106 protein-coding genes (1 of these 106 running past the window's edge) are annotated in these 115,343 nt (G+C 44.5%); 74 read left to right on the top strand and 32 right to left on the bottom strand.

Features of this window, described 5'->3' with window-relative positions:
- Together carB and ZX61_RS01015 are read left to right on the top strand one after the other, a co-directional pair.
- On the top strand, positions 1-834 hold the 3' end of the coding sequence (gene carB, locus ZX61_RS01020; protein ID WP_049842872.1) for a carbamoyl-phosphate synthase large subunit. The gene continues 2,397 nt to the left of window position 1, outside the view; only the last 834 of its 3,231 coding nucleotides appear in the window; its start codon lies beyond the left edge, outside the window; its stop codon occupies positions 832-834.
- A gap of 177 nt (positions 835-1,011) precedes the next feature.
- Positions 1,012-1,794: a TSUP family transporter gene (locus ZX61_RS01015; protein ID WP_049842871.1), complete on the top strand. Its 783-nt coding sequence runs from the start codon at positions 1,012-1,014 to the stop codon at positions 1,792-1,794.
- Positions 1,795-1,802: 8 nt separating this feature from the next.
- Here the strand turns inward: ZX61_RS01015 and ZX61_RS01010 are convergent, their stop codons facing one another.
- The 5 genes from ZX61_RS01010 to ZX61_RS00990 all read right to left on the bottom strand — a co-directional run bounded on the left by ZX61_RS01010 (position 1,803) and on the right by ZX61_RS00990 (position 10,301).
- Positions 1,803-2,669 (bottom strand): LysR family transcriptional regulator, encoded by an 867-nt coding sequence (locus ZX61_RS01010; protein ID WP_049842870.1) that lies wholly within the window; start codon positions 2,667-2,669, stop codon positions 1,803-1,805.
- Positions 2,670-2,765: 96 nt separating this feature from the next.
- Positions 2,766-6,164, bottom strand: coding sequence for a carboxylic acid reductase (car, locus tag ZX61_RS01005; RefSeq protein ID WP_049842869.1), 3,399 nt, complete (start codon positions 6,162-6,164; stop codon positions 2,766-2,768).
- A gap of 78 nt (positions 6,165-6,242) precedes the next feature.
- Positions 6,243-7,724 (bottom strand): MFS transporter, encoded by a 1,482-nt coding sequence (locus tag ZX61_RS01000; RefSeq protein WP_049842868.1) that lies wholly within the window; start codon positions 7,722-7,724, stop codon positions 6,243-6,245.
- 28 nt (positions 7,725-7,752) lie between these two features.
- Entirely contained in the window at positions 7,753-9,681 is a 1,929-nt protein-coding gene (locus ZX61_RS00995) for an anthranilate synthase family protein (protein ID WP_049842867.1), read from the bottom strand.
- A complete protein-coding gene (locus ZX61_RS00990; protein ID WP_049842866.1) occupies positions 9,681-10,301 on the bottom strand; it encodes an isochorismatase family protein in 621 nt (206 codons plus the stop codon). Before ZX61_RS00990 ends, ZX61_RS00995 begins: the two co-directional genes overlap by 1 nt.
- Before the next feature lie 379 nt (positions 10,302-10,680).
- On the opposite strand from ZX61_RS00990, the gene ZX61_RS00985 reads away from it, so the two are divergent.
- The gene (locus tag ZX61_RS00985; RefSeq protein WP_049842865.1) at positions 10,681-11,748 is read left to right on the top strand and encodes a 3-deoxy-7-phosphoheptulonate synthase; all 1,068 of its coding nucleotides are present in this window, start codon (positions 10,681-10,683) and stop codon (positions 11,746-11,748) included.
- Positions 11,749-11,812: 64 nt separating this feature from the next.
- On the opposite strand, the gene ZX61_RS23505 is transcribed toward ZX61_RS00985, so the two are convergent.
- Both ZX61_RS23505 and grcA read right to left on the bottom strand, forming a co-directional pair.
- Positions 11,813-12,814: a TetR family transcriptional regulator gene (locus ZX61_RS23505; protein WP_074181743.1), complete on the bottom strand. Its 1,002-nt coding sequence runs from the start codon at positions 12,812-12,814 to the stop codon at positions 11,813-11,815.
- A gap of 592 nt (positions 12,815-13,406) precedes the next feature.
- Positions 13,407-13,784, bottom strand: a complete 378-nt coding sequence (gene grcA / locus ZX61_RS00975; protein WP_049842864.1) for an autonomous glycyl radical cofactor GrcA — start codon at positions 13,782-13,784, stop codon at positions 13,407-13,409.
- Between the two features lie 323 nt (positions 13,785-14,107).
- Here grcA and nfo point away from each other — a divergent pair, with 323 nt between their 5' ends.
- From nfo to ZX61_RS00960, 3 genes are all read left to right on the top strand, one after another.
- Positions 14,108-15,001 (top strand): deoxyribonuclease IV, encoded by an 894-nt coding sequence (gene nfo, locus ZX61_RS00970; protein ID WP_200904203.1) that lies wholly within the window; start codon positions 14,108-14,110, stop codon positions 14,999-15,001.
- 245 nt (positions 15,002-15,246) lie between these two features.
- A complete protein-coding gene (ung, locus tag ZX61_RS00965; protein ID WP_049842863.1) occupies positions 15,247-15,933 on the top strand; it encodes a uracil-DNA glycosylase in 687 nt (228 codons plus the stop codon).
- Positions 15,934-16,033: 100 nt separating this feature from the next.
- Positions 16,034-16,585: a hemerythrin domain-containing protein gene (locus tag ZX61_RS00960; protein ID WP_049842862.1), complete on the top strand. Its 552-nt coding sequence runs from the start codon at positions 16,034-16,036 to the stop codon at positions 16,583-16,585.
- Between the two features lie 43 nt (positions 16,586-16,628).
- On the opposite strand, the gene ZX61_RS00955 is transcribed toward ZX61_RS00960, so the two are convergent.
- Entirely contained in the window at positions 16,629-16,811 is a 183-nt protein-coding gene (locus ZX61_RS00955; protein WP_049842861.1) for a DUF3545 family protein, read from the bottom strand.
- A gap of 706 nt (positions 16,812-17,517) precedes the next feature.
- On the opposite strand from ZX61_RS00955, the gene ZX61_RS00950 reads away from it, so the two are divergent.
- From ZX61_RS00950 to deoD, 10 genes are all read left to right on the top strand, one after another.
- Complete coding sequence (locus tag ZX61_RS00950) at positions 17,518-18,948, top strand: alanine/glycine:cation symporter family protein (protein ID WP_049842860.1); 1,431 nt, start codon at positions 17,518-17,520, stop codon at positions 18,946-18,948.
- A 243-nt stretch (positions 18,949-19,191) separates the two neighbouring features.
- On the top strand, positions 19,192-19,965 hold the full coding sequence (gene yaaA / locus ZX61_RS00945; protein ID WP_049842859.1) for a peroxide stress protein YaaA: 774 nt from the start codon (positions 19,192-19,194) through the stop codon (positions 19,963-19,965).
- A 31-nt stretch (positions 19,966-19,996) separates the two neighbouring features.
- Positions 19,997-20,143: a DUF5363 family protein gene (locus ZX61_RS24205; protein ID WP_160316780.1), complete on the top strand. Its 147-nt coding sequence runs from the start codon at positions 19,997-19,999 to the stop codon at positions 20,141-20,143.
- Positions 20,143-20,916: a TatD family hydrolase gene (locus ZX61_RS00940; protein ID WP_049842858.1), complete on the top strand. Its 774-nt coding sequence runs from the start codon at positions 20,143-20,145 to the stop codon at positions 20,914-20,916. The genes ZX61_RS24205 and ZX61_RS00940 overlap by 1 nt, the downstream gene beginning before the upstream one ends.
- Before the next feature lie 204 nt (positions 20,917-21,120).
- Complete coding sequence (locus ZX61_RS00935) at positions 21,121-22,383, top strand: NupC/NupG family nucleoside CNT transporter (RefSeq protein WP_049842857.1); 1,263 nt, start codon at positions 21,121-21,123, stop codon at positions 22,381-22,383.
- A gap of 425 nt (positions 22,384-22,808) precedes the next feature.
- Complete coding sequence (locus tag ZX61_RS00930; RefSeq protein WP_004744928.1) at positions 22,809-22,979, top strand: XapX domain-containing protein; 171 nt, start codon at positions 22,809-22,811, stop codon at positions 22,977-22,979.
- A gap of 265 nt (positions 22,980-23,244) precedes the next feature.
- Entirely contained in the window at positions 23,245-24,021 is a 777-nt protein-coding gene (gene deoC / locus ZX61_RS00925) for a deoxyribose-phosphate aldolase (RefSeq protein WP_049842856.1), read from the top strand.
- 114 nt (positions 24,022-24,135) lie between these two features.
- A complete protein-coding gene (deoA, locus tag ZX61_RS00920; RefSeq protein WP_049842855.1) occupies positions 24,136-25,464 on the top strand; it encodes a thymidine phosphorylase in 1,329 nt (442 codons plus the stop codon).
- A 188-nt stretch (positions 25,465-25,652) separates the two neighbouring features.
- Positions 25,653-26,873: a phosphopentomutase gene (locus ZX61_RS00915; RefSeq protein ID WP_049842854.1), complete on the top strand. Its 1,221-nt coding sequence runs from the start codon at positions 25,653-25,655 to the stop codon at positions 26,871-26,873.
- A gap of 88 nt (positions 26,874-26,961) precedes the next feature.
- Positions 26,962-27,681, top strand: coding sequence for a purine-nucleoside phosphorylase (deoD, locus tag ZX61_RS00910; protein WP_049842853.1), 720 nt, complete (start codon positions 26,962-26,964; stop codon positions 27,679-27,681).
- Between the two features lie 195 nt (positions 27,682-27,876).
- Here the strand turns inward: deoD and ZX61_RS00905 are convergent, their stop codons facing one another.
- The gene (locus ZX61_RS00905; RefSeq protein ID WP_049842852.1) at positions 27,877-28,482 is read right to left on the bottom strand and encodes a YtjB family periplasmic protein; all 606 of its coding nucleotides are present in this window, start codon (positions 28,480-28,482) and stop codon (positions 27,877-27,879) included.
- 104 nt (positions 28,483-28,586) lie between these two features.
- Here ZX61_RS00905 and serB point away from each other — a divergent pair, with 104 nt between their 5' ends.
- Positions 28,587-29,567, top strand: a complete 981-nt coding sequence (serB, locus tag ZX61_RS00900; protein ID WP_049842851.1) for a phosphoserine phosphatase — start codon at positions 28,587-28,589, stop codon at positions 29,565-29,567.
- A 32-nt stretch (positions 29,568-29,599) separates the two neighbouring features.
- Here serB and ZX61_RS00895 read toward each other — a convergent pair whose 3' ends face one another.
- A complete protein-coding gene (locus tag ZX61_RS00895) occupies positions 29,600-31,945 on the bottom strand; it encodes a PilZ domain-containing protein (protein ID WP_049842850.1) in 2,346 nt (781 codons plus the stop codon).
- Positions 31,946-32,098: 153 nt separating this feature from the next.
- On the opposite strand from ZX61_RS00895, the gene radA reads away from it, so the two are divergent.
- On the top strand, positions 32,099-33,478 hold the full coding sequence (gene radA / locus ZX61_RS00890; RefSeq protein ID WP_049842849.1) for a DNA repair protein RadA: 1,380 nt from the start codon (positions 32,099-32,101) through the stop codon (positions 33,476-33,478).
- A gap of 275 nt (positions 33,479-33,753) precedes the next feature.
- Here radA and csdA read toward each other — a convergent pair whose 3' ends face one another.
- From csdA to ZX61_RS00870, 4 genes are all read right to left on the bottom strand, one after another.
- Entirely contained in the window at positions 33,754-34,965 is a 1,212-nt protein-coding gene (gene csdA, locus ZX61_RS00885; RefSeq protein ID WP_049842848.1) for a cysteine desulfurase CsdA, read from the bottom strand.
- On the bottom strand, positions 34,965-35,564 hold the full coding sequence (locus ZX61_RS00880; RefSeq protein ID WP_049842847.1) for a DJ-1 family glyoxalase III: 600 nt from the start codon (positions 35,562-35,564) through the stop codon (positions 34,965-34,967). The genes csdA and ZX61_RS00880 overlap by 1 nt, the downstream gene beginning before the upstream one ends.
- On the bottom strand, positions 35,561-36,451 hold the full coding sequence (gene panE, locus ZX61_RS00875) for a 2-dehydropantoate 2-reductase (RefSeq protein WP_049842935.1): 891 nt from the start codon (positions 36,449-36,451) through the stop codon (positions 35,561-35,563). The genes ZX61_RS00880 and panE overlap by 4 nt, the downstream gene beginning before the upstream one ends.
- A gap of 113 nt (positions 36,452-36,564) precedes the next feature.
- The gene (locus ZX61_RS00870; RefSeq protein ID WP_049842846.1) at positions 36,565-37,386 is read right to left on the bottom strand and encodes a nucleoside-specific channel-forming Tsx family protein; all 822 of its coding nucleotides are present in this window, start codon (positions 37,384-37,386) and stop codon (positions 36,565-36,567) included.
- Between the two features lie 343 nt (positions 37,387-37,729).
- Here ZX61_RS00870 and ZX61_RS00865 point away from each other — a divergent pair, with 343 nt between their 5' ends.
- The 3 genes from ZX61_RS00865 to ZX61_RS00855 are packed head-to-tail and all read left to right on the top strand — an operon-like array spanning position 37,730 to position 39,611.
- Positions 37,730-38,311 (top strand): LON peptidase substrate-binding domain-containing protein, encoded by a 582-nt coding sequence (locus tag ZX61_RS00865; protein ID WP_049842845.1) that lies wholly within the window; start codon positions 37,730-37,732, stop codon positions 38,309-38,311.
- 57 nt (positions 38,312-38,368) lie between these two features.
- Positions 38,369-38,947: a sigma-70 family RNA polymerase sigma factor gene (locus ZX61_RS00860; protein WP_049842844.1), complete on the top strand. Its 579-nt coding sequence runs from the start codon at positions 38,369-38,371 to the stop codon at positions 38,945-38,947.
- A gap of 1 nt (position 38,948) precedes the next feature.
- Positions 38,949-39,611 (top strand): ChrR family anti-sigma-E factor, encoded by a 663-nt coding sequence (locus tag ZX61_RS00855; protein ID WP_049842843.1) that lies wholly within the window; start codon positions 38,949-38,951, stop codon positions 39,609-39,611.
- A gap of 52 nt (positions 39,612-39,663) precedes the next feature.
- On the opposite strand, the gene ZX61_RS00850 is transcribed toward ZX61_RS00855, so the two are convergent.
- The 4 genes from ZX61_RS00850 to ZX61_RS00835 all read right to left on the bottom strand — a co-directional run bounded on the left by ZX61_RS00850 (position 39,664) and on the right by ZX61_RS00835 (position 43,435).
- Positions 39,664-41,055, bottom strand: coding sequence for an AmpG family muropeptide MFS transporter (locus tag ZX61_RS00850; RefSeq protein ID WP_049842842.1), 1,392 nt, complete (start codon positions 41,053-41,055; stop codon positions 39,664-39,666).
- A gap of 72 nt (positions 41,056-41,127) precedes the next feature.
- A complete protein-coding gene (locus tag ZX61_RS00845; protein WP_049842841.1) occupies positions 41,128-41,673 on the bottom strand; it encodes a peptidylprolyl isomerase in 546 nt (181 codons plus the stop codon).
- Positions 41,673-42,242: a YajG family lipoprotein gene (locus tag ZX61_RS00840; RefSeq protein ID WP_049842840.1), complete on the bottom strand. Its 570-nt coding sequence runs from the start codon at positions 42,240-42,242 to the stop codon at positions 41,673-41,675. Before ZX61_RS00840 ends, ZX61_RS00845 begins: the two co-directional genes overlap by 1 nt.
- A 62-nt stretch (positions 42,243-42,304) precedes the next feature.
- Positions 42,305-43,435 carry a methyltransferase gene (locus ZX61_RS00835; RefSeq protein ID WP_049842839.1) on the bottom strand — a complete coding sequence of 377 codons (1,131 nt, stop codon included), beginning with the start codon at positions 43,433-43,435 and terminating at the stop codon, positions 42,305-42,307.
- Positions 43,436-43,573: 138 nt separating this feature from the next.
- Between ZX61_RS00835 and bolA the strand changes: the two genes are divergently transcribed.
- From bolA to nqrM, 9 genes are all read left to right on the top strand, one after another.
- Positions 43,574-43,882: a transcriptional regulator BolA gene (gene bolA, locus ZX61_RS00830; RefSeq protein ID WP_049842838.1), complete on the top strand. Its 309-nt coding sequence runs from the start codon at positions 43,574-43,576 to the stop codon at positions 43,880-43,882.
- Positions 43,883-44,315: 433 nt separating this feature from the next.
- The gene (locus ZX61_RS00825) at positions 44,316-45,656 is read left to right on the top strand and encodes a Na(+)-translocating NADH-quinone reductase subunit A (RefSeq protein ID WP_049842837.1); all 1,341 of its coding nucleotides are present in this window, start codon (positions 44,316-44,318) and stop codon (positions 45,654-45,656) included.
- A 5-nt stretch (positions 45,657-45,661) separates the two neighbouring features.
- Positions 45,662-46,906, top strand: a complete 1,245-nt coding sequence (locus tag ZX61_RS00820) for an NADH:ubiquinone reductase (Na(+)-transporting) subunit B (RefSeq protein WP_049842836.1) — start codon at positions 45,662-45,664, stop codon at positions 46,904-46,906.
- Positions 46,896-47,666 (top strand): Na(+)-translocating NADH-quinone reductase subunit C, encoded by a 771-nt coding sequence (locus tag ZX61_RS00815; RefSeq protein WP_049842835.1) that lies wholly within the window; start codon positions 46,896-46,898, stop codon positions 47,664-47,666. The genes ZX61_RS00820 and ZX61_RS00815 overlap by 11 nt, the downstream gene beginning before the upstream one ends.
- Positions 47,666-48,298 carry an NADH:ubiquinone reductase (Na(+)-transporting) subunit D gene (locus ZX61_RS00810; protein WP_049842834.1) on the top strand — a complete coding sequence of 211 codons (633 nt, stop codon included), beginning with the start codon at positions 47,666-47,668 and terminating at the stop codon, positions 48,296-48,298. The genes ZX61_RS00815 and ZX61_RS00810 overlap by 1 nt, the downstream gene beginning before the upstream one ends.
- 7 nt (positions 48,299-48,305) lie before the next feature.
- A complete protein-coding gene (nqrE, locus tag ZX61_RS00805) occupies positions 48,306-48,902 on the top strand; it encodes an NADH:ubiquinone reductase (Na(+)-transporting) subunit E (protein WP_004744903.1) in 597 nt (198 codons plus the stop codon).
- A gap of 33 nt (positions 48,903-48,935) precedes the next feature.
- Positions 48,936-50,162 (top strand): NADH:ubiquinone reductase (Na(+)-transporting) subunit F, encoded by a 1,227-nt coding sequence (nqrF, locus tag ZX61_RS00800; protein WP_049842833.1) that lies wholly within the window; start codon positions 48,936-48,938, stop codon positions 50,160-50,162.
- A 245-nt stretch (positions 50,163-50,407) separates the two neighbouring features.
- Positions 50,408-51,412, top strand: a complete 1,005-nt coding sequence (locus ZX61_RS00795) for an FAD:protein FMN transferase (protein WP_049842832.1) — start codon at positions 50,408-50,410, stop codon at positions 51,410-51,412.
- Between the two features lie 21 nt (positions 51,413-51,433).
- Complete coding sequence (gene nqrM, locus ZX61_RS00790) at positions 51,434-51,667, top strand: (Na+)-NQR maturation NqrM (protein ID WP_049842831.1); 234 nt, start codon at positions 51,434-51,436, stop codon at positions 51,665-51,667.
- 69 nt (positions 51,668-51,736) lie between these two features.
- Here the strand turns inward: nqrM and ZX61_RS00785 are convergent, their stop codons facing one another.
- Positions 51,737-52,951 carry a GGDEF domain-containing response regulator gene (locus ZX61_RS00785; protein WP_049842830.1) on the bottom strand — a complete coding sequence of 405 codons (1,215 nt, stop codon included), beginning with the start codon at positions 52,949-52,951 and terminating at the stop codon, positions 51,737-51,739.
- A 153-nt stretch (positions 52,952-53,104) separates the two neighbouring features.
- Here ZX61_RS00785 and dinB point away from each other — a divergent pair, with 153 nt between their 5' ends.
- Entirely contained in the window at positions 53,105-54,169 is a 1,065-nt protein-coding gene (gene dinB, locus ZX61_RS00780; RefSeq protein WP_049842934.1) for a DNA polymerase IV, read from the top strand.
- On the opposite strand, the gene ZX61_RS00775 is transcribed toward dinB, so the two are convergent.
- Entirely contained in the window at positions 54,166-56,103 is a 1,938-nt protein-coding gene (locus ZX61_RS00775; RefSeq protein ID WP_049842829.1) for a RecQ family ATP-dependent DNA helicase, read from the bottom strand. The genes dinB and ZX61_RS00775 overlap by 4 nt on opposite strands.
- Positions 56,104-56,182: 79 nt before the next feature.
- On the opposite strand from ZX61_RS00775, the gene ZX61_RS00770 reads away from it, so the two are divergent.
- The 3 genes from ZX61_RS00770 to ZX61_RS00760 all read left to right on the top strand — a co-directional run bounded on the left by ZX61_RS00770 (position 56,183) and on the right by ZX61_RS00760 (position 59,074).
- Positions 56,183-56,659 (top strand): GreA/GreB family elongation factor, encoded by a 477-nt coding sequence (locus tag ZX61_RS00770; protein WP_049842828.1) that lies wholly within the window; start codon positions 56,183-56,185, stop codon positions 56,657-56,659.
- A 55-nt stretch (positions 56,660-56,714) separates the two neighbouring features.
- On the top strand, positions 56,715-57,458 hold the full coding sequence (locus ZX61_RS00765) for a YggN family protein (protein WP_049842933.1): 744 nt from the start codon (positions 56,715-56,717) through the stop codon (positions 57,456-57,458).
- A 251-nt stretch (positions 57,459-57,709) separates the two neighbouring features.
- Complete coding sequence (locus ZX61_RS00760; RefSeq protein ID WP_049842827.1) at positions 57,710-59,074, top strand: sodium-dependent transporter; 1,365 nt, start codon at positions 57,710-57,712, stop codon at positions 59,072-59,074.
- Positions 59,075-59,131: 57 nt separating this feature from the next.
- On the opposite strand, the gene ZX61_RS00755 is transcribed toward ZX61_RS00760, so the two are convergent.
- The 4 genes from ZX61_RS00755 to ZX61_RS00740 all read right to left on the bottom strand — a co-directional run bounded on the left by ZX61_RS00755 (position 59,132) and on the right by ZX61_RS00740 (position 63,544).
- Positions 59,132-60,223 carry a succinylglutamate desuccinylase/aspartoacylase family protein gene (locus tag ZX61_RS00755; RefSeq protein ID WP_049842826.1) on the bottom strand — a complete coding sequence of 364 codons (1,092 nt, stop codon included), beginning with the start codon at positions 60,221-60,223 and terminating at the stop codon, positions 59,132-59,134.
- Positions 60,183-61,088: a 30S ribosomal protein S6--L-glutamate ligase gene (gene rimK, locus ZX61_RS00750; protein WP_049842825.1), complete on the bottom strand. Its 906-nt coding sequence runs from the start codon at positions 61,086-61,088 to the stop codon at positions 60,183-60,185. The genes ZX61_RS00755 and rimK overlap by 41 nt, the downstream gene beginning before the upstream one ends.
- A complete protein-coding gene (locus ZX61_RS00745; RefSeq protein ID WP_049842824.1) occupies positions 61,088-61,528 on the bottom strand; it encodes an ATP-dependent zinc protease family protein in 441 nt (146 codons plus the stop codon). Before ZX61_RS00745 ends, rimK begins: the two co-directional genes overlap by 1 nt.
- Positions 61,529-62,071: 543 nt before the next feature.
- Positions 62,072-63,544, bottom strand: a complete 1,473-nt coding sequence (locus tag ZX61_RS00740) for an aminoacyl-histidine dipeptidase (protein WP_049842823.1) — start codon at positions 63,542-63,544, stop codon at positions 62,072-62,074.
- 1,029 nt (positions 63,545-64,573) lie between these two features.
- Here ZX61_RS00740 and ZX61_RS00735 point away from each other — a divergent pair.
- The 14 genes from ZX61_RS00735 (at position 64,574) to pgpA (ending at position 77,168) form a co-directional block, all read left to right on the top strand.
- Positions 64,574-65,863, top strand: coding sequence for an NCS2 family permease (locus ZX61_RS00735; protein WP_049842822.1), 1,290 nt, complete (start codon positions 64,574-64,576; stop codon positions 65,861-65,863).
- Between the two features lie 235 nt (positions 65,864-66,098).
- Positions 66,099-66,563 (top strand): oxytetracycline resistance phosphoribosyltransferase domain-containing protein Tet(34), encoded by a 465-nt coding sequence (gene tet(34), locus ZX61_RS00730; protein ID WP_049842821.1) that lies wholly within the window; start codon positions 66,099-66,101, stop codon positions 66,561-66,563.
- A 100-nt stretch (positions 66,564-66,663) separates the two neighbouring features.
- Positions 66,664-67,911, top strand: a complete 1,248-nt coding sequence (gene frsA / locus ZX61_RS00725) for an esterase FrsA (RefSeq protein ID WP_049842820.1) — start codon at positions 66,664-66,666, stop codon at positions 67,909-67,911.
- Positions 67,912-68,014: 103 nt separating this feature from the next.
- A complete protein-coding gene (crl, locus tag ZX61_RS00720; protein ID WP_049842819.1) occupies positions 68,015-68,404 on the top strand; it encodes a sigma factor-binding protein Crl in 390 nt (129 codons plus the stop codon).
- A 165-nt stretch (positions 68,405-68,569) separates the two neighbouring features.
- Positions 68,570-69,703, top strand: a complete 1,134-nt coding sequence (gene proB / locus ZX61_RS00715) for a glutamate 5-kinase (protein ID WP_049842818.1) — start codon at positions 68,570-68,572, stop codon at positions 69,701-69,703.
- A gap of 11 nt (positions 69,704-69,714) precedes the next feature.
- Positions 69,715-70,965: a glutamate-5-semialdehyde dehydrogenase gene (locus tag ZX61_RS00710; protein WP_049842817.1), complete on the top strand. Its 1,251-nt coding sequence runs from the start codon at positions 69,715-69,717 to the stop codon at positions 70,963-70,965.
- A 104-nt stretch (positions 70,966-71,069) separates the two neighbouring features.
- The gene (gene nrdR / locus ZX61_RS00705) at positions 71,070-71,519 is read left to right on the top strand and encodes a transcriptional regulator NrdR (RefSeq protein ID WP_049842816.1); all 450 of its coding nucleotides are present in this window, start codon (positions 71,070-71,072) and stop codon (positions 71,517-71,519) included.
- Between the two features lie 12 nt (positions 71,520-71,531).
- The gene (gene ribD / locus ZX61_RS00700; protein WP_049842815.1) at positions 71,532-72,638 is read left to right on the top strand and encodes a bifunctional diaminohydroxyphosphoribosylaminopyrimidine deaminase/5-amino-6-(5-phosphoribosylamino)uracil reductase RibD; all 1,107 of its coding nucleotides are present in this window, start codon (positions 71,532-71,534) and stop codon (positions 72,636-72,638) included.
- A gap of 2 nt (positions 72,639-72,640) precedes the next feature.
- Complete coding sequence (locus tag ZX61_RS00695) at positions 72,641-73,294, top strand: riboflavin synthase (protein ID WP_049842814.1); 654 nt, start codon at positions 72,641-72,643, stop codon at positions 73,292-73,294.
- A 59-nt stretch (positions 73,295-73,353) separates the two neighbouring features.
- On the top strand, positions 73,354-74,463 hold the full coding sequence (gene ribBA, locus ZX61_RS00690) for a bifunctional 3,4-dihydroxy-2-butanone-4-phosphate synthase/GTP cyclohydrolase II (RefSeq protein WP_049842813.1): 1,110 nt from the start codon (positions 73,354-73,356) through the stop codon (positions 74,461-74,463).
- Positions 74,464-74,671: 208 nt separating this feature from the next.
- Entirely contained in the window at positions 74,672-75,142 is a 471-nt protein-coding gene (gene ribH / locus ZX61_RS00685) for a 6,7-dimethyl-8-ribityllumazine synthase (RefSeq protein ID WP_004415274.1), read from the top strand.
- Entirely contained in the window at positions 75,142-75,609 is a 468-nt protein-coding gene (gene nusB, locus ZX61_RS00680) for a transcription antitermination factor NusB (protein ID WP_049842812.1), read from the top strand. Before ribH ends, nusB begins: the two co-directional genes overlap by 1 nt.
- A 74-nt stretch (positions 75,610-75,683) precedes the next feature.
- Entirely contained in the window at positions 75,684-76,649 is a 966-nt protein-coding gene (gene thiL / locus ZX61_RS00675) for a thiamine-phosphate kinase (protein WP_049842811.1), read from the top strand.
- 12 nt (positions 76,650-76,661) lie between these two features.
- Entirely contained in the window at positions 76,662-77,168 is a 507-nt protein-coding gene (pgpA, locus tag ZX61_RS00670) for a phosphatidylglycerophosphatase A (protein ID WP_049842810.1), read from the top strand.
- 200 nt (positions 77,169-77,368) lie between these two features.
- On the opposite strand, the gene ZX61_RS00665 is transcribed toward pgpA, so the two are convergent.
- The 3 genes from ZX61_RS00665 to map form a co-directional block, all read right to left on the bottom strand.
- Positions 77,369-77,752: a DUF3461 family protein gene (locus ZX61_RS00665; RefSeq protein WP_049842809.1), complete on the bottom strand. Its 384-nt coding sequence runs from the start codon at positions 77,750-77,752 to the stop codon at positions 77,369-77,371.
- A gap of 140 nt (positions 77,753-77,892) precedes the next feature.
- Positions 77,893-80,514, bottom strand: a complete 2,622-nt coding sequence (gene glnD / locus ZX61_RS00660; protein ID WP_049842808.1) for a bifunctional uridylyltransferase/uridylyl-removing protein GlnD — start codon at positions 80,512-80,514, stop codon at positions 77,893-77,895.
- 104 nt (positions 80,515-80,618) lie between these two features.
- On the bottom strand, positions 80,619-81,497 hold the full coding sequence (gene map / locus ZX61_RS00655; protein ID WP_049842807.1) for a type I methionyl aminopeptidase: 879 nt from the start codon (positions 81,495-81,497) through the stop codon (positions 80,619-80,621).
- A 354-nt stretch (positions 81,498-81,851) separates the two neighbouring features.
- On the opposite strand from map, the gene rpsB reads away from it, so the two are divergent.
- From rpsB to ZX61_RS00550, 21 genes are all read left to right on the top strand, one after another.
- Entirely contained in the window at positions 81,852-82,580 is a 729-nt protein-coding gene (gene rpsB / locus ZX61_RS00650; protein ID WP_049842806.1) for a 30S ribosomal protein S2, read from the top strand.
- Between the two features lie 131 nt (positions 82,581-82,711).
- Complete coding sequence (tsf, locus tag ZX61_RS00645; protein ID WP_049842805.1) at positions 82,712-83,554, top strand: translation elongation factor Ts; 843 nt, start codon at positions 82,712-82,714, stop codon at positions 83,552-83,554.
- 150 nt (positions 83,555-83,704) lie between these two features.
- Positions 83,705-84,436 carry a UMP kinase gene (pyrH, locus tag ZX61_RS00640; protein ID WP_038139540.1) on the top strand — a complete coding sequence of 244 codons (732 nt, stop codon included), beginning with the start codon at positions 83,705-83,707 and terminating at the stop codon, positions 84,434-84,436.
- A gap of 101 nt (positions 84,437-84,537) precedes the next feature.
- The gene (frr, locus tag ZX61_RS00635; protein WP_049842804.1) at positions 84,538-85,095 is read left to right on the top strand and encodes a ribosome recycling factor; all 558 of its coding nucleotides are present in this window, start codon (positions 84,538-84,540) and stop codon (positions 85,093-85,095) included.
- 96 nt (positions 85,096-85,191) lie between these two features.
- Positions 85,192-85,947: a polyprenyl diphosphate synthase gene (locus ZX61_RS00630; protein WP_049842803.1), complete on the top strand. Its 756-nt coding sequence runs from the start codon at positions 85,192-85,194 to the stop codon at positions 85,945-85,947.
- A gap of 11 nt (positions 85,948-85,958) precedes the next feature.
- Complete coding sequence (locus tag ZX61_RS00625; RefSeq protein ID WP_049842802.1) at positions 85,959-86,801, top strand: phosphatidate cytidylyltransferase; 843 nt, start codon at positions 85,959-85,961, stop codon at positions 86,799-86,801.
- Positions 86,802-86,842: 41 nt separating this feature from the next.
- Complete coding sequence (gene ispC, locus ZX61_RS00620; protein WP_049842801.1) at positions 86,843-88,051, top strand: 1-deoxy-D-xylulose-5-phosphate reductoisomerase; 1,209 nt, start codon at positions 86,843-86,845, stop codon at positions 88,049-88,051.
- A complete protein-coding gene (gene rseP, locus ZX61_RS00615) occupies positions 88,048-89,406 on the top strand; it encodes a sigma E protease regulator RseP (protein WP_049842800.1) in 1,359 nt (452 codons plus the stop codon). Before ispC ends, rseP begins: the two co-directional genes overlap by 4 nt.
- A 37-nt stretch (positions 89,407-89,443) precedes the next feature.
- Positions 89,444-91,855 (top strand): outer membrane protein assembly factor BamA, encoded by a 2,412-nt coding sequence (bamA, locus tag ZX61_RS00610; RefSeq protein WP_049842799.1) that lies wholly within the window; start codon positions 89,444-89,446, stop codon positions 91,853-91,855.
- 16 nt (positions 91,856-91,871) lie between these two features.
- Positions 91,872-92,381, top strand: coding sequence for an OmpH family outer membrane protein (locus ZX61_RS00605; protein ID WP_049842798.1), 510 nt, complete (start codon positions 91,872-91,874; stop codon positions 92,379-92,381).
- A 6-nt stretch (positions 92,382-92,387) separates the two neighbouring features.
- Positions 92,388-93,419, top strand: a complete 1,032-nt coding sequence (gene lpxD, locus ZX61_RS00600) for a UDP-3-O-(3-hydroxymyristoyl)glucosamine N-acyltransferase (RefSeq protein ID WP_049842797.1) — start codon at positions 92,388-92,390, stop codon at positions 93,417-93,419.
- Positions 93,420-93,515: 96 nt separating this feature from the next.
- Positions 93,516-93,968 carry a 3-hydroxyacyl-ACP dehydratase FabZ gene (gene fabZ / locus ZX61_RS00595; protein ID WP_139152290.1) on the top strand — a complete coding sequence of 151 codons (453 nt, stop codon included), beginning with the start codon at positions 93,516-93,518 and terminating at the stop codon, positions 93,966-93,968.
- 1 nt (position 93,969) lies between these two features.
- Complete coding sequence (gene lpxA / locus ZX61_RS00590; RefSeq protein WP_049842795.1) at positions 93,970-94,758, top strand: acyl-ACP--UDP-N-acetylglucosamine O-acyltransferase; 789 nt, start codon at positions 93,970-93,972, stop codon at positions 94,756-94,758.
- 91 nt (positions 94,759-94,849) lie between these two features.
- Complete coding sequence (gene lpxB, locus ZX61_RS00585) at positions 94,850-95,992, top strand: lipid-A-disaccharide synthase (RefSeq protein WP_049842794.1); 1,143 nt, start codon at positions 94,850-94,852, stop codon at positions 95,990-95,992.
- 4 nt (positions 95,993-95,996) lie between these two features.
- Positions 95,997-96,614 (top strand): ribonuclease HII, encoded by a 618-nt coding sequence (gene rnhB / locus ZX61_RS00580; protein ID WP_049842793.1) that lies wholly within the window; start codon positions 95,997-95,999, stop codon positions 96,612-96,614.
- A gap of 90 nt (positions 96,615-96,704) precedes the next feature.
- The gene (gene dnaE, locus ZX61_RS00575) at positions 96,705-100,184 is read left to right on the top strand and encodes a DNA polymerase III subunit alpha (protein WP_049842792.1); all 3,480 of its coding nucleotides are present in this window, start codon (positions 96,705-96,707) and stop codon (positions 100,182-100,184) included.
- A gap of 38 nt (positions 100,185-100,222) precedes the next feature.
- Positions 100,223-101,182 carry an acetyl-CoA carboxylase carboxyl transferase subunit alpha gene (accA, locus tag ZX61_RS00570; protein ID WP_049842791.1) on the top strand — a complete coding sequence of 320 codons (960 nt, stop codon included), beginning with the start codon at positions 100,223-100,225 and terminating at the stop codon, positions 101,180-101,182.
- Between the two features lie 93 nt (positions 101,183-101,275).
- Positions 101,276-102,595, top strand: a complete 1,320-nt coding sequence (tilS, locus tag ZX61_RS00565) for a tRNA lysidine(34) synthetase TilS (protein WP_049842790.1) — start codon at positions 101,276-101,278, stop codon at positions 102,593-102,595.
- A gap of 50 nt (positions 102,596-102,645) precedes the next feature.
- Entirely contained in the window at positions 102,646-102,960 is a 315-nt protein-coding gene (locus ZX61_RS00560; protein WP_049842789.1) for a c-type cytochrome, read from the top strand.
- 100 nt (positions 102,961-103,060) lie between these two features.
- Positions 103,061-103,399, top strand: a complete 339-nt coding sequence (gene glnB, locus ZX61_RS00555) for a nitrogen regulatory protein P-II (RefSeq protein ID WP_004744805.1) — start codon at positions 103,061-103,063, stop codon at positions 103,397-103,399.
- Between the two features lie 53 nt (positions 103,400-103,452).
- Positions 103,453-104,310, top strand: a complete 858-nt coding sequence (locus ZX61_RS00550; RefSeq protein WP_049842788.1) for an endonuclease/exonuclease/phosphatase family protein — start codon at positions 103,453-103,455, stop codon at positions 104,308-104,310.
- Here the strand turns inward: ZX61_RS00550 and ZX61_RS00545 are convergent.
- The 3 genes from ZX61_RS00545 to gloB all read right to left on the bottom strand — a co-directional run bounded on the left by ZX61_RS00545 (position 104,307) and on the right by gloB (position 107,381).
- A complete protein-coding gene (locus ZX61_RS00545; RefSeq protein ID WP_049842787.1) occupies positions 104,307-104,993 on the bottom strand; it encodes a YIP1 family protein in 687 nt (228 codons plus the stop codon). The two genes, ZX61_RS00550 and ZX61_RS00545, sit on opposite strands and share 4 nt — an antisense overlap.
- Positions 104,990-106,552, bottom strand: a complete 1,563-nt coding sequence (locus ZX61_RS00540; RefSeq protein WP_049842786.1) for a lytic transglycosylase — start codon at positions 106,550-106,552, stop codon at positions 104,990-104,992. The genes ZX61_RS00545 and ZX61_RS00540 overlap by 4 nt, the downstream gene beginning before the upstream one ends.
- Positions 106,553-106,622: 70 nt before the next feature.
- Entirely contained in the window at positions 106,623-107,381 is a 759-nt protein-coding gene (gene gloB, locus ZX61_RS00535) for a hydroxyacylglutathione hydrolase (RefSeq protein ID WP_049842785.1), read from the bottom strand.
- 52 nt (positions 107,382-107,433) lie between these two features.
- Between gloB and ZX61_RS00530 the strand changes: the two genes are divergently transcribed.
- On the top strand, positions 107,434-108,177 hold the full coding sequence (locus ZX61_RS00530; RefSeq protein ID WP_049842932.1) for a class I SAM-dependent methyltransferase: 744 nt from the start codon (positions 107,434-107,436) through the stop codon (positions 108,175-108,177).
- On the opposite strand, the gene rnhA is transcribed toward ZX61_RS00530, so the two are convergent.
- The gene (gene rnhA / locus ZX61_RS00525; RefSeq protein ID WP_049842784.1) at positions 108,174-108,638 is read right to left on the bottom strand and encodes a ribonuclease HI; all 465 of its coding nucleotides are present in this window, start codon (positions 108,636-108,638) and stop codon (positions 108,174-108,176) included. The two genes, ZX61_RS00530 and rnhA, sit on opposite strands and share 4 nt — an antisense overlap.
- 56 nt (positions 108,639-108,694) lie before the next feature.
- On the opposite strand from rnhA, the gene dnaQ reads away from it, so the two are divergent.
- Positions 108,695-109,429, top strand: coding sequence for a DNA polymerase III subunit epsilon (dnaQ, locus tag ZX61_RS00520; RefSeq protein WP_049842783.1), 735 nt, complete (start codon positions 108,695-108,697; stop codon positions 109,427-109,429).
- An 8-nt stretch (positions 109,430-109,437) separates the two neighbouring features.
- Positions 109,438-110,688 carry a TIGR03503 family protein gene (locus tag ZX61_RS00515; RefSeq protein WP_049842782.1) on the top strand — a complete coding sequence of 417 codons (1,251 nt, stop codon included), beginning with the start codon at positions 109,438-109,440 and terminating at the stop codon, positions 110,686-110,688.
- 78 nt (positions 110,689-110,766) lie between these two features.
- Here ZX61_RS00515 and fadE read toward each other — a convergent pair whose 3' ends face one another.
- Entirely contained in the window at positions 110,767-113,220 is a 2,454-nt protein-coding gene (gene fadE, locus ZX61_RS00510) for an acyl-CoA dehydrogenase FadE (RefSeq protein ID WP_049842781.1), read from the bottom strand.
- A 307-nt stretch (positions 113,221-113,527) separates the two neighbouring features.
- Here fadE and lpcA point away from each other — a divergent pair, with 307 nt between their 5' ends.
- Both lpcA and ZX61_RS00500 read left to right on the top strand, forming a co-directional pair.
- Complete coding sequence (gene lpcA, locus ZX61_RS00505; RefSeq protein ID WP_049842780.1) at positions 113,528-114,106, top strand: D-sedoheptulose 7-phosphate isomerase; 579 nt, start codon at positions 113,528-113,530, stop codon at positions 114,104-114,106.
- A gap of 72 nt (positions 114,107-114,178) precedes the next feature.
- On the top strand, positions 114,179-115,024 hold the full coding sequence (locus ZX61_RS00500) for a class II glutamine amidotransferase (protein WP_049842779.1): 846 nt from the start codon (positions 114,179-114,181) through the stop codon (positions 115,022-115,024).
- The last annotated feature ends 319 nt before the right edge of the window (positions 115,025-115,343 follow it).

Here is a 115,343-nt window from a genome sequence, read left to right as displayed (position 1 = left end):
CTAAGCCAAGAAATCCAAGACGTAATGCGTGAGCAAGTTGAAAAGCTAGCGTTCGAGTTGGGTGTTCGTGGTCTGATGAACACGCAGTTTGCCGTTAAGAACAACAAAGTATACCTAATCGAGGTGAACCCTCGTGCAGCACGTACTGTACCGTTCGTATCGAAAGCAACAGGCGCACCAATCGCTAAGATTGCGGCACGTGTTATGGCGGGTCAATCCCTAGAAGCTCAGGGCTTCACTAAAGAAATCATCCCACCATACTACTCTGTAAAAGAAGTGGTACTACCGTTCAACAAGTTCCCAGGTGTTGACCCACTGTTAGGCCCAGAAATGCGCTCAACAGGAGAGGTAATGGGTGTAGGTGCAACATTCGCAGAAGCGTACTCTAAAGCTGAACTAGGCTGTGGAGCGGTTTACCCTGAAGGTGGTCGTGCACTGCTATCTGTACGTGAAGGTGATAAGCAGCGTGTTGTTGACCTAGCGTCTAAGCTGACTAAGCTTGGCTACCAGCTAGATGCCACTCACGGTACAGCAGTTATCTTAGGTGAAGCGGGTATCAACCCACGTCTAGTTAACAAGGTACACGAAGGTCGTCCGCACATTCTTGACCGCATCAAGAACAATGAGTACACCTACATCGTGAACACGGCTGCTGGCCGTCAAGCGATTGAAGACTCTAAAGTACTTCGTCGTGGCGCATTGGCTGAGAAGGTGAACTATACAACGACGTTGAACGCTGCATTTGCAGTATGTATGGCACATACGGCTGACGCGAAAACGTCGGTAACTTCAGTTCAAGAGCTACACGCAAAGGTGAAAGCGAACGAAGCGTAATAAAAATCAGTAAGCTCAACTTAGAGCTTATATGACAACATCATTGCCCACTCATTTGAGTGGGCTTTTGTTTTATTGATGAATAGTTGGAATGAATTAAAGTCTAATCTTTCTCTAAGGGAATTGTTAACTTAGTGGTATTTTGACAGACATAAGTAGATAACCGATTGATTGAGAATGGAACTGACACTCGAAATACTGACGATACTTTTCTTCGTGGCGACCGCAGCGGGTTTCATTGATGCCATGGCTGGGGGAGGGGGGCTACTTACTCTGCCCGCTCTACTCGCGGCTGGTGTCCCTCCGACTCAGGCGCTCGCTACAAACAAGCTTCAGAGTTCATTTGGCAGCTTTTCTGCCAGTTGGTATTTCGTGCGCAATGGTATTGTCAGCATTAAAGAGATGCGCCTTGCGATCGTTTGTACTTTTATTGGCTCGGCGGTGGGTGCAGAAGCCGTCCAGTACATAGATGCCGGGGTACTTACGAGCCTAATTCCGATTTGTTTGGTTGCGATCTCGCTCTATTTCCTAATGATGCCTAAAGCGAAACAGCATAAAGGTGAGGCAAAGCTATCTGAAGCCATGTTTGCTTTCTCAGTTGGTGGAGGTGTCGGCTTTTATGATGGCTTCTTTGGCCCGGGCACAGGATCGATATTCACAGTTTGCTTTGTTGCATTAGGTCACTTCTCGCTGGTGGATGCGACAGCGCGTACTAAGGTGCTTAACTTCACCTCCAATATTGCAGCGCTGCTGTTCTTTATTTTTGCCGGATTGCCGATCTGGGAGTTAGGGCTTGTGATGGCCGTCGGAGGATTTATTGGGGCACGGCTCGGCGCTAAAGTGGTGGTGAGCAAAGGACAACAGTGGATTCGCCCATTGGTGATTACGATGTCGATACTGATGGCAGCAAAGTTATTGTGGCAAGAGCATTCACAATGGTTACTCTCTTTTATTGCCTAGCGTTTTAGTTAGTGAGTATTAAGTGATGTATTTGCTGACTTAGCTACCGAAGCAACCACTTTATCAACTAGGGCTTTGATTCGTTGATTCTTATACGAAGAAGCGCGCAGGCACACATGCAGTGGGCGATAGAGTGGCTGTAACTGCTCAAAGTGATGGCAATGCTGTTGCTCGATCTTTAGCGTTTGGATGACTGATAAGGGCACCAAAGCAGGAGCAATCCCAGAAAGGGCAAGCTGGGCTGCCGCGGCATAAGAGTCCATCTCCATAACCGGTGTCATAGCAAGATTTTTGAGGATCTTTAGCTGGTACGTATTGGCAGTGTTGGCAAGATCATTGGTAATGATCGTCGTTGGCAGTTGCTTAAGAGGGCGATCGGCGACAATAAAAAACGGCTCGTCGATTAGATGAAATGTTTTTAGCCCATGCTGCGGGGGAAGTAAACCCGCGCAAATACCTAGATGCGCTTTGCCAGACTGAACATGCTCAACGATTCGTGGTGTATGATTAGTGGTGATGCGAATGTAAGGATCTGATCTAAAGTGCTGACCAAGGATATCTGCAAGGTAACTCGCCACTAAAGTTTCAGAGCAGTCAAGGGTTATTGTGCTCTGCTCCTCCATCGATTGTTGCTCATAGATACGGCCTCTTAGCTCATTAAAGGTGGGGCCAATACTCTCGATAAGATTGAGCGCATCTTGTGTGAGCTGAACATTCCTTCCATCTGGAACAATCAGCTTTTTACCCAGTTTCTTCTCAAGGTTGGCAATGCGTTTGCTGACCGCTGATTGGCTGATATAGAGTTGGCTACCAGTACGGCTCATGGTTTTGGCCTTACTGAGCGCTAACAGTGTTTCTATACCTTCTAACAGCATGTCAACGTATCCCTAAGAGTCGAACAGGTGTGATACTGTACCCAATAAAAAAGCGGCGCTCAATGAGCGCCGACTGAAGCTAAATACTACTTGTGATTAGATACTTACTTTTTTCAATCTAGTGAGATCATTAAAGTACTTATTAATCAAATTTTTATCTATTCTTGGAATACCATTTCCAAAATCAGCAATTTTGGTTTTAGCTACCTTTGATTCAAAGTGTTTTGAAGGAATAGGCGAGCCAGAAACGGCAGCTAACGGTGAGTGGTAGCTATGAATAAGTGGCCACAAAGATTCAGCCTTACGCTCTTCTCCTAGTTGTTGGTGAGCCTCTTTAAACAATTGATACCAAGCGGAATATTGCTCAATTCTGTGGAATCTTACTCCTATCTCTTCTAGCCAATCGACAAATGTATCTAACGAGATACCATCATGGTGAGGGTTGACTAGATTGTAGGTGTGGAATTCAGACTCGTTTTCTGAGCCCAGTCTAATGATCGCACTAGCAGTAAAGTCGACTGGTAAGCCATCATAGTGAGGAAGTACTCCTTGATTGGCATAGAAGCTCTTAGGTGCTATCCCAGTTTCAATTAAACTAATTAGCAGTCGGGTAAACATGTCCGGTAAGTTTAGTTGATTGTCGTATTTGCTGTGAGCGAGAATCATGCTAGAGCGAAATATTGTCACTGGTAAACCGTAATGCTGGTGTGCTTCACGCAGTAACACCTCGCATGCCCACTTACTCGTTGCGTAACCACTCGCATAGCTATCACTTATGACTCGTACTGGTTCGATGATTCGAATGTCTTGATACTCATCAATTGGTTCTCGCTCCCCTCGATCTGCGACAGCAATACTGGATAGAAAAGAGAAGTGTTTGATCTTATTTTCAAGAGCTAGAGCTATTAGTTGAGCGGTTCCAACTACATTCGCGTCAAAGCAATCTCGGTATGGCAGTACGTGATTTACCAAGGCACCAGCATGGATAATGGTATCCACTTCAGTAGTAAGGTAGTGCCATTGCGTGGATTCTAAACCAAATTTGGGTTGTGATAAGTCTCCATTAATAACCTCAAGTCGCTGTGAAATGAGTTTATCTAGTCTTATGCTTATTTTTTCGTCGAGGTAAGAAAAGGCATCACGAATACGGCTAATGGCTTGCTGTTTGTCTCGGGCTCGAACTAAGCATATGACTTTCCCATCAGATTGCTCAGCTTTCTCAAGCAAATCTAATAGTAGGAATCGCCCTAAATAACCGCTTGAACCAGTCAATAGAACCACTTGTGGTTTTTCTGAACTAGGTAGGTTGTGGGCTTTTTTTAGGATACTTTCATCAATAAACTTATCTATTTTTAATTGTTCGGCATAGACATCAGTTGCTCCTATTTCGTGAATATCTTCAAAGCTGGGTGCGTTGCCGTTTTGATTGTTGTCGGCGATAAATTCAATTATGTATTTCAGGTCATAGGCTGGACTTATAACAATATCGACAGGTACGCGAACTTGGAACAGCTCCTCTAGCATGGTCGCAAATGAAACTGCAGATAAGGAGTCGCCACCGAGGTCACGAAAATTATCACTTGTCAGAACCTCATGGCTATCGTTACCGATGAGGCTGGTGGCTGCTCTTAAGACGATTTCTTCTACCGTCAAATGTGCACTGTTTTGATGTAACTCACTAACTAGGCTGGATTCTTGCTGCTCCAAGCTTTCGTATAGTTTTTCTAGCTTATCTTCATATTTTAATCTGAGTTTAGGGAACAGTGCTTTGCCGTGATCTGAAAGTAGTCCATTACCATGCGTAAAGGCTTGAGGTTCAATGATGAAGTCCCTAGGAATCTCATAACCATTCAGTGTATAAGCTTTGGCCAGAGAGCGGAAAGACTCTGAAATAAGTCGCTTTAGCGTATTTAGTTCGTTTTCGTATTTGTTAAGCAGCTCTTCTTTAGGCACAACCACTGCGAGCAAGCTGGATCTCTGGCTATTACCATAAACAAAAATTTGGCGTACTAGTGGGCTTGAAGTGTAGATAGCTTCTAGGCTTGCAGTTGTGACAAACTCACCTTGTGATAATTTTATAACGTTACTGCGGCGATCAATATAACGTATTTTTCCGTTCTGATGATCCGCAAATATATCACCAGTTTTATAGTATCCATCAAGTGTAAACAGCTCTTTATCGAGCTCTGGATGATTAAAATATCCAGGTATGATCGACTGAGTTTTAATTAATAGCTCACCTCTGGGATAGGGAGAATCTTGCGTTGAGTACCCCAATTCCGGTACATCGACTAACTTATAGTTTTCTACCGGAGGAGACAATAATTGACCAGAGACTGCAATAGCTCCAGCTTCCGTAGAGCCGTATATTATGTTGAGCTCCAGATCAAACAGTGATTCCATAAAAGATTTCATTTGCTCTGACAATGGAGCCGAACCACAACTGATCCAGTTTACCTGCCCGCCAAAAACTTCTGTCCGAAATTCGTGTTTGAGTGCTTGTTCTATTTCTTTCGATACTAGGCTTTCAGTTTGGCGTCGTCTGTTCAGCTCTGAAACGAACTTTTGGTAGATCATTTCGCAAACACGTGGCACTAGTGACAGCTCAGTTGGTCGTGCAAGTACTATGTCTTCGAAGAAACTTGATAAATTACTTTCAGAGGCGAAGAAGCAGTTTCCGCCACGAACAAATGTGTTCTTTAAGGAAGAATGCCCGGCAACGTGGCTCATTGGCATATAGTGAAAAGTCGAAGTCGGTTGGTCGGAAAAAAGGCTTGCCCAAGTTCCTCCCCACATTCCTGCCGCCAGCTTCTTGGTGTACATTGCCCCTTTTGGAGTCCCTGTACTACCCGAAGTATAAATAAGCATAGATAGTTCATCATCTTGCTCTTCAAAATCCGGTATTGATTCTCTGAGGGAGTGACCGTCGTCAATTAACAGTTCTAAGCTTGTTAATTCGATATCTGTTTGTTGTTTTGACAGAGTTTTAAGTGCATCTTGGTAGCTATTCTGGTGTGTTTTGTCTTTGTGGTCATGATCAAGAATAACGACTCTTTTTATGCACGAACAGTGTGCTAGAAGGCTGAGAGCAGTGCTAAGGTAGTTGTGGCTAACAGCTAGAGTATTGGAGTGCGTCTCTTTAATGATATGAGATAACTGCTCTTCGTTGGAGCTAGTTTGTAAGTGAACTGAAACCGCACCTAAACGAATACATGCTAAGTCAAAGACCGCATACTGGCCGCTTGTAAAGGATAAAAATGCCACTTTAGTTTGATTAAAAACTGGAGCTTTAGAGCAAAAGAAAAGTGCTTTGGCCGTGTTTTCAGCATTTTGCCATACTTGCTGATAACTCATATGAGAGTACTCGTTATCTAGCGATGGTTGAGGAGCTGTTTGGTTTGAGCTTGGTAGAGGCTTGCGTCTTCTACGTTCTGAAATAGCTGGACGGTGAGCATATTTTTCCATTACAGAGCGTACAATTTGGAGCAATTGCATCGTGGTGTTTCTCCGAATAGTGTATAGAGCCTGAACGAAGATAAGTTCGTTCAGGCATAGAGGTAGATGTTGAAAAGGTTATTCTGGGAGTGTTCTAGGAACCCAAATAATGGCAAGAATACCCACGATAAGCGTCATGATCCCGGCAGCACCTAGTGCTAGATGCATCCCTTCCATATAGGCATTTTGAGCATGTGCAATGGTGTCAATTGAGATCCCTTCCACATCTAAAGTTTCGTTTAAAGTCCCTGCTTCACCCGGTCCTGAAATACGAAAGGTCAGTGCTGCCAATGAGCCCAACAATGTAATTCCAAGCGCATTTCCAATTTCATTACTTGTTTCTGCAATCGCTGCGGCTGCTCCCGCTCGCTCTGGTGGCGCGGCAGAAACTGCAATATCAGCAACCAAACTAAAAGATAAGCCATAGCCAACTCCAGCGATTATGGTTGAAGCGATAAACAGCAATACCCCATTATCGGTTGTTGTAAACAACAGAATAAATGAGCCGATACTTATCAAAAAGTGGGTGAGAACTAAGCCATATTTTCTTCCGGTTCGCTCAACAATTTTGTTGGTGATAACACATGTGACAGTTAAGACCACAGCCCCCGGAATGGTGACCAAAGCGGCAGTTAGAACAGGCAACCCTAGAACTGACTGAAGGTAAATTCCAGCAAGATAGCCCGTTGCTGACCAAACAACGAGCGAAAGTAGGCCTGTCAGGATCGCTACGGTGAAAACACGATCTTTGAATAGCGAAAGGTCAAGTAATGGGTCATCAAGTACTCGTTGACGGCGAATAAACCAAAGCATCGCGAACACGCCAATGGCACCTGTTAACATCTGCTCGGTTGAAAAACCTTCAGCCGCTGCGGTTTTAATTGAATAAGTAAATAACAGCATGCCGACAAAAGAGAGCACGAGGCTTAGTAGATCAATTTTACCAACACCTTCATCTCTAACTTCTTTTAGTAGAATTGGAGCAAAAATCAGAAACAGTACAACTATGGGTATATTGATAAGAAAAACCACTCCCCAAGCAAACTTACCAAGTAAAAGCCCTCCAATTAAAGGTCCAACTGCAAAACCGCCTGCAAATGTTGCTGCGAATATACCTATGGCTTGAGCTCTTTGTTTTGGGTTAGGAAAGAGTTCACTCACGATAGCTAAACCGGAAGGGAGTAAAGTCGCTCCACCAAGCCCCATTAACGCTCTAAATCCAATTAGCATTTCTGGTGAGGTAGAGTATGAAGCACCGACAGAACCTAAGCCGAAAATAAGTGCCCCAATCATCATCAGTTTTAAACGGCCAAAGCGGTCACCAATGTTACCGAATGCCACGAGTAAGGAACCAACTATGAATCCGTAAATATCGAGTATCCAAAGGGCTTGGTCTGCTGTCGGCATCAGTGCCGTAGTAATCTTGGGCATGGCCAAATAAAGGACTGAGCCGTCCATGGCGACGAGACCGACAGGGCCTAAAACCATAAGCAAGCCTAACCAAGCTTTTTGGGTTGCACTATCGGAAGCACTTGAGTGCTTTACTGCTATATCATCCATTTGATATTAATCTCCGGTTTTAATTAAACTAAGCTACTGCGTTGTGAGTGATTATTGTGTTGTTATCGCCTAAAAGACGTTTTAGGCTACCTTGCCAAATCTCCATACCTCGTTGAGTCAGAAGAGATTCAGGGTGGAATTGAAATGATGCGAAGTGTTCGCCACGAAGCGCATGAACCTCTAGGGAGTCAAAGTCGTAGCTAAAGCGAATGCCTTTGCAAAAATATCTATTGCTGTGATCTTCTGGCACGTAGGCAGAAAAAGAGTTGTAGAAACCGACGTTTTCAGCAGAGCCAAATAGGTCAATCTGTTTCTGGACGCCCTGATTCGGCTGCTCTTTTCTTTTAACTTGAAAGCCCAAATTCATCGATAAGATTTGATGACTTAGGCATACGGCAATGAAAGGCTTTTGATGCTCAAGGAGATGGTTTAATGTTCTATTGAGCGCGGTGACTCTCAAGTCGGTAAAATCCGCGGGATTTCCTGGGCCGGGACCGAGAACAGTCAAATCATAATCATCAGTATCGTATTTATCTTCACAACTCTTGACGGTAACTTGGCAGTTCAATGCGCGAAACTGATGAGCGATCATATCAGTAAATGTGTCTTCAGCATCTAAGATAAGCACTCGGTACTGGGACGTGTTTGGATGTGAACTCTGTCTTCTCTCGGCATGAGTGAGCCAAAATGGTGAAATTAGAGTATTTCTAGCCGTTAACTTCTCTTGAAGTGTGGTGTGTTCAAAAAAGGAGTGAAAGTCCTCTGTATGTCTACCTTTGGTTTGCTTCTTAATTGCAGAGAGGAAACCTTGAGCTTTAGCTCGACTTTCTTCTGACTCTTCTTTGGGGTTAGAGTGGCGAACCAGTGTACTACCAACAGCAATTTTTAACTCGCCTTGAAGGCTAATGTCTGCACTGCGAATAAGGATGGCAGAGTCCATGGTCGCAAGGCCGGATGCGTCGTTTCCTACCAATGCAATGATGCCGCTATAGTATCCGCGCCCTTCCGGCTCATATTTGCGAATCACTCTACACGCGTTTTCTAATGGACTTCCTGTGATTGTGGGGGCAAATAAGGTTTGTTTGAGAACCTCTGATGGTGAGAGATGGCATTGCCCATGTATTAAATATTCTGTATGGGCGACCTTAGACATTGACTTTATTAAGGGCCCAAGAACAGTGCCTCCGTGTTCACAGATACTAGACATCATTTTCAGTTCTTCATCGACAACCATGAAGAGTTCGTCTTTCTCTTTGCCGTTATCTAAGAACTGCTCAAAGCTATGCCTATCAGGGCCCAAACTCGGGTAGCGATAGGTTCCGCTAATCGGATTCATTGCAGCAGATTGGTTGTTCAAAGTGACGTGTCTTTCTGGCGTTGCCCCAATAAGGTAGCGCTCACCAGTAAAAACAATATATGTCCAGTAAGACCCAGATTCATTTTCGATGAGCTTACGGTACAAAGACAGTGCCAAGTTCCGGTCGAAGTTGTTAATTTGACACTGGAAATGCCTCTTCAACACAAAGTTTGCACCTGCGCCCATGCCAATTTCGTCTTCAATGATCCGAGTGACGATGTTTTGATATTCATGATCTTCTATATCGAAATGCTCATTTACCAGAGCAATGTCGAGATCCGGTGCCAATGACAAAAAAGTGCTAGACGTCATCGTATGATGATTTTGAATAGAAAGAGAGAGTAACGGCGTCTTATCATCAACATACTCAAACCCTTTTTCTCTTATTTGACGATAAGGAACGAGCACCAGCTGGGAATAAAGAACAGAGCTGTTAATGGTTTGATCGATATCGGAAAGAACCTCAAGTTCTGATATTTTTCCGGTTATGATGTCAATATGACCATCTTTACTATTTTCAGACCGTTGTATGATTGCAAATGGTTGAGAGCTTTCCTTTAATATTCGATTAAAAGCATGAGTTGAAGCGCATACTTCCATTACACAAACTCCTCTGTTGTTGTGAGCACTGCACAATTGCGTGCCGCGTAGTCGAGAGCGAGCAGGTGATTTTCACGGGAAAAATCAGCAATAGCGTCTGCGACGACAAAGGTCTCAAAATCATTGGAAAATGAATCAACAGCGGTCATTAACACACCAACATGAGCGTAAACGCCACAAATAACTAGCTGGTCACGCCCGGCTTCTTGCATCATGTGGGAGAGGTTCGTTTTTTGAAATGCACTGTATCTCCATTTCACAACTTGCCAATCATGCTCGCGAATAGAAAGCGGTTCGACGATCGATGTATGAGAGGCGTCACGAGACATTCCTTCTCCCCAGTAATCCTTAAGTAATCCTCTTTGTTTACTAGTCATCGAGCCTGGTTGTGCGGAATAACACACAGGAACTGATTGGTCATGACAGTAGCTCACGAGTTTATAGACTCTATCTATCAACAGAGATTGAATTTCTTCAGAAAACGGTTCAACAAAGTATTTCTGCATGTCGTGGACCAATAGCACAGCGCGCTCTGGATCAAACTGCCAATCTACTTGATTGCTTGGAAGTTCATTTTTATTGGGTATTGAATACGGTGAAATTTTTGGAATACCAGTCATTACTTTCCCTTATAAATACTAAAAACCCACAAAGTGTCAGTCCATGACACTTTTCTTTGGATGCCATACTTATGTTAGTGACACTTTTTTTCAAGAAGTATTTACCTAGCTTATTGCTGATGTGTGAAACTTGTCACATATCAATAACTTTAACTTTATACATATTTATTAGTACCTTGGAGATAAAAAACACACTAAACCCACTAAATACATGTCTCCCATCTCTTATTAATACTTTTGATGAAATAGTAAATGTATAGGACTATGCGACACTTCACTATTGACAGGAAAAAAAACAGCAATCATTATTTGGCCTCTCATATTCCAGGGAACTGATTTGTGAAATTAATTATTTCTAAAATAAAGGAGGAGTTATTTAATGCGTGGTTTGGCTGAACGGATTAACTATGAAAACTATCAAAATTTACCTATTTTGGAAGAGATGATAGATGAACTACCTATCTCAGAAAAAATACAGGAATTTATTTCAAAAAAGAGACAGGAAATAGAAAGTATAATATCCGGTGAAGATGAAAGGTTATTAGTTATTGTAGGCCCTTGTTCTATTCATAATACATCTGATGCCTTCGAGTATGCAAAGAAACTGGCGTCAATATCAGATAAGTATAGTGAAGACTTGCTAATAGTAATGCGGACATATTTTGAGAAGCCCAGAACCAGAGTTGGTTGGAAAGGGTTGCTTATTGAGCCTGATTTAACCGATGGGATTAATGTCCGCAAGGGTATATATGAAGCGAGAAGTTTCTTAGAGAAAGTCCTAAATCTTGGGCTTCCGACCGCCACGGAATTTCTTGATAGTGGCTTATTTCCGTATATTTCTGATTTGATTTGTTGGGGTGCAATTGGCGCTAGAACTACAGAATCACAACCTCACAGGCAGATGGCCTCTGGGCTTCCTTGTCCAATAGGATTTAAAAATGGTACCGATGGAAATATTGACATTGCAATAGATGCAATTGTTTCATCGTTAGAGCCTCACGTATTATATACCTCTTGTGGAAAGGGGAACCCCATTGCAATAACGACATCAGGAAACAAGTTTGGGCATATAATTCTTCGAGGTGGCAAAGAGCCAAACTATACAGAGAAGCACGTGAAAAATGCGACTAAAAAACTAAAGGATAACAACTTGAACTCTAGGGTTATTATTGATTGCAGTCATGGTAATAGTGGGAAAGTTGCAAAGAATCAAACTATAGTTGCCAATAATGTTGCTTGGCAAATTTCCAACGGAGAGGATAATGTTTCAGGTGTGATGATTGAGAGCTTTTTGGTTTCTGGTAAACAGTGTATAAATTCAAATGAGCTGATAAAAGGGCAATCAGTAACAGATGATTGTTTATGTTTGGATGATACGTTGCAGATAATCGACGTCTTAGCTAATGCGATAAAAAATAAACGCTACAATTTACTTTCAGTTGCTTAGTCATTAATTTAAATCGATTAAGGAGAGTTTATTTCTCCTTAATCAAAACTCAATGACTATGAATTCACAATTCGTTGTTTTCCAAAAATAGAAAAACATCATTGAGCACTTCGTAATAAGACATATTATTTTGACTCTCTGATTTCCATAGATCATAGGAAGTACTGTATGCAAACTCGATACTTGCAGCTAGAACTCTGGGTCTAATATCCTTGAGCATCGATACTTCCATTCTAGCGGCAATGAGATCGCTAAGAGCTTGGTTATAGCTTTCCGAACGGGAAAGTTTTCGAGCACATACCATAGGATGCTTACGTATCAAATTTCTTATCGTGGCGAATCGCTTTGGATCAATACCATAGCTACCCTCTTCACAACCTTTGGTTACTTCTACTGCAGCTTTGCGAATCGCTGTATAAATTGATTCACTCATAGGTCGAGAGGCCAAAGCAACTAAAATCTCTTTCTGTTCTACTTCGTAGTAGTCAAGTACAAGATCTTCCTTACAAGAGAAATACCTAAAAAAAGTTCGACTTGAAATATCTACAATGTCTGTAATGTCTTCTATTCGAGTTTCGTCAAAGCCTTTACTCACAAAAAGTTGGTAAGAAGCCTCTAAAAGAGCATTCCTCACCATTTGCTTTTTTCTTTCTCTGCGATTGACTTCTTTCGGAGCAATAGGAGGCTCTTTATCTGCGAGATGCATGCTATCTTGGAAGAACTGTCTCGTCATCGACTCATCAATACGATTTGTTATTAGAAAATCAATTAAAACACCATTTTTATCAATGGCTTCATAAAGAAATACTTTTTTTCCCTTAACCTTTATCTCTTTATGTTCCATTCGCCAAGGAGAAGTTTTAAGTGGGGAAGCATCAAAAAAACTACCTTCAAATTTAGGGCAGAATTCCGAAATCCAGCGTTGTACTGTGGCGTGATCTACATTGATACCGCGTCGATTTAGCAATTCTTCTATTTCTCGATAGCTCAATTCATTATACACGTGCCATCGAAGCGCCATGATAATGGTTGCAGGTGGAAATTGCTTATTTGCAAAAGAAATCATTCAATACCTCAATTAAAATTGTTTCTGCATCTCACGTCACAGCGCAAATGTTGTTACTCCGCTAAAAGTGCCAACTATCAGCCTCATTGAATACCGAAAAATTTCAACATGCATATTGCTTAGGCTTGCTTATGTGTATTGTGGGTGGAGTTTCTGTTAGTACAAATTTTCCGTTACCAAACTTTCATTTTTGATCGTTAACGTTGTCGGTTGCTCAGTTTTTTAGGCGAACAATTCGTGCTTCTAGCGGGCAATATTGTTTTTCGTAACAAGATTTTATCATAAGATTTCGGCTATCTGTATCAATCAGGCTAGCTTCAAATGAACCACTATACAGTCCTGAAGTCGATGAACACGCTCTGGCATACTCATGAGTGCGAAGTTATTGAGATCTCGAGTCAAGACATTACTCTCCCTAAACTGGATTCTTACTTAGGAGAAAACTGGGTGAGGCTCCCGTTTGAGTTTTAACTCTGTAGCGACTTTTATGAGTGGGGAGTTGAGAAAAACAAGTTCTGTAGGATTTCTTAGTTCAATAGATAGCAAAAAGGCGCTTGATGTACAGCGCCTTTATATTTAACTCTTGGATAGATTACAGGCTTTCGGTGAAAGTACGTGCGATTACGTCGCGTTGCTGCTCTTGAGTTAGAGAGTTGAAACGAACAGCGTAGCCAGAAACGCGGATAGTTAGTTGAGGGTACTTTTCTGGATTAGCGACTGCGTCTTCTAAAGTTTCACGCTTTAGAACGTTAACGTTTAGGTGCTGACCGCCTTCAATGCGTGGTGCTGTCTCGATAGCAACTTCACGGCTTTCGTATTCGCCTAATTCGTTGATTGCAACAACTTGATCTGCTTCGAAGCCAGAGTTCGCTGCTACACAACGCGCTTCGTTCTTCTCGCTGTCTAAAAGCCAGATTGAGTTCAGTAGATCGTCGTTAGCTGCTTTTGTAATTTGAATACCTTGGATCATCACTATCTCCTAGTCCACTTTAGTGGTTTATTGGTGTTAATTTTCGAATTTTATTGAGCTACGTATTATATAGCGAATATCCCTTATGATAATATTGATTTAAGTCAAAAAACAACCAAAAACATTTCTTTTATAAAGGTTATTTTGTTGTTCTAAATCAATAAAATCTTTGAAAACAATATGTTTACAATATATTTGATAATTTAAAAAATATTTAATAACCGATTTTGTTGTAAATTTACTACAAAATGGGTTTTGAAATTGAACTGGATCAACTAAGTGACTGTAAGTAGGTTCATAGTCTGAAAGTGTAAAGTGATTAAATGACAATGCGTAAAAATCAGTTTGGTAATAAGTATATTGGAGCCCATGTTTCTGCTGCTGGTGGTGTCGATCAAGCGCCGCTAAGAGCGAGAGAAATTGGCGCGAATGCGTTTGCGCTATTTACTAAGAATCAACGCCAATGGGTGGCAAAACCGATAGAAGAGAAAACCATCCGAGCGTTTCGGGCAAATTGCCAAATGTTAGGCTTCAGTAGTGAGCAGATACTTCCCCACGATTCCTATTTAATAAACCTTGGCGCTCCAGAAGAAGAGAAACTAGCTAAATCTCGCGCGGCTTTTATAGATGAAATGGAAAGGTGCAATCAGTTGGGGTTAACACTGCTCAATTTTCATCCTGGGAGTCATTTAAAGAAGATATCTGAGAAAGAGTGTTTAGCGCGAATAGCGGAGTCAATCAATCTTGCTCATCAAACAGTGCCCAATGTTATTGCGGTGATTGAGAACACGGCAGGGCAAGGAACAAATTTGGGTTGGCGATTTGAACATCTAGCGGAGATTATCGAGCAGGTAGAGGATAAGTCTCGCGTTGGTGTTTGTATTGATACTTGCCATACCTTTGCCGCAGGCTATGACTTGAGCAGTTTTGACGCCTGTCAGGCGACATTTGCTGAGTTCGATCGCGTTGTCGGTATGCTTTATTTAAGGGCAATGCACATTAACGATTCAAAGGTTGCCTTAGGTGCCAAGGTCGATAGGCACCAGGCACTAGGTAAAGGAGAGATTGGCTGGAGCTGTTTTGAGTACATCGCAAAAGATCCTCGTTTTGACTCTATCCCATTGATCTTAGAAACTATTGAGCCTGAAACTTGGCCCGATGAGATCAACCAGTTACGTAATTTTCATGCACAAGCTCTGGTTGAAATTGTTGGCTAGACAAAGGTGGCATTATTTTTTCATAGCAATAGATGAGTTTACTAATATGAGGGTGCTACTATGCCTTTTTCACGTTGCTATACCACTATCCGTCCTGCGCGCTTACCTGCTCCTAACCGTCATATTACAGGGCAGGGACACTATCGAACACCGCAGAAAAATAACGCCCATCATGACTAAATTCTTTGTTCCTTTTGCTATATTTGCGACAATTTGATTTTCCTATATAGAAGAAGGAACAGATTATGAGTCAGTCAATGACTTGGCATGATGTTATTGGTGCGGAAAAACGGCAGGAATACTTTCAGCAGACGTTGGCATTTGTTGAAGGGGAAAGAGCGTCTGGTAAAGTCGTGTTCCCGCCAGCAAAAGATGTCTTCAATGCGTTTCGAGTCACTGAGTTTGGTGATGTCAAAGTCGTGATAATTGGTCAGGATCCGTATCATGGCCCGAATCAGGCTCACGGACTGTGTTTTTCTGTTTTACCTGGAGTAAAGACGCCCCCTTCTTTGGTTAATATGTACAAGGAACTGGCTCAAGACATTGAAGGCTTTGAAATCCCTCAACATGGTTACCTGCAGAGTTGGGCAGAGCAAGGGGTCTTATTGTTGAACACGGTATTGACGGTTGAGCAAGGTAAGGCACACTCCCACTCAAAAACTGGCTGGGAGACTTTTACAGATAAAGTTATCGAGGCACTTAACCAACATCAGTCAGGTGTGGTCTTTTTACTTTGGGGGGCTCATGCACAGAAAAAAGGGCGCTTTATTGATCGCAGTAAACACTTTGTATTGGCTGGGCCTCACCCTTCACCGCTATCTGCTCATCGTGGTTTTTTCGGTTGTCGTCATTTCTCACAGACCAACGATATTTTACAGCAACAAGGAAAAGACAAGATAGAGTGGCGATTGCCTTTAGAGGTAGATGCATAGCTTTGTTTACAGAGCATTTGCCCAAATTTCGAACAATGTCAAAGCGTAATATGGTCTTCTCTTATACACTTAAAGAATGTAGGTGTTAAGGAGAAACGCTATGATGATTGAAAGGATCAGGCGCGAGCACGGTTATATGGTGCGCTTATTGGCGCTATTGAGACACAAGTTGGCCTTGCTCAAAAGTGAACGCCAGGTTAACTACGCTGTGTTGAGGGAACTGGTGGACTATCTCGCTAATCATTCAGAGAAAGTGCATCACCCTAAAGAGGATATTCTTTACCACTATTACCTTGAGCATTATGGCCACCATTACGAAATCGACAACCTTGAACTTGAACACCAAACTTTATCAGAAAAGACGCATGAATTCTTAAATGTGGTTGATATGGTGTTGCAAGATGCGGTGATTCCGCAAGATATGTTTATTGAGCAGTTAGAATCTTTCTTAGATGCTCAGAAGCGACATCTCGAGATCGAAGAGAAAAATGTATTTCCTTATCTAATTGAGAAATTTACTGTAAAGGATTGGCAAGCAGTCGAAGAGCAATGGAGCGTCTGTGAAGACGACCCAGTATTTGGTGAGACGATCGCAGAACAATATGCTCAGCTAGCAGAGCGAGTCCATCAAACTGAGCATGAATGTATCTAACGAAAACAAAAAAGAGGCGAACAATCGCCTCTTTTTCTAATTTTTAATATTCAAGTTTATCTAGATCATCAAAGCCGATATCCATATCCATCAACTCTTTTTGCAGACGCTGACGATCCTTTATCGCCTCAATTTCGCGCCATTTACGCTTCACGGGTTTTGAACGAGCCGCGCGCCCTTTGGGAAAATCCTGTTCCAATAGTTCTTCAAAGTTTAAGCCTTCCATAAGCTACCTCGTTATGATTTTTATCCCTCTAGATGGGGCAAGTTTTTAATACCATATTCAAAACGAAGGTAACTTTGATTCGTTTCTCATTTGTTACGTTTCAATGAAGTTTTTACGCATATTGTGCGTGTAAGTCACAAAAAAAATTGCCCTGTTGACGATTTTTTGCACGGTTGAGTTGGTGAGAACGATTAAATTGCATTGGTGAGAATGTTAATTGGCTGTGTAAATAATAGCCTTTCGTATAGATAGCTCACTATATGATTATTGATGACTATCTGTTGTGTTGATTATATGGGGTGTTGTTTTGTAACTGCTGTTTGATGCCTTATTTAGCAAGGAAAACTGCTTATCTGGAAGCTCTTATGAAATTATGTTTCTGAAAATGTCGCATGTTGCAAATTCTCGTATTGGTTGTTTGTTGTGTGTTGGTTATATGTTCTGGTTTGTGTTAATTGGTGGTGACCATATAGTGAAAAATAACAACAATATAAACTTGGTTTCATATTGATTTTTGTCACTCTTCGCTGCATTATCCGCCCGTCAAAAAATACGCTGACACGTAAAATGGAAGCACGAAGCGAGTTTTACAGGTCTAGACTGCATAAAACAACAAAACCAATACTAAGCAATCTTGACACTTAGTTGGGCAGTTAGATGGATGGCTTGGAAGCAGAGGTCAGCGAAAACTCAATATGAGGATGTTATGACAGACTTAATCAATTTAATGAATGACCTTTTGTGGGGTTCTATTCTTGTTTACCTTCTGGTCGGTGTGGGAATTTATTTTACAGTCCGTTTGGGCTTTATCCAATTTCGTCACTTTGGCCATATGTTCTCTGTTCTTAAGAACAGCCGTAAAGCAGACAAAGCCGGTATCTCTTCTTTCCAAGCTCTTTGTACAAGCTTAGCTGCACGTGTCGGTACGGGTAACATGGCAGGTGTTGCTGTTGCACTTACCGCGGGTGGTCCTGGCGCTATTTTCTGGATGTGGTTAATTGCTATGTTAGGTATGGCAACATCATTCGCTGAAAGCACCCTAGCGCAGTTATACAAAACCAAAGATGATGACGGCAACTATCGTGGTGGTCCAGCGTACTACATGGAGAAAGGTCTTGGAATGCGTTGGATGGGGGTTCTGTTCTCAGTATTCCTGATCATTGCCTTTGGCCTAGTATTTAACGCCGTACAAGCGAACTCTATTGCTAATGCAATGAACAACGCATTTGGCTGGGAAGATACCTATGTTGGTATCGTGGTCGTTGCACTCTCTTCTATTGTTATTTACGGCGGTATTAAGCGTATCGCTAAAGTGGCTGAGCTGATCGTCCCGATTATGGCACTGGCTTACCTGCTGCTTGCTATGTATGTCATGCTGACCAATCTAGAGAAGCTACCAGCAGTTCTGACGCTTATCTTTAAGAGTGCATTTGGCTTGCAAGAAGCGGCCGCTGGTGGTCTTGGCTACGCAATCGCACAGGCGATGATCAACGGTATTAAGCGCGGTCTGTTCTCAAACGAAGCAGGTATGGGTTCAGCACCGAACGCAGCGGCTTCTGCAACGCCATATCCTCCACACCCGGCATCACAAGGTTACGTGCAGATGTTAGGTGTCTTTATGGATACTATCGTTATCTGTTCAGCAACCGTTGCTATCATCCTAATGTCGGGTGAATATGTACCACACGGTGAAGTAACAGGTATCGAGCTAACGCAAACGGCTTTGAGTTCTCAAGTCGGTGAGTGGGGCGGTATCTTTGTTGCTGTGGCGATTTTCTTCTTTGCCTTTACCTCAATCATTGCAAACTACTCTTACGCCGAAACCAACCTAATCTTCTTAGAGCACAACCACAAAGCGGGTCTTGGTATCTTCCGTATCATCGTTTTGGGTATGGTGATGTTTGGTGCAGTGGCTTCTCTACCAGTCGTATGGGCTCTGGCAGACGTTTCTATGGGTCTAATGGCGATAGTTAACTTGGTGGCGATTATTCTCCTATCAGGCATCGTTATTAAGCTAGCGAAAGACTACAACCGTCAGCTAGACGAAGGTAAAGTGCCGACGTTTGATTCAAACGACTTCCCAGAGCTGAAGTCTCAGCTTGAGGATGGTATCTGGGATCAGAGCAAAAAAGATTAATATAACCGTCATACTTGAAGCCGTAGCGTCGTTGGCTGCATAAATCCCCCGGAGCGCCGGCCGCCCTAATCACATAGGAACACTATGCTCATAGGGCTGAATTGATTTGCCGCCTAGCTACAGCTCCAATTATTTAGGTTATAACTTTTACCTATTAAAACGATTCAAAAAGCCATGCAGACATTGCATGGCTTTTTTTGTAACCTATATCTAACAACATAATTAAACAGATAGAGTTAAGTCATGCTAATCGTCGTTTCACCTGCGAAAACCTTAGATTATGAATCGCCACTGGCAACAGAGAAATATACTCAACCCGATTTAATTGAGTACTCTAAGCAGCTTATTGATGTTTGCCGTAAACTGACACCGGCTGATGTTGCGAGCTTAATGAAGGTTAGCGATAAAATCGCCGATCTCAATGTAGGCCGTTTTCAAGAGTGGAGCGAGACATTTACCTCAGATAACTCACGCCAAGCTATCTTAGCTTTTAAGGGCGATGTCTACACAGGGTTAGATGCGCAGTCATTATCTGAGCAAGATTTTGATTACGCGCAAAGCCATCTACGCATGCTGTCGGGTTTGTACGGTTTACTTAAGCCACTCGATTTAATGCAGCCTTACCGTCTTGAGATGGGTACTAAGCTTGCTAACGACAAAGGCAGCAACCTTTATCATTTTTGGGGCAATGTGATCACTGATAAGCTTAACGAGGCGATTGCCGATCAAGGTGATAATGTATTGGTTAACCTTGCGTCGAATGAGTACTTTAAAGCGGTTAAGCCCAAAAATCTCGAGGCCCAAGTGATTACACCTGTATTTAAAGACTGCAAAAATGGTCAATATAAGGTGATCAGCTTTTATGCCAAGAAAGCCCGCGGCATGATGGCGCGCTACATTATTGAAAATCGCATTTCAAGCGTCGCTGAACTGACTAAGTTTGATACTGCGGGATATTACTTTGTTGAAGATGAGTCGACGCCAACAGAACTCGTCTTTAAACGTGAAGAGCAGTAATGAACGAGTCATAGGTTGTAAGGAGTAGAGGATGCTCAACTGGTTTAAGCTCTGGCTAGCGAAATATGACGCCTGGTGTCACTCAATGGGCTTAACACCAGAGAACAAACGCAGTTGTGTACCCTATCGCAGTGATCCTACTTCTCCACCGAATAGCCACAATAAGGCGCACAAGTAATGCGCCTTTTTGATACCCATTGCCATTTGGATTTTGATGCATTCAAGCCAAATCTAGCCGCGCAGATTAAATTGGCCAATCAAGTCGGCGTTGAGCGGTTTGTTATTCCTTCTATAGGGCCGTCAAACTGGAACAGGCTTGAACAGCTTGCTGCTCAATATTCATCGATATATTACGCTGTAGGCATACACCCGTATTTCCTCGATACAGATAGCCATATCTATCAAGAGCAGCTTGATGAGTTACTGAGCCAAAATAATGAGAAGTGCGTTGCTGTTGGAGAGTGTGGGCTCGATGCAATGGTAAAAGTTGACAGTCAGATTCAAGAGCGCGTATTCATTCAACAACTTGAGCTTGCGCAATCACATCAGCTTCCAATTATCCTTCATGCTCGGAAAACTCACAATCGCCTACTACAATTGCTTAAACAGTATGGTTTCTCGCAAGGAGGTGTATTACATGGATTCTCTGGTAGCTACCAGCAAGCGATGCAGTTTGTCGAATTGGGTTTTTATATCGGAGTAGGTGGAGTGATCACTTACCCAAGAGCGAAGAAAACGCGGCAAGCAGTGTGTCAGTTACCGCTTGAATGTATTCTCTTGGAGACGGATTCGCCTGATATGCCCCTTTATGGGTATCAAGGCAATTCAAATCATCCACAGATGTTAGCTCAGATTTTATCTTGCCTCGCATTGTTGAAAGGGATACCAGAGCAAACGATTGCTGAAAGTGTTTGGAAAAATAGCCATTCAGTATTCGGTCTTTGTGAATAATTTCTAATTAAATTGTTCTTTTAATGATTACAGACGTGGTGAATGGTGACCGGCTTCACGTTACTGAGTGAATGCATGATGAATCTTATTAGAAACTGTGAGGACGGCATTACTTTATCAATGGACGGATGAGTATAATTGCCTCCGCTTTTGAGCTCCATTTTGTAACACGCCAATAAATAACATATAAGGAAGTCATAAACTATGAGCCTGTTTATGAGCCTAGTCGGTATGGCAGTATTGCTAGGAATTGCATTACTACTGTCTGATAACCGCAAAGCTATCAATCTAAGAACTGTGGGTGGCGCATTTGCTATCCAATTCATCATCGGTGGTTTCGTTCTATACGTACCATGGGGTCGCGACCTACTAGCTGGTTTCTCAGCTGGTGTACAGAACGTTATCGACTACGGTAAAGACGGTACTGGTTTCCTATTTGGCAGCCTAGTTAACTTCTCAGTTGACGGTATCGGATTCATCTTCGCGTTCCAAGTACTTCCAACGCTAATCTTTTTCTCTGCACTTATCTCTGTACTTTACTACATTGGTGTAATGCAGTGGGTTATCAAGATTCTTGGTGGTGGTCTACAAAAGGCACTAGGTACTTCACGTGCCGAGTCAATGTCTGCAGCAGCCAACATCTTCGTTGGTCAAACTGAAGCACCGCTAGTGGTTCGTCCGTTTGTACCAAAAATGACTCAGTCTGAGCTATTTGCAGTAATGTGTGGTGGTCTAGCGTCTGTTGCTGGTGGTGTACTAGCAGGTTACGCATCTATGGGTGTACCTCTAGAGTACCTTGTAGCAGCATCATTCATGGCAGCACCTGGTGGCCTACTGTTCGCTAAAATCATCAAGCCTGAAACTGATACACCAGATGAGAATCTTGGTGATGATATCGACGGTGGTGACGACAAGCCTGCTAACGTTATCGATGCAGCGGCTGGTGGTGCTTCAGTTGGTCTACAACTAGCTCTAAACGTTGGTGCAATGCTACTGGCGTTCATCGGTCTAATCGCGCTAATCAATGGTCTCCTAGGTGGTGTTGGTGGTTGGTTCGGTATGCCTGAGCTAACTCTAGAAATTCTACTTGGTTACCTATTCTCGCCTCTAGCATTCCTAATCGGTGTGCCATGGGAAGAAGCGACAGTAGCTGGTTCGTTTATCGGTCAGAAACTGGTTGTTAACGAGTTCGTAGCTTACCTAAACTTTGTACCTTACGTTGGTGACGGCGCTCAAGTTGTTGCAGCAACAGGTCAAGTAATGTCTGAGAAGACTCAAGCAATCATCGCATTCGCTCTATGTGGCTTCGCAAACCTATCTTCAATTGCGATTCTACTAGGTGGTCTAGGTGGTCTAGCTCCAAACCGTCGTCACGACATCGCTCGTATGGGTGTGAAAGCGGTTTGTGCAGGTACACTGTCTAACCTAATGGCGGCGACAATCGCTGGCTTCTTCCTATCTTTCTAATTGAATAAGCGAAAGATTATATAGACGCCGTTTTATTAAGCCCCGTAGTTGCATAGCTTGCTATGTACTACGGGGCTTTTTCGTTTTTTTCAGCATAGTAAGTGCGATAGCTGCGTTAACTGCGGTTTTCACCCTAGTCACTTAGCGAGCTAAGCTCCCAGGGATTCAAATCCTCGTTGCCTTGCTCTCACACTGACTATTTTGAAAAAACTTCAGCATAAGACAACGAGAGCTTTCGTTGGATTGTGCGAAGGTCTGGAATGAGTTCGGACAACAAGATTCATAACGTTTGAGCAACTGATTAGATTGAGCAATCGTTAAGCAGAATCTTTTTTGAGATACAAACCGTTTGCGCTCTATGAGCTACTACAGTTCCGCGATAAATATCTATAATGTAGGTATCTATAGAAAGTAGGGTAAAACTTATGAATGAAGTTTTCCTCGCAACCTTAGCCGGTTTTGTCGTTGGAGTCCTGTTTTCCGCTATCAAGTTGCCGATACCAGCCCCGCCTGTTTTAGCAGGTGTAATGGGCATTGTTGGTGTTTATCTTGGTGGCGTAACTTATCAATGGATTATTGAGAAGTTTTTCAGCTAGCGATAATTAATACAAGGAGTATGATTGGCGCTGGCAGCAACGACACCGTTGCTTGGGCGTTTGCCCATATACGTTAGACACCGCAATCGTAGATTGTTGTGCCATAGACCAAACTGGTACTGTGCGGTGACAAGGATAGCAATTGGCATATTAAAACTCGCTGTATATGCCGAGTCTTCAGGGAACCAAGTCCGTTCATAAATGACTGCAGCTCTAAAAATGTTTTTAGGGCAGTAACTTTTTTGAATATTGATCGGAGATAGAAATGAGCGATTTAAAAGCAGCAGCACTACGTGCACTAAAACTTATGGACCTAACTACGCTGAATGATGATGACACTGATGCGAAAGTTATTTCACTTTGTCATGACGCAAAATCAGCAGTAGGTAACACAGCTGCAATCTGTATTTACCCTCGCTTTATTCCTATTGCTAAGAAGACACTTCGTGAGCAAGGTACACCAGAGGTTCGCATTGCGACCGTAACTAACTTCCCACACGGTAACGATGATATTGACATTGCTGTTGCTGAAACTAAAGCGGCAGTAGCTTACGGTGCAGATGAAGTAGACGTCGTATTCCCATACCGTGCTCTTATGGCAGGTAACGAAGAAGTGGGCTTCGAGCTAGTTAAGCAATGTAAAGAAGCTTGTGGTGATATTCTTCTGAAAGTGATCATCGAAACGGGTGAGCTAAAACGAGAAGCACTAATCAAGAAAGCATCTGAAATCTGTATCAAAGCTGGCGCAGACTTTATTAAAACTTCAACGGGTAAAGTGCCAGTAAACGCAACACCTGAATACGCTCGCATGATGCTAGAAGTGATTCGTGATATGGGTGTTGCACAAACAGTTGGTTTCAAACCTGCTGGTGGCGTTCGTACTGCTGAAGATGCAGCGGACTACCTCGCAATGGCTGATGAAATCCTAGGCGATAACTGGGTTGATGCTCGTCACTACCGTTTCGGTGCGTCAAGCCTGCTAACAAACCTACTAAATACATTAGAAGTGACAGACGAGACTGCTGATCCAGCAGCTTACTAATTCTCTCGTTCGAGAGTAGATAAAAACAAAGTCTGTTTGGTGGAGTAGCGAACCGCTGCTCCACATTACCTCTTTACCTTATAACCATTGCTTGCTAAAGCATGGGAGGATCTAATGTACTTACCTCAAGAAATCATTCGTAAAAAACGCGATGGCGAAGTGCTTACCGCGGAAGAAATTAACTTCTTTATCCAAGGCGTAGCGAAAAACACCGTATCTGAAGGTCAGATAGCGGCGTTTGCTATGGCTATCTTCTTTAATGAAATGACAATGCCTGAGCGCATCGCACTAACGTGTGCAATGCGTGATTCTGGTATGGTCATCGATTGGAGCCACAAAGAGTTTGGCGGCCCAATTGTCGATAAACACTCAACGGGTGGTGTTGGCGACGTAACTTCTCTAATGCTTGGCCCAATGGTGGCAGCATGTGGTGGTTTTGTACCTATGATCTCTGGTCGTGGCCTAGGTCATACCGGTGGCACGCTAGATAAGCTTGAGTCGATCCCAGGCTACAACATTACGCCAACCAATGATGTGTTTGGTGATGTCACGAAAGATGCGGGAGTGGCTATCATTGGTCAAACGGGCGATCTCGCTCCGGCCGATAAGCGTGTGTACGCGACGCGTGATATTACCGCGACGGTTGATAACATCTCGCTGATCACAGCTTCAATTCTTTCTAAGAAACTAGCGGCAGGTCTTGAATCTCTTGTGATGGACGTGAAAGTAGGCTCAGGTGCATTTATGCCAACTTACGAAGCGTCTGAAGAGCTAGCAAAATCTATTGTTGCCGTAGCAAATGGTGCAGGCACTAAGACAACGGCTATCCTAACCGACATGAATCAAGTATTGGCGTCTTCTGCGGGTAACGTGGTCGAGGTTCGAGAAGCCGTTCAGTTCTTAACGGGTGAATACCGCAACCCTCGTCTTCTCGAAGTGACTATGGCGTCATGTGCAGAAATGCTAGTGCTGGCTAAACTTGCTGACAACACCGAAGACGCCCGTTCTAAGCTGATGGCAGTGCTCGACAACGGTAAAGCCGCAGAGTGTTTCGGCAAGATGGTTGCTGGTCTTGGTGGTCCTGCTGATTTTGTTGAAAACTACGATAACTACCTAGAAAAAGCGGACATCATCAAGCCAGTATATGCTGATGAAAACGGCACTGTATCAGCCATGGATACTCGCGCGATTGGCATGGCCGTTGTTTCTATGGGCGGTGGTCGCCGCGTCGCGACAGATGTTATTGACTATGCCGTGGGTTTTGACAGCTTCATCCGCTTAGGTGAAGAGGCGTCAAGTGACAAGCCTCTAGCGGTTATCCACGCTCGCAATGAAGAGCAGTGGCAAGAAGCAGCGCATGCACTGAAAGCCGCAATCACGATTGGTGGTGAGTACACACCAACGCCAGAGGTTTATCGTCAGATTCGCGCTGAAGATCTTTAAACTCTTCATATTTGAACTTGCAGCGGCGTTAACTGCGCTCGCTCACCCCAGTCACATAGACAAGCTATGCTCAGGGGATTCGCTTGCTTGTTGCCTTGCTGCAAGTCCAACTATCTTGAGTTGAATTACTATTATTATTAGATTGGTCGATTGAGCTGTTGCTCTCGGCCAGTTAAAGGAAGAGAGCAATGAAAAGAGCATTTATTTTAGTCTTAGACTCATTTGGTATCGGTGCATCGGCTGATGCGAAAGACTTTGGCGATGTTGGTTCAGATACTATGGGTCATATTGCTGAGCAGTGTGATAAAGGTTTGGCGAATAACGCCGATCGTAGCGGCGCTTTAAAGCTGCCTAATTTATCCAAGCTTGGTCTGGCGATGGCGCACAAAGAGTCGACAGGTAGTTTTGCGCCGGGTCTTGAGGCTGATACAGAAATCATCGGCGCATACGGCTATGCTGCAGAACTCTCTTCTGGTAAAGATACTCCATCAGGTCACTGGGAGATTGCAGGTGTACCTGTACTGTTTGATTGGGGCTACTTCACCGACAAAGAGAATAGTTTCCCTAAAGAGCTAACTGACCGCATTCTTGAGCGTGCAGGTCTTGACGGTTTCCTAGGTAACTGTCACGCATCGGGTACTCAAGTTCTTGATGACTTGGGTGAAGAGCATATGAAGACTGGTCAGCCAATCTTCTACACTTCTGCTGACTCTGTATTCCAAATTGCTTGTCACGAAGAGACGTTTGGTCTTGATCGTCTACTTGAACTTTGTCAGATCGCGCGTGAAGAACTTGAAGATTACAACATTGGTCGCGTTATTGCTCGTCCGTTTGTTGGTCCAGGTAAAGGTCAATTTGAGCGTACGGGTAACCGTCGTGACCTATCGGTAGAGCCACCTTCTGCGACTATTTTGCAAAAATTAGTGGATGAAAAGGGCGGTGAAGTTCACTCGATCGGTAAGATCTCTGATATTTACGCAGGCTGCGGTATCACTAAGAAGACCAAAGCAACAGGTATTCCTGCTCTATTTGAAGCAACAAAAGAGGCGATCAAAGAGGCGGGTGACAACACTATCGTATTCACCAACTTTGTTGACTTCGATTCTGCTTATGGTCACCGCCGTGACGTTGCGGGCTATGCAGCGGCGCTAGAGTACTTTGATGGCCGTATCCACGAAGTGATGGAGATGATGGAAGAGGACGATGTGCTGATTCTAACTGCTGATCATGGCTGTGATCCTACTTGGCCAGGTACTGACCACACTCGTGAGCATATTCCTGTGATTGTTTACGGTCAGAAAGTGCCAGCAGGCTCATTGGGCCTTCGTGAATCCTTTGCTGATATCGGCCAAACTTTGGCTAGCTATTTTGGTACATCACCAATGGATTACGGTAAAAACTTCTTGTAATCAAAATCGACTAAATTAGATAGAGGGCTTAGCCCTCTATTATTTTGTTTGCTTAAACTAACGCAGTTTAATAAAAGGAAATTGAATCATGGCAACTCCACATATCAACGCAGAAATGGGTGCATTTTCAGACGTAGTATTAATGCCAGGTGACCCGCTACGTGCCAAATACATTGCAGAAACCTTCCTAGAAGATGTTGTTCAGGTATGTGATGTACGCAATATGTACGGTTACACAGGCACTTACAAAGGCCGCAAAATTTCGGTGATGGGGCATGGTATGGGAATTCCGTCATGCTCAATTTATGCGACAGAACTCATTAAAGATTTCGGTGTTAAGAAAATCATTCGTGTCGGTAGCTGCGGTGCAGTAAGTGAAGATATTAAAGTGCGTGATGTAGTGATTGGCATGGGTGCGTGTACGGACTCTAAGGTAAACCGTATTCGCTTCAAAGGTCATGACTTCGCCGCTATCGCAGACTACAGAATGGTACGCGCAGCGGAAGATGCAGCAAAAGCGCGCGGCATTGAAGTGAAAGTCGGCAACATGTTCTCTGCAGAACTGTTCTATACCCCAGACCCGGAAATGTTTGAGGTGATGGATAAGTACGGTATTGTCGGTGTTGAAATGGAAGCAGCAGGCATTTACGGCGTATGTGCTGAGTATGGTGCAAAAGCACTAACAATCTGTACTGTTTCTGACCACATTAAGACTGGCGAGCAAACCACCTCAGATGAGCGTCAAACAACGTTTAACGATATGATGATCATTGCTCTAGACTCTGTTCTTCTTGGTGACGCAGAGTAGGGGGCGGACTACGTCCTTGAGATCGCTCCGCTGCGAGATCGGGCTTCGCCCTTCGAGATGTGGCCGCGGTAAGTGAGTCGAAAACTGCAGGCAGTGATACTTTTTTTAGGATCTAATTGTCTGGATATAAAAGTAAAGGGTTGACACAATGTGCCAACCCTTCAATATTTCTCGCTTCTCGCTTCTCGCTTCTCGCTACATATCCTTCAACAACAGATTCTCACCTTTTTGCTTGTTAGGCTTACGGCGAATAATCAGGGTGAGCAGCAGTCCCGCAACAAAACTGAGCCCAACCATAGTGTACATGTATCGGTCACTTTTCCGATAGTAGTGATCGGAAAAGGCGGTAAGCTTACCCGTCTCAAACGTAATGCGCACAAAGCCAATTATTGAACCATCGTGAAGAACGGGTTCCACCAATTGTTGTTTACCAATGCGTGCTGTCTGTAGCGGGGTATCTAGACCAAGCATCTCGCGTACCGATTTGGCTTCTTGGCTTGCCGCGAGTTTTATCCCTTCTGAGTCGTAAATGGTTGCGTCAACAACTAGGGCGTCTTGAGCGAGTTGATTGGACAATTTGAGCAGTCGCTCTTGATCTTGATTGATGATCATGTCACTGGCAGAAAGTGATGCCTGCGAGATCAGAATATTGGTCAGTGTTTCTAATTGGTTAGCTTGAATCTGCTCGTTACCCTTCGTAATTTTGACACTGTTAATCGCAATGGTTGCCACCATAGCAATCAAAGAGATTGTCGCGAGTACTTTTATCGCGGTACGAAAAGAAAACAGAGATGAGTCCATTTTTCACCCAAATAGAACTTAATTATATTTTAGAGCATATTGAGACTTGCGCATCCAAATTGCAATAGGTTAACGTGTTGAGAGACTTTTTAGGAATAGTAGACATGGACACGTTAAAGACCCTCTCTATACGTAAATACATACCTCTTATCAATCGCCTACCAGAATCTCGACTTGCTACCCAGTTCGATAAAGCAAATGCAGGTTGGGTCGTATTTGGTGAGATTCTTTGCCCGAGCCAGTTCGAAGATATCGACTTTTTTGTTGGGTACTATAATGCGGTGGTTGATGTTTGGAAGGTAGGCAAATACGAAGTTGCCTTGATGGCCGGAGAGCTGACGAAACAACACGAAGAGATCTTGCAAGCCTTAGAGTTGGATTATTCTACGCTTGTTGATATGCCGGATCTTTCAAAGCCGGGTTTGATCGTGTTAGATATGGATTCGACTGCGATTCAAATCGAGTGTATCGATGAGATTGCCAAATTAGCAGGTGTCGGTGAAGAGGTTTCAGAGGTGACCGAACGCGCGATGCAAGGTGAGTTGGATTTTGAGCAAAGCTTGCGCCAGCGTGTGGGTAAGCTTGCTGGCGCCAAAGAATCCATTTTAAGTGAGGTCCGTGCCGAGCTGCCACTGATGCCTGATTTACCTGAGCTGATTGGCACGCTAAAACATTTTGGTTGGAAAACAGCTATAGCATCGGGTGGTTTTACCTACTTCTCGGATCACCTTAAACAGCTTCTTGATCTCGACCATGCACAGTCTAACCAACTTGAAATCGTTAAAGGCAAGCTGACGGGTAAAGTTCTCGGTGAAGTTGTTTCGGCACAAACTAAGGCTGATATCCTCGATAAACTTGCAGATCAGTATGAAATTGAACCTCACAACACCATTGCTGTGGGAGATGGTGCCAATGACTTGGTGATGATGGATGCGGCGGGTTTAGGTATTGCTTATCACGCCAAACCCAAAGTTGAGCAGCAAGCAAAGAGTGCCGTGCGCTACGTAGGGCTCGGTGGGATTATTTGTATTTTATCTGCGCTATTAGTTAAACAGAAGCGGGTGAGTTTTAAGCCTCAGCCATAGAGTGTCAAAGCGAGGTTGGTACCTCGCTTTCTTTATTGGGTTAAGCCTAAACGGATCAAAACTTCTTCGGTGATGTCAGTCAGTTCACCGTACCCAACGATATTATTAATGTCCTTCTCCAAATTACGTGCGTGATGCATGCTGATCTGCGTCAGTTCATCGAGATCTTTGCGCACTAAAGCCGTGATCGGATCAAACACTGGAGCACCACAAATTCGGATCGCGTAAAACTCTCCCATTGCCTGGGCATTTTTAACAAACATCATTCGCTCTTTTAGGCTATCAAAATCGCTACTTAGCTTAGACTCGACGGATTGAATTCGGGTACCAAATTTGACCGTGGTTAAGTACAGCTCATGATATTGAGGTTGCGCCCCTTCAATCCGCTTCATTGGTTGAGCGAGTAGGGTGTTAGTTCGGCCTTTGTAAATTGGTCCGAGAGAGAAGTTTTTCTCATCGCCCAATTTAGCCAGAATGGTTAGGTATGGTTTGAGCGGATAGTTGATGCCGATCGCTTTCGGGCGCAAACTACCTCCTCTCTTTTCGATAAACAGTGGAGAACTGACCATTTTATCGAGCAGAATATCATGCAGCCCTTCAAGTAGCTCATTACTTGGCAGGAGTTCTTTTTTAGCGTTCAGCTTGTCTTGATTGTGTTCGATTAAAGTACCAAAGAAAGCGATAGTTCGCATGATATGACTATCTTCAATAATCGCCAGTTGTAATTGCTTTCCTCCTGGGCTAACTCTGATCACTCGGTAAGGGACGTCGTCTAGTGGTAACTTTTTGTCATAGAGCTGCAATTCTTTAAAGTTGATAGAGCACGTTTCGCCCGCTTTTAATTTGCATGGCGCTGTTAACGCAACACTAACGCCATGTTTAGAAATATCTACGCTGATACCTTCGTATGCCGTAGTATCAGGCTCAGAGAGCCGTATTGGTGACTTAAATTGGTACCTTGGTTCTTTGCGGCGAGATTTCGCATCAAAATAGATACATACAGGATTATTGTCTGGGTTTCGCACATGCCTAAATTGATTAAGTTCACTGCTCGCTAATCGAGGTTTTTCAGCCAGTAGATAGTCTTGGCGGCTGGTGTCATCGGCAATTTCTTGCAAGATTCCACAATGAGTCAGTGAAGAGGTTTCAAGCCCGAGTTCGTTGGTATGTTCTGAAAGTTCTAGCCTTTCCTCTGCCGATAGTTCAAATACCGATAGCCTAAACACTTTCCAGCTCTCTTTTTTGGCACCAATATGCCAAAAAAGTTGACGCAACTCGCGTGTGGCTTCAGGCATCATCATTGAGAAGAATAGTGTTTTATCCTGATGCTCATGGGTAAAAGAGTAGATGACATTGCTGCTCCCTTTCATACCTTCGGTCGTGAGTAGTGACATGCGTTGGTTATTGAATAGATTACTCAAACTCTGTTGGTTGCGCTCGTCGTGCCAGTATTGCCAGATCTTCTGATTATTCTCTGTCATTAAGGCGAGCTTTAACTCGTTACCATTAAAAAATACCGGCAAGTTGCAGGTGTGCTTAAGATAGGTATGTTCAAAACCTCGTGACCGGGCACGAATGATTTTGTCTTGATTATCGTGGCGAGTCTTCTGCCCCTCGCTTTTTAGCATGTATTCAATTACCACTTCAATAATATTGGTGGTATCGAGTTTTAAAAGTCGAAGGTACTTTACTGCATCGTTTTCGTAAGATTCATCAATGCCGACAATACGGTAAGGAATGATAGAATCAATGCCTTCGATTTCGAGTGCTTTGCTTAACTCAATCAGGCGAACATTAATCACTTCCCCGAGTTTGTAGTTAAACGCAGACGGAACTTTGAATTTAGCGCCGGACGGAGATAGGTCAACGGTAACAGCGTGGACAATTTGCCCACTCAATAGCTCGATCTCTATCTGGGAAGAGACTTTCAGACGATTTTCTCTACGTTTCAGGTCATAGCCCATCACTACGGCTTCGACATCGATGCCGTTAATTTCGCTGGTGATCTCTGTGCCTAGCGGTTTACCGCGTTTTTGCATAACTCGGAAGTTATTGTGAGTATTACAGAGGGCTTCCCAAACCCCTTCGGTGTAGCCACCAAATTTGCGAGTGTTCTTGTGATAAGCATTAAAAGCAACATCATCAAGCCAGTGTTTAAGGCCATCGAGTTCGTATTCTCGGCACTCTCCTTTAACACGCCCACGGAGATCGATTGGTTTGGTACAGGGAGCCATCACACGATTAAGTTCCATCTTAACCAAGATTTTGACAGACGGTGGGTCTCCCTCAGTCATTTGACCAAGAAGAAACTCGAAATCGTCAGAGTTGTACGCAGGAATCAAACGTTCCGCAAGAGAGAGTATTTCTGGCTGCTGCATATTTTTTTGTTAGAGTATCCCTTACTCAAAATATCGACCTTGATATAAAGATCTTTAGTGATATGTTACAGCGAATCAAGTAGAGATGGTGAGATACGCAAGCGTGGATGCTGTTTGCGTCACAAATACAATATTTAAGATACCTGAGGTTACATGGCAAAAGCGAAGAGAGCATACGTTTGTAATGATTGCGGAGCGGACTTCCCCCGCTGGCAAGGGCAGTGTAATGCGTGTGGAGCGTGGAATACGATCAGTGAGATACGTTTAGCGGCATCTCCTACTGTGGCGCGTAATGAGCGTCTTTCAGGGTATGCCGGTTCAGGCATAGAGGCACAGGTACAGACTTTATCTGAAATCGATCTACAAGAAGTACCGCGCTTCACCAGTGGCTTTAAAGAGTTCGACCGAGTGCTTGGTGGTGGTGTTGTCCCCGGTGCTGCAATCCTTATCGGTGGTAATCCCGGAGCGGGCAAATCAACCCTGCTGCTGCAAACCATGTGCTACTTAGCTTCACAGATGCCGACACTCTATGTTACAGGTGAGGAATCATTGCAACAGGTCGCGATGCGTGCCTCTCGTCTAGGTTTGCCTAAAGACAATCTTAAAATGTTGTCAGAAACCAATGTTGATCGTATTTGCCAAATTGCTGAGAAAGAGCAGCCGAAAATTATGGTTATTGACTCGATACAGGTTATGCATGTATCGGATGTACAGTCATCACCCGGTAGTATTGCGCAAGTAAGAGAAGCCGCGACAGCACTTACTCGTTACGCTAAGCAAAACAATGTGTCGGTGTTTATTGTTGGTCATGTAACCAAAGACGGCACTTTAGCGGGGCCTAAAGTGCTTGAACACATTATCGATTGCTCGGTTTTACTCGACGGTGGCGCGGATAGTCGCTTTAGAACGCTACGTAGTCATAAGAACCGTTTTGGTGCGGTCAATGAGCTTGGTGTATTCGCCATGACAGGGCAGGGGCTGAAAGAGGTAAGTAACCCTTCTGCCATATTTCTATCTCGTGGTGAAGAAGAAACATCGGGTAGTTCAGTGATGGTTGTGTGGGAAGGGACGCGTCCGTTACTGGTAGAGATTCAAGCCTTAGTCGATTACTCACAATTAGCTAACCCGCGTCGAGTCGCGGTTGGTCTAGAGCAAAACCGATTGTCGTTACTTCTTGCCGTATTACACAAACATGGCGGTCTGCAAATGGCCGATCAAGACGTATTTGTTAATGTCGTCGGTGGGGTAAAAGTAACAGAAACCAGTGCTGACCTAGCCTTGGTCATGGCGTTGCTTTCTAGTTTTAGAGACCGTCCGCTACCGAAAGACGTGGTGGTATTTGGTGAAGTGGGCCTAGCTGGAGAGATTCGCCCTGTACCTAGTGGACAAGAGCGCTTAAATGAGGCATTTAAACATGGTTTTAAGAAAGCAATCGTCCCGGCTGCTAATATGCCTAAAGGCGGTATCCCAGGTATGCAGATCCACGGTGTGAAAAAGCTCTCTGAAGCGATTGAAGCGTTTGATGAGCTGTAGGGAAGAGGGAACGGACTTCGTCCTATGGATCGCTTTGCTAATGGAATGGGTGTTGCCCTATGGAACACTTCGTTTCGAGCGAACTGGATCGGGCTTCGCCCTGATAAAAAGAAGAAGCCTCTTTTCGGTCATTCCATAGAACGACAAAGGAGCGAGTAGGGAATCTCATCAAGTGTTCGAGTTGCTTTAAGAGATCCCCAACTCGGTCGTTCCTCCCTCTTGAGGATGACCGTTATTAAATCATAACCATTTGAAATTTAAGTGATTTTACAGTTCTATAGCATATCCACCGCTTTCTCAACCGCAGCGACTAATCTATCAACGTCTTGCATGGTGCTATAAACCGCAAAAGAGGCGCGGATAGTGCCTTTCACGCCTAACGCATCCATTAGCGGGTGGGCACAGTGGTTGCCCGCTCTGACAGCGATACCTTGCTGATCTAATAGGGTGGCGACATCTTGATGGTGTACGCCGTCAATCACGAAAGAGATAACCGATGCACCATGCTGAAAGCCTAAGATTTGCACATCTTCAATTTGGCTCAGTTTTTGGTGAGCTCGTTCGACAAGCTGGTGGATATGTTGCCCAACTTGAACCTGATCCAATGATGAATACCAATTGATCGCGGTAGCCAAAGCGATTGCTCCAGCTACATTTGGGGTTCCCGCTTCAAATTTACCAGGTACGCCAGTGAAAGTTGTACCACTGAAAGAGACTTTTTCAACCATCTTCCCGCCACCATGCCAAGGCGGCATGGACTCTAGTAAGCTAAGTTTACCGTAGAGCACGCCAATCCCCGCAGGAGCAAAGAGTTTGTGCCCTGAGAAGACATAGAAATCCGCGCCAAGCGTTTGCACATCGACTCTCTCATGTACGACTCCTTGAGCGCCGTCGACAACCACAATGGCATCGTGCTGGTGGGCAAGCTCTATGACTTGCTCGATAGGCTGTCTTGTTCCAGTTACGTTAGTGATATGAGCGAGTGCGACTATCTTAGTATTCTGATTTAGTAATGTTTCGAACTCAGCTAAATCAAATAGACACTGGTTTGTCATCGGGATTTTGATGACTTTGGCTCCGGTTTGCTCAGCGACAATTTGCCAAGGGACAATATTCGCATGATGCTCCATTTCACTGACCAGTATCTCATCACCGGGCTGAAGTAGTGAGCGGGCATAGGTTTGAGCGATTAGGTTCAATGCTTCTGTAGCCCCGCGAGTCCAAATGATCTCTTTACTTGAGGCTGCACCAATAAAGTTTGCGACCGTCTCACGTGCGTTTTCAAATTCACTGGTCGCCTTAGCCGTTAAGCTATGGCTACCTCGATGGACATTGGCGTTTTGTTGACTGTAGTAGTCTGAGATGGCAGTGATAACGCATTGTGGTTTCTGGCTAGTCGCGGCGCTATCAAGATAAACCAATCGTTGCTCATTCACTTGTTGGTTTAGAGCTGGGAATTGAGTTGCGATACTATTGGCATTGAACATTATTCGTCACCCAATTTATGGTATTGCAGAGTGGGGATAGTCACCATAGGCTCTGCCACTGTCCAAGCGTGAGCTTTGCCGGATAAGTTAATGATGATTTCCATCGCGAACTCAAGTGCGGTACCAGGCCCTTGACTAGTGAGTAGATTGTGGTTGATATCGTATGTCACTCGTTTTACACGCCAATTTTTCTTTGCAATATGGCTTTCAAAGCTTGGGTGACAGGTCATAAGGGCGTCTGAGTAAAGATCATGATGTGCTAATACCAAGGCCGGAGCTGCGCAGATCGCTGCGACTAGCTTGCCTTCATACATCTGCTGTCTAACAATTTCGACCAGAACAGTGCTATCACGAAAAACTTCAGCGCCACCTATGCCGCCGGGTAAAATCACTGCGTCAAACTCGTCGTCAGCAATGCCTACCAGTTTGCAATCGGCGGTTAGGGTTACACCTCGCGAAGCTTTGCAGGTTAGATTACCATCAAAGTCAGCACTGGCTACAACGACTTCATAGCCCGCACGTACCATCATATCAATAATAGTTATGGCTTCCATTTCTTCACTGCCAGGAGCAATTGGGATGAGTACTTTTTTAGTCATTGTAAATTCCAATTTTGTTCGATTTGTTTGATAGCTTGATACAGTTCGCGATTTTTGGGTGTTGAGATACCATGAGCTGCGGCACGTTCAAGTAAATATCCAGTAATAAAGTCTATCTCGCTTTGGCGATGATGAAAAATATCCTGTTGCATGGAAGAGTGGTTAGCTGAGGTAGCCTCAATAACATGGTTCACGGTTTGAGACAGCTTATCGCGTGATAGTGGCACCTGTTCAGCGGAAAGTACGTTGTGAATTTCATCGAGTAGAACTCTGATTTCTTGCTGATATTCGTTCGAGGCGAGTTTACCGTTAGTTACTTGATGAATCGCAGTCAGGGGGTTTATTGCACAGTTGATCGCGAGTTTAGTCCACAGGGCATGTTGAATATGTTCATTCCAATTAACTGGGGGCAGGGCGTGTGAAAACACCTCTTGGAGAAATGCACATTGCTTACCTTTTGAGTTGTAACCACCTAGCTGTGTTTGCCCGCTGCCAGTATGCAGGACTTGCTGCTTAGTTGGTTTATACGCGCCATGCGTTGTAGTGGCTAATACTAGTGGGTTTGCGGGTAATAACCGTTCGACTGAGTTTGAGGATCCCATACCATTGTGCATCAATACAATGATGGCATCAGGGTTGATATGAGTACTCAGTGGGCTAAGTGCTTGCTCAACTTGCCATGCTTTGACCGTCACCAAAATCAGATCCGCTTGTTTAACGCGACTGATATTACCATTGGTAAAACTATGCGCAGTTTGCTGATCAAGTTGCAGCGTTAGGGTTTGATCTGGCGATTTAGACCAGACAGAAATACTATGACCTGCTGCTTTAAATTTGGCTGCCCATAAGGAGCCCATTGCCCCAGGGCCTAAGATAATAATATTCACCGAAATCACGCAAGTAGATTACTTTGCACCAAGGATAATGGTGGCGAATTGGAAAGCAAATAAAAAATGGCACCGGAAGGTGCCATTTTTATAATTCATTAAATAGAATTCGCTTAGAACTTGTAAGTGACAGCTACGTAGTGAGCTACACCTGATGAGTCGACAGTTTGAGTCCAAGGCAGTGCTTCGCCATCTTTGAAACCGTAAACATCTTTGTATAGTTTTAAGCCGTAACCTACTGCGAAACGATCAGAGTGCCAGTAGATACCGTTAAACATTGCTCCACCGTTTGAGGCATTTGTATTGAACTTGTTGCCCGCTTTGTCATCCATACCGAATTGATAATCGATGTAACCTTGGTAAGAGATAAATGAGCCATTCTCGAAGAAATGGAAAGGCTTGAACCAGTTAGTCGAGATCTGGAAACCGTTCCAGTCTTTGTTGTTGCCGTAGTAAGAACCATATAGGTTTAGGCCAACTTTTCCTAACCAAGGCACCATTACGTCAGAACCGATACCAATCTTTTGATTGTTAACACCAGCATTGCCACCCCACTCCATAAGCGTTGCGACATACAGTTCTTGAACTGGACCAAATGATAGGTCTTTACCTGTTAGCGCGTCTAGAGACATACGTGGTGCGAACTTCATAAAGATCTTCTCTGCACCAGCTTTATCACTGCTTGGATCTGAAGTTAGGTTAAATACGTCAACGTAACCGTAAAGATCGAAGATTCCTGAGCGGCCACCAAATTCCATTTCTAGATAGTCGTGGCTAGACTCTTTGCCTGCGCCTTTCTCATTGAATGCGCCCATTAGGTTGAACTGCATCCATTTGTAATCGTTCTTGTGAATGTCACCGTCTGAGTAGTCGGCAGCCATTGCTGGTGCAGACATCGCTGCAACAACACCTAGAGCTAAAAGTGATTTACGCATATTGGGAACTCTCTATGTTTGTTAATTCAAATATTCAGTAGATATTTACTTAGTTGCACGATCTTAGTTGTGCTTTATGGGGAGAATAATATCGACAAAAATCTCAAAAGCCATGTGCAACGTGTGTAAAAAAACATAAAACAGGTGATCTGGTTCTCATTCGTAAACTAAATTTTCAAATGTAACGGAACTTTCATTGCGTTGCACAAAAAGTGATGCAGGTATCGTTTACGCAAACGTTCCCCTTTATTTTTATGCTTGTCATGTATTCAACATATTTGGTGAATGATCGGGTTGGCGTGTTGTAACGTAACTGTTAATAAATATATTTGGAGTTATATTTATGTCCGAGATTATGCTTTTTCCTTTGAGCTCTTTTGTGTTGCCAGAAGGTAAAATGCGCCTAAGAATTTTTGAGCCAAGGTATAAGAGGCTTATCTCACAAGCTCTAAAGTCAGATGGCACGTTTGGCGTGTGCCTGTTTGATAAAGCAGGAGCGGCAACCTGCAGTGAGCTGTCTAAAATTGGCACTCTGGTGAAGGTGGTTGATTTTGAACAACTCGATGATGGCCTGTTAGGGATCTCTGTTACCGGTTTAACCAAGTTTGAGATAAAGCATCTTAGAGTCGAGTTTGACGGTCTGCGCTATGCGCGAGTGAAGTGGCTACCGAATTGGGAAGTAACTAATGTTGATTCTGAGGCGGAACCATTGTGTCACTATCTAAATCGCGTCTATCAACAGTTTCCCGATATCGGCAATTTATATGAACAGAAATTTTTTGATGACGCGAGCTGGGTAAGCCAGCGCTGGTTAGAGATTATCCCCCTCACCAACCAGCAGTTTGATCACTTGGTGGCGCAAGTGGATTGTAGCGACGCGCTCAATTTTCTGAAAAAAACACTGGGTAATGAACTTACGCAGTGATCGAGTAGTGCTTTTTGTCGTATACCTATTACAAAGGGCGTTATTAAGGATATCGAAATGGTCGACATGGATACCCAAGCTTTTAATAAAAATGACTGGGCATCGTGCATGGAAAAGGTTCAACAGCAAGACAAGCAGGCATTTGCGCTTGTTTTCTCTCACTTTTCCCCACGTTTAAAGCAATTCGCTTATCGCTATATGGGGAATGAGCAGATTGCACTAGAGATCGTTCAAGAAGCGATGGCGACAGTTTGGCAGAAAAGCAGTCTTTTCGACGGAGATAAAAGCTCCCTATCGACGTGGATATATACGATAGTCCGAAACCTGTGCTTTGACACTCTCAGAAAGCAGAAGGGGAGAGATATACACCTTCATTCTGAAGACCTTTGGCCCAATGATTATTGCCCGCCGGATATGGTTGAGCATTACTCTCCGGAAACAGAGCGACTCAAGCAGCAAATTATTAAATATCTCGATATCTTGCCTGAGGCACAAAAAAAGGTAGTTAAGGCAGTTTATCTCGAAGAGCTACCGCATCAGCAGGTTGCAGAAATGTTCGATATACCATTGGGCACCGTCAAGTCGCGGCTTCGATTAGCCGTAGAGAAACTTCGTATTTCTATAGAGGCAGAATAGTATGAGTTACCACCCACAAACATCTATGTTACAAGCGTATGTACAGGGTATGCTTGATGATGTGAGTGCTTTTACCATTGCCACTCATATTGAAAGTTGTCCTAAGTGTCGACAGATGGTTCAGCATTTTGAAGCTCAGTGCGGTGAAGAATTGTTTAACGAGAGCATCGATTCGACTCAGGGTTTAGACTCCATGTTTGAACAGATCGTTAGCTTAGAGCAAAACTGCGAACCTTTGCGACCCCCTCGCTTACCGACCTTTATTGAAGTCAATGGAAAAAACTTTAGGTTACCCCTTTCCTTATCTCGCTTTAGAGATCGAATAAGTGAGTGGAAAAATTATGGCGGTAAGGTCTATAGCGCTTCGATTGATATATCAGAGCAAGCTCGAGTCAACCTGATGTACATCGCCGAAGATGTAACAATACCCCAGCACACTCATAAGGGGCTAGAGTCTACATTAGTATTGCACGGGGGGTTCAGTGATGAAGAGGGACATTATCAAGTAGGTGACTACTTACTTAAAGATGGCTCGGTAAAACATAGTCCTTTCACCCGTCAAGGAGAAGATTGTTTATGCTTAACCGTACTGACTGAGCCTATGCTATTTACCCAAGGTGTGGCGAGAGTCTTTAATTTGTTCGGGAAAGGTATGTACCCTTAACAAATTGGAATAGAGGTGGTAAAAAGGCTTGGTAAACCCAAGCCTTTTTTGTTTATGTATTTTCTGCGTTTTGCTGCTGCATTTCTTGTTTATCGCGCTCTCTTGCTCTGTCTAGCATATCGGTGAAATAGTGCCTTAGCGAATAGAGCATGATCAAGCTTGGGATGACCATTACAGCGGTCAGGATAAAGAAGGTTGACCAATCATTGAGGTAGTCGACTAACTCACCCGAGAAAGAAGCTAGGGTTGTTCGACCAAAGTTTCCGAGCGATGCTAGCAAGGCATACTGAGTTGCCGAGAAGGCTTGACCTGTGACCACTGTTAAGAATGAAACAAAGGCTACAGTAGAGAAAGCAGAGGTAAAGTTATCAACCACTAGGGTGGCTAAGAATAACTTCTCATTTGGCCCCACGTTAGCAATCCAAGAAAACATCAGGTTACTCGAGGCCATTGCGATACCGCCAATCATAAGACCGCGTACGATACCAAACTTAACATTGACCATACTACCGATCAAAGTGAATAGAATTGTTAAGCCCCAGCCAATCAACTTAGAGTAGTAGCCGATCTGCTCATTGCTAAAACCAATCTCTTTATAGAAGGTAATTGACATTCTGCCAAGGAACGCTTCACCAATCTTAAATAGGAAGACGAAGAGTAATAACGTCAGTGCAACGCGAAAGCCATTACGTTTGAAAAAGTCTAAGAATGGCTCAACAACGGTTACTGTTAACCAAGCAACAGCTCGATTGCCGACCACCTTATTATGACGCTGTTCAGCTTGCGCTTGTAATGAATCTCGCTGAGTCTTTGGCTCGCCGACCAGTAGGGTGAATACCATCAGAAGACCAACAATTGCAGCCATACCATAGTAAACCCCGTTCCAACCAATCGCATCAGCATTAATAAAGGCTAGATAGCCTGGAACTGAATAGCCTGTCCACCAACCAATCACTGCCATAGCGGAAGCTTGCGGCAGCTTTGATGGTTCTGACTTAGGGAAAGTGTCAATTCGATAAGCATCAATGGCGATATCTTGTGTTGCCGAAGAGATGGCAATACCGAGAGCAAGCATGGATGTCAGCATTAGGTTCTGTGAGGGGTCGACACCTGCAATAAACAGAGTACAAACCAGAACCACAGACTGACATAAGAACACCCAACTTCGGCGCTGCCCCAGCATAGCGTGTAGTAGCGGGATTCGTACCCTATCGACTAGAGGAGCCCACAAAAAGTTGATTGCATAGACAGCAAAGACACTACCAAAGTAGCCAATTGCGGCGCGAGTCAGACCAGCATCTTTGAGCCAACCCGACATATTTGAACCGATCAATACCCAGGGAAAACCACTTGAACAGCCAAGCATGAACACCCACATCAGGCGTTTATCCATGTAGCTTTGAATAGTTTCTCGCCAAGACATGGAAGGAGAGTCAAAAGACATACACTATTCCTTGTTTGAGTTTCCGGTGTGCAAGAAGAAAGGCCCTAACCGAAGTGGTTAGAGCCTAGAAAGTTATTTTAGAAGAGTTGCTTTTGTGATTATGATTGGTTCAACAGGAACATCGCGGTAACGTCCTACTGAGTGGGTTGGCTTTTTACCCATTTTTTTAATTACGTCAAAGCCTTGGGTTACTTTGCCAAATACAGCATAACCCGGTGGACGCTGGTCGTAGTCGAGGAAATTGTTGTCGACAAAGTTGATGAAGAACTGACGTGTTGCCGAGTTCGGGTTGTTGGTACGTGCCATGGCAATGGTCGCGGTACTATTCTTCAACCCATTAGACGCTTCGTTCTTAATTGGAGAATAGGTGGCCAGCGGTTTCATATCTTTATCAAATCCACCACCTTGCGCCATAAAGTTAGGAATCACGCGATGAAACTGAGACCCAACATAACTGCCATCGTCGACATACTTTAAAAAGTTTGCCACGGTGATTGGTGCTTTATCTTGGTTTAGCTCAACAGTGAAAGAACCAAGATTGGTTTCGAACTCTACCTTGGGACCTGCAAATGCTAGACTGCTAACTAACGCAAGTGAGGCAATTGCTAATTTCCACATTAGAATCGCTCCTGCATGTAGTTTTGAAGTTCACGGTCGTTAGAAACTTCTTGAAGTACAAGGTTGATAACATCATTGAGCACTTCTTCGATCTCTTCGTTTGATGCGCTAAGTACTCCAGTACGTTTTGCTGTACCCGTGTAAGTCTTAACAAGTTTGCCCTGCGGCGTTTCTGCCGTGATTTCAAGTACCACTTTTCCGTCCATCTGGTTTTCCATCACAGTATGCTTAACGGACACTAGCGCTTCTTGAACTTCTATTTCAATTGAGTTTTCGCTATTGACAGTACTACGGAAACCTTGCGACTTAAACTGATCCAATAGAGCGTTTTCAATCGAGATACGAACGTTTTGCTTGGAGTGAATCGGTTCAATGTTTGAACGTCCACTGTCTACTAAAGCAACATACTGAGCTGAACGCATGTCTTTACTGGTTAGAGTAAAACTTGCATCTTGAACAATATCGCTGTTGCTCAATACCGCCTTAGGCATGAAGTTGATTTGCTCTTGCTGCGGCGCCGAACACGCAGTGAGTAATGCCATTGACGCGGCTAGAACCAGTTTTCTCATTGTAATTTCCTTTCTTGTTAACTCTGCGAGCCTACTGAAACGTATAGACAGATAATAGTGGACTATTTAGTCGCTTGTAAAATAACAAATTTCTTATTGGAAGCGACAACTTTTACGTTCGACTTGCCAAACAGTCTAGTTAGCTTTCCATCGTAGCCGAGGTGACGGTTGCCGATAACTAATAATTGTCCACCGACACTAAGAATTTGCTTTGCATCACAGAACATCTGCCATGCAATGTGATCCGTAATCGCTTGTTGCTGATGAAAAGGGGGATTACACATCACTAAATCGACATTTTTCGCGGGCATTCCATCAAGGCAATTGTTGGCGATGCAGTCTAACTCTCTCTCTTTTCCTAAGTTTGAGATAAGGTTTTGTTGCGCGGATTCCACCGCCATAAAGCTCTCGTCGACACAAGTGAGTTTTATCTGAGGATTTAGTTGGCCCATTTTTACCGATAACACGCCATTACCGCAGCCTAAATCGAGTACGTGTTTTAGTTGTGGATTTTGTGGTAAGTGCTCAAGCATAAAACGAGCGCCGAGATCTAAGCTCTCTCCAGAATAAACATTAGGCAGATTGTTAAGCTCAATCTGTTCGTCATCAACAGACCAACGAGTGTCAGGAGAGACTTTGATTGGTGTTTGACTGTTGGCATTGCTGAAGACAAGGCGATGTTTTTTCCAAGCCAGCGATGTTTTGGTTTCGCCAAGGTATTTTTCGAACAGCTTGAGTGTCGAAGTGTGAATTTCTTTGGCTTTGTTGACAGCAATCACAGGGACTGAGCAATCTAGCGTATCGCGCAGCTGACTGAGCAGCCAGGCTAAGTGGCGATTACTTTTAGGTAACTGAAACAGTACTAGATCTATGTTACTCGGAATCTGATCCATCGTGGTCAAGTAAGTGATCGTCGGGCAGTCATTTGCCTTAAGATTGACGTGTGCACCTTGATGAGAGATAAACGAGTCACTCATCAAAGTGATTTTATGTCGTTTGCTAAACCAACAGCTTAGAGCACCAAAGTTATCGTTAATAATCAGAATGTTCTGATCATTTGGTAACTCTAGTTCTTCAACATGATTTATCAGGTATTCGTCTCCAGCATCCCATGCTTGAAGAGTTTCGTTGTTTCTTTTCGGGTAGCGGAATAAAGAGAGGGTGCGCTGATGCAAAGTAAGCTCAGTTTTCATATTTGGAATGCAAGCAAGTCAGTAATGGTCAAATTGTCGCAAAAGCTGAAGGTTGAGGAAACTAAAACCTTTAGCTTTATGCTAGAGGCGATTATTATCTAACCTTATAAAGTTGTTAATATCTGATGGTAAAAACCGATGATACAAGAAGTTATTGAAAATAAACTGACTGAAGCCTTCAGCCCTGACTATCTCAATGTCGTCAATGAGAGTTACATGCATAATGTTCCACCAGGCTCAGAAAGCCACTTTAAAGTGGTCATTGTCAGCGAGGAATTTGAAGGGGCGCGTTTGATTGCGCGACACCGCCAAGTAAATCAAGTGCTTGCACAAGAGCTTGCTCACCAAATCCACGCATTATCGATGCATACCTATACGGCTGGTGAATGGAAAGAGCAGAATCAGCTCGCACCCGATAGCCCTATGTGTCTCGGCGGCTCAAAATAAGCCACAAAAAGGGGTAGCGTTTGCTACCCTTTTTATTGGTAGCGATAGTTTTGATGTTAACAAGGTAGAAACAAATAAATGCAATGGTTGGTTTTAAAACAGAATGTTTCATGATGTGAATGAATTAGAAAAATAGGAAATAGCGCTCAGATTTGTGTTTGTGCGGTGGCTCAAAGTTATGACTATTCCATAGCCTTTAAACCCTATTCGCTCGAAATATCTCTGTTAATCATAGCATTCATCATGGCATCAACTTCAAAAAAGATGATAGACTACCGCACCTGATAAATCTCGCTGAATTCTTGTAGCGAGATTTTTAATAGGATGTTGCGATTTTGGTGTTTAAAACTTCACCAAAACCGGACACTAGTGTCGTGTCTAAAAGTTACGCAAACAAAGAATCTTTTTCCCGATAAAAGTAGTGCAAGTGCGTATGATTACAATAAAGAAGGGTTTGGACCTTCCTGTAGCAGGAACTCCTACCCAGGTGATTAATGATGGTAAGACCATCAAAAAAGTCGCCTTGCTTGGCGAAGAGTACGTCGGCATGCGTCCTACTATGCATGTCCGCGTAGGCGATGAAGTAAAGAAAGCTCAAGTTCTTTTTGAAGATAAGAAGAACTCAGGTGTGAAATTTACTTCACCAGCAGCTGGTAAAGTGATCGAGATTAACCGTGGCGCTAAGCGTGTACTTCAATCAGTTGTGATTGAAGTTGCAGGTGAAGAGCAGGTGACGTTCGATAAGTTTGAAGCTGATCAACTAGCAAGTATTGACCGTGAAGCGGTGAAAACTCAACTGGTTGAATCAGGTCTTTGGACCGCTTTACGTACTCGTCCGTTTAGCAAGGTTCCAGCAATCGAATCTTCTACTAAGGCTATTTTCGTTACTGCTATGGATACCAATCCATTGGCGGCTCAGCCTGAGTTGATCATCAATGAGCAACAAGAAGCGTTCGTTGCAGGTTTAGATCTGCTTTCAACTCTGACTGATGGCAAGGTTTACGTATGTAAATCTGGTACAAGTCTTCCTCGTTCTTCTCAATCAAATGTTGAAGAGCATGTATTTGATGGCCCTCACCCAGCAGGTCTTGCTGGCACCCACATGCATTTTCTATACCCAATAAATGCAGAAAATGTGGCGTGGAGTATCAACTACCAAGACGTTATCGCCTTCGGTAAGTTGTTCCTAACTGGTGAACTTTACACTGATCGTATTATTTCTCTGGCAGGCCCAGTAGTGAATAACCCTCGTCTAGTACGTACATCTCTAGGTGCATGCCTTGATGACGTAACGGATAGCGAGCTAATGCCAGGTGAAGTTCGTGTGATTTCTGGTTCAGTACTAACTGGTACTCATGCAATTGGACCTCACGCATACCTTGGTCGTTACCACGTACAGGTTTCTGTATTACGTGAAGGCCGTGAAAAAGAACTGTTTGGCTGGGCTATGCCTGGTAAAAACAAGTTCTCTGTGACTCGCTCATTCCTTGGTCATATCTTTAAAGGTCAGTTGTTCAATATGACAACCACCACTAACGGTAGTGATCGTTCAATGGTTCCAATCGGCAACTACGAACGTGTTATGCCATTAGATATGGAACCGACTCTGCTACTTCGTGATCTATGTGCAGGCGATACTGACAGTGCAGCAGCACTGGGTGCGCTAGAACTAGACGAAGAAGATGTAGCATTGTGTACCTTTGTGTGTCCTGGTAAGTACGAGTACGGTGAACTCCTTCGTGAATGCCTAGATACCATCGAGAAGGAAGGGTAATTTTCATGGCTCTTAAAAAGTTTATTGAAGACATCGAGCATCATTTTGAGCCAGGTGGTAAGCATGAGAAGTGGTTTGCTTTATATGAAGCAGCAGCAACACTTTTCTACACGCCAGGCTTAGTAACGAAGAAAAGCTCGCACGTTCGTGATAGCGTTGACTTAAAACGTATCATGATCATGGTTTGGTTCGCGGTATTCCCTGCAATGTTCTGGGGTATGTACAATGCGGGTGGCCAAGCTATATCAGCACTTAACCATATGTATGTAGGTGATCAGCTAGCAGCGGTTGTTGCTGGTAACTGGCACTACTGGCTAACAGAAATGCTTGGGGGCACTTTAGCCGCCGATGCCGGCGTTGGCAGTAAGATAATCCTAGGTGCAACTTACTTCCTACCAATCTATGCAACGGTCTTCATCGTTGGTGGTTTCTGGGAAGTGCTGTTCTGTATGGTGCGTAAGCACGAAGTTAACGAAGGTTTCTTTGTTACTTCTATCCTATTTGCACTTATTGTTCCACCAACACTTCCTTTATGGCAAGCGGCGCTAGGTATTACCTTCGGTGTTGTGGTTGCTAAAGAGATCTTTGGTGGTACTGGTCGTAACTTCCTTAACCCAGCACTTGCTGGCCGTGCTTTCCTATTCTTCGCTTACCCTGCGCAAATCTCAGGTGACGTAGTTTGGACAGCTGCTGACGGCTTCTCTGGTGCAACGGCGCTTAGCCAATGGGCACAAGGTGGCAACGGTGCACTAGTCAATACAGTGACAGGCGCTCCAATCACTTGGATGGATGCTTTCATCGGTAACATTCCTGGTTCGATTGGTGAAGTATCTACATTGGCACTAATGATCGGTGCTGCAATGATCGTTTACATGAGAATTGCTTCATGGCGCATTATTGCAGGTGTGATGATCGGTATGATTGCAACAGCAACGCTGTTTAATGTCATCGGTTCGGATACTAACCCAATGTTCAACATGCCATGGCACTGGCACCTAGTTCTAGGTGGCTTTGCATTCGGTATGTTCTTTATGGCGACAGACCCTGTATCTGCTTCATTTACTAACAAAGGTAAATGGTGGTACGGCGCGCTAATCGGTGTGATGTGTGTACTTATTCGTGTGGTAAACCCAGCATATCCAGAAGGTATGATGCTGGCGATTCTGTTCGCGAACCTGTTTGCACCTCTATTCGACCATTTAGTTATCGAGAAGAACATCAAGCGGAGACAAGCACGCTATGGCAAGTAATAACGACAGCATTAAAAAAACGCTGGGTGTTGTTATCGGGTTGAGCCTTGTTTGTTCAATCATCGTATCAACAGCAGCTGTAGGTTTACGCGACAAACAAAAAGCGAACGCTGTACTAGATAAGCAGACCAAAATCGTTGAAGTTGCAGGCATCGATGCGGCAGGCAAGAAAGTACCAGAGCTATTCGCTCAGTACATTGAGCCTCGTCTAGTCGACTTTGACACTGGCGCTTTTGTCGACGGCGACGCTGCGACTTATGACCAACGCAAAGCTGCAAAAGATCCAGCAGAGTCAATCAAGCTAACGGCTGATCAAGACAAAGCGAAGATTATTCGTCGTGCAAACACGGGTGTGGTTTACCTAGTTAAAGACGGTGACTCAGTATCTAAGATCATTTTGCCTGTTCACGGCACTGGTCTATGGTCAATGATGTACGCTTTTGTTGCAGTAGAAACTGACGGTAACACTGTATCTGCTCTCACTTACTACGAACAGGGTGAGACTCCTGGACTTGGTGGTGAAATTGAGAACCCATCTTGGCGTGCTCAGTTTGAAGGCAAGAAACTGTTTGATGAAAACCACAAACCAGCAATCAAGATTGTCAAAGGTGGTGCTCCAGCAGGTTCTGAACACGGTGTTGATGGCCTATCAGGTGCGACACTAACAGGTAACGGTGTTCAAGGTACATTTGATTTCTGGTTAGGCGACATGGGCTTTGGTCCATTCCTAGCAAAAGTTCGTGACGGAGGTCTGAACTAATGTCTAGCGCACAAAACGTTAAGAAGAGCTTGTTAGCACCCGTATTGGATAACAACCCAATCGCGCTTCAGGTTCTTGGTGTTTGTTCTGCATTGGCAGTAACAACCAAACTAGAAACGGCTTTTGTAATGACACTAGCGGTTATCTTCGTAACTGCATTGTCTAACTTCTTCGTTTCAATCATCCGTAACCACATTCCTAACAGTGTGCGTATCATCGTTCAAATGGCGATCATCGCATCTTTAGTAATCGTGGTAGACCAAGTGCTAAAAGCTTACCTATACGATATCTCAAAGCAGCTATCGGTATTCGTAGGTCTAATCATCACCAACTGTATCGTTATGGGTCGTGCTGAAGCATTCGCAATGAAGTCAGAGCCACTTCCATCGCTAATCGATGGTATTGGTAACGGTCTTGGTTACGGTTTCGTTCTTATCACTGTTGGTTTCTTCCGTGAGTTATTTGGCTCTGGCAAATTGTTTGGTATGGAAGTTCTACCTCTAGTGAGCAATGGTGGTTGGTACCAGCCTAACGGTCTGATGCTTCTAGCACCATCTGCATTCTTCCTAATCGGTTTCCTTATCTGGGCAATCCGTATTCTGAAACCAGAGCAAGTAGAAGCGAAGGAGTAAGGACGTCATGGAACATTACATTAGCTTGCTAGTTAAATCGATTTTCATCGAAAACTTAGCACTATCGTTCTTCTTAGGTATGTGTACATTCCTTGCTGTATCTAAGAAAGTTAAGACCTCTTTCGGTCTTGGCGTTGCCGTTGTTTTCGTACTGACTGTTGCAGTACCTGTGAACAACCTACTTTACAACCTAGTTTTAAAAGAGAATGCATTACTTGAAGGTGTGGATCTAAGCTTCCTAAACTTCATTACCTTTATCGGTGTAATCGCGGCTCTAGTACAGATTCTAGAAATGATATTAGATCGCTTCTTCCCACCTCTGTACAACGCACTAGGCATCTTCCTACCGCTGATCACAGTAAACTGTGCGATCTTCGGTGGTGTATCTTTCATGGTACAACGTGACTACAACTTTGCAGAGTCAGTAGTATACGGCTTCGGCTCAGGTGTGGGTTGGATGCTAGCTATCGTTGCTCTTGCAGGTATTCGTGAGAAGATGAAGTACTCTGATGTACCTCCAGGTCTACGCGGTCTTGGTATCACGTTCATCACAGTTGGTCTAATGGCGTTAGGCTTTATGTCTTTCTCTGGTGTTCAACTGTAAGTCGGGTAAACGGCAGCAATTAAAGGAATAGTCATGAATACTATTATTTTTGGTGTAGTGATGTTTACCCTGATTATTTTGGCGCTAGTTTTAGTGATTCTGTTCGCTAAATCTAAACTAGTACCATCAGGTGACATTACAATCTCTGTGAATAACGACCCATCATTGGCGATCGTTACACAACCAGGCAGTAAGCTTCTGGGTGCTCTAGCTGGTGCTGGTGTATTCGTATCTTCTGCTTGTGGTGGCGGTGGCTCATGTGGCCAGTGTCGCGTAAAAGTTAAATCAGGTGGTGGTGACATTCTGCCAACCGAGCTTGACCATATTACTAAAGGTGAAGCGCGTGAAGGTGAGCGTCTAGCGTGTCAGGTTGCAATGAAAACTGACATGGACATCGAACTTCCTGAAGAGATCTTCGGCGTTAAGAAGTGGGAATGTTCAGTTATCTCTAACGATAACAAAGCAACATTCATCAAAGAGCTTAAACTACAAATTCCAGATGGCGAATCAGTACCTTTCCGTGCTGGTGGTTACATCCAGATTGAAGCTCCTGCTCACCACGTGAAATACGCTGATTTCGATGTACCACAAGAGTACCGCGAAGATTGGGACAAGTTTAACCTATTCCGCTACGAGTCTAAGGTAAACGAAGAAACAATCCGCGCTTACTCAATGGCTAACTATCCAGAAGAAGAAGGTATTATTATGCTAAACGTGCGTATCGCTACGCCGCCGCCTAATAATCCTGAAGTACCGCCAGGTATTATGTCTTCGTTCATCTGGTCTCTTAAAGAGGGCGACAAATGTACTATCTCTGGTCCATTTGGTGAGTTCTTCGCGAAAGACACAGACAACGAGATGGTCTTCGTTGGTGGTGGTGCTGGTATGGCTCCGATGCGCTCGCACATCTTCGATCAGCTTAAGCGTCTTAACTCTACTCGTAAGATGTCTTTCTGGTACGGTGCACGCTCTAAGCGTGAAATGTTCTACGTAGAAGATTTCGACGGCCTACAAGCTGAAAACGAGAACTTCGTGTGGCACTGTGCACTGTCTGACCCTATGCCAGAAGATAACTGGAATGGTTACACAGGCTTCATCCACAACGTACTGTACGAAAATTACCTGAAGGATCACGAAGCTCCTGAAGATTGTGAGTACTACATGTGTGGTCCACCGATGATGAACGCAGCTGTTATCGGCATGCTTAAAGATCTAGGTGTAGAAGACGAGAACATTCTACTGGATGACTTCGGCGGCTAAATTTCAGCGTATTTGAAGCTGTAGCGTTGTTGGTTTCATAAACCCAACCTAATCACATAGACGATCTATGCTCATAGGCTTGGGTTTATTTACCGCCTAGCTACAACTCCAACTAATTGAAATTACGTATATAAGATGGCTGACTGCTATAAGTCAGCCATTATTTTTTAAAGAGTGGTAATAGTCGATGCGTTCTATATAAAACGTATGTGCTATTCCCGTTTCGAATTTAAGGAGTCTAACAAGTGAAAAAATGGCTTGTTGCATTTGCTTCTCTACTCGTTTTAGCTGGCTGTGAAAAGCCCGCGGAGCAGGTTCATCTAAGTGGCCCAACAATGGGCACAACTTACAACATTAAATACATCTCAGCGGAGGGTATCCCTTCACCAGAGGTGCTTCAGCAAGAAGTCGATCGACTGCTTGAAGAGGTCAATGACCAGATGTCGACCTACCGTAAGGACTCTGAGTTAAGTCGCTTTAACCAGCTTCAGTCATCAGAATCATTCGCCGTATCTCCACAAACGGTTACCGTTGTGAAAGAAGCGATTCGTTTAAACGGTCTTACTCATGGTGCATTAGATGTGACGGTGGGTCCATTGGTTAACCTTTGGGGCTTTGGCCCAGAAGCTCGACCTGAAGTTGTCCCTACCGATGAAGAGCTCGCAGCGCGTAAAGCGATGACGGGTATTGAACACCTTTCTGTTGAAGGTAATACACTTAAAAAAGATATTCCTAACTTGTACGTTGATCTATCCACGATCGCAAAAGGCTGGGGTGTGGATGTCGTTGCAGACTACATTCAATCTCAAGGTGTTGAGAACTTCATGGTTGAAGTCGGTGGTGAAATGCGCCTGAAAGGTCTCAACCGTGAAGGGGTTAAATGGCGTATCGCGATTGAAAAACCGTCTACGGATGAGCGTGCTATCCAAGAGATTATTGAACCTGGAGATATGGCAGTAGCGACGTCAGGCGATTACCGTATCTATTTTGAGCGTGATGGCGTACGATACTCGCACATCATCAACCCTCAAACAGGCAAACCGATTCGCCACAAGGTGGTATCAGTGACGGTACTGGATAAATCATCTATGACTGCAGATGGGTTGGCTACGGGCTTGATGGTTCTTGGTGAAGAGCTAGGTATGCAGGTTGCTAACGACAATAACATTCCTGCGTTTATGATTGTGAAAACCCAAGATGGCTTTAAAGAGTTAGCTTCTGAAGCTTACAAGCCGTTTATGAATCAATAATATAATTATGAGCATGTCATTATGAGTACATTTATAATTACCTTTGGTGTGTTTATGGCTGTGATTGCCGCTATGTCAATCGGCTATATCATCCAGAAAAAAGTAGTAAAAGGTAGCTGTGGCGGTCTAGGTGCAGTGGGCATCGACAAAGTCTGCAATTGTCCTGAACCTTGTGATGCGCGTAAGAAGCGCGAAGCACGTGAGGCTATTCGTGCTGAGAAACTTGCCGCTTGGGAGAAAGATCGTATCGCTTAACGCTACGTCTTAATCGGAGTAAAGCACCGACATTATGTCGGTGTTTTTGTATTCAAAGAGTGAAGCACATTAACTGTAAATAGTGCGGTTTCTGCCAGCCTCTTTAGCTGTATAGAGTCGATCGTCAGCGATTTTAATTTGCTCATCTAAACTTGCATTGCTGTTACAAACTCCAACACTTACCGTTACTTGAATGGTATTTGAATTGTGTTTGATCATCGTTTTCTCGATTCTCACTCGGACATTTTCGATGCGAGTAATAAAATCATCAAATGGGATGTTAGACTGAATACAGAATTCTTCACCGCCAAATCTCGCGACGACTTCATCTGGAAAGTAGATCTTCAAAATGTTGGCGATTACTTTTAACGCTGCATCACCGCCATCATGACCATAAGTGTCATTGACTGCTTTGAAATGGTCGATATCAATCATAGCGATGCTGCGATTAGTACAAGAAGCACAGGCTTGGCCGAACAAAAATCGACGATTCCAAAGCCCGGTTAGAGCGTCTTGATTGGCGAGTTTATACAGCTCTTCTGTCGCTTCTTTCATATTTAGCAATTGATGGACTCGACAGTAGAACTCTTCTTGGTTGAAAGGCTTAGTTAAAAAATCATTGGCTCCTGCCTTAAGAAACTGAGCCGTTAAGGTTTTAGAGTCACTGCCAGATAGGCCAATGATACCCAGAGCATTCTTGTCATACGTCTGGCGTATCTCTTGAATCATTGTAATGCCATCTTTTTCAGGCATATCATGATCGGTAATGACAAAAGTAATCGATGGATCTTGGTTTAGTTTCTCAATTGCAATTTGACCATTTTCTGCTTGAGTTGTTTTTATATATTGATGCTCCAATAGTTGGGTGACATGTCTGCGAACGGTGGCCGAGTCATCAACGACAAGGGCGTGATGTTTATCGTTGTTTAGTAGTCGTTTAGCGAGAGGAATAAGATAAGCGACCGAGGCCATACTATTTTTAAGCAGATAATCTACAACGCCTTTGGCGAGAAAACGCTCTCTTACATCTTCATTAAAGGTCGCCGTAAGGACGATGGCTTTTTGTTTATGTTCAAGAACGAAATCGATGACTTCTCCATTCTGAGCATCAGGCAAGGTATAGTCTAAAACGGCAAATCGAAACTCGCGGTGTTGCTCTAGGATGTGCTTTGCTTCAGCTAGGGTCTCGGCACTATAAACCTGACAACCGATAGCTGTTAACTGCTGCGTCAGGTAGTTTTGGTACGCACGGCTATCTTCTACAACCAGTACTTTATTGTTCAAAGTCCTGCCTCTTAATCGTCGCTATAGCTTTAATAATAAACCTATCTTTCGAGCTTGCGCGGATAATTTAGCGACAATTTTCTCTATGAGAACTTCATTATATAAATTAAACTGTATCTATATACAGTTATTTGTAGGTTTTTATCGGTGGTGATGAGCGAAAAAGTGAGAAAAATCATCCATGTCGATATGGACTGCTTTTATGCAGCGGTCGAAATGAGGGATAACCCATCCTATCGTGGGCGACCACTTGCCGTAGGTGGGCATGAAAAACAACGTGGTGTGCTTAGTACTTGCAACTATGAGGCAAGGAAGTTTGGTATTCGTAGCGCGATGCCGACGGCGCGAGCGTTGCAGCTATGCCCTCAGTTATTAGTGGTTCCTGGTCGAATGCAAGTTTATAAACAAGTCTCCAAGCAAATTCGCGACATTTTCTCTCGCTATACTTCACTCATTGAGCCTTTGTCTTGGGATGAAGCATATTTAGATGTGACAAACAGTACCCAGTGTCAGGGGTCGGCGACTTTGATTGCTGAAGCGATCAGAAGAGATATTTACAATGAGCTCTCACTGACGGCATCGGCTGGAATTGCTCCGGTTAAGTTTTTGGCTAAGGTTGCTTCTGATATGAACAAACCTAATGGCCAATATGTGATCCCACCAGATAAGGTCCAACAGGTTGTCGATAAACTGCCCTTAGAAAAAATACCGGGAGTAGGGAGAGTCAGTCTAGAGAAATTGCACCAGTCTGGTTTTTTTACCTGTGAGGATATTAAGAACAGTAATTACCGCGAGCTGTTGCTGAAGTTCGGTCGTTTAGGAGCTTCTTTATGGAATAAGAGCCATGGAGTGGATAATCGTGAGGTGGTGATTGAACGAGAGCGAAAATCAGTCGGTGTAGAGAGAACCTTTAGCCAAAACATTTCTTCTTTTCAGGAGTGTTGGCAAGTAATAGAAGAAAAGCTCTTTCCTGAACTGGAAAAACGATTGCAAAAGGTCTCTCCTGATAAGGCAATCATCAAGCAAGGAATCAAACTCAAATTCGCTGATTTCCAGTTAACCACGATTGAACATATTCACCCGTACCTTGAACTGGAATATTTTAAGCAGTTATTGAGTGATATTTTGAAGCGCCAACAGGGCAGAGAGATCCGGCTGTTGGGGTTAAATGTTATGCTTAAACCGGAAGAACAGGCGAAACAACTCAGCTTCTTTTAATTGCCTAAATGATCAATTTGCTCTAGTACTTGGGCAAATGGGGTCGACTCTAGCTGTGCAAATCCAGATAAAGAACGCGCTTTGATCTTAGTAAATTTAGGTGTAGCGATGCCGCACAAGAATTTAGCTTGCAGATGTAGTGAGAGGTTTTCTCCTGCTTTATGATTGAGTTCATTTAACCAGTTAGAAAGTTGCTCGTTGTTGTGCAGCTCTACGTTTGGTTGAGGAAGAATCGCTTTATCGCCACGGCAAACACTACAGTGACCACATCGAGATGGTGCGTTATAGTCAGCGAAATAGCGTGCTAGTTCAGAACTTAAGCATTGCTCTGACTGAAAGTAACTAAGCAGGTTGTGAATCCGTTTCACATCGCTATTTTCTTTTTCTTTAAACAATGACCACAAGCTTTGAGATAACTCCGCAATGTTCTGCGTCGGTGTAATCACTTTATACACCTCTGTCATGAGTTTGCTTTCAAGCTCAATCCAGCCTTTTTCATTAAAATAATCGAGAGCAGCAACGGCTCTTTGACGTTCACCTTGGAAATGATTCCACAATGAGTCGAAATCGACCTGACACCACACTTTGGCTTGGCTTGAGCAATCAAACAGAGCGGATACAAATTGCTGACGAGCTGGATCAAACTGATTGATGATAAATTGCTTGTCTTTGATAAATTTGAATCGATAATCGGCAAAGTAACTGAACTTGGCTTGTATAACACCAGCCATCTCCATATAAACCAACAGCGTTTTTAATGGCAGTTGACGAATATTGGTTTCCGCAGACAATCTTGAAAGTACCACTTCCCACTGTGGACTATTGTTTAGTGCTTGTTCGAGTACAGAGTGAATATCGCCTAATTCAGGAGTATCGCCATAGACAAAGTTTTCTAACGTGCTGAGGCCGTTTTGATTGGCGAGCAAAATACACTGAGACTGCTTGCCATCTCGACCAGCTCGACCAATTTCTTGAGCATAGTTCTCGATAGATTTTGGCAGGTCAAAGTGGACGACACGGCGAATATCTGATTTATCGACGCCCATGCCGAATGCAATGGTAGCGACAATGCAGTCAATTTCTCCATGCATAAACTGATCTTGGATGGATTCACGAATATTAGGCTTCATACCTGCATGGTAAGCTTGCGCATTGATCCCCCCTTTGCGCAGAACTTTAGCCACAGACTCGGCTGTTTGTTGGAGAGTCACATAGACAACTGTGGGAGCTGTCGGAGTGGGACGAAGAAGGTCTAGTAATCCGTCGGCTTTGTTGTCTTCTTCACACGGAATAACGCTTATATCTAGGTTGGAACGATAGAAACCTGTGACAACAAGGTCTTCGCTAGCGATGGAAAACTTCTCACTCATGTCTTTGATAACGGCTTGAGTGGCTGTCGCTGTGAGTAGTAGAGCTTGCGGGATATTGAACTCTTTAAGATATTGAGGAAGTTTTAAGTAATCGGGGCGAAAGTTGTGCCCCCATTCTGAGATACAGTGTGCCTCATCAACAACCAGTAGAGACATAGGAACTTGCGATATGAATTGGCGGAAACGTTCGTTTTTTAATCTTTCTACTGAGATCATCAGTATTTTGACTTCACCACACCGGACTCGCTCCATTACTTGCTGAGTTTCTTCGCGAGTTTGGCTTGAATCTATCGAAGCGGCAGCGATGTTTTTGCTGTGTAAAAAAGCGAGCTGATCTTTCATCAACGCGAGAAGAGGAGAGACCACCAAAGTCAGGTGTGGCAAAAGGATTGCGGGTAGCTGATAGCACAAAGACTTACCTGACCCGGTTGGAAAAATAGCGGCGCAAGAACGACCTTCAAGAATCGTTTCAATTGCTTGTTGCTGACCTAACCTTAGGTGATTAAATCCAAAAGTTTGCCCAAGTGTTTGTTCCACTATGGGTTGATGAGTGGACGTGTTCATAAGGCCATTCCCGCTATTCTCTTCTGCTGTAGTCACGGGTATTCTAAAGGTAATTACAACAAAGGAATATGATATTAGTATGAATAAACTGGAGCTGTGGCAATTAATTCTCTCCCAATTGCAGAGTAAATTAGACATTGCAGTCAGTTCTGCGCAAAGGGCGATCGAGTCTGCGACCGATGAAGAGACGGTTCCTGAACACAAGTATGACACGTTGGCGCTCGAAGCTTCGTATTTGGCACATGGGCAAGCGATACGCGTTCAAGAGTGTGAGCAAGAAATTCAGATCATGAACAATTTAGTGTTGCCGCATGAGCCACAAGTCGTTGGACTGGGTTGCTTAGTTTCATTGCTCGACCTTGATGACCATCGCCATTGGTTCTTTTTATCGCCGTGTGCTGGTGGACTAAAGGTGGCAGCTAAAGAGCATGTTGTCGTGCTGGTTACGTTTGAATCCCCACTTGGTCAGGCTTTAAAGTCTAAGTGTGTCAGTGATGAAGTCAGCTATAAGATTGGTGAAATCGAACATAGCTACGAGATAGAAACCATTAGCTGACAAACTAAAAAACAACTTTGCTATGCTAACAGTCAATGAATTGAGTGGGATGACAATGAAAAAGGTATTATTTGTTTTACCTCTGTTGCTTTCAAGCCACGTTTACGCGGCACAATGTAAAGTGGATTTAAAGAATGAGATTCATCTCAATGGTGAACGCTTGGAAATTTTACAAAACAGTGGTGAGAGAGCAGTTTTCGACGCTGGTAACAACTTATTGATTCATGGTGAGAAAATTGAGCTTGATGGTGACCAGCAACAAGCAATTGCGCAATATCGTGAAAGCTTGAATGATTATTTGCCGCGTGCAAAAAAGATTGCTCAGGATGGTTTAGCCCTTGCTAATGACATTATCGATGATGTGGCGGTAAGTTTTAATGCGCCAGAAGCGTTCGATAGCGTTAAACAATCAATGACGCAATTCTATGCTGATATTGAAGCGCGCTACTACAACAATGGCGATCTTGTGCTGCCAGCAAATAGCTTTGGTTCACTGAGTGAAACATGGGCTGAAGATTTCGAAAAAGCGAAAGCACTGTTCAACGAAGAGTTTATTACTAGCGCATTCAATGCGATGTCTGAAAAGATGAAAGCTGAGGGCGGCTTAAACTTAACTGAAATGGCGAACTCAATGAGTGAGCTAAAAGAGCGTATTGCGGAGCGATTAAAGCAACACGCGGTTGAGGTTGAGCAGCAGAGTGAAGAATTCTGTGATTCTCTTGAACAAATGGCGGAACAAGAGCAGCAACTGCATAAGAAAATCCCTCAGCTCAAGGATTATCAGATTTTCACTATCTAGGTAATGATTGCTCAAGGAATTCGATCATAGAAAAGAGCGGCTATGTCGCTCTCTATGAAGCGAAACAAAGTGATAGAAATTAAACTAAGATTAGTCTCTATTCAGTGAAACTGATCTGTAATCCTGAATTTTCAAGTTAAACAGGCTGCTAATTAATCCTTTTCATTCCTCTATAAACCATTTTTATTGTCAATAATGGTGTTTTGCATTAATGTACTAGCTAACTAGTTCATTGGTGCGATTTAAGTGGTATGGCACAAGTAGACAATTCTCAATCTCGCGAACACTTTGGTTCTCGTCTCGGGTTTATTCTTGCCGCAGCAGGCGCTGCGGTTGGCTTAGGCAATATATGGGGTTTCCCTACTCAAGCGGCAAGCAACGGTGGCGGTGCCTTCCTGCTTGTTTATTTGGTGATGATCCTAGTGGTCGCTTTTCCTATGTTGGTCGTTGAAATGGCGATAGGTCGTCATGGTCAGGCTAACCCTGTTGATAGTATGCGATCTTTAACGACTAATCCGGCAGGAAAAAGAGTCGGTGCCGCCGTTGGTTGGATTGGCTTGACTGTGCCAAGTGCCGTGCTTGCTTTCTACAGTATCGTCGGCGGTTGGTTGATTTGCTTTTTGCTTGGTGCCATTACCGATGTTTTAGGTATGGAAGCCGCGACTGCTTGGTTTAAAGGCTTTAGTGTTGAGCGCAATCTGTTCGGTACGATTACTTTTTACATTCTCACTGTGCTCATTGTTCAAGGTGGCGTTAAACAGGGGATTGAAAAGTGGTCTACTCGATTGATGCCAGCGCTATTTGTCTTGTTTGCTCTGCTATTCATCTACATCATGACGCAAAATGGTGCGATGGAAGGCTTGAAGCACTACTTGATTCCAGATTTTGAAAAAGTGATGGATCGTAAACTGATCTTAGCGGCGATGGGGCAGGGCTTCTTCTCGCTAACTATCGGTGGTTGTTCGATGCTGATCTATGGTTCTTATCTAAGCAAAAAAGAGAATCTGCCTAAGATGGCAATGAACGTCACCTTAGTGGATACCGCAGTCGCCTTTATTGCAGGCCTTGTTGTTATGCCTGCTATGTTTGTCGCGATGCAAAAAGGGGTACAAATTTACGCTGAGGATGGCTCACTGCTTAGCTCAGATACCCTAGTGTTTACTGTATTACCACTAATGTTCGATAGCTTAGGCTTGCTCGGCCAGTTGTTTGCGATTGTATTCTTTTTACTACTAACCATTGCCGCACTAACATCATCTATCTCTATGCTGGAGTGTCCGGTTGCTTTAGTGAGTGAGCGCTTTAATACCAAGAGAATACCAACAAGCTGGGTGCTAGGTGGTTTGATTGCACTGTTCAGTGTGGTGATTGTCTACAACTTTGCGGCCATGTTTGGTTTGGTGGCGATGGTAGCAACCCAATATCTTCAGCCAGCAGCAGCACTGTTGTTCTGCCTATTTGGCGGTTGGGTATGGAATCGTCACTCTAAGATTAAAGAGCTAGAGCAAGGCTGTCCCGAATTTACTCAAGGCTGGTTTGGCAAACTGTGGCCTGCCTACGTGAAGTTCGTATGTCCTATCTTAGTCGCCACAGTGATTTGGGCCTCTTTTGGATAAACGAATAAATAAGATAGCCCGCAAAAATGCGGGCTATTTTTTTACTCAATACCCAGACTAAGACGGAGAGTTGATCTGACCTGTGGTTAAGGGCTCCAAATCAGCATCGATCACTTCTTCGATAAACTCTTCAACCACCTGCTCAACTTCTTGATCGTCTTGTTCAAAGTAAGCCAAATGGAAGATGGCGTCACCTTCGTTAACCAAAGGTAAAGTTTGCTGACCGATAACAATCCCGCCTTTGCGAGCGGTGAGTTCTATCTCACTGTGGCCTAACGGCGCACTGATGTAAGCCAGCACCTGACCTTTTTCTACTTTTTCGCCTAACGTCACCACAGTTCGAAGAATGCCGTCACTTTCCGCGCGCAACCAGCTGGTGGACTTAGCGATCATCGGTGTTGGCAACTTTTTGCGACTTGAACGCAGCATACCAATTGCCTGCATGACACGCTGAACCCCGATGAAGCCCGCACTGATACAAATAGGCTCAAACCTTAGCGCTTCTCCCGCTTCATAGGTTAAAACCGGAATGCCCAAGCGTTCAGCCTCGCTACGCAGAGAGCCGTCTCGTAGTGGAGCATCAACGATCACTGGCGTAGCGAACGCCTGAGCAATACGAAGTGTTTCTGGATTACTTAAATCTGCGCGAATCTGTGGCAGGTTGGTGCGGTGAATTGCACCTGTGTGTAAATCCAAAATGTAGTCACAGCGCTTAGCGACCTGAGAGAAAAAGGTGTTTGCCATGCGTGAAGCAAGCGATCCTTTTTCACTACCTGGGAAGCAGCGGTTCAAGTCTCGTCTATCTGGCAGATAACGCGATTTATGAATAAAGCCGAATACGTTAACAATGGATACAGCAATGAAGGTGCCTTTGAGCTTGTTAGCATCAAGAGTGTTGATTAACTGTCTAACAATCTCAACGCCGTTAAGCTCATCACCATGAATTGCTGCGTTGACCATAAGAACGGGCCCAGCTTGTTTTCCGTTTATGATCTCGACCGGGATCGATAAGGGTGAATGGGTGTAAAGCTTTGCCGCTTCTAACTCAATCACCATACGCTCTCCCGGCGGGATAGACTCGCCGAGAAATTCGAATGCGCTATTCTTTTTAGCCTTTGCCACGAGTTTTAGTCCTTTTGCTTGCCGCATTTTTCTCAATAAATTCGACAATCATTCCAGCAATGTCTTTACCAGTTGCGGCCTCAATACCTTCAAGACCTGGAGATGAGTTTACTTCCATGACTAATGGACCGCGTTCTGATCTTAGTAGATCAACCCCGGCCACATTTAGACCCATTATTTTCGCAGCCGCGACCGCAGTGCGTCGCTCTTCTGGAGTAATCTTAATTAACGATGCGCTGCCACCACGGTGGAGGTTAGAGCGAAACTCGCCTTCTGCACCTTGACGCTTCATCGCAGCGATCACTTTATCGCCAATCACAAAGCAACGAATATCAGCACCTCCCGCTTCTTTAATGTATTCCTGAACCATGATATTGGCTTTCAGGCCCATAAAGGCTTCAACAACACTTTCTGCGGCCTTACGAGTTTCAGCCAGTACAACGCCGATACCTTGGGTCCCTTCTAGTAACTTAATAACAACTGGCGCACCGCCAACCATTTCAAGCAGGTCTTTCACGTCATCAGGTTTACTGGCAAAGCCAGTGATTGGCATGCCGATACCCTTGCGAGATAGCAGTTGCATGGAGCGTAACTTATCGCGAGAGCGAGTGATGGCTACCGACTCGTTAACTGGGTAAACGCCCATCATTTCAAATTGACGCAGTACCGCTGTGCCATAGAAAGTGACAGAAGCGCCAATGCGAGGAATGATGGCATCGAAACCAGACAGTTCTTCACCTTTAAAGTGAATTTCAGGTTTGTCTGAGTTGATGTTCATGTAGCAACGAAGTGCATCGATGACTTTTACCTCATGACCACGGTTTTTTGCCGCTTCAATCAAACGCTTGGTTGAGTACAAGCTAGCGTTACGAGATAAAATACCAATTTTCATTATTTGCTTTCCTCGAAAGGGACTAAAAACGATTCAACAGGGTCGACAACGATGCGGTTGTGCATGGCTGTACGGCCTAACAACATACGAAAAGTCATGTTTTCGCGATTAGTTAAGGTAATTTCAATTGGCCAAGTTTCGCCACCGATGCTCAAACTAGAGCTGATCACATAACGCGATTCTTCATGGCCACCTGAGTCGCGAACAATACGCTCATCAATGACTTCAGACTCACACATAATTTCTATGTCCGTATTATGCTGAATTGGGTGGATCCAGAAGCGAACCCATTGAGCTTCGTCCTTGTTAAAGCTCTCTACTTTGAATGCGTGTAAACACGAGGTCTTGGCTCCGGTATCGATTTTTGCATTAATTTTATCAATACCAAGGCTCGGTAGGCTGAGGGTCTCTCGCCAACCAACAAGTAGTTTTTCTTTCATCGCAGTAATAATAAGTTTGGGTCTGTTGGTCTTTCGCGGTTAAATTTTGTTCGAGATAAAATCGTTTTAGGCGCGGCAAGGGGTGTGTAGCTTAGTCATTCTAAGTAAATACCCCTTAACAAAGCATAAAACGATTTTAGCCGAACCCTTCGGGCAGCGTTTGTGGTTCATTTCTACTGCGTTATCGGCTTTTCATGTAGGCTAGCTACACTTCAAAGCCTCTGCCTTGTATAAATTTTCCACAAACAGCTGCAAAAATCAGCTCGAAAGATCAACAGACCCTAGAGAGTAATTAAGATGCTCGATTGAAGTGAGCATCCCCAACTTAACACGGTCGTTTTATGCCGAGTGTAGTGCCTGAAGAGGGCAGAGAATTTACCCTTAGGTGCTTCAACGAGGGCGACTCTAGCAACCATGATTCCCACTGACTAACGAAAAGAAATCACCGTGACGACAAAAAATATTTATGGATAGGAATTAGGGGGCAATAAAAAAAGCCAGCTAATGTAAGCTGGCTTTTAGGATTAGATTTAGTAATGAGAATTACGCTTTTTCAGGAATCGCTTCTAATAGGGCAACCATTTGATCCCAGAATAGGGCAACCGTATCAATCTTCACTTTCTCATCTGGTGAGTGTGGGAATTTGATGGTTGGGCCAAATGACACCATATCCATGTTTGGATAAGGTTCTTTGAACAGGCCACACTCAAGACCAGCGTGAATAACCATGATGTTTGGCTTGTGACCGTAGATGCCTTCGTACATGTCACGGAAGATAGCCATGATCTCTGAGTCTGCGTCTGGTTTCCAACCTGGGTAAGCACCTGAGAACTCAATTTGAGCGCCAGCCAGTTCAGCGACAGAAGTCAGCATGCCTTCTACTTGTTGACGGCCAGAATCAATCAGAGAGCGAACTAAGCACAAGACTTGGATTTGGTTTACTTCAGTAGTCACGACACCAACGTTTAGAGACGTTTCAACCACGCCTTCAATTTCATCACTCATGCGAATCACGCCGTTGGGGCAAGCATTTAATGCCGCGATAAAACGTTGCTGGTCTGCAACAGCTAAAACTTGTGAGTCTTTGTCGATCGTTTGATTGAACGAAACGATGTCTGTTTCCACTTTACCTAGCTCAGTACGAAGTAGGTTAGTGTAGAACTCGAATAACTCTGCCAGTTTAGCTTCATTTTCCGCTGGTACTGCTACGGTCACGAACGCTTCACGAGGAATCGCGTTGCGCAGACTACCACCTCGGAACTCGACAAGGCGAAGATCTAGCTCTTGCGCGTGACCTGCTAGGAATCGAGCAAGCAGTTTGTTGGCATTGCCGCGACCAGTATGAATGTCACAGCCTGAGTGACCACCTTTTAGACCTTTTAGGATCAGTTGACGAGTAGTAAAGCCTGCTGGAAGCGCTTCGCGTTTGATATCGAAAGTCATTTCACCATCAATACCACCGGCACAGCCCATGTAGACCTCGCCTTCTTGCTCTGAGTCGGTATTAAGAAGGATATCGCCTTCTAACCAACCCGCTTCAAGGCCGAATGCACCCGTCATGCCTGCTTCTTCGTCTACTGTTAGAAGCACTTCAATAGGACCGTGCTTGATTTCTGTTGAAGCCAGTACCGCAAGACAAGAGGCCATACCCATGCCATTGTCGGCACCTAGTGTGGTTCCCTTCGCTGTTACCCATTCACCATCAATGTATGGCTGAATTGGATCTTTTGTGAAGTCATGATCTGTGTCTTCATTCTTTTGTGGCACCATATCAATGTGTGCTTGTAGAACGACACCTTTCTTATTTTCCATGCCCGGCGTAGCTGGCTTTTTAATGAAAACGTTGCCAGTAGGATCACGGCGAACGTCTAAGCCTTGCTCTTTAGCCCAATCAACGATGTATTGTGCTAGGGCTTCTTCTTGTTTTGAAGGGTGAGGAATAGAACAGATCTTATCGAAAAACTGCCAAAGTGGAGCAGGTGATAAGCTGCTGATTTCAGAATGGAATTCAGACACGGATGACTCCTTAAAAAGAATAATGCCAGATTATGTGTTTGGTTTCTGCTATTAATCTGGCACAAAAACCTAAATCTGACCTATTGGGTAGAGGAGCACAGAATAGCACTCCCTGATTAAAGGGTGTAGTAAAAGCGGAAAGCAAATGTTTCGGTGCAATCACAAATTGTAGATTTCGTTTGACAATGCTTGTGCAACAAGATTTCTCGCTTTGTATTAAACTCAAACAATAAACTGATATATTTGTAATTTAATTACAAGATTGAATTGATCTAAGTCAGTTTATAAATTATTTGTGACTTTCGTCACTTTAAAGCTTGTAATTTAATTTCTTTAAGGTATATTTGTAACCAACTTCCAAAGCGAAGAGAAAATGCTCAAAGGATGAGTCCGATTTGTCGCCTCCAAGGAACCGAGAAATCAATATTTGTAATCCGTTTTAATTGATTTAGAAGGTGATAGTTATGAAAGGTTTACCAAGTGCAGCATTCTGGCTAAACAACTCTGTTTACACAGGCAGCTTTACTTACCCAACAAGCTTTGGTTACTAACCTCAAGCTTGTGATTCTCGAACAGTATGTTCACCCCTATTATTGGAATTTTTTTACAGCTCTGTATAGCTGACATGATTCAACCGCCACTCAAATTGAGTGGCGTTTTTTTATCTAAGCAAAGGTGCGCTCACAATTTGCCCACAAACTCTGTGGTTTCCCACCGCTAACTCATATCTCTCTGTTTTATTCGCATAAACACATATCGCATCCCGCATAAATATCCTAAATATCGTTGAAAGTTTATAACATGGTATAAAAAAGCACCTTTTTGAAATTTAAGGAATAAATCATTTTACTTTATGAAACATAAAGTTTTTTTACTTATCATCCACCATTATTGGTGTTTGAAAGAGGCTATGATTACCAGAAATATTGATTAGAGTCGTAATTCTATCTGGAATTTACTATTTGATGACTTTATAATTCGAGCCAATCGATTACGCAACCGTTTACTTTTACCCTTTAGGATTCGATCATGTTCGAAAAACTGTTCAAACTCAGTGAGAACGGCACAAACGTCAAAACTGAGGTCATTGCAGGTATTACTACCTTTTTGACGATGGCTTACATCATCTTTGTTAACCCTGCGATGCTTGCCGACGCCGGTATGGATAAAGGCGCTGTATTTGTTGCCACCTGTCTTGCAGCAGCAATCGGCTGTTTTATTATGGGTTTTGTTGCCAACTACCCAATTGCACTGGCACCAGGTATGGGACTTAACGCCTTCTTTACCTATGGGGTTGTCCTAGGTATGGGGCATTCTTGGCAGGTGGCTTTGGGTGCTGTATTTGTCTCGGGTATCATTTTTATGGCTTTGAGTATTTTCAAGGTACGTGAATGGATAATCAACTCGATTCCTATGTCACTGCGAACGGGGATCTCTGCCGGTATTGGCCTTTTCCTTGCGTTCATTGGCCTACAAAACTCAGGTATTGTTGTTGATAACCCTGCAACCTTAGTCGGCCTTGGCCACATTACCGGTTTGCAGCCAGCACTAGCGGCGCTAGGCTTCTTCCTAACTATCGGTTTGGTTTACCGCGGTGTACGCGGCGCAGTGATGATAGCGATTCTGATTATTACAGCGCTCGGTTTGATTCTAGGTGATGTTCAGTGGGGCGGTATTATGTCAACGCCACCAAGTGTTGCGCCAACCTTTATGCAAATGAATATTGTCGATGTATTTGAAGTGGGTATGATCTCGGTTGTGTTTGCTTTCTTGTTTGTCGATTTATTCGATACTGCGGGGACGTTAGTCGGTGTGGCGACAAAAGCTAATCTTATTAAAGAAGATGGCAAGCTTCCGCGCTTAAGCAAAGCGCTACTTGCTGATTCAACCGCAACGTCTGTAGGCGCCATGATTGGTACATCTAGCACGACTTCTTACGTCGAGTCGACGGCAGGTGTTGCAGCTGGTGGGCGTACTGGCCTGACTGCCGTTGTAGTTGGTGTTCTTTTTCTGTTGGCGCTATTTTTCTCGCCATTAGCCGGCATGATTCCAGCGTACGCTACTGCGGGCGCACTTTTCTACGTGGCAATTCTAATGATGTCTGGTTTAGTCAGTGTAGACTGGCGTGACCTGACAGAAGCGGCACCTGTTGTAGTCACCTGTCTACTAATGCCTCTGACATACTCAATCGCAGAAGGTATCGCACTTGGCTTTATCTCTTACGCGGCAATCAAGTTACTGAGTGGCCGCGGTCGTGAAGTGTCGATCAGTGTATGGGTGCTGTCAGCAGTCTTCATCATGAAGTATCTAGTCGCCTAATTGACAGCTAGCGGTTTCGTTCGCTAACTGTTGTCAGTTCGCTATTTTCGCCATAACAGTACATCTGTTATGGCGATTATTTTTGTTATTGGGATAAATTCCCCATTGGTATTGTATAGCGCCTGCGTTAAAATAAACGTTTGCGTAGCTTTTCCCCAGACTTGCCTGTTGCAATCGTCCAAGTTTCATTGACGTGTTGAGGGGATGCAGATTTTAAAACTATTAGGTTATTACAATGAGTAAAAAATTCATTATCACTTGGGACCAAATGCACACACTTTGTCGTGAATTGGCGGAAAAACAGATGCCAGCAGAGCAATGGAAAGGCATTTGGGCGGTAAGCCGTGGCGGTCTTGTCCCTGGAGCGATCTTGGCTCGTGAGCTGGGTATTCGTCATGTTGATACCATTTGTATTTCTAGCTACGACCACGACCACCAACGTGATATGACGGTTGTAAAAGCACCAGAAGGTGACGGTGAAGGCTTCCTAATTGTTGAAGACCTAGTAGATAGTGGTGACACCGCGCGCCAACTGCGTGAAATGTACCCGAAAGCAAAATTGATTGCTGTATGTGCGAAGCCTGCTGGTGTTGAGCTGCTTGATGATTATGTTGTCGATATTGCTCAAGATACTTGGATTGAACAGCCATGGGATATGTCAATTCAGTACATTGAGCCGATCAATCGCAAGCAAAAATAACTGATTGAACAATATAGCGACAGTTTCTTGATAAATGACCCTTTATTGGGTCATTTTTTTTATTACTATTTAATAAACGCAACTATTTAGGTCAGAATACATGCCTGAGGAAGTCAGTAAGAACCTCTCGGAGTCTCTGTTTGCTAATCATAAGCAAGCGAAAGAAACTTCTGCACTCACGCAATACATGCCAACAAGCGAAACCTTCTTAGAGGAAAAGCAAAAAGCGGATGGTTTTAAGTGGTATCGAAACTTACGCCGCCTTCAGTGGGCGTGGCAAGGTCTTGACCCTATCGAGATTGAGTCAGTCCTCGCAAAAATTGCGGCCTCAAAGCATTCTCGAACACATGAGGAGTGGCTTGATACCGTGATGGGTTACCACAGTGGTAACTGGACTTATGAGTGGATAAAGCTTGGAATGCTGCATCAAAAGCGCTCCTCTGAATTAAAAGGCGAAGCTGTGGCGGATGAAATGTTCAACGCATCTTTGTGTTTTAGTATTGCTGGCTACCCTCATCTCAAAAATGATAGCTTAGCCATCCAAGCACAAGTATTGGCGAGCAACGCTTATTCGGAAGCGGCAAATAAAACCAAATATATCGTCAAACGTATCGAAGTGCCTTATCAGCGCAAAACGATTGTTGCTCACCTCCATTTAACTAGCACTGAGAAACCACAACCTGTAGTTATGGTTACTGCTGGTCTAGATAGCCTTCAAACCGATCTGTGGAACCTGTTTAGAGATTACTTAGCTGAGAAAAACATCGCTATGTTAACCGTTGATATGCCATCGATAGGCCACAATACTCACTGGAACCTGACCGAAGATACCTCTTGTCTTCATCAGGCCGTCCTCAATGAGCTAAAAAGCCTTCCTTGGGTCGATCACCATCGTGTTGGTTTGATTGGCTTCCGTTTTGGTGGTAATGCCATGGTGCGTTTGTCTTTTATGGAACAAGAGAAAATCAAAGCTTGTGTCACGCTTGGGGCGCCTATCCACGATGTACTTTCCTCCCCAGAGAAGCTGAAGAAAATGCCCAAGATGTATTTAGATGTTCTGGCTTCGCGGCTTGGTAAGAGTGCGGTAGATATCCATAGCTTAGCGGGTCAATTAATGGCTTGGTCGCTCAAAGTGCAAGGGATTCTTGGAAGCCGCAAGACGCGTGTGCCAATTTTGGCGATGAGTCTAGAGCACGATCCGGTCTCGCCATACAGTGATAACCAGTTAGTCGCTTTGTTTAGTGATTACGGGAAAGCCAAGAAAATTAGTGCTAAGACAGTTACACAAGGGTATGAGCAATCCCTCGATTTAGCGATCAAGTGGTTGGAGGAGGAGCTAATTAGATGACATTTCGACTAATTTAGACAACACTTAATTATATGAGCTACCCAGACTTTCTAGTCCTGAGTCGCTCTATATAAAAATAAGTAAATGAATATGGAGATTCATTATGTCTGAACAGACGAAAAGTCCGACCCATTACCGCTTATTGTCGACACTGAGAGCTATTGGACCTTACTTGCGCGAATCGCAAAGTAAAGATGGTGCGTATTTATTTGATTGCTTGTCCGTATGCGTTAACGACAAAAAATCACCAGAGCAGCGTGAATTTTGGGGCTGGTGGTTAGAGTTAGAGCGAAATGGTGAAGCTTTTGAAGCGCGTTATCGATCTGGTCTTTACGATGCTACAGGAGACTGGCAAGCGAAATCACTACCCAAAAAAGCCGTTGAAGATGTCACTCGTACTCAAGAAGTGTTTCATCAAAAGCTAGTGGACACATTAGCCAACGAGTTTGAAATCTCCGTTAATATGCACGAAGAATCTGTCGAATTCGTCTAAATTTCTTTGCTTATCATTCTTCTTAACCAAAAAGGCGCTTTTCGCGCCTTTTCTGCTTGTGAATTTATCAGTAGATTGCTAAAACATCAGGTCTAATCAATCTTTCTCGCCAATAAATGCGATTCTTGATTGTGATGATTTTTATTTTTTCATAGTAGAAAGGCAATGACTAAAAAAAGCGGAAAAGCACCTCAGTCTCAGACAGTGGTGGTTAAACTAGGTACTAGTGTTTTAACTGGAGGTACATTGGAGTTGGATCGTGCTCATATGGTTGAGTTGGTTCGCCAATGTGCTGAGCTTAAAAAACAAGGCCACTCAGTGGTTATGGTTTCGTCTGGTGCAATTGCAGCAGGGCGTGAACATCTAGGATACCCCGCACTGCCCAACTCTATGGCGAGCAAGCAGTTATTGGCCGCAGTGGGCCAGAGCCAACTTATTCAAACTTGGGAATCACTGTTTGCAATTTATGGCCTGAAAATTGGTCAAATGTTGTTAACTCGCGCCGATCTTGAAGATCGCGAACGATTTTTAAATGCTCGCGATACCATTAATGCATTGGTCGACAATGATATTATCCCAGTAGTAAACGAAAATGACGCCGTAGCGACCAGTGAAATTAAAGTTGGTGATAACGATAACTTATCGGCTTTGGTGGGTATCTTGTGCAGTGCGGACAAACTATTGCTGTTAACTGACCAAAAAGGTCTATTTACTGCTGATCCGCGTAAAGATCCTAACGCTGAGTTAATCAAAGAAGTCAAAACCATTGACGATACGCTGCGTAAAATCGCGGGTGGTAGTGGCACCACGCTGGGGACAGGTGGCATGGCAACTAAACTGCAAGCTGCGGATATTGCTCGTCGTGCTGGTATTGAAGTAATTATTGCTGCTGGAAGTGCGCCAAACGTGGTATTTGATTCACTCGGTGAGCAGCCACACGGCACAAGATTCTTACCGTGTGCTGAAGCATTGGAAAACCGGAAACGTTGGATTCTCGCCGGCCCAGCGGCTTCAGGTGATATAGTGATCGATGATGGTGCCGTTAATGCAGTGATGGGCAAAGGTAGTAGCTTGTTAGCTAAAGGTTTAACTAAAGTCAGTGGTCAGTTTGCACGTGGTGATGTTGTTCGAGTAACTGACAATAAAGGCACCTTGATTGCACGCGGTATTGCAAGCTACTCAAGTCAAGATATGGCAAAAATCGTTGGCAAACACAGCAAAGATATTATTGGAATTTTAGGATACGACTACGGTAATGAAGTGCTTCACCGTGATGATATGGTTGTTATCCAAGAGTAAGGAAAGAAAACGTGGAATTGATTTCAATGGGCAAAGCTGCCAAAGAGGCGGCTTTCCAACTAGCAACAGCATCTACAGCGCAAAAAAACCAAGCTTTGGCTATCATCGCTGACGAACTAGTAGCCAATGCCGAAAACATTTTAGCAGCCAATGCGAAAGATATTGCTAAAGGCCGTGAAGCGGGCCTGACGGAAGCACTGCTTGACCGTCTACTGTTGAATACTGAGCGCTTAACGGGTATTGCTAATGATGTCCGTAATGTTATTAGCCTAAATGATCCTGTTGGTAGCGAGCTAGATAGTAAAGTACTTGAAAATGGTATGTCATTGTCGCGTCGCCGCGTGCCACTAGGTGTGGTTGGCGTTATTTACGAAGCGCGTCCAAATGTGACGATCGATATTGCCGCACTGTGCTTAAAAACGGGTAACGCGAGTATCTTACGTGGTGGCAAAGAGACTTTCTTTTCAAATATGGAGCTGGTGAAGGTAATTCAATCTGCACTGGCGAAAGCCGAGCTACCTGCGGCTGCGGTTCAGTACATTGAAAAGCCAGATCGAGAGCTAGTTTCTCAGTTACTTAGGCTTGATGACTATGTGGATATGATCATTCCGCGTGGAGGTGCTGGCTTGCACAAAATGTGTAAGGAAAACAGTACTATTCCTGTGATTATTGGTGGCTTTGGCATCAGTCATATTTTTGTCGATCAAAGTGCTGATTTAGCCAAGTCTTTAGAGGTGGTAGAGAACGCGAAAGTACAGCGACCTTCTGCATGTAATGCACTCGACACACTGCTGGTACATGAAAAGGTAGCGGCAGAGTTTTTACCTATGTTAGCTGCACGCTTAAATGACAAGGTGGCATTGGTCGCAGAGCCTAGAGCTAAGGCGCTACTAAGCGATGCTAAAGAGTTACGTGATGCTGCTGAAGGTGACTTTGACACCGAGTGGCTTAGCTTTACCCTCGGCGTAAAAGTGGTGGTAGGTATTGAAGAAGCAATTGACCATATGCGCGTACACAATGCGAGCCATTCTGATGCGATCATGACTAACAGCCTTGAAAATTCAGAGCTGTTTATTAACTCAGTTGGTTCGGCTGCGGTATACGTTAATGCATCGACACGTTTTACTGATGGTGCTCAGTTTGGTCTTGGGGCTGAAGTTGCGGTTTCTACGCAGAAATTACATGCTCGCGGTCCTATGGGACTAGAAGAGTTAACCAGCTACAAGTGGGTGGGTAAAGCAAACTACTTGCCGCGCAGTTAACAAAAACTGCAAGTGATTGTTTGAAAAAGGGGCTATCTAGCCCCTTTTGCTTTTGCTAGCTTTGTTTAATCCGGTAAACTGTCTGTCACTTATATGGAGGTGATATGCATTGTCCTTTTTGTACAGAGAATGACACGAAAGTGATCGATTCTCGTTTAGTAGCTGACGGGCACCAAGTTCGTCGCCGTCGCCAGTGCTTGGCATGTAGCGAACGTTTTACAACCTTTGAAACAGCAGAGTTGGTGATGCCAAGGGTGATCAAGTCGAATGGCAACCGTGAACCATTTGATGAAGATAAAATGGTCGGTGGCTTACAGCGTGCCCTAGAAAAGCGCCCAGTGAGCGCAGACGCGGTAGACGTTGCTATTAGCCTAATTAAGTCTCAGCTTCGAGCGACAGGTGAGCGAGAAGTGCCAAGCGAGATGATTGGTAATTTAGTGATGGATCAGCTCAAAGAGCTCGACAAGGTCGCTTATATTCGCTTTGCTTCCGTCTATCGTAGTTTTGAAGATATTCGTGAATTTGGCGAAGAGATCGCTCGGTTAGAGGATTAAAAACGAATCTCAATGGCAACATTTACCCCCCAAGATTTCAAAATGATGTCGCGAGCGATACAACTTGCGAAAGGCGGCATCTATACCACTCCACCGAACCCCAATGTGGGCTGCGTGATCGTAAAAAATGGTCAGGTTGTCGGAGAGGGCTTTCATTACCGTGCCGGTGAGGCCCATGCGGAAGTTCACGCGATGCACATGGCTGGTGAGAAAACTATCGGTGCGACTGCTTATGTGACTTTAGAGCCTTGTTCTCACTATGGGCGCACGCCTCCATGCGCTGAAGGTTTGATTAAAGCCAAAGTGGCAAAAGTGATTTGTGCAATGCAAGACCCAAACCCTAAGGTGGCTGGGCGCGGTATTCAGATGTTGCGTGACGCGGGTATCGACGTCGAGGTTGGTTTACTAGAGCAAGATGCCTCGGAGCTTAACCCCGCTTTTATTAAAAAAATGAAAACAGGAATGCCTTTTGTACAGCTAAAAATGGCGGCGAGTCTTGATGGGCAAACGGCATTGAGTAATGGTCAAAGCCAGTGGATAACCTCTTCGCAAGCACGACATGATGTACAAATGTTCCGCGCTAAAAGTTGTGCAATTCTATCTACCAGTAAGACCGTGATTGAAGACAATGCATCCCTCAATGTTCGCTGGGACGATTTGCCAAACAAGGTTCGAGCTCAATACGATAGGACTAATATACGCCAGCCTGCTCGAGTGATTCTCGATAGACAGCAACAGCTTAATCCCGCTTTGAAGTTATTTTCTACCCCTGGTGAGCGTATTATTGTCGCTCCAAGTGGAGACATTACCCCTAAGCTTAACGCTGATCAGCAAATCGACCTTGAAGCAACATTCAAAACACTCTCTGAGCAGCACAATATCAATCATTTATGGGTTGAAGCCGGTTCAACACTGGCAAGTAGTCTAATTAAGGACAATCTCGTTGATGAGCTAATTGTCTATCTCGCACCTAAAATTATGGGTAGCGATGGGCGTGGTCTTTTTGGCGCGCTAGGCTTAGCGTCGATGGAACAAGCCATCGATCTAGACATTCAAGATGTACGGCAGGTGGGGAGAGATATCCGCATTGTTGCCAAGTTAAACAGAAAAGAATCGTAATCATGTTTACAGGTATTGTAGAAGCAGTTGGTACCCTAACTGCGATAACGCCAAAAGGCGAAGATATCAGCGTTACCGTTGAAGTCGGTAAGCTGAATATGTCAGATGTAAAACTCGGTGACAGTATCGCCACTAACGGTGTGTGCTTAACTGTAGTTGACTACAGCGACACAAGTTATACCGCGGACTTGTCACTCGAAACGTTGCAAAAAACAGGTTTTACAGATTATCAAGCTGGTGACAAAGTTAACCTTGAGAAAGCCATGCTACCCACCACTCGATTTGGTGGGCACATCGTTTCTGGTCATGTCGATGGCGTTGGAGAGGTTGTTGAACGAAATCAGGTTGGACGCGCGATAGAGTTTTGGATCGCGATGCCGGCTGAGATTGCTAAATATGTTGCTGAGAAAGGCTCAATCACAGTTGATGGTATTAGCTTGACTGTAAACGATTTACGTAAAAACGCTTTCAAGCTGACTATTGTTCCTCATACTGGTGAAGAGACAACTATCGCTGATTTTCATATTGGGCGGAAAGTGAATTTAGAAGTTGATGTACTTGCTCGTTACATGGAGCGACTGCTAACCAGCCAACAAGAACAGCAGCCAGAGTCCCGAATTACCCTAGACTTTTTACAGCAGAACGGTTTTGCATAGAATAATTGCTGACGACGATAAAACATATCTGCTTAAGCTATAACAATAGGAATACCAAGATGCCAATTAGTACGCCACAAGAAATTATCGAAGATATCCGCTTAGGGAAAATGGTCATTTTGATGGATGATGAAGATCGTGAAAATGAAGGCGATCTCATTATGGCTGCCGAGCAAGTGACTCCTGAGGCGATCAACTTTATGGCGACACATGGTCGTGGTTTGATCTGTTTAACCATGACTAAAGAGCGTTGTGAGCGTCTTGGTTTGCCACCTATGGTACAAGACAATAATGCGCAATATACAACCAACTTTACGGTATCTATTGAAGCGGCGGAAGGTGTCACTACGGGGATTTCGGCTGCCGATCGCTCGCGAACGGTTCAAGCAGCGGTTGCTAAAGAAGCAAAAGCGGCTGATTTGGTTCAGCCTGGACATATATTCCCATTAGCCGCTCAAGAAGGTGGTGTTTTGACTCGTGCGGGTCACACTGAAGCTGGCTGCGATTTAGCAAGACTCGCTGGCTTAGAACCTTCAGGTGTGATTGTTGAAATTCTCAATGACGATGGCACGATGGCGCGTCGTCCAGATCTAGAAATATTTGCAGAAAAGCACAGCATCAAACTTGGTACTATTGCTGATCTCATCGAGTATCGAAATAACACCGAGACGACGATCGAACGTGTGGCTGAATGTAAATTGCCCACAGAATTTGGTGAGTTCGAGTTAGTGACCTACCGAGATACCATAGATAATCAAGTCCACTATGCATTGTGTAAAGGTAAACTAACGGATCTGGCGCCATTGGTCAGAGTGCATTTACAAGACACTTTTACCGACCTTTTGCACAGTGACCGCAATGTCGAACGCAGTTGGACACTTGATAATGCCATGGCGCGTATTGGTAAAGAGGGAGGGGTGCTGGTTATTCTTGGTAATGAAGAGTCAACCGATCTCCTAATCCACCGAGTTAAGATGTTTGAAGCGCAAGATAAAGGCGAGGCTCCAACTTTGGCGAAGAAACAAGGGACTTCACGCCGCGTTGGTGTTGGCTCACAAATCTTGCAAGACCTTGGAGTGCACGATATGCGCTTGCTCTCTTCAACCAATAAAAAATACCACGCATTGGGTGGTTTTGGTTTGAACGTTGTTGAGTACGTTTGCGAATAACGACTTATTGTAGGGAGCTTCACTGAATCAAAACTTTAGCTGAAGCTTTCGTTCTGTTGCTTCGTTGCCTAGCAAGGAAGCGGAATTTCTTCTCTCGCTTGGAAACTTTCTACAAACCCATTTGTGCTAATTTCTATTAGATATTGCTCACAGATTTGTGCTAGAATCCGGCGATTCTCACTTGATGAACATAGTTAAAGGAAGGCTTATGAAAGTGATCGAGGGTGGCTTCCCAGCGCCAAACGCAAAAATTGCTATCGTTATTTCTCGTTTCAACAGTTTTATTAACGAAAGTCTATTGTCTGGTGCAATCGATACTTTAAAACGTCATGGCCAAGTTAGCGAAGATAACATCACAGTAGTTCGCTGCCCAGGTGCAGTAGAACTTCCACTTGTTGCTCAACGCGTAGCTAAAACAGGAAAATTTGATGCAATTGTGTCTCTTGGTACTGTTATTCGTGGCGGTACACCGCATTTCGACTATGTTTGTAGTGAATGTAACAAAGGTCTAGCGCAAGTTTCTCTGGAATACAGCCTTCCAGTTGCATTCGGCGTACTCACCGTTGATACAATTGACCAAGCAATTGAGCGCGCAGGAACCAAGGCTGGTAATAAAGGTGCAGAGGCTGCACTAAGCGCACTTGAGATGATAAACGTTCTTTCAGAAATCGATTCCTAATGGGGGCCAGTGTGAAACCAGCCGCACGTCGTAATGCACGTCGATTCGCTCTACAAGCGATCTACTCTTGGCAAATTACTAAAGAAAATGTTGCTACAATTGAGGAGCAATTTTTGTCTGGTGGTAAGTATGATGAAGAAGAACATCATGCTGCAGAACCGGCACTTTCTACTCCTGACACAGACGTTGCATACTTCCGTGACCTACTAACAGGTGTTGTGCTAAGTCACACCGAGCTAGATTGTAAGATTCGCCCATACACAGCACGTCCAATGCAAGATTTGGACATGATGGAGCTAGCATTGCTTCGTCTTGCGATGTATGAAATGACTCGTCGTGAAGATGTCCCTTACAAAGTGGTTATCAACGAAGCGATTGAACTTGCAAAAGTATTTGCAGCAGAAGAAAGCCACAAATTCGTCAATGGTGTGCTAGATAAAGCGGCACCGCACGTACGTAAGAAATAATCGATTCAGATTATGAAAAGGTCAGCAATTGCTGGCCTTTTTTATAGCCTAAGCCAATTCAGAAAAAGAAAGATATGTCAGGTGAGTTTAATTTAATCGACAAGTACTTTGTTGGGCGCCAAAGTCAGCGCAAAGATGTAATACTGGCCGCTGGTGATGACTGCGCGCTAGTGAAAGTCCCTCATAATCTCTCTGTTGCCATTAGTACGGATACTTTAGTTGCTGGTACGCACTTCCTTTCCAGTGCCAATCCCGCTTGGGTGGCACATAAAGCGTTAGCCTCTAATATTAGTGATTTAGCGGCAATGGGAGCAACACCGGCTTGGGTTTCTTTCGCCCTAACCATGCCAAAGCCTGATGAAGCGTGGTTAGCGCCATTTTGTGATGCGTTTTTTGCACTGGCAGATTACTACGGTATTCAATTGATAGGTGGCGACACGACGAAAGGTCCGCTGAGCTTAACGTTAACCGTGCAAGGTTTAGTGGATGCCGATAAAGCACTGCGACGCGATGGGGCACGAGTTGGTGACTGGGTTTATGTAACAGGATATTTAGGCGATAGCCAAGCAGGGCTTGATGTCATTCTTGACCCAAGCTTAGGTAACAAACCTAGTGCGGAGGAGCTAGAAAAGCGTCACTATTTATCGAATCCAAGGGTTTTAGTCGGTCAAGCATTACTTGATTTAGCGAGTGCTGCAATTGATATCTCCGATGGTGTTATCTCTGATATCAAACATATTTTGCAACGTTCTCACGTTGGTGTAAGTCTTGACGTTTCTACTTTACCTGTCTCTAATGAACTGGTTCAGTTCTTAGGCTCTGTGCCTCATGCTCAACAGTATGCGTTGTCGAGTGGTGAAGAGTACGAGTTATGTTTCACTGTGCCAGAACGAAACAAAGGCTCTATCGAGAGTGCTCTGGCTCATTGTGGCACTAAGATTACCTGTATAGGACAGATTCGCCCTAAGGGGACGTTCGAACTTCACAACCATGGCCAACCGATTGATTGGGATCTGAGTGGCTACGATCACTTTAAGTAAACAGTACTGACTATGACTAACCCTTTATCACTTATCTCTTTAAAAAATCCTTGGCATTTATTGGCGACGGGGTTCGGCAGTGGATTATCCCCCGTCGTACCGGGCACCATGGGTACGGTAGCGGCTATCCCTTTCTATTTGCTGCTGGTGCAACTGCCATTGCCACTTTACATTGTTGCAGTGGCTGTTTCTTGTATCGTTGGTATTAAGATCTGCCAAGTCACCTCAGATGATATGGGCGTGCACGACCACGGCTCAATTGTCTGGGATGAATTCGCAGGTTTTTGGATTACTATGTTGGTGGTGCCTATATTTAACTTGTCGGCAACGGACTGGAAGTGGCTAGTCACGGGCTTTGTTCTGTTTCGTTTCTTCGACATGGTTAAACCTTGGCCAATTGGCTGGCTAGATAAGCGTGTCCATGGCGGCTTGGGTATCATGGTCGATGATATTGTTGCTGGCGTTATGGCGGGTGTGGCTCTCTATCTAGTCGGCAAATACGCAGGCTGGCTGGTTTAAGGCCGATCTGGAAACGGCGTAAAGGCCTCGTCATTCCATAGACTGACGCAGGAAGGAGTAGGGAACCTCGTAAGATGTTCTACTCGTTTCAGAGCTCCCCAACTCGTTCGTTCCTCACTCTTGAGGATGACGACAATACAAGAAGGGTTAGCACTAGTGCTAACCCTTCTCGCTTCTCGAACCCCGAATCGCGGCGTTCGTTATTTAAGCTTATCTAAATCCGATTCAATCTCAGCAATTTTACTTGAGACGACTTTCTCAAGATGGCGTAGATCCGACAAAATCTTCTCTTTAATGTCGATCTCTGCAGTCTTCACTGGTTTAGTTATCTTATTAAGTTCGTCGATGACTAAAGTCAGGTTGCGGTTTATTTCAGTGACTTCTTTATAGCTGTGACTGCCGCTATCGACAAGCACATTTTTTACCTGTCGCGGGTATTTGAACTTGACGCTTTTCGCAAACAACTCACCTTTTTGCTTACGAAAATAGATTTTTAACACATCCTTGTGCGCTTCTTGGCGAAGGGAATAGCGCTCAATTTGTTTAGGATCGTGTATACCTAAACCTGTGAGGTGTGGATACATAGGCTACCTCTATTGTGTTGCAGTAATTATCCCCACCCCAAAATGAGCAGGGAATGAACAATTCACTATTAATGTAGCAGCCTATGATCGTGGTAGACAGTGCTTTTTTTTTCAAGTTAGTAACTTGTGGTCGAGATCTCTCAAGGTGCTAGTTCTGCGACGTTTTTTATTAGTTTGTCTCTGAGTTCTTGCTGTTGCTCTTCACTCAATTTGCCACCATTTTCACTGGTGATAATAAATAGATCCTCGGCGCGTTCGCCGATAGTGGTAATTTTAGCGGCATGGAGGTGAACCCCCGAATCAGCAAAGGTGGCGCCGACTGTAGCGAGCAAGCCTGGGGTATCAAGAGCGACAAACTCTAGCAAGGTGCGTTTCTTACTCTTAGTCGGTAGGAAGTCAACCTTCGTGTTGACCTTAAAGTGCTGTAAATTTCGCGGCACACGTCGGGTCTTGATTTTGGTTGGGCGTCCGTCTTCCAAAACGTGAGCAAGATGCTTGATAACTGCTTTGTGTCGACTTTCATCGACAACATCGCCATTTTGGTCCAGCACCATAAAGGTATCGAGCACATAGCCATCTTTACTGGTCATAACTTGGGCGTCGTGAACGTTAAAGTTCCTGCGGTCAAGCTCTGCTACCACACTCGCAAACAGGGCATGTTGGTCTTTGCTGTAAACAAAAACTTCAGTGCCGCCGCGGGTGGCTTTTTTCGATATTAAGATCAACGGCTGTGAGTGGTCTTGATGACGCAATAGGTGTGCACAGTGCCAAGCAATTTGTTTATGGGTATGGCGTAAGAAGTAGTCGGCTTTAAACCTTTGCCAAAGAACTTCAATTTCTCGTGCGTTAAAGCCTTCTTTGCGCAGCAGGGCTGAAGCAAGATGTTGGTTATGACGAATACGCTCTCTGACGTCGACGGGGTTCTCTAACCCGCGGCGCAGAGCACGCTGAGTGGAATAGTACAGCTCAGCAAGCAAGGTGCGCTTCCAACTGTTCCACAACTCAGGGTTTGTCGCGCAGATATCGGCAACGGTTAAACAGACCAGATACTCTAAGTACTCTTCGTCGCGCACTTTTTTCGCAAACTCGGTGATCACCTCTGGATCGTAGATATCACGTCTCTGTGCGGTGACAGACATCAGTAAGTGATGTCTTACTAACCATGCGACCAGCTTAGCTTCTGGCTTCGATAAGCCATGTTCGATACAGAAATCGTAAGCTTCACCTTCACCAATCACAGAGTGATCACCACCTCGACCTTTACCTATATCGTGGAAAATAGCGGCGATGATGAGCAACTCTTTCTTGTGAATACGCGGATATACCTCGCAACAGATAGGGTGCTTGCCATGATTACTAGGATCACTAAAGGTATTGATGTGTTTTAACAACCTCACACTATGTTCATCAACGGTGTAAACGTGGAACAGGTCAAACTGCATCTGACCGACGATTTGGCTCCACTGTGGGAGGTAAGCCGCCAAGACACCAAGTTTGTGCATCAAGCTAAAGGCTTTGTGCAGCGCGTTTGGGTGTCGGCATAGATCGAGGAATCTCTCTCTTGCTTCAGGAATGGTATGCAGAAACTTATTCAGTCGTCGGCGTGCGGTACGCAATTGTCGCATTGTCGGCGGCGCTACGCCCTCAATGGTAGAGTCATTAGCAATATGCAGGAACATATCCAAAATCGTTTCAGGGCGAGCTTGGAATAGTGCAGGCTTACGAGCTTCGATCAAGTGCCCTCTGCGTTGGAAGTCGTCACTGAGGATTTCTGGATCTGCTTCAATGCCATTGTTGAGGATCGCTTGATCAAACAGCTTAAGCAGCATCTTGTTTAGCTCAGCAACGCGACGAAGAGTGCGGTAGAACTCCTTCATCATCATCTCGACACCACGATTGCCTTCACCCGAATAGCCTAAGTTCTCCGCTACCTGTGTTTGGTGAGCAAATGTGAGTCGGTTGTCATAGCGTTTTAGTTCTATGTGTAGGGCGAAACGAACTCGCCATAGGAAGTCCTGACATTCGACCAGTTCACGGTACTCTGCGTCGGTAAGGAAGCCGTATTGGCTCATCTCAAGTAGAGAGGTCGCCCCAAAATGGCGACGAGCAACCCAACTCAGGGTATGTATATCTCTTAAACCACCAGGGGTGGACTTTATGTCAGGTTCTAAATTGTAGGTGGTATCATGGAATCGCGCGTGGCGGTCGCGTTGCTCTTGTACTTTTGCTTTGTAGAAGACTTCACTGGGCCAGAATGACTCGGAGTGAATAACCCCCCTTAGTTGGTGGAAGGTATCTTCACAGCCACACAGTAGCCGGGCTTCTTGTAGGTTTGTGGCAACGGTAAGGTCGTCTTTACCAATAGCTGCACACTCTTCGACACTTCGAACCGCGTGACCTACCTCCAAGCGTAAATCCCACAGTAAGGTAATGAACTCACTTACTTTACCCGCAAGTGACTCAGGAAGAGTCTTACGCGAAACGACGAGAATATCGATATCCGACAGAGGATGTAGCTCTCCTCGGCCATATCCGCCTACCGCGACGAGACTGATGTTTGGTAAGTTAGCGAAACCGAAATGGTCCCATAGGCGGTTGAGCAGCAAATCAATATACTCCGCTCTACCTAAGACTAAATCAGTCACTGGGTGGTGAGCGAGGAACTCTTGTTTTTGATAATTAGCAAAGTGTTCGAGTTGGCTTTTTAGCTCGCTAATCGAAATCTGGGTGTCTTTAAACGTGAGTGGTGATTGAAAGGGCATACAGCGAATCCATGCAAAATAGTCCTATAGAGAACTAATCTAACAAAATGGTGCCAATAAAAAAATATCCCCGACGAAGCGGGGATATTGTAGGCTGATTTTGATTAAGCGTTGCTCATCATTCGTGGAATGGTATCGTCGCTACGTAATGTTAAAACTTCACAACCTGTCTTGGTAACCAAGATGGTGTGCTCATACTGCGCTGATTTTTTGTTATCGCCTGTGTATACCGTCCAGTCGTCTTCTGCATCGACGGTAACACCAAACTTGCCTGCATTAATCATAGGTTCGATAGTAAAACACATGCCTTCTTTTAAAACGCGGCGATCTTGGTTCTTGTAGTGCACGATCTGCGGCTCTTCATGGAACTCATTGCCAATGCCGTGACCACAGAAATCTTTGACAATAGAGAACTTGTTGCGTGGGTTCTTTTTGTTGTTCTCTTTGATGTACTTTTCAATTGACGTGCCGATATCACCTACGGTCGCGCCTGGTTTCACCTTACGCATACCCACGTAAAGAGCTTCTTGAGTTACCATACATAGGCGTTTGTCTGCCGGTGAAACATCACCAACAAAGAACATTTTTGATGTGTCACCATGGTAGCCTTCCGGGCGTACTGACAGGTCCGCATTAGTATCATTCGGGATAATTACTGTGATATCAACATTAATGATATCGCCGTTTTTTAGTACCGCAGGTTTCACTTGGCCGTTGCTACCCACTTCGTCTGCAGAGGCGGGAATACCATGACAGACGATATGGTTGATTGAAGTACAGATTGATTTTGGAAATCCGTGGTAATCAAGTGGGGCAGAGTATGCACCTTTTTCAATCCCGTAGTCGTGACAAATCTGATTCAATTCGTCTGTTGTCACCCCCTCTTTGATGTGAGGTTCGATCATCTCTAGGATCTCTGCGGCCAAAGCGCCCGCTACTCGCATACGTTCGATTTCTTCAGCTGTTTTAATCTTGATTGACATTGGCTTTCTCTACTTATTTGGTTGCACTCTGAGGCGCCGAATGGGCGCATTCTAGCAGGAACGCCTCATAATGAGAATGATTCTTCTAATAGGTTTAAGGCCGGGTTTAGTGTATTTTGCTACAGTGCAGAGCGTTTTTTACTAGCCACCAAGGGTAAAAATATGGTATAAAGCGCGCCGGAAATGTGGTCAGTTTTCTTTGCTTAATAAATTATTGAGTGGCGAAGCTTATTACTTCCAACTAACTTTTATCTTTAAATCACACACATTCCGTCACATATTCCGGGGTGCTGGGCAGAAGCCTAGTCGGAGTTATGGGGGATGTGGAGGCCTAACCCCATAGAGGATTTTAAAATGGCAACTGTATCAATGCGCGATATGCTAAAAGCTGGTGTTCACTTTGGTCACCAAACTCGTTACTGGAACCCAAAAATGAAGCCATTCATCTTTGGTGCTCGTAACAAGGTTCATATCATCAACCTAGAAAAAACTGTACCAATGTTCAACGACGCTCTAGCTGAACTAGCTAAAGTTGGCGAGAAGAAAGGTAAAGTTCTATTCGTAGGTACTAAGCGCGCTGCATCTGAAGCTGTTAAAGAAGCTGCAATCGCAAGCAACCAGTTTTACGTAAACAACCGCTGGTTAGGCGGTATGCTTACAAACTACAAAACTGTTCGTCAGTCAATCAAGCGTCTAAAAGAACTTGAAGCTCAAGCTCAAGACGGTACTTTTGACAAACTAACTAAGAAAGAAGCTCTAATGCGCACTCGTGAAATGGAGAAGCTAGAGAAATCTCTTGGTGGTATCAAAGATATGGGCGGCCTACCAGACGCTCTATTCGTAATCGATGCTGATCACGAACACATTGCGATTAAAGAAGCAAACAACCTAGGTATTCCAGTTTACGCTGTAGTAGATACTAACTCTAACCCAGACGGCGTTGACTACATCATCCCAGGTAACGACGATGCGATCCGTGCAGTTCAGCTTTACCTAAACGCTGCTGCAACTTCAGTAACTGAAGGTCGTAACAAAGACGTAGCGGTAGCTGCTGAAAAAGATGGTTTCGTAGAAGCTGAATAATAGCGGCTCCGAGTCACACTTAGATTATGTGCAACTTAGTTGTCGCATAAACTGAGTTATAGTTATCAGCAGGGGCCGAAAATGTAGGCCCCTGTTTTTTACCAAATACAGAATCAACTGAGGAATAGAGAATGGCTGTTACTGCTGCTCTAGTTAAAGAACTGCGCGAACGTACTGGCGCGGGCATGATGGAATGTAAGAAAGCGCTTGTTGAAGCAAACGCTGACATCGAACTAGCAATCGAAAACATGCGTAAATCAGGTGCTGCTAAAGCTGCTAAGAAAGCAGGTAACGTAGCTGCTGAAGGCGCAATCATCATCAAAGAAGAAAATGGTGTTGCTGTTCTTCTTGAAGTTAACTGCCAAACTGACTTTGTTGCTAAAGATGGTAACTTCACTGCATTTGCAGAGAAAGTTGCAGCAGACGCTCTTGCATCTAAAGCTTCTGTTGAAGAGCTAGTGGCTAAATTCGAAGAAGAACGTATTGCTCTAGTTGCTAAGATCGGTGAAAACATCAACATCCGTCGCGTTCAATACGTTGAAGGTACTGCTATTGCTTCTTACCGTCACGGCGAGAAGATCGGTGTAGTTGTTGCTGGTGAAGGCGATGCTGAAACTCTTAAGCACGTTGCAATGCACGTTGCTGCTTCTAAGCCAGAGTACGTTAACCCAGAAGACGTGCCAGCTGACGTAGTCGCTAAAGAGAAAGAAGTTCAAGTTGAAATTGCTATGAACGAAGGCAAGCCTGCTGAGATCGCAGAGAAAATGGTTGTTGGCCGTATGAAGAAATTCACGGGCGAAATCTCTCTAACTGGTCAAGCATTCATCATGGAGCCTAAGAAATCTGTAGGTGAAATGCTGAAAGAAAAAGGCGCTTCTGTTGCTACATTCGTTCGCCTAGAAGTAGGTGAAGGTATCGAGAAAGCAGAAGAAATGAGCTTCGCTGAAGAAGTAGCTGCTGCTCAAAAAGGTTAATCCTTAGAGATACGCACAAAGTTTAGACCGTAGCCAAGGCTGCGGTCTTTTTACGACTAACGGACAATCGTTTAGCCGTGATGGATGTAGACTTTTTAAGTCTCAATCCATGACTGTTAATCAACAACTCTCTTTTGGAAGGTAAACTCCATGACTACGAACCCTAAACCAGCGTATCAACGTATTCTGTTAAAACTGAGTGGCGAAGCTCTTCAAGGAGAAGATGGTTTCGGCATTGATCCTGCGGTTCTTGATCGTATGGCCCAAGAAGTAAAAGAGCTGGTTGAACTTGGTGTTCAAGTTGGTGTGGTTATCGGTGGTGGTAACCTTTTCCGTGGTGCCGGTCTTGCTGAAGCTGGTATGAACCGTGTTGTCGGTGACCACATGGGGATGCTAGCAACGGTAATGAATGGTCTAGCGATGCGTGATGCCCTGCACCGTGCTTATGTAAACGCTCGCGTAATGTCTGCAATTCCTCTTAAGGGTGTGTGTGACGACTACAACTGGGCAGATGCAATTCGCGAACTACGTCAAGGCCGTGTGGTTATCTTCTCTGCAGGTACGGGGAATCCATTTTTTACCACTGACTCTGCTGCATGTTTGCGCGGAATTGAGATTGAAGCGGATGTAGTTCTAAAAGCGACAAAAGTTGATGGTGTATTTACCGCAGACCCAGTAGCAAACCCAGACGCAGAGCTGTATGATAAGCTTTCATTCAATGCTGTTCTTGAAAAAGAACTAAAAGTAATGGATTTGGCAGCATTTACATTGGCACGTGACCACAAAATGCCAATCCGTGTATTCAATATGAATAAGCCAGGCGCACTTCGTCGCGTGGTTATGGGTGAAGCAGAAGGCACGCTAATCAGCGACGCTGAATAATTCTTATCGCCGCAGTATAAATGAATTGTACTGCGGTATTGCCTTTTGAAAACTCCCGATTAAGCTTTCTTCAAGAAAGATTTACACATTAAGGTGATATTGTGATTAACGAAATCAAACAAGACGCTCAAGAGCGCATGGATAAAAGCGTAGAAGCGCTAAAAAACAACCTTTCTAAAGTTCGCACAGGCCGTGCACACCCAAGTCTACTGTCTGGTATCTCTGTGGAGTACTACGGTGCGCCAACGCCTCTAAACCAGGTTGCGAACGTAGTCGCTGAAGATGCTCGTACACTGGCAATCACAGTATTTGATAAAGAGCTAACACAAAAAGTTGAAAAAGCGATCATGATGTCTGACCTAGGTCTAAACCCTATGTCCGCTGGTACTATCATTCGTGTTCCACTTCCACCACTAACGGAAGAACGTCGTAAAGACCTAGTTAAAATCGTACGTGGTGAAGCTGAAGGCGGCCGTGTTGCGATTCGTAACATTCGTCGTGACGCTAACGGTGATCTAAAAGCGCTACTAAAAGACAAAGAAATTTCTGAAGACGAAGATCGTAAAGGTCAAGAAGAGATTCAGAAAATTACTGATACAGCTGTGAAACAAGTTGATGAAGTGTTAGCAGCGAAAGAAAAAGAGTTGATGGAAGTCTAATTCTCCATAAACTTTCTCAATAAAGAGCGCTGTGCTCGCAGCACAGCGCTTTTTTATGCTACTCTCTGTCCCCTGCTGATTATTCATCAACGTCTTATGCAAAACTCACAACTCTCTCCTGATTTACTCCCGAAACATATCGCAATCATCATGGATGGCAATGGTCGTTGGGCCAAAGCACAAGGTAAGCCACGTGTCTTTGGGCATAAGAATGGTGTTGCTGCCGTACGTAAAACGATTTCAACTTCTGCAAAGCTAGGTATCAAAGCTGTTACCTTGTTTGCGTTTAGCAGTGAAAACTGGCGACGACCTGAAGAGGAAGTCGGTGTGTTGATGGAGCTATTTATTACCGTACTTTCAACTGAAGTAAAAAAACTGCATAAGAACAACTTACGCTTACGTATTATTGGTGACACGTCGCGCTTTAACGAGCGTTTGCAAAAGAAGATTGCACAGGCTGAAGCTTTGACCGAAGGCAATTCAGGCATGGTCATCAATATCGCAGCTAATTATGGCGGTAAGTGGGATATTATGCAGGCGACGAAAGCAATTTCAGCTAAGGTTGCCGCAGGTGAGTTGAATCAAGATGATATTAGCGAAGAGCTAATCACCAAGCATCTCACTATGGCAGATTTACCTGAAGTTGATTTGATGATTCGAACCAGTGGAGAATGCCGCATCAGTAACTTTATGTTGTGGCAGATGGCTTACGCTGAAATGTACTTCACTCCGATTTACTGGCCAGAGTTCGATGAAAATAGCTTGATTGAAGCCGTAACTTGGTTTGTAAACCGTGAGCGCCGTTTTGGTTGCACAGGTGAACAAGTTAAAGCTCTGATGGAAAGCGAATAAAGGATCAAAGCTTGAAACAAAGAATTATAACGGCGCTTATCTTAGCGCCATTGGTAATATTAGGCATATTCAAACTTTCTCTACCTATGTTTATGGTCGCGATTGGCGCCGTAACGCTGATCGGGTTCTGGGAATGGACTCAATTTGTTGATACATCGTCACGGATGTTCGCCTTGATTCCTACAGTGTTAGTTAGTGCTGTTACGGTATGGCTTGTACCGTCCGATACATTGAACCTAAATTTGGTCACCCAACCGCATTATATTATTCTAGGGATCGGTTGTATTTGGTGGTTAGTCGCGAGCGCACTTGCCATTACTTATCCTAAATCTTCTTCTCTATGGCAAAGTTCTAACTTTTTGCGTTATGGGTTCGGCATTTTAACTCTATTGCCATTCTTCTGGAGTGTGCTTCTTCTGCGTGCAGAAGGCATCGATGCAGACCCTTATCACGGTGCTAAACTGGTCCTGTACGTTTGCTTCATTGTTTGGGCTGCAGATAGTGGTGCCTACTTCGCGGGTAAGAGCATGGGCAAGAATAAGATGGCTCCATACGTTAGCCCAAATAAGACTATAGAAGGCCTAATTGGCGGAATTATTACTGCAATCCTAGTCGGCTGGGGAACGGCATTCTGGTTTGATATTCAATTTGCTAGCGGGTTTATTATGGTTGGTATCACTCTGGTGACGGTAGTGATTTCAGTGCTTGGTGATCTGGTTGAGAGCATGTTCAAGCGCGTAGCTGGTATAAAAGACAGTAGCAACATTATTCCAGGGCATGGCGGTGTACTTGACCGTATAGACAGTTTGACTGCCGCTTTCCCTGTGTTTGCATTCCTCTACTTCACATTTTAAGGCAAGCTTCGGCTTGCCCTATTCATTAATGGTTTGTTGCTATGCGTAAGTTAACGATTTTAGGTGCGACTGGCTCAATTGGAGCAAGCACGTTCAAAGTCATTGAGCAAAACCCTGCAAAGTTCTCAGTAGTAGCGCTTGCTGCCGGGCAGAACGTCGACAAAATGCGTCAGCTGTGTCAGAAGTGGCAGCCTAAGTATGCAGTCATGGTTGATGAACAAGCTGCACTGAAACTAAAAGCTCAGTTAATCGAACTAAAAATTGGTACCGAAGTGAGAGCCGGTGTTGATGCCATGTGTGAGATTTCATCTTGCGATGAGGTTGATACCGTTATGGCAGCAATTGTTGGTGCTGCGGGTCTATTACCAACCATGGCGGCAGTAAAAGCAGGTAAACGCGTGCTGCTTGCAAACAAAGAAGCGCTGGTAATGTCTGGGCAACTGTTTATCGATGCGGTTGAAGAATATGGCGCTGAACTTCTCCCTGTAGACAGCGAGCATAATGCTATTTTTCAGTGTTTACCTAGTGAGGTACAAACTCATTTAGGCCGCTGTGATCTTACGCAACATGGGATCTCTAATATACTACTGACTGGCTCTGGTGGTCCTTTCCGCTACAGCGATATCAGCGCTTTAAGCGAAGTAACCCCGGAGCAAGCCATTGCTCACCCTAATTGGTCAATGGGGCCAAAGATTTCTGTTGACTCTGCGACCATGATGAACAAAGGGTTGGAGTATATTGAAGCGAAATGGTTATTTAACACCTCTCGTGATCAGCTAAAAGTGCTCATTCACCCTCAATCAGTTATCCATTCTATGGTCCAATATCGAGATGGCTCCGTGTTGGCGCAAATGGGCGAGCCCGATATGGCAACACCAATCGCATTAACCCTGTCTTATCCAGAGAGAGTTAAGGCAGGTGTCGCACCACTCGACTTTACTAAGGTAGGGGAGCTGACCTTTCTTGAGCCTGATCTTGCTCGTTACCCGTGCCTTAAGCTTGCGATTGACGCGTGTTACGAAGGGCAGCATGCAACCACTCTACTTAATGCAGCTAATGAAATTGCAGTCGATGCCTTTTTGAGTCATCGACTTAAGTTTACTGATATTGCAATAGTAAACGAACAAGTAGTTAGTAAACTTTGCGCCTCAGTCAGTCAGTCACATTGTGCTGACTTGGAAAGTATTCTTGAGCTAGATAGAATAGCAAGAGAGTTAGCAGCCAATATCATAAGTGGACGTACACTATGACGGGTATCATCTGGAATTTTGTTTCCTTTATTATTGCACTCGGCATTTTAGTCGCAGTACATGAATTCGGCCATTTTTGGGTAGCGCGTCGATGTGGCGTTCGAGTTGAAAAGTTCTCGATTGGTTTTGGTAAATCAATTTGGAGTAAAGTCGGCAAGGATGGCACAGAGTACAGCATTTCTGTCATCCCTCTAGGCGGCTATGTGAAAATGCTCGATGGTCGACTAGACGAGCTGGCTGAAGGTGAGCATGAGTTTGCTTTTGACCGTAAGCCGCTTTGGAAGCGAACGGCGATTGTTGCTGCCGGTCCCATTTTCAATTTCTTGTTTGCGGTATTTGCTTACTGGTTAGTATTCCTAATTGGCGTTCCTGCGGTTAAACCAGTTGTTGGTCAAGTTACGCCTTACTCTATTGCTGCCGAAGCGGGATTGGAGCCGGGAATGGAACTTAAAGCCGTTTCCGGCGTCAAAACTGCGGATTGGGAATCGGTCAATATGGGGCTCATTTCTCATATTGGTGATAATCAGTTAACCATGACTGTTGCTCCTGCAGAGGGGGTGGGAATAGAGCAAACTAAGTATTTTGACTTAACGAATTGGAACTTTGACCCAGAGAAAGAGTCTGCTATGTCAGCCTTGGGCTTTGTTCCATTTACACCGCCAGTGACAGCCAAGCTGACTAATGTGTCAGAAGGTGGGGCTGGTGAGCGGGCTGGTTTAAAAGTAGGTGATTTACTGACCAAGGTTGATGGTGTTGAGATCGGCCAATGGCAGCAGGTGGTAGAAAGCATTCACAAAAGCCCAAACAAGCCATTGAACCTTGAAGTGGAGCGTGATGGAGAGCTTTTATCATTAGTGATTACACCTGATAGCCGTGAGCTATCCAATCAACGAGTGATAGGTTTTGCTGGAATTACACCTGAGGTCGCAGAATGGCCAGAAAATTATCGCTTCGATCTGCAATTTGGTGTAATTGAATCAGTCGGAAAGGCGGTTGAAAAAACAGGCCAGGTCATTGACTTAACCATTAGCATGTTGAAAAAACTGATTGTTGGTGATGTTGGTCTTAATAACTTGAGTGGGCCTATTTCGATCGCGAAAGGAGCCGGGACAACAGCCGATTATGGCTTAGTCTACTTCCTAGGGTTCCTTGCATTAATCAGTGTGAACTTAGGGATTATTAACCTTGTACCGTTGCCAATGTTGGACGGCGGACATTTATTGTTTTTTGCTATTGAGGCTGTAATAAGACGCCCAGTTCCAGAAAAGTTTCAGGAAATGGGTTACCGTGTGGGCGGTGCAATTATCTTCTCTCTTATGGCAGTGGCAATTTTCAATGATTTTGCTCGTCTATAGCCGAGTAAAGGTTGAAGTAAGGAATAACTAAAACAAAATGGCGATGAAAAATATTCTGTTTGCGACCCTGTTAGCGACAAGCGTGAGCGCAAACGGTGCCGAGAACTTTGTAGTTCAAGATATTAAAATTGAAGGCTTACAACGTGTTGCACTGGGTGCGGCACTATTGAAAATGCCAGTACGAATTGGCGATACCGTAGGGAACCAAGATGTTTCTGAGATGATCCGAGCTTTATACGCTACGGGCAACTTTGAAGATATTAAAGTTCTGCGCGACAACGATGTGCTTGTTGTTCAAGTAAAAGAGCGTCCAACTATCGCGAGTATTTCCTTCTCAGGCAACAAGGCGATTAAAGAAGAACAGCTGCAGCAAAACTTAGATGCTTCAGGTATTCGGATGGGTGAAGCTCTTGATCGTACAACGCTATCAACGATTGAAAAAGGCCTTGAAGACTTCTACTACAGCGTTGGTAAATACAACGCGACGGTAAAAGCCGTTGTCACACCACTGCCACGTAACCGTAGTGACCTTAAGTTTGTCTTTACTGAAGGTGTGTCGGCAAAGATTAAACAGATCAACTTTATTGGCAACGAAACGTTCGCTGATGAAGAGCTAGTAAACCGTTTTGAGCTGAACGTTGATGTTGCCTGGTGGAACTTCCTTTCTGATGATAAGTATCAAAAGCAAGTCTTAGCAGGTGATATCGAAGCGCTAAAATCTTACTATTTAGATCGTGGTTATCTGAAGTTTCAGATCGATTCTACTCAGGTTGCCATTTCACCAGATAAAAAAGGCGTTTATATCACCCTAGGGTTGAATGAAGGTCTGCCGTACACGGTCAAAGATGTCAAATTCCGTGGTGAGTTAATCGGTAAAGAACAAGAATTTGAAAAACTGGTGACGTTCGAAGCGGGGGAAACCTATAACGGTTCAGCGGTCACTAGTTTAGAAGAGAATGTTAAGCGACTACTTGGTGAAGCGGGTTATGCTTACCCACAAGTGCGTACCATTCCTGAGTTTGATGATGAGAACCAATCAGTTTCTTTGGTGGTGAATGTAGAAGCGGGTAAACGTATCTATGTCCGTGACATTCGTTTTGTCGGCAACAATGCAACTAAAGATGAAGTATTGCGCCGCGAAATGCGTCAAATGGAAGGCAGTTGGCTCAACTCGAAATCGATTGAAACAGGTAAAAATCGTCTTAATCGTTTAGGTTACTTTGAAACGGTGGATGTACAAACCGTACGCGTGCCTGGTAGTGAAGACCAAGTAGATTTGGTTTACAACGTTAAGGAAGCTAACTCAGGAAGTATCAACTTTGGTGTTGGCTACGGTACTGAATCAGGTATTAGTTTCCAAGTAGGTCTGCAGCAAGATAACTTCGCAGGTAGTGGTAATCGCGTTGGTATCAACGCGATGATGAATGACTATCAGAAAAATGTCAGTTTAGACTACCGAGATCCATACTGGAATCTCGATGGTGTCAGTTTGGGTGGTAAGATCTTCTACAACGAATTCGAAGCGAAAGAAGCGAACATCGTTGACTATACCAACGAAAGTTATGGCGCGAGTCTGACATGGGGTTTCCCATTTGATGAACTTAACCGTTTCGAATTTGGTGTGGGTTTAACTCACAACAAGATTGGCAATGTACCGACTTACGATCAGGCCCAGCTGTTTGCCCAAAGTATTGGTCAGCCGAACGGTGATATTATTACCAACGACTTTGATTTGAATGTGTCGTGGACGCGCAATAACTTGAACCGAGGTTACTTCCCAACAGCAGGTAACTATCAGCGTGCATTTGCTAAGGCAACCGTACCAAGTTCTGACGCACAATACTTTAAGCTGCAGTATGACGTTAGACAGTATGTGCCGTTAACTAAGAAGCATGAGTTTACCTTATTAATGCGTGGCCGCTTAGGTTACGGGAATGGTTACGGTAAGACAGATGGCAATGATAACTTGTTCCCATTCTACGAAAACTACTATGCAGGTGGCTTTACCACTTTGCGTGGTTTCCGCTCGAACAGTGCAGGTCCAAAAGCGGTCTACACAGTCAATGGTAATCCAAGTACTTGTAATACCGACTCTTGTTTGACAGCAACTGACGACTCGGTTGGTGGTAATGCTATCGCCCTAGCGAGTATGGAGCTTATCGTACCGACTCCATTTGCTTCTGACGATTTCAGAAGTCAGATTCGTACCAGTATGTTTGTCGATGCGGCAAGCGTGTGGGATACAGAGTTTGTTTACGACTCTAAATATACAGGTACTCGCTACTACAATGACTACTCTGATCCAATGAACTACCGTGCTTCATACGGTGCAGCGCTGCAATGGATGTCTCCAATGGGGCCGCTAGTCTTCTCCGTTGCGAAACCAATTAAATCTTATGAGGGTGATGACGAAGAATTCTTCACATTCACCATCGGCAGAACCTTCTAATATAAAGGAAAATACAGTGAACAAAACTATTAAAGCGGCTGGTCTTGGCCTTCTAGTAATGACGTCTTCTTTTTTTGCCAACGCTGCTGAAGCTGCTCAGAAGATTGGTTACGTAAACACTGCTCAAGTATTTCAGGCTCTTCCTCAGCGTGAAGTGGTAGCGCAAAAGCTTCAAGATGAATTCAAAGATAAATCTTCTGAACTTCAGGCCATTCAGGCTAAAGGTAAGGGTAAGGTTGAAAAGCTCAAGCGCGATGGCGAGTTGATGAGCCAAGACGATATCGACAAATTGCGTCTAGAGATTGGCCAACTAGAGAATGAACTGAAGCTAAAAGCGCAGTCTTTCGAAAAGCTAAGACAGCGTCGTCAAGCGGAAGAAGAGCAAAAGCTATTTAAAACGATTCAATCAGCAATCAATAAAGTAGCTGAGAAGCAAGGCTTCGATATGGTGCTGGAGCAGCAAGCTGTGCGCTTTTCTAAACCAGAAAATGATATTTCTAAAGCTGTAATTGACTCACTAAAATAATTATTTATGACGACTCTTTCTTTGGCTGAATTGGCCACGATTACTGGTGGAGAGCTACATGGTGATGCAACGGCTGTTGTCACCATGGTAGCACCAATGGACAGTGCACAGGATGGTCATGTTACTTTCCTGTCTAACCCTAAATACGCAAAGCATCTTGCTGAGTGTAAAGCGACACTTGTGATGGTTAAAGAGGCACAACGTGAGCTTTGCTCCGGTAATGTACTTGTCGTTGATGACCCTTACGTTGCCTTTGCTAAAGTGGCGCAAGCGCTCGACACTACACCTGCTCCTGCTCAAGATATAGCTGCCTCAGCGGTCATTGCTGACAATGCTCAATTGGGTGCCAATGTTTCCGTTGGTGCTAATGCTGTGATTGAGTCGGGTGTTGAGCTAGGTGATAACGTTGTTATTGGCGCAGGCTGTTTTGTGGGGAAAAATGCCAAGCTTGGCAACAACACTAAGCTATGGTCGAATGTTTCAATTTACCATGAAGTGTCATTAGGCTCGGATTGTCTGGTGCAAGCAAATACCGTAATTGGCTCTGATGGTTTTGGTTATGCGAACGAAAAAGGTGAGTGGGTTAAGATCCCTCAGCTAGGTTCTGTGCGTATAGGTAATCGAGTTGAAATTGGCTCTTGTACGACCATTGACCGTGGTGCGCTTGATGACACCGTGATTGAAGACAATGTTATCCTTGATAACCAGCTTCAGATCGCCCATAACGTACACATCGGATATGGTACAGCCATCGCGGGTGGTACGATTATCGCAGGCAGTACTAAGATAGGCAAATACTGTATTATTGGTGGTGGTGCTGTGATAAACGGTCACATTGAGATTACCGATGGCGTGACAATTACAGGTATGGGTATGGTCATGCGCAGCATTGAAGAGAAAGGTATGTATTCTTCTGGCATCCCACTACAACCAAATAAAGAGTGGCGTAAAACAGCAACTCGTGTGCATCGTATTGATGACATGAATAAGCGCCTAAAAGCGGTTGAAAAGCTGCTAGAGAACGACAAAGACGCCTAACTCTAACATGGTTCAAAAAGGCTCGCGTATTGCGGGTCTTTTTCATCTATAATGCCCGTCAGATACAAAATTAGCATTCAATATAGGAATATGACTTTGACTACTGAAAACAAAACGATGAACATTACTGAAATTCAGGAATTGTTGCCGCATCGCTACCCTTTCTTACTTATTGATCGTGTGATTGATTTCCAAGAAGAGAAATATCTAACGGCGATTAAGAATGTTTCAGTGAATGAGCCTCAGTTTACAGGTCATTTCCCACAACTACCTGTATTCCCGGGAGTACTGATCCTTGAAGCAATGGCGCAGGCAACTGGCTTATTGGCATTCAAATCATTCGGTGCTCCTTCAGACAACGAGCTATACTATTTCGCAAGTGTAGACGGTGCTAAGTTCCGTAAACCAGTGGTACCTGGTGACCAACTGGTGATTGAAGTTGAATTCTTAAAAGAGCGCCGTGGTATTGCTGCATTCAAAGGCACAGCAAAAGTTGACGGCGAAGTAGTATGTTCTGCTGAACTAAAATGTGCTCGTCGAGAGTTTTAATATGATTCATGAAACGGCTCAAATTCATCCTTCTGCTGTAATTGAAGGTGATGTGAAAATCGCAGCTAATGTGACTGTTGGTCCATTCACCTATATCTCGGGAACGATCGAGATCGGTGAAGGTACTGAAGTGATGTCACATGTTGTGATCAAAGGTCATACAACCATCGGTAAAGACAATCGTATTTTCCCCCACGCTGTGATTGGTGAAGAAAACCAAGACAAGAAATATGGTGGAGAAGAGACAACCGTAGTGATCGGTGATCGCAACGTAATCCGCGAAGCGGTACAAATCCACCGTGGCACGACTCAAGATAAAGCAACAACCGTGATTGGTAATGATAACCTGCTGTGTGTTAACGCGCACATCGCCCATGATGTTATTGTTGGTAACCATACTCACGTTGGCAACAATGCTATCCTTGGTGGTCACGTTACCCTTGGTGACTATGCGGGTGTTATGGCTCTTTCAGCGATTCACCCGTTCTGTAATATCGGTGCTTACTCATACACAGGCGGCTGCTCTGCTGTTGTTCAAGACGTGCTTCCTTACGTACTTGCGCAAGGTAACCATGCAACACCGTTTGGCCTAAACCTAGTAGGTCTTAAGCGTAACGGTTTTGAGAAGCCAGAAATCCGTGCTTTGCAGAAAGCGTACAAAGAAATTTACCGTTCGGGTAAAACGCTTGAAGACGCAAAAGCAAGTCTAGTTGAAATGGCGAAAGAGTTTGAATCAATCAAACCTATGCTAGATATGCTAGAGATTTCTGAGCGCGGTATTATTCGCTAATAACACTTGTGAAGCTGCATAAAAGATCGCAATCTTACGGTTGCGGTCTTTTTTACTTTTTAAAGCAACAAATTAGGTAGGTCATTCAGCAATGGAAAAACCACTACGTATTGGCATTATCGCCGGCGAACTGTCAGGAGATACTTTGGGTGAAGGCTTTATCAAAGCGATAAAAGCACAATATCCAGATGCAGAGTTTGTTGGCATTGGTGGCCCGAAGATGATCGCTCAAGACTGTGAGTCTCTGTTCGATATGGAAGAGCTCGCTGTTATGGGCTTGGTTGAAGTGTTGGGACGACTACCAAGGCTGTTAAAAGTGAAAGCTCACTTGGTAAAGTATTTCAGCGATAATCCACCGGATGTCTTTGTCGGTATTGATGCTCCAGATTTCAACTTACGCCTTGAACTCGATCTAAAGAAGAAGGGGATCAAAACGGTTCACTATGTCAGCCCTTCTGTATGGGCATGGCGTCCAAAACGTATCTTCAAAATTGATGCCGCGACCGATCTTGTTCTGGCTTTTTTACCGTTTGAAAAAGCATTCTACGATAAGTACCAAGTCGCGTGTGAGTTTGTTGGACACACTTTAGCAGACTCGATTCCGCTTGTTCCGGATCAACAACAGGCGCGAGCCTTGCTTGGCCTAAAGCAAAACAAGCAGTGGTTAGCTGTACTACCTGGCAGTCGTGGCGGTGAAGTCGGCTTGATTGCTGAACCCTTCATTCAAACCTGTCGTGAAATCAAGAAAAAGCATCCAGACATTGGCTTTGTTGTGGCTGCGGTGAATGATAAACGTCGCCAGCAATTTGAACAGATCTGGCAGTCTGTTGCGCCAGATCTCGACTTTGTTATTGTTCAAGACACTGCGCGAAACGTGATTACGGCTGCTGATGCAGTCTTGCTTGCCTCAGGTACAGTTGCTCTTGAATGTATGCTGCTTAAGCGCCCAATGGTGGTTGGCTATAAAGTGAACCGATTAACAGGATGGTTGGTGCAAAAGTTGGCGATCACCAAGCATGTGTCGTTGCCAAATATTTTGGCGGGTGAGGAGTTGGTTAAAGAGTTTATTTTGGATCAATGTGCTCCTGAGTACTTAGTTCCTGCCGTCGATAAGATGCTAAATAGTGATAACCAAGAGCTCATTGATCGCTTTACTGATATGCACAAACTCATTCGCAAAGATGCCGATGTACAGGCCGCTAAAGCTGTACTTAAGTTGATCGGCAGAGATTAACAAGATGACTAAACAAAACAAAGAATTACCGCCATTTGAATATCCACAGGGATACCTTCGTATCGCTGGTGTTGATGAGGTTGGGCGTGGACCGTTGGTTGGCGATGTTGTGACGGCCGCCGTTATCTTAGACCCTAACAATCCAATCGAAGGTTTGAACGATTCAAAGAAGCTGTCTGAGAAAAAGCGTCTGGCGTTACTCCCTGAGATTAAACAAAAAGCACTAGCTTGGTCGGTGGGACGTTGCTCTCCTGTAGAGATTGACGAATTTAATATTTTGCAAGCGACTATGGTTGCGATGCAAAGAGCAATTTCTGGCTTAGAAGTACAACCTGATTTAGCCCTGATTGATGGCAACCGCTGCCCTGAGTTAACCATGGACTCGCAAGCGGTCGTCAAAGGCGATTTACGCGTTGCTGAAATTAGTGCCGCTTCGATTATCGCTAAAGTGGTGCGTGATCAAGAGATGGAAGAGCTTGATAAGCTTCACCCTGAGTTTGGTTTCGCTAAGCACAAAGGCTACCCAACTAAAGCGCACTTTGAAGCGATTGAACAACACGGTGTCATTGATCAGCATCGTAAGAGTTTTAAACCCGTTAAGCGTGCGCTTGGCATTGAGTAGCAATGCTGTTTCAGGGGTATATAAGTCGAAGGTTTTCACTTAAAATACCTCAAATATCTCTATCATTTGTAACCGCTTCGGACCCTATTCATGTCAGACCCTAAGTTTATCCACCTTCGAGTTCATAGTGACTTTTCCATGGTCGATGGCCTTTCAAAAGTGCCACCCTTGGTTAAGAAAGTGGCCGAGTTGGGCATGCCTGCCGTGGCGCTCACTGACTTTAGCAACTTATGTGGATTGGTTAAGTTTTATGGCACCGCTCATGGTTGTGGTGTAAAGCCAATTATTGGTGCTGATTTTGTTATGCAGTCACCTGAGTTTGGTGATGAGCTAACCAAGGTGACAGTGTTAGCCGCAGATAATGTCGGTTACAAAAATCTTACTTTACTAATATCCAAAGCGTATCTGCGCGGGCATGTTCAGCATCAACCCGTTATCGATAAAGAATGGCTAGCAGAGCTTTCAGAAGGTGTGATCGTTCTTTCTGGAGCTAAAAGTGGTGAGATAGGTAAAGCATTGCTTAAAGGCAATCAGAAGATTGTCGAACAGTGTATCGAGTTTTATCAGACTCATTTTCCTGATCGTTTTTATCTTGAATTAGTTCGAACCGGGCGCGCCGATGAAGAAACGTACCTGCACTTTGCTTTAGAACTTGCAGATCAATATGATCTCCCTGTTGTCGCCACCAATGATGTGGTTATTCTTGATGAAACCTTGTTTGATGCCCATGAAATTCGTGTCGCGATTCACGATGGTTACACGTTAGAAGATCCCCGTCGACCAAAAAACTATAGTCCTCAGCAATATCTACGTAGTGAAGAAGAGATGTGTGAGTTGTTCTCTGACATCCCAGAAGCGCTGGAAAATAGCGTTGAAATTGCTAAGCGCTGTAACGTTACAGTTCGCCTTGGTGAGTATTTCTTGCCTGCGTTTCCAACCGAAGGTATGGAAGAGACTGAGTTTCTGGTGAAAAAGTCAGAGGAAGGTTTAGAAGAACGTCTAGAGTTTCTGTTTCCTGATCCAAAAGAACGAGCAGAGCGTCGCCCAGAGTACGATGAACGTCTTAAAATCGAGCTGGAAGTTATCAACAATATGGGATTCCCTGGCTACTTCTTGATCGTAATGGAGTTTATCCAGTGGTCAAAAGACAACGAGATCCCAGTAGGCCCGGGGCGTGGTTCTGGTGCAGGTTCGTTGGTGGCTTATGCGCTTAAGATCACCGACCTTGATCCACTTGAATACGATCTGCTGTTTGAACGTTTTCTCAACCCCGAGCGTGTATCCATGCCCGATTTTGATGTCGATTTCTGCATGGATAAGCGCGACCAAGTTATCGACCACGTTGCTGAAATGTATGGCCGTGATGCGGTATCGCAGATCATCACTTTCGGTACTATGGCAGCGAAGGCGGTAATTCGTGACGTAGGCCGTGTACTTGGTCATGGCTTCGGTTTTGTTGATCGCATCTCGAAACTGGTCCCGCCAGATCCGGGTATGACGCTAGAAAAAGCATTCAAAGCAGAACCTGCACTGCCTGAGCTGTACGAAAACGACGAAGAAATTAAAGAGCTGATCGATATGTGTCGCATCTTAGAAGGGTGTACACGTAACGCAGGTAAGCATGCTGGTGGTGTTGTAATATCGCCAACTACAATTACTGACTTTGCGCCGATTTATGCTGATGCGGAAGGTCACTTCCCCGTCACTCAGTTCGATAAAAACGACGTTGAAACCGCGGGTCTGGTTAAGTTTGACTTCTTAGGCCTGAGAACACTAACCATCATCGATTGGGCGCTGGGCTTGATTAACCCTCGTCTAGAGAAAGAAGGCAAACCACCGGTCGCGATTGAGTCGATTCCACTCGTAGACCAAGCGTCATTTAACTTATTGCAAAACTCGGAAACCACCGCGGTATTCCAGCTCGAATCTCGCGGTATGAAAGAGCTGATTAAACGCCTTCAACCAGACTGTTTTGAAGATATTATCGCACTGGTAGCTCTGTTCCGTCCCGGTCCGCTGCAATCGGGCATGGTAGATAACTTCATCGACCGTAAACATGGACGCGAAGCGGTTTCTTACCCAGATGAGCAGTGGCAGCACGACTCTCTGAAGGAGATTCTAGAGCCAACCTACGGCATTATCCTCTATCAGGAGCAGGTAATGCAGATCGCCCAGGTGCTCTCTGGTTATACCCTAGGTGGTGCGGATATGCTTCGCCGTGCTATGGGTAAGAAAAAACCTGAAGAGATGGCTAAGCAGCGCGCTACCTTTGAAGAGGGCGCGATCGCCAATGGTGTTGATGGCGAGTTGGCGATGAAGATCTTCGATTTGGTGGAGAAGTTTGCCGGCTACGGCTTTAACAAATCGCACTCAGCCGCCTACGCGCTGGTTTCGTACCAAACGCTGTGGCTTAAAACGCATTACCCGGCCGAATTTATGGCGGCGGTAATGACGGCCGATATGGATAACACCGAGAAAGTCGTTGGTCTGGTCGATGAGTGTTTCCGTATGAAACTCAAAGTTCTGCCGCCAGATATCAACGCAGGTTTGTATCGTTTTAATGTCGATGAAGATGGTGCGATTGTTTACGGCATCGGTGCTATCAAAGGAGTGGGTGAAGGCCCAATCGATGCTATTCTCGAAGCGCGCAACAAAGACGGCCATTTTAAAGACCTATTCGACTTCTGTGCTCGTATCGACCTGAAAAAGGTCAATAAGCGAGTTATTGAAAAACTTATTTATGCGGGCGCATTGGATCGCCTTGGCCCGCATCGCGCTGCAATGATGGCTTCACTTAATGATGCGGTAAAAGCGGCTAGCCAACACCACCAAGCAGAAGCCTTTGGTCAAACCGATTTATTCGGCGTGTTGACCGAAGCACCTGAAGAAGTTGAGCACAAATACACTAAAGTTGAACCTTGGCCGGAAAAAGTGTGGCTCGAAGGTGAACGCGATACTTTAGGCCTTTATTTGACCGGGCATCCAATAAATGCCTACATAAAGGAACTTGGTAAGTACACCAGTTGTCGACTAAAAGACGCAACGCCAACCAGACGTGATCAAAGTGTTACCATTGCTGGTCTTGTTATTGCGGCTCGTGTGATGACTACCAAGCGTGGTACTCGTATTGGTATTATGACACTGGATGATCGCAGTGGACGTATGGAGGTGATGTTGTTCTCCGATGCGTTAGATCGATATGCAGAATTGTTAGAAAAAGATAAAATTTTGGTTGTTTCTGGACAGGTCAGCTTTGATGATTTCAATGGTGGTCTTAAAATGTCCGCGCGCGAGGTTATGGATCTTGGAACTGCTCGTGAAAAATATGCACGGGGATTATCAGTTTCCATCGATCAATCGCAAATCAATGACCGATTTTTTGAGCGTTTTAGTCAAATACTAGAGCCTCATCGGGCGGGTAGCGTTCCTGTCCATGTATACTACCAACGCTCTGATGCCCGGGCGCGTTTAACGTTAGGTACAGAATGGCGAGTGACGCCAAGCGACGCATTATTAGATGATTTAAAACAACTACTTGGGAAAGGCCAGGTAGAACTCGAATTTAACTAAGTTCGGTACAACGCCACCGAATCATAAAGGATCTATAGATGAGCCTGAATTTTTTAGAATTTGAAAAACCAATCGCAGAGCTAGAAGCAAAAATTGAAGCACTTCGTGACGTATCTCGTCATGGTGGAGAGTCTGGTGTTGATCTTGAAAAAGAGATCGAACAACTAGAGAAGAAGAGCCTAGAGCTTAAGAAGAAGACCTTCAGCGACCTTGGTGCTTGGGAAACTGCCCAACTTGCTCGTCACCCACAGCGTCCTTACACGCTAGACTATATTGAACACGTATTTACAGAGTTTGATGAGCTTGCTGGCGATCGCCATTACGCTGACGATAAAGCGATCGTTGGTGGTATGGCACGGTTAAACGGTCGCCCTGTAATGATCATTGGTCATCAGAAAGGTCGTGAGACAAAAGAAAAAGTGAAGCGTAACTTTGGTATGCCGAAGCCGGAAGGTTACCGTAAAGCTTTGCGTTTAATGCAAACCGCTGAACGCTTTAATATGCCTATCATCACTTTCATCGACACCGCAGGCGCTTACCCAGGTGTTGGGGCAGAAGAGCGCGGTCAATCTGAAGCTATCGCTACTAACCTAAAAGTGATGTCGGGTCTGAAAGTGCCTGTTATCTGTAACGTTGTAGGTGAGGGCGGCTCTGGCGGCGCACTAGCGATTGGTGTGGGTGACTATGTGAATATGCTTCAGTACTCAACTTACTCGGTTATTTCTCCAGAAGGTTGTGCATCTATCCTTTGGCGAGATTCGGATAAAGCACCGCAAGCTGCAGAAGCGATGGGTTTGATTGCTCCGCGTCTTAAAGAGTTAGAACTTATCGATGAAATTATCGAGGAACCTCTCGGTGGTGCACATCGTGACCATCTGCAAATGGCGCAAAACATGAAAGCGACCCTAGTTCGTCAGCTTGAGGAGCTGGAAGCTTTCGACAACGACACGCTTCTTGAGCGTCGTTACCAGCGTCTAATGAGCTACGGCTACTGTTAATCTATGTGATTTGAGACAGAAGGCTGAACTTAGGTTCAGCCTTTTTTATTGCCAATGATAAACTACCACTAACCACTCCAATTGCTGATAGTTATGAACCTAGAATCTATTTTCGACAATACACTAGAACAACACTACAAAACCGGAAACCAAATAATACTAGGGCTCAGTGGCGGACTTGATTCTCGGGTAATGTTGGAGTTAATGACGCAGTACTGTCAGAAGAGAAATATTGTGTGTTTTGCTGTCCATGTTCATCATGGCTTAAGCCCTAATGCTGACCACTGGGCGCTGCAGTGTCAAAAGTGGTGTCAGCAACTTGGTGTTGAATTTGTGTTAGAGCGAGTGAGTGTTGTAACAGAAGCTCGAAGCCTTGAAGAGAGTGCCCGTGACGCTCGATACGGGGCATTAAAAAAACACCTTAAGCCCGGTGATCTGCTACTAACAGGGCAGCATGCTGATGACCAACTTGAAACATTTTTCCTAGCACTTAAACGTGGAAGTGGCCCTAAAGGACTTTCATCTATGGCGCAAGTGATGGAGTTTGGCTGCGCAAAGTTGCTGCGTCCACTATTGACGGTTCCTCGTAAAGAGATTGAGCAGTATGCAGGGGAAAAACAAATCGACTGGGTTGAGGACGAGAGCAATCAGGATCAACGCTTTGAGCGCAATTATATTCGTCACTCGGTTACGCCTGCATTAGTCGAACGATGGCCGCATATCAGGCAGTCTATTCAACGTGCTTCCGAACTTTGTTCTGAGCAAGAGTGCCTTATTGATGAACTATTAATCGATAAATATCAGCAGTGCTTGCAGAGCGACGAAAGTCTGAGTATCGAAAAGTTAGAACCGTTAACACCGTCTATCCGCAGCAGAATTATTCGTATGTGGTTAGAGCAAGGGCAACTTCGTATGCCAAGCCGAGAGCAACTGGCTCTGATTTGGCGGGAGGTTGCACTGGCACAGCGTGATGCCAATCCACAACTCCAATTACCTCAAGCTCAAATTCGTCGCTATTTGCGTGGTCTTTATATTGTTCAAGATTGGCGGCCACTCACACTGTGGCAGCAAGAGCTCCAAATTGATAGCCACTGTTTACTGCCTGACTCCTTAGGTACTCTCGCCATTGTCAGCTCAACTCATGGCTCCATGTCTCAAAAAGCATTGGGCCAAAGCAAACTTCGTATCACTTTTAATCCTGAAGGCCTGAGTGCTCACCCAACTGAGCGCGGGCATAGTCGTAAACTGAAAAAATTATTCCAAGAATATGGTGTCCCGAGTTGGTTAAGACGTAGAACACCAATATTGATGTGTGGAGAGCGAGTAGCTGCGGTCGGTGATTTATTTATTGATCGTCAGTTTATAGGTCAGGATTGTGAACTGATCTGGGACAAGCGAAAACGGTTTATGTAAAATTGTATACATAAAAACGTACAAATATTACGGAATTATAAGGAAGAGCAATGAAAAAAGTCGCGATTGGATTGGTATTAGGGATGGGACTACTGAGTGGCAATGTATTGGCTGCGGGTGATGTTGCTGCAGGTCAGGCTAAAGCTGCAATATGTGCGGCTTGTCATGGTGCTGATGGTATAGCTGTGATCCCTGGTTACCCCAACCTAAAAGGTCAAAATGAGCAATATCTAGTGAGTTCTATTAATGCCTATAAGAAAAAAGAGCGCAACGGTGGTCTCGCAGCAGTAATGCAGGCGCAAGCCGCAATGCTAAGTGATGCCGATGTGGCGAATCTAGCCGCATACTACGCAAGCTTGAAATAGTTTACCTATGATTGAAGAGCCCGAGCCATTATGCTCGGGCTTTTTATTAGTTAGCGAACATGGGATAATAGAGACAATTACAATAGTTTAAGGGAAGAACATGAAAAAGATTGAAGCTATTATCAAGCCATTTAAGTTAGACGACGTGCGTGAAGCACTTGCTGAAGTTGGCATTACAGGTATGACAGTGTCTGAGGTTAAAGGCTTTGGCCGTCAAAAAGGTCATACTGAGCTGTATCGTGGCGCAGAGTATATGGTTGATTTCTTACCTAAGGTAAAGCTTGAAATTGTAGTCACGGATGATGTGGCCGATCAGTGTGTTGATACCATTATCGAAACCGCACAAACAGGCAAAATTGGTGATGGTAAAATCTTTATTACTGATGTCGAGCGTATTGTCCGTATTCGTACGGGTGAAGAAGATGAAGACGCTATCTAATCCAGTGTATTTTTGAGAAGAGCCGTGAGGCTCTTTTTTGTTTAGGCTCGCCAATGAAGAAAATTGTTTACTTAGTTCTTACCGCTCTCGTTTTATCTCTGACCGTAATCATTGGTTATCAGACCGCCTTTAGCTATTCCCAACAAGTGCAATTGACCTCAATTTCAGCTAATCAAGTACACGGCTCTTTACACTGTTACCACAATGAAAAGGCATCTGTGGTGGATAATGGCGGTAGGTTGGAGCTTTTAGTGTGGAATATCTATAAGCAGAATAAGCCCAACTGGCAGGAACGCTTAGCCGAGTTGTCGGAGGGGAAACAGTTGGTGCTGCTGCAGGAATCGAGCATGACAGCTGAACTAACAAAGTGGATTGGCGAACAAGGGTGGTTTGGTAGCCAGGTGGACGCTTTTAAAGCGTTTGACACCTCTGCGGGAGTATTAAATTTATCATTGACGACACCAAGTAAAGCCTGTGCCTACACCGAGTTAGAGCCCTGGCTACGCTTACCTAAATCCGCACTCTATGCGCGCTATCCTTTGTCTTCTGGAGAGCGCTTAGCGGTGGTCAATATTCATGCGATCAACTTTACCTACGGCACTGCTGAATACTATCGCCAGTTACGAACCTTGACTGACGAGCTAGCTAAGCATCGAGGGCCAATTATTGTTGCTGGAGATTTTAATAGTTGGAGTGAAGAGCGGTTTAGCGTGATGTTGGAAGCACTGGCATCATTAGGCTTGCAGGAAGTGTCATACCAGCCAGATCATCGTACTCAGTTTGTTACCGGTTTACCCTTAGACCATGTTTTTTATCGTGGCTTAGTGCTAGAAAAAGCTGAGGCGCCAATCTCTGACGCCTCTGATCATAATCCAATTTTGGTGAGCTTTCACTTAGCTACAGATGGTTAGAATATTAAGATGTAGAGCGCCCAAATTAGGTAGTAGGCAAGCCAAGGTAGTGCGGCAATAACCAGAGCTTGGCCGCGTTCAAATTCAGTCCATGTACCTACCGCAGCATACCCCAAAGCAATGTACCAAGGCAGTAATAGCGGGAATGAACTGGCAAACTGAGACCACTCATTTGTCAGTGGTAGCTTGAGCAATCCGTTCAGGCTATTTAAATCAGCAGCGTAAACCATTACCTGTCCGTGTTTCAACAGCACGCTTACATAGCTTGCCAGATCGCCAATAATCGCCGGGAAGGTAATTACTGCACTGGCGGCAAACCACTTCCAGAACCCATGCTGATGTTGGCTAGGTTTAGTTGCGAGATTGAACCAAAATGCGAGCATTAAAATTGTCAGTGTTCTGCCAACAATATCGCTAATGATTTCGCTCGCCATTAAGGTATTGGCTTCGAGCAATTCAAGTTGCTGTGGACTGGTTTCTGCGAGTTGGGCTGTCAGCCCTTGTTTTAGCCACTCGAAGTCGACCATGTCAAAGTAAGCACCCCAGAACAAGAAAGGGGACAGAACCAAGAATATATAAGGTTGCCAACCCCAAGCTCCACGTTGATATAGTGCTAAGAAACATGCGCTAGGCGAACGGAAAATATCGACTAGCATAACTAACGGGTTACTTGACGGGTTCATACACTTACCTTAGTTACGTCAACATACAGCTTAAGCTTTTGACCTGGCTTAAGGTATTTCTGTCTGTTGAGATCGTTCCATTTAACAATGTCGTTTGATTTCACTTTAAACTTGCTCGCAATACCACTGATTGTGTCACCACTACGCACGTTGTAGAAAACAGTACGGATGATAGCTCCATCTGAGTTGTTCTTCCAAATCACTAGTTTTTGGCCAACTCTCAAGGTGTCTCTTGGGCCCATGCCGTTCCACTTTGCCAGTGATTGATGAGAAACTTTGTTGGCGCGAGCGATAGACCATAAGTTGTCGCCAGAGCGAACTATATGAGTGAGCTTGTATTTGCCTCGAGTTTTGGCTTGAGTGTTGGCTAAACGGTTGGATGCGCTTAGCGCATAAGCTTTATCATCACGCGTTGACGTCGGGATCATAAGGTGTTGGCCAACACGAATATTGTTACCGCTTAGGTTATTAGCGCTGCGAATCACTTTTGCTGTGGTGTTGTACTTTTGCGCCAACACACTAAGACTATCGCCCGATTTCACCTTGTAACGAACGACCTTCATACCCTTACCACGGTTTTCATTAACCGCGTTATTAAACTGAGCTATGCTACTTGTTGGTAACAGCAGTTGATGTGGGCCATTTGGAGCCGTGGCCCACTGATTGTAGGCGGGGTTCAAGCTCTGAAGCTGTTTAACACTAATACCGGCATAGTTAGCCGCAATGGCTAAATCAAGTTGCTCTTTCGGATCGACCAGCTCAACCACGGGCTTGTTGGTAATCGTCGGAATATTGATCCCATACTTTTCTTGATTCGCCACTACATCCGCAAGCGCAAGAAGTTTAGGTACATAGCTACTGGTTTCTTTTGGTAAGTCTAGCGAGAAGAAGTCAGTAGGTTTACCAAGTTTAGTATTTTTACGGATTGCACTGGATACTCGACCACCACCACTATTATAGGCAGCGATGGCGTGAGTCCACTCACCATCAAAACGCTTATTGAGATAGGTAAGGTAATCTAGGGCAGCGTCGGTTGAAGCGGCGACGTCACGGCGACCATCATACCAAAAGTTTTGCTTAAGGCCTTGTTGCTTGCCCGTGCCAGGAACAAATTGCCATAGCCCTGCCGCACTGCCATGTGAGTAGGCAAATGCATCAAAAGAGCTTTCAACCACAGGTAAAAGAGCCAATTCTAAAGGCATGTTGCGCTGCTCTATTTTCTCGGTAATAAGATACAAGAATGGTTCGGCACGTTGTGAAACAGTTTTTAGGTGATTGGGGTGTTTTAGGTACCACGTACGATAGTAGTCAACGAGTTTGTGGTCAGGAATTGGCATCTCTAATTGCATAGCGATACGCTGCCAGACATCTTGCTGTGTCTGTGGAGTCACCACTGGCTCGGTTTTGACTATGGGTTTCGCTGATTGAGCGCTAGGCTCAGTTTGCTTGATTGTTGGATTGTTTGTTTCTGGAGAGACGGCTTCTCCGGAATCAGTCGGCTGGGTAAGCTGACAACCTGATAATAATAGCGCTAATACCCAGCTGTGTTTTAATCGCATTGCACAGCCCTTTTTTTACTTGGCTGCTGATAATACTTGTCCCAATTAGTAGGTGACAAGCAGCAATTCGTTAAAATTCGTTCTTCCACTCACGTAATGCGCTAAAAATCGCGAGTGAATCGCTTTCAACTGTGCGATTTGCCACACTTCGGATGACAGATTGTTGGTCTGTACGTAAGAAAGGGTTGATCCATTTTTCGCGACGTATCGTTGTTGGTAGCGTGGGTTTGTTCTGTGCTCGTAGTCGATTGACCTCATCACGGTATTGCTGAAGTAACTCATTATCAGGTTCGACTGCAAGGGCAAACGCAACATTACTCGCGGTGTATTCGTGTGCGCAGTAAACCTCAGTTTCTTCAGGCAATGCGGCAAGCTTGGACAGTGAGGTATGCATCTGCTCCATTGTGCCTTCAAATACTCGTCCGCAGCCAGCAGAGAAGAGTACATCACCGCAGAAAAGCTTGCCGTCACCCACATAACCAATATGACCTCGCGTATGGCCTTCTAAACCGAGTACAAAAAACATCTCGTCAAATAACTCGATTTGATCGCCCGCCTCCACGGCGTGCGTCAAAGTCGGCACGGGTTCATTGGCAGGGCCGACAACATCGACATCAGGAAATTGTCTCACTAGCTCAGGGATACCACCAATATGGTCATTGTGATGGTGGGTAATCAAAATCGCTTCTAAACTCAATTTATGCTGTTTTAGATAAGCTAAAACAGGCGCACAGTCACCTGGGTCAACAACAGCACAACGGCGATCGCTATTTTCAATCAGCCAGATGTAATTATCATTAAATGCAGGTATGCTTTTGATATTCAACATGGTTGTGTCTCCAGTATATTGGTCAACAGACGCTTGGGTGAAGCAGTTAACTATGAAGCCAGCACGTAGCAGCAAAAAGCTTGAAAAGCCTCATTCATGGTCTCAGTTAAAAAATGGTCAGTGGGTCAGTGAGTCTATTCAAACCCGCGTCGACGAATGGTGCCCTAAGCTATTCGGTTATCATTTACTAAAACTGGGTGGGTTGAGCTGCGAGTTAACCAGTTTCAACTGTAATATTCAACATCAAGTTAATCTAGATATCCAGAACCCATTACATAATGTAATTGCAGATGGCTACGATTTGCCGTTTTTAGAGAAAAGTTTTGATGCGGTCTTGATGGTTCATCAACTTGATTACTGTAACGATCCGCACCGAATGTTACGTGAAGTCGATAGGGTGGTCATTGACGATGGTTATTTGATCATTACGGGTTTTAATCCAATTAGCCTCACTGGGTTGGCGAGCTTGATGCCGTGGCGTAAAAATGCTCTTCCCTGGAGTGGCAGAATGTTTACTCCTAACCGAGTGAAGGATTGGTTGGGTCTTATGAATTATCAAGTGATTGAGTGTGACAGTTATGCGCTGTTTCCGATGCAAAAGTACCGCACGATGTGGACATGGCTAGAGAACAGTATAGGTGACTGGGCGTCACCTATGGGAAGTTTGTATTTTATTGTTGCCCGTAAGCGAACCTACCCACTAAAACCTATTAAGCCTCATTGGAAGTTAAAGCGAAAATTGACGCCATTAGGCGTCAATTACAAGATTTCGAATAAGCAAAGTCACCAAGATTAGTTTGGAATATATCCACTGTCTTCTTCGCTAGGGTTCTCTGCGGCGGCGCGTGCTAATTCGTCACACATCTCATTTTCGCGATGACCTGCATGGCCTTTTACCCAGCGCCAGTCGATGGTGTGACGTTGAGTTTCTTTATCGAGTGCTTGCCAAAGGTCAGCATTTTTAACTGGCTTTTTATCTGCGGTTTTCCAACCACGTTTTTTCCAGTTATGAATCCATTGAGTAATGCCTTGGCGAACGTATTGGCTATCTGTGGTTAAGATGACATCACAGGGTTCTTTTAGTGTTTGCAGTGCGACTATGGTCGCTAGCATCTCCATACGGTTGTTGGTGGTTAGCGTATAACCTTTGGCTAAAGTCTTTTCGGTTTGTTTATAGCGTAGAACAACACCATAGCCACCCGGACCAGGGTTACCTAGGCAAGAACCATCAGTGAAAATTTCCACCTGTTTCGTCATGATTTGATACTATTGGGTTAAGCACATTATTGGCATAGTCTGACACATATTTTGTTATGAATACTAGCAACAATTCGAATCAACACCGTATCGTGGTACTCGATACCGAAACCACAGGTATGAACCGTGAAGGTGGACCACATTACCAAGGGCATCGCATTATCGAGATCGGTGCGGTGGAAATTATCAACCGTAAACTGACAGGTCGACACTTTCACGTTTACATTAAGCCCGATCGAGAAATTCAGCCTGATGCGGTTGAAGTTCACGGTATTACCGATGAGTTTTTGGTAGATAAGCCAGAATACCAAGACGTTCACAATGAGTTTTTAGAGTTCATTAAAGGGGCAGAGCTGGTGGCTCACAACGCGTCCTTCGATGTCGGCTTTATGGATCATGAATTTGGTATGCTCAATTCACAGATCGGCAAAACGGTTGACTACTGTAAGGTGACCGATACGCTGGCTATGGCGAAGAAAATCTTCCCGGGCAAGCGAAACAATCTTGATGTCCTCTGTGACCGATATGGTATCGATAACTCCCATCGTACGCTACACGGGGCATTACTCGATGCGGAGATTCTTGCCGACGTCTACCTGTTGATGACAGGTGGGCAAACCTCATTGCAATTCAATGCGGGAAGTTCAAGTGAGGGTGGTGAATCCATAAAACGTGCCGCCAGCGGACGAAAAGCGCTAAAGGTTTTGCGTGCAAGCGCCGATGAAATAGAAGCCCACCAAAGTAGATTAGATATCGTCGAGAAAAGCGGAAGCTGTCTCTGGCGTCAATAGGAGAAAAGATGTTGAGGATTTGGATTGCCATTGTCGCCATTTTGTTTAGCGCGTTAGGCTATAGCGCTGAAGAGTCCTCTATGTCTCTATTAGACAACCGCTTTCGCGTCGACCCCTCGATCAAACAAATTACTTTTGTGATTTACCGAGCGAAAAGGTCTCAGCCAGTGGTTCTTGTCAGACCTGATGGTAAAAAGTATTACGCATGGCGTAGTCCTGACAACGTGCGTTGGTATCAAGAGTCGTCAATGGACATTGTTTCTATTGATAATCCCATGCCTGGACCTTGGCAGGCGATTGGTAAAGTCACACCGAAAAATAAAATTAAAATGATATCTCATCTTGAGCTTTCTACTGACAAGATGCCAAGCCGGCTTTATCAAGGTGAATCGATTAAGTTTAATGCACGTCTGACATCAAATGATCAACCGCTGGTACTACGTGATTTTCTAGATCGCGTTAAGCTGAAGGTGACGTTTACCAAGTACATCGAAAATGAAGATGAACTTATTAAAGAAGCCAAGCCTGTTCCAGAAGTTATCGGCGAGTTTGCCGATGATGGACAAAATTTGGATGAGGTGGCGGGTGACGGCATTTTTACTGTTTCTTTGCCAATTACCAGTGCACCAGGTAAATATCGAGTAAGAGTTACCTCAGGTAATGGGGTGTTTTTACGGGCACAAGAGCAAGAGGTGCTTGTCTACCCGACACCATTACAGACGACTTTTATTCAGTCTCGTGACGCTATGAGTCCAAATAAAATAATTATCGCAGGTGAGCAGGGAATGATTTTGCCTGGTTCAATTGCAGGGCGCATTGAACATACTTCGCCTGAAGGACAGTTAATATCGGTACAAGGTTCGGCAGAGGCAGAGAGCAACAAGCTTGAGTTAGAGATTCCTTACAGCGAAACCATTGGCCTTTATACGTGGACAGGAGAAGCATTTGCAACTGAAATGGGCTCTGAACGACCACTAATTTTCCAGATGACAGAGCATTCGTATAGCGTCGTTGCTGAAGTGGATATGGCGGAGACTCGCCGACTACAGGAAGAGGAACGCCTCATACAGCAAAAACGTTTAGAAGAACTGCAATTAATTCAGATGCGAGAAGAAAAACGCACGCGTACCATGATTATTATCGGCGTGGGTAATGTAGTGATGATTCTTCTTGGTTTAGTGGTATGGTTTGTTATGCGTAAACTGAAAGCTAGCAAACAAGCAATTCCTGAGATGCAGTTGGAAATGCCGAAGAAGTAATGGCGTTATTTGATGCACATTATAAAATTCTGAGACTAAAAAGGGCTGCAGAGCAGCCCTTCGTCATAGCAGTTATCTTTACGCGACTTCATCCATTTTTGAACAAAGCTGCGGTTGCGGCTTTGCTGCCAGTTCTTCCGGACTAAAGTCATCGACGTTGATTACATACAAGCGCTGCACTTCAGCTTCACGCAGTAACGTCGCTTCGTTGGCATCAATAATACCTTTTTCTAAACCAATAGCAGCGACTTCATCCAAACGTAGGAATGGGCGGCGCTTACCTGTCTCTTTACAGATTTTGTCGAACACAGGCTCAGCTTGAAGGATGATTTCAAGCGCTTGTTCGATACGACCAACGGCATTGAATTCACTTGCTGCAAAGTACTGGTTACGGCCAATTCGAGAGCGAGTTTCACTCGGTGTCTGTAAGATCTGAGCAACTTGGCTATCGAGCTTATCGCTTGGCGTTTGACGTACGCGACCAAATGGTAAGATTAATAGGCGTAATGCTTTGCCCAACCACTTGTTCGGGAAGTTGGCTAAGAACTCGTCTACGGCAAGCTCAGTCTGCTTGAGACTATCTTGCAACCCCCAATGTACTAGTGGTAGATCCTCTGTATGACGTCCATCACTTTCGTAACGCTTTAAGGTAGCTGAACCTAGATATAGTTGGCTCAAAATATCACCTAGACGTGCAGACAGACGTTCCTTGCGTTTCAGGGAACCACCTAAAACAGCCATTGAAATGTCTGATAGGAGTGCAATATTTGCACTGTAGCGGTTTAGTTGCTGGTAGTAGCGAGTAGTTGAGTCTTTGACTGGTGCATCTGAGAAGCGGCCATCGGTTAGACCAAGCCAGAAACTACGAACTAGGTTACTCATAGCAAAGCTCACGTGTCCTGCCAATGCTGAGTCAAACTTGTCTAGGGCGTCAGATGCTTCAGAGTAGGCCGCGTTCATTTCTTCTAAAACAAAAGGATGACAACGAATTGCCCCTTGGCCGTAGATAATCATAGAACGAGTCAGAATATTTGCTCCTTCTACCGTAACCGCTATGGGTGCACCTTGATACCCACGCGCAAGGAAGTTCGATGGCCCCATACAGATCCCTTTACCACCGAGGATATCCATGGCATCAATAACGCTGTGTTGCATTCTGTGGGTACAGTGGTATTTCACGATCGCAGAGATGACTGAAGGCTTTTCTCCCAAGTCGATACCTGCCACGGTTAGAGTGCTGGCAGCATCCATAACATAAGCGTTACCACCTAATCGTGCTAATGGCTCTTCAACCCCTTCCATATGACCAATTGGTTGTTTGAATTGGCGACGGATTCGAGCGTAAGCGCCAGTTGCCAGCGCTGCGGTTTTAATTCCACCAGTCGAGTTTGAAGGTAGCGTGATACCACGGCCAACAGACAGGCACTCAACCAGCATACGCCAGCCTTGTCCTGCCATTTTTGGGCCGCCAATGATAAAGTCGAGCGGAACAAATAAATCTTCACCACGAGTCGGGCCATTTTGGAAGGGCACATTGAGTGGGAAGTGGCGATTACCTATCTCGACACCTTTCAGGTGGGTGGGAACGAGCGCGCAAGTGATGCCAAGATCTGGCTTGTCACCAAGCAAGCCTTCTGGATCGCGCAGTTTAAATGCTAAGCCAAGTACAGTGGCAACAGGAGCAAGAGTAATGTAACGCTTGTTCCACGTTAGGCGCATACCCAGCACCTCTTTACCTTCCCATTGACCTTTACACACCACGCCAAAATCTGGAATTGAACCAGCATCAGATCCAGCTTCTGGGCTAGTTAAAGCAAAGCATGGAATTTCTTTGCCTTCGGCAAGACGAGGCAAGTAATGATCTTTTTGCTCTGTAGTACCATAGTGTTGCAGAAGCTCGCCTGGCCCTAATGAGTTGGGAACACCAACGGTAGAAGAAAGCACGCTTGAAACACCGGTTAGCTTTTGCAGCACTAATGATTGAGCGTAAGCGGAGAACTCAAGGCCACCATATTTTTTCTTAATGATCATGGCAAAGAACTTGTTGTCTTTTAGGAATTGCCAAACTTCAGGTGGTAGGTCGGCTAATTCGTGTGTGACTTTATAGTCATTCACCATAGCGCAAACTTCGTTAACCGGGCCGTCTAAGAAGGCTTGTTCTTCAGCACTGAGTTGCGGTGTCTGGATGCTGTGCAGTTTTTTCCAGTCAGGTTTACCTTTAAACAGCTCGGCTTCCCACCAAACCGTACCCGCATCGAGTGCTTCTTTCTCAGTCTGAGACATTGCAGGAAGCACTTTTTTAAACAGCTCAAGCGCTTTTTTGCTGATCAGTGATTGTCTGATAGATGGGACTGCGAGGATTGTTATTGCGGCAATAAATAGAATCCAACTAAGTGAGCCTGCAGTCCCTAAAATAGAGAGTACAACCATAGTGGCAGTAAGAGCAGCGATTGACAGTGACAGTGAGCTGCGATGATATAAGCAGGTCGCAAGTACTGCAGTAAAGCCAAGTATAGAGAGCAAGATGTCCATATGTATGTTCCTTTATTACGGCGAAATGTGTTCTGTTTTATGCCGATAACACGTAAGAGGTCTAACCAGTTAAGTGTAATCAAAATATTAACAAAATGTAAAACGGGTAATTGCTTAAAAAGTGATCCAAGTAGAGTGAAAAGTCTAAAAATGATGGGCTATGCGGATTTTGTGAACCAAGATTTGCACCAAAGCGGGAATTGTTATCAGTCAGCTATCGACAGTGAGAATTGTTTGAGTAAACTCTGTAGATAACGTTTTCTGCTTTTACGCAGAGCCCTTTATTACAAAAATTAGAGATAAACCTATGTACCAGGACCTGATTAAAAACGAACTGACCGAAGCTGCTGATGTTCTGAATAAGTTTTTAAGTGATGAGACCAACATTGCTCAGATCGAAGCCGCGGCAAAAATGCTGGCGGATTCATTTAAGCAAGGTGGTAAAGTACTTTCTTGTGGTAATGGTGGTTCACACTGTGATGCGATGCATTTTGCGGAAGAGCTGACAGGTCGTTACCGTGAAAATCGTCCTGGCTTACCAGGTATTGCTATTTCTGATCCAAGCCATTTGTCTTGCGTCAGTAATGATTTTGGTTATGAGTATGTGTTCTCTCGTTATGTGGAAGCGGTGGGAGCTAAGGGTGATGTACTATTTGGTTTATCGACTTCTGGCAACTCAGGCAATATTCTGAAAGCGATCGATGCTGCTAAAGCGAAAGGGATGAAGACCATTGCACTTACAGGCAAAGATGGCGGGAAAATGGCGGGCCTAGCGGATATCGAAATTCGTGTTCCACACTTTGGCTATGCAGATCGAATTCAAGAGATCCATATTAAGATTATCCACATAGTGATTCAATTGATCGAAAAAGAAATGGAAAAGTAATTTTCCGAATGGTTTAAACCGTATCCGTATTTTAGGCGGGTACGGTTGTTTTAACAGGGAGCTTTTTAAACCATGTGTGAATTGCTCGGAATGAGCGCCAATGTACCAACCGATATCTGTTTTAGCTTTACTGGGCTAATGCAACGTGGCGGAAATACAGGTCCGCACCGTGACGGTTGGGGAATTACCTTCTACGAGGGCAAGGGCTTTCGTAACTTTAAAGATCCAAATCCAAGCTGCGATTCAAAGATCGCAGAGCTTGTACAGAATTATCCGATCAAAAGCTGTGCGGTGATCAGTCATATTCGTCAGGCTAATCGTGGTGCGGTAAACCTTGAAAATACGCATCCGTTTACTCGTGAGCTTTGGGGCCGTTACTGGACCTTTGCGCACAATGGTCAATTAAGTGATTACCAAGACTTCGCGACTGGACGTCATCGCCCTGTTGGTCAAACCGACAGTGAGCTTTCGTTCTGTTGGCTACTAAAACAAATGGAAGACAAGTACCCGCAGCCGCCTCAAGACATGGTGGGCGTGTTCCGATTTATTGCCCAGTGCTGCGATAAGTTACGTGAAAAAGGGGTATTTAACTTGTTGCTGTCTGATGGTGAGTATGTCATGACTTACTGTACCAATCATTTGTATTGGATTACTCGTCGCGCACCGTTTGGTAAGGCGTCGCTGATTGACGAAGATGTGGAAATCAACTTTCAAGAAGAGACAACACCCAATGATGTTGTTTCGGTTATAGCAACCCAGCCACTGACTGATAACGAAACTTGGCACCGGATGAAACCAGGTGAGTTTGGTATTTTCCACTTTGGTGAATTGATTGATGGCAATGCTGACGAACTGGGCAATGTGGCTTTTGCACCAAAGAAGGTTAAAAGTCAGGCGCCAACTGAGCCGTTGGAGTAATAGAATCGCTCCGCTCTGAGATCGGGCTACGCCCGCGAGAATGTAGAACGCTTCGCTCCGAGAACGGACTCCGTCCTTCGAGAGGCGAACGTTATAGCTGCTGAGTAGGTATCCGATACAGAGTTTTTATGAGGGACTTACGTCTAAAATACAGAAAAAAGGTTGACACCTTAACGTCAACCTTCCAAAACTTTCTCGCTTCTCGCTTCTCGCTTCTCGCTTCTCGCTTCTCGCTTCTCGCTTCTCGCTTCTCGCTTCTCGCTTCTCGCTTCTCGCTTCTCGCTTCTCGCTTCTCGCTTCTCGCTTCTCGCTTCTCGCT

Origin of the sequence: Vibrio sp. VPAP30, assembly GCF_001188205.1 — a bacterium.
GTDB classification, from domain to species: Bacteria; Pseudomonadota; Gammaproteobacteria; order Enterobacterales; family Vibrionaceae; genus Vibrio; species Vibrio bivalvicida.
Note: the sequence above shows the minus strand (reverse complement) of the source record. Positions and strands in the feature narration are given on the sequence as shown.

Excerpts from the sequence above, each read along its gene's own strand:
- ZX61_RS00905 (WP_049842852.1), bottom strand. The coding sequence starts at position 28,482 with ATGGACTCATCTCTGTTTTCTTTTCGTACCGCGATAAAAGTACTCGCG.
- lpxA (WP_049842795.1), top strand. The coding sequence starts at position 93,970 with ATGATTCATGAAACGGCTCAAATTCATCCTTCTGCTGTAATTGAAGGT.
- tilS (WP_049842790.1), top strand. The coding sequence starts at position 101,276 with ATGAACCTAGAATCTATTTTCGACAATACACTAGAACAACACTACAAA.
- ZX61_RS00540 (WP_049842786.1), bottom strand. The coding sequence starts at position 106,552 with ATGCGATTAAAACACAGCTGGGTATTAGCGCTATTATTATCAGGTTGT.
- ZX61_RS00930 (WP_004744928.1), top strand. The coding sequence starts at position 22,809 with ATGAATGAAGTTTTCCTCGCAACCTTAGCCGGTTTTGTCGTTGGAGTC.
- ribBA (WP_049842813.1), top strand. The coding sequence starts at position 73,354 with ATGCCAATTAGTACGCCACAAGAAATTATCGAAGATATCCGCTTAGGG.
- lpcA (WP_049842780.1), top strand. The coding sequence starts at position 113,528 with ATGTACCAGGACCTGATTAAAAACGAACTGACCGAAGCTGCTGATGTT.
- ZX61_RS00990 (WP_049842866.1), bottom strand. The coding sequence starts at position 10,301 with ATGACTGGTATTCCAAAAATTTCACCGTATTCAATACCCAATAAAAAT.
- accA (WP_049842791.1), top strand. The coding sequence starts at position 100,223 with ATGAGCCTGAATTTTTTAGAATTTGAAAAACCAATCGCAGAGCTAGAA.
- glnB (WP_004744805.1), top strand. The coding sequence starts at position 103,061 with ATGAAAAAGATTGAAGCTATTATCAAGCCATTTAAGTTAGACGACGTG.
- dnaE (WP_049842792.1), top strand. The coding sequence starts at position 96,705 with ATGTCAGACCCTAAGTTTATCCACCTTCGAGTTCATAGTGACTTTTCC.
- ZX61_RS00815 (WP_049842835.1), top strand. The coding sequence starts at position 46,896 with ATGGCAAGTAATAACGACAGCATTAAAAAAACGCTGGGTGTTGTTATC.
- serB (WP_049842851.1), top strand. The coding sequence starts at position 28,587 with ATGGACACGTTAAAGACCCTCTCTATACGTAAATACATACCTCTTATC.
- nfo (WP_200904203.1), top strand. The coding sequence starts at position 14,108 with ATGACAATGCGTAAAAATCAGTTTGGTAATAAGTATATTGGAGCCCAT.
- ZX61_RS00530 (WP_049842932.1), top strand. The coding sequence starts at position 107,434 with ATGAAGCCAGCACGTAGCAGCAAAAAGCTTGAAAAGCCTCATTCATGG.
- ZX61_RS00940 (WP_049842858.1), top strand. The coding sequence starts at position 20,143 with ATGCGCCTTTTTGATACCCATTGCCATTTGGATTTTGATGCATTCAAG.
- ZX61_RS00755 (WP_049842826.1), bottom strand. The coding sequence starts at position 60,223 with ATGCGGCAAGCAAAAGGACTAAAACTCGTGGCAAAGGCTAAAAAGAAT.
- ZX61_RS00860 (WP_049842844.1), top strand. The coding sequence starts at position 38,369 with ATGGTCGACATGGATACCCAAGCTTTTAATAAAAATGACTGGGCATCG.
- map (WP_049842807.1), bottom strand. The coding sequence starts at position 81,497 with ATGTCAATCAAGATTAAAACAGCTGAAGAAATCGAACGTATGCGAGTA.
- ZX61_RS00880 (WP_049842847.1), bottom strand. The coding sequence starts at position 35,564 with ATGACTAAAAAAGTACTCATCCCAATTGCTCCTGGCAGTGAAGAAATG.
- nrdR (WP_049842816.1), top strand. The coding sequence starts at position 71,070 with ATGCATTGTCCTTTTTGTACAGAGAATGACACGAAAGTGATCGATTCT.
- ZX61_RS00985 (WP_049842865.1), top strand. The coding sequence starts at position 10,681 with ATGCGTGGTTTGGCTGAACGGATTAACTATGAAAACTATCAAAATTTA.
- crl (WP_049842819.1), top strand. The coding sequence starts at position 68,015 with ATGTCTGAACAGACGAAAAGTCCGACCCATTACCGCTTATTGTCGACA.
- rnhB (WP_049842793.1), top strand. The coding sequence starts at position 95,997 with ATGACTAAACAAAACAAAGAATTACCGCCATTTGAATATCCACAGGGA.
- ZX61_RS00695 (WP_049842814.1), top strand. The coding sequence starts at position 72,641 with ATGTTTACAGGTATTGTAGAAGCAGTTGGTACCCTAACTGCGATAACG.
- csdA (WP_049842848.1), bottom strand. The coding sequence starts at position 34,965 with ATGTTCAATGCCAATAGTATCGCAACTCAATTCCCAGCTCTAAACCAA.
- bolA (WP_049842838.1), top strand. The coding sequence starts at position 43,574 with ATGATACAAGAAGTTATTGAAAATAAACTGACTGAAGCCTTCAGCCCT.
- ispC (WP_049842801.1), top strand. The coding sequence starts at position 86,843 with ATGCGTAAGTTAACGATTTTAGGTGCGACTGGCTCAATTGGAGCAAGC.
- dnaQ (WP_049842783.1), top strand. The coding sequence starts at position 108,695 with ATGAATACTAGCAACAATTCGAATCAACACCGTATCGTGGTACTCGAT.
- ZX61_RS00760 (WP_049842827.1), top strand. The coding sequence starts at position 57,710 with ATGGCACAAGTAGACAATTCTCAATCTCGCGAACACTTTGGTTCTCGT.
- ZX61_RS00665 (WP_049842809.1), bottom strand. The coding sequence starts at position 77,752 with ATGTATCCACACCTCACAGGTTTAGGTATACACGATCCTAAACAAATT.
- ZX61_RS00545 (WP_049842787.1), bottom strand. The coding sequence starts at position 104,993 with ATGAACCCGTCAAGTAACCCGTTAGTTATGCTAGTCGATATTTTCCGT.
- deoA (WP_049842855.1), top strand. The coding sequence starts at position 24,136 with ATGTACTTACCTCAAGAAATCATTCGTAAAAAACGCGATGGCGAAGTG.
- ZX61_RS00500 (WP_049842779.1), top strand. The coding sequence starts at position 114,179 with ATGTGTGAATTGCTCGGAATGAGCGCCAATGTACCAACCGATATCTGT.
- deoC (WP_049842856.1), top strand. The coding sequence starts at position 23,245 with ATGAGCGATTTAAAAGCAGCAGCACTACGTGCACTAAAACTTATGGAC.
- tsf (WP_049842805.1), top strand. The coding sequence starts at position 82,712 with ATGGCTGTTACTGCTGCTCTAGTTAAAGAACTGCGCGAACGTACTGGC.
- ZX61_RS01010 (WP_049842870.1), bottom strand. The coding sequence starts at position 2,669 with ATGCTGTTAGAAGGTATAGAAACACTGTTAGCGCTCAGTAAGGCCAAA.
- rpsB (WP_049842806.1), top strand. The coding sequence starts at position 81,852 with ATGGCAACTGTATCAATGCGCGATATGCTAAAAGCTGGTGTTCACTTT.
- rimK (WP_049842825.1), bottom strand. The coding sequence starts at position 61,088 with ATGAAAATTGGTATTTTATCTCGTAACGCTAGCTTGTACTCAACCAAG.
- gloB (WP_049842785.1), bottom strand. The coding sequence starts at position 107,381 with ATGTTGAATATCAAAAGCATACCTGCATTTAATGATAATTACATCTGG.
- ZX61_RS00915 (WP_049842854.1), top strand. The coding sequence starts at position 25,653 with ATGAAAAGAGCATTTATTTTAGTCTTAGACTCATTTGGTATCGGTGCA.
- ZX61_RS00820 (WP_049842836.1), top strand. The coding sequence starts at position 45,662 with ATGGCTCTTAAAAAGTTTATTGAAGACATCGAGCATCATTTTGAGCCA.
- proB (WP_049842818.1), top strand. The coding sequence starts at position 68,570 with ATGACTAAAAAAAGCGGAAAAGCACCTCAGTCTCAGACAGTGGTGGTT.
- ZX61_RS00825 (WP_049842837.1), top strand. The coding sequence starts at position 44,316 with ATGATTACAATAAAGAAGGGTTTGGACCTTCCTGTAGCAGGAACTCCT.
- ZX61_RS00950 (WP_049842860.1), top strand. The coding sequence starts at position 17,518 with ATGACAGACTTAATCAATTTAATGAATGACCTTTTGTGGGGTTCTATT.
- dinB (WP_049842934.1), top strand. The coding sequence starts at position 53,105 with ATGAGCGAAAAAGTGAGAAAAATCATCCATGTCGATATGGACTGCTTT.
- rseP (WP_049842800.1), top strand. The coding sequence starts at position 88,048 with ATGACGGGTATCATCTGGAATTTTGTTTCCTTTATTATTGCACTCGGC.
- yaaA (WP_049842859.1), top strand. The coding sequence starts at position 19,192 with ATGCTAATCGTCGTTTCACCTGCGAAAACCTTAGATTATGAATCGCCA.
- car (WP_049842869.1), bottom strand. The coding sequence starts at position 6,164 with ATGCAATTGCTCCAAATTGTACGCTCTGTAATGGAAAAATATGCTCAC.
- lpxD (WP_049842797.1), top strand. The coding sequence starts at position 92,388 with ATGACGACTCTTTCTTTGGCTGAATTGGCCACGATTACTGGTGGAGAG.
- ZX61_RS00995 (WP_049842867.1), bottom strand. The coding sequence starts at position 9,681 with ATGGAAGTATGCGCTTCAACTCATGCTTTTAATCGAATATTAAAGGAA.
- ZX61_RS00865 (WP_049842845.1), top strand. The coding sequence starts at position 37,730 with ATGTCCGAGATTATGCTTTTTCCTTTGAGCTCTTTTGTGTTGCCAGAA.
- ZX61_RS00630 (WP_049842803.1), top strand. The coding sequence starts at position 85,192 with ATGCAAAACTCACAACTCTCTCCTGATTTACTCCCGAAACATATCGCA.
- ZX61_RS00745 (WP_049842824.1), bottom strand. The coding sequence starts at position 61,528 with ATGAAAGAAAAACTACTTGTTGGTTGGCGAGAGACCCTCAGCCTACCG.
- ZX61_RS00515 (WP_049842782.1), top strand. The coding sequence starts at position 109,438 with ATGTTGAGGATTTGGATTGCCATTGTCGCCATTTTGTTTAGCGCGTTA.
- ZX61_RS00935 (WP_049842857.1), top strand. The coding sequence starts at position 21,121 with ATGAGCCTGTTTATGAGCCTAGTCGGTATGGCAGTATTGCTAGGAATT.
- ZX61_RS00765 (WP_049842933.1), top strand. The coding sequence starts at position 56,715 with ATGAAAAAGGTATTATTTGTTTTACCTCTGTTGCTTTCAAGCCACGTT.
- ZX61_RS00770 (WP_049842828.1), top strand. The coding sequence starts at position 56,183 with ATGAATAAACTGGAGCTGTGGCAATTAATTCTCTCCCAATTGCAGAGT.
- ZX61_RS24205 (WP_160316780.1), top strand. The coding sequence starts at position 19,997 with ATGCTCAACTGGTTTAAGCTCTGGCTAGCGAAATATGACGCCTGGTGT.
- ribD (WP_049842815.1), top strand. The coding sequence starts at position 71,532 with ATGGCAACATTTACCCCCCAAGATTTCAAAATGATGTCGCGAGCGATA.
- nqrF (WP_049842833.1), top strand. The coding sequence starts at position 48,936 with ATGAATACTATTATTTTTGGTGTAGTGATGTTTACCCTGATTATTTTG.
- radA (WP_049842849.1), top strand. The coding sequence starts at position 32,099 with ATGGCAAAAGCGAAGAGAGCATACGTTTGTAATGATTGCGGAGCGGAC.
- ung (WP_049842863.1), top strand. The coding sequence starts at position 15,247 with ATGAGTCAGTCAATGACTTGGCATGATGTTATTGGTGCGGAAAAACGG.
- deoD (WP_049842853.1), top strand. The coding sequence starts at position 26,962 with ATGGCAACTCCACATATCAACGCAGAAATGGGTGCATTTTCAGACGTA.
- grcA (WP_049842864.1), bottom strand. The coding sequence starts at position 13,784 with ATGATCCAAGGTATTCAAATTACAAAAGCAGCTAACGACGATCTACTG.
- ribH (WP_004415274.1), top strand. The coding sequence starts at position 74,672 with ATGAAAGTGATCGAGGGTGGCTTCCCAGCGCCAAACGCAAAAATTGCT.
- bamA (WP_049842799.1), top strand. The coding sequence starts at position 89,444 with ATGGCGATGAAAAATATTCTGTTTGCGACCCTGTTAGCGACAAGCGTG.
- ZX61_RS00855 (WP_049842843.1), top strand. The coding sequence starts at position 38,949 with ATGAGTTACCACCCACAAACATCTATGTTACAAGCGTATGTACAGGGT.
- thiL (WP_049842811.1), top strand. The coding sequence starts at position 75,684 with ATGTCAGGTGAGTTTAATTTAATCGACAAGTACTTTGTTGGGCGCCAA.
- pyrH (WP_038139540.1), top strand. The coding sequence starts at position 83,705 with ATGACTACGAACCCTAAACCAGCGTATCAACGTATTCTGTTAAAACTG.
- ZX61_RS00550 (WP_049842788.1), top strand. The coding sequence starts at position 103,453 with ATGAAGAAAATTGTTTACTTAGTTCTTACCGCTCTCGTTTTATCTCTG.
- ZX61_RS01000 (WP_049842868.1), bottom strand. The coding sequence starts at position 7,724 with ATGGATGATATAGCAGTAAAGCACTCAAGTGCTTCCGATAGTGCAACC.
- ZX61_RS00835 (WP_049842839.1), bottom strand. The coding sequence starts at position 43,435 with ATGAAAACTGAGCTTACTTTGCATCAGCGCACCCTCTCTTTATTCCGC.
- ZX61_RS00735 (WP_049842822.1), top strand. The coding sequence starts at position 64,574 with ATGTTCGAAAAACTGTTCAAACTCAGTGAGAACGGCACAAACGTCAAA.
- glnD (WP_049842808.1), bottom strand. The coding sequence starts at position 80,514 with ATGCCCTTTCAATCACCACTCACGTTTAAAGACACCCAGATTTCGATT.
- ZX61_RS00840 (WP_049842840.1), bottom strand. The coding sequence starts at position 42,242 with ATGAGAAAACTGGTTCTAGCCGCGTCAATGGCATTACTCACTGCGTGT.
- ZX61_RS00960 (WP_049842862.1), top strand. The coding sequence starts at position 16,034 with ATGATGATTGAAAGGATCAGGCGCGAGCACGGTTATATGGTGCGCTTA.
- frsA (WP_049842820.1), top strand. The coding sequence starts at position 66,664 with ATGCCTGAGGAAGTCAGTAAGAACCTCTCGGAGTCTCTGTTTGCTAAT.
- lpxB (WP_049842794.1), top strand. The coding sequence starts at position 94,850 with ATGGAAAAACCACTACGTATTGGCATTATCGCCGGCGAACTGTCAGGA.
- nqrM (WP_049842831.1), top strand. The coding sequence starts at position 51,434 with ATGAGTACATTTATAATTACCTTTGGTGTGTTTATGGCTGTGATTGCC.
- nusB (WP_049842812.1), top strand. The coding sequence starts at position 75,142 with ATGGGGGCCAGTGTGAAACCAGCCGCACGTCGTAATGCACGTCGATTC.
- ZX61_RS00810 (WP_049842834.1), top strand. The coding sequence starts at position 47,666 with ATGTCTAGCGCACAAAACGTTAAGAAGAGCTTGTTAGCACCCGTATTG.
- ZX61_RS23505 (WP_074181743.1), bottom strand. The coding sequence starts at position 12,814 with ATGATTTCTTTTGCAAATAAGCAATTTCCACCTGCAACCATTATCATG.
- ZX61_RS00845 (WP_049842841.1), bottom strand. The coding sequence starts at position 41,673 with ATGTGGAAATTAGCAATTGCCTCACTTGCGTTAGTTAGCAGTCTAGCA.
- ZX61_RS01015 (WP_049842871.1), top strand. The coding sequence starts at position 1,012 with ATGGAACTGACACTCGAAATACTGACGATACTTTTCTTCGTGGCGACC.
- nqrE (WP_004744903.1), top strand. The coding sequence starts at position 48,306 with ATGGAACATTACATTAGCTTGCTAGTTAAATCGATTTTCATCGAAAAC.
- rnhA (WP_049842784.1), bottom strand. The coding sequence starts at position 108,638 with ATGACGAAACAGGTGGAAATTTTCACTGATGGTTCTTGCCTAGGTAAC.
- ZX61_RS00850 (WP_049842842.1), bottom strand. The coding sequence starts at position 41,055 with ATGTCTTTTGACTCTCCTTCCATGTCTTGGCGAGAAACTATTCAAAGC.
- ZX61_RS00560 (WP_049842789.1), top strand. The coding sequence starts at position 102,646 with ATGAAAAAAGTCGCGATTGGATTGGTATTAGGGATGGGACTACTGAGT.
- ZX61_RS00775 (WP_049842829.1), bottom strand. The coding sequence starts at position 56,103 with ATGAACACGTCCACTCATCAACCCATAGTGGAACAAACACTTGGGCAA.
- ZX61_RS00870 (WP_049842846.1), bottom strand. The coding sequence starts at position 37,386 with ATGCGTAAATCACTTTTAGCTCTAGGTGTTGTTGCAGCGATGTCTGCA.
- ZX61_RS00895 (WP_049842850.1), bottom strand. The coding sequence starts at position 31,945 with ATGCAGCAGCCAGAAATACTCTCTCTTGCGGAACGTTTGATTCCTGCG.
- fadE (WP_049842781.1), bottom strand. The coding sequence starts at position 113,220 with ATGGACATCTTGCTCTCTATACTTGGCTTTACTGCAGTACTTGCGACC.
- pgpA (WP_049842810.1), top strand. The coding sequence starts at position 76,662 with ATGACTAACCCTTTATCACTTATCTCTTTAAAAAATCCTTGGCATTTA.
- ZX61_RS00955 (WP_049842861.1), bottom strand. The coding sequence starts at position 16,811 with ATGGAAGGCTTAAACTTTGAAGAACTATTGGAACAGGATTTTCCCAAA.